The organism is Actinotignum sp. UMB0459, from assembly GCF_051905915.1.
Classification (GTDB): domain Bacteria; phylum Actinomycetota; class Actinomycetes; order Actinomycetales; family Actinomycetaceae; genus Actinotignum; species Actinotignum sanguinis.
In genome coordinates this window covers 57,672-151,377 of record NZ_JBQAIK010000018.1, presented here as the reverse complement: position 1 = coordinate 151,377, position 93,706 = coordinate 57,672, and the positions used below count along the sequence as shown (strand labels likewise).

The 93,706-nt window shown below is 62.3% G+C and carries 69 protein-coding genes and 5 tRNA genes; 52 read left to right on the top strand and 22 right to left on the bottom strand.

The window, feature by feature from the left end:
• Window positions 1-227: 227 nt before the first annotated feature.
• Complete coding sequence (gene rfbB, locus ACTFPK_RS07555) at window positions 228-1,220, bottom strand: dTDP-glucose 4,6-dehydratase (protein WP_016443166.1); 993 nt, start codon at window positions 1,218-1,220, stop codon at window positions 228-230.
• A gap of 217 nt (window positions 1,221-1,437) precedes the next feature.
• Here rfbB and ACTFPK_RS07550 point away from each other — a divergent pair, with 217 nt between their 5' ends.
• Together ACTFPK_RS07550 and ACTFPK_RS07545 are read left to right on the top strand one after the other, a co-directional pair.
• Entirely contained in the window at window positions 1,438-2,706 is a 1,269-nt protein-coding gene (locus ACTFPK_RS07550; protein WP_320757769.1) for a gamma-glutamylcyclotransferase family protein, read from the top strand.
• 105 nt (window positions 2,707-2,811) lie between these two features.
• Window positions 2,812-3,507, top strand: coding sequence for a hypothetical protein (locus tag ACTFPK_RS07545; RefSeq protein WP_320757770.1), 696 nt, complete (start codon window positions 2,812-2,814; stop codon window positions 3,505-3,507).
• Window positions 3,508-3,548: 41 nt separating this feature from the next.
• Here ACTFPK_RS07545 and ACTFPK_RS07540 read toward each other — a convergent pair whose 3' ends face one another.
• Both ACTFPK_RS07540 and ACTFPK_RS07535 read right to left on the bottom strand, forming a co-directional pair.
• Window positions 3,549-4,538: a glycosyltransferase family 2 protein gene (locus ACTFPK_RS07540; protein WP_320757771.1), complete on the bottom strand. Its 990-nt coding sequence runs from the start codon at window positions 4,536-4,538 to the stop codon at window positions 3,549-3,551.
• Between the two features lie 116 nt (window positions 4,539-4,654).
• A complete protein-coding gene (locus tag ACTFPK_RS07535; protein WP_439911397.1) occupies window positions 4,655-5,959 on the bottom strand; it encodes a hypothetical protein in 1,305 nt (434 codons plus the stop codon).
• Between the two features lie 118 nt (window positions 5,960-6,077).
• On the opposite strand from ACTFPK_RS07535, the gene ACTFPK_RS07530 reads away from it, so the two are divergent.
• Window positions 6,078-6,965 carry a glycosyltransferase family 2 protein gene (locus ACTFPK_RS07530; protein WP_320757773.1) on the top strand — a complete coding sequence of 296 codons (888 nt, stop codon included), beginning with the start codon at window positions 6,078-6,080 and terminating at the stop codon, window positions 6,963-6,965.
• A 61-nt stretch (window positions 6,966-7,026) separates the two neighbouring features.
• On the opposite strand, the gene ACTFPK_RS07525 is transcribed toward ACTFPK_RS07530, so the two are convergent.
• The 4 genes from ACTFPK_RS07525 to ACTFPK_RS07510 form a co-directional block, all read right to left on the bottom strand.
• Window positions 7,027-8,106, bottom strand: coding sequence for an acyltransferase family protein (locus ACTFPK_RS07525; protein WP_320757774.1), 1,080 nt, complete (start codon window positions 8,104-8,106; stop codon window positions 7,027-7,029).
• A gap of 87 nt (window positions 8,107-8,193) precedes the next feature.
• Window positions 8,194-9,261, bottom strand: a complete 1,068-nt coding sequence (locus ACTFPK_RS07520; protein WP_016443159.1) for an NAD-dependent epimerase/dehydratase family protein — start codon at window positions 9,259-9,261, stop codon at window positions 8,194-8,196.
• A gap of 33 nt (window positions 9,262-9,294) precedes the next feature.
• Window positions 9,295-9,669 carry a DUF2304 domain-containing protein gene (locus ACTFPK_RS07515; protein ID WP_231366720.1) on the bottom strand — a complete coding sequence of 125 codons (375 nt, stop codon included), beginning with the start codon at window positions 9,667-9,669 and terminating at the stop codon, window positions 9,295-9,297.
• Window positions 9,644-10,399 (bottom strand): glycosyltransferase family 2 protein, encoded by a 756-nt coding sequence (locus tag ACTFPK_RS07510; RefSeq protein ID WP_439911396.1) that lies wholly within the window; start codon window positions 10,397-10,399, stop codon window positions 9,644-9,646. Before ACTFPK_RS07510 ends, ACTFPK_RS07515 begins: the two co-directional genes overlap by 26 nt.
• Before the next feature lie 126 nt (window positions 10,400-10,525).
• Here ACTFPK_RS07510 and ACTFPK_RS07505 point away from each other — a divergent pair, with 126 nt between their 5' ends.
• On the top strand, window positions 10,526-11,944 hold the full coding sequence (locus ACTFPK_RS07505) for a glycosyltransferase family 39 protein (RefSeq protein WP_320757776.1): 1,419 nt from the start codon (window positions 10,526-10,528) through the stop codon (window positions 11,942-11,944).
• Window positions 11,945-12,068: 124 nt separating this feature from the next.
• Here ACTFPK_RS07505 and ACTFPK_RS07500 read toward each other — a convergent pair whose 3' ends face one another.
• Complete coding sequence (locus ACTFPK_RS07500) at window positions 12,069-14,516, bottom strand: glycosyltransferase (protein WP_320757777.1); 2,448 nt, start codon at window positions 14,514-14,516, stop codon at window positions 12,069-12,071.
• Window positions 14,513-16,036 (bottom strand): hypothetical protein, encoded by a 1,524-nt coding sequence (locus ACTFPK_RS07495; RefSeq protein ID WP_320757778.1) that lies wholly within the window; start codon window positions 16,034-16,036, stop codon window positions 14,513-14,515. The genes ACTFPK_RS07500 and ACTFPK_RS07495 overlap by 4 nt, the downstream gene beginning before the upstream one ends.
• A gap of 306 nt (window positions 16,037-16,342) precedes the next feature.
• Here ACTFPK_RS07495 and ACTFPK_RS07490 point away from each other — a divergent pair, with 306 nt between their 5' ends.
• From ACTFPK_RS07490 to ACTFPK_RS07480, 3 genes are read left to right on the top strand one after another with little or no spacing between them, the layout of a single operon-like run.
• Window positions 16,343-17,269: an ABC transporter permease gene (locus tag ACTFPK_RS07490; RefSeq protein ID WP_274732849.1), complete on the top strand. Its 927-nt coding sequence runs from the start codon at window positions 16,343-16,345 to the stop codon at window positions 17,267-17,269.
• Between the two features lie 24 nt (window positions 17,270-17,293).
• Window positions 17,294-18,541, top strand: coding sequence for an ABC transporter ATP-binding protein (locus ACTFPK_RS07485; protein ID WP_126135040.1), 1,248 nt, complete (start codon window positions 17,294-17,296; stop codon window positions 18,539-18,541).
• 44 nt (window positions 18,542-18,585) lie between these two features.
• Window positions 18,586-20,424, top strand: coding sequence for a hypothetical protein (locus tag ACTFPK_RS07480; protein WP_439911394.1), 1,839 nt, complete (start codon window positions 18,586-18,588; stop codon window positions 20,422-20,424).
• A gap of 110 nt (window positions 20,425-20,534) precedes the next feature.
• Here ACTFPK_RS07480 and ACTFPK_RS07475 read toward each other — a convergent pair whose 3' ends face one another.
• Window positions 20,535-22,586, bottom strand: a complete 2,052-nt coding sequence (locus ACTFPK_RS07475; protein ID WP_274732845.1) for a glycosyltransferase — start codon at window positions 22,584-22,586, stop codon at window positions 20,535-20,537.
• A 216-nt stretch (window positions 22,587-22,802) separates the two neighbouring features.
• Here ACTFPK_RS07475 and ACTFPK_RS07470 point away from each other — a divergent pair, with 216 nt between their 5' ends.
• From ACTFPK_RS07470 to ACTFPK_RS07460, 3 genes are read left to right on the top strand one after another with little or no spacing between them, the layout of a single operon-like run.
• The gene (locus tag ACTFPK_RS07470) at window positions 22,803-23,852 is read left to right on the top strand and encodes a glycosyltransferase family 2 protein (protein ID WP_274732844.1); all 1,050 of its coding nucleotides are present in this window, start codon (window positions 22,803-22,805) and stop codon (window positions 23,850-23,852) included.
• A complete protein-coding gene (locus ACTFPK_RS07465; RefSeq protein WP_274732842.1) occupies window positions 23,849-25,039 on the top strand; it encodes a glycosyltransferase family 4 protein in 1,191 nt (396 codons plus the stop codon). Before ACTFPK_RS07470 ends, ACTFPK_RS07465 begins: the two co-directional genes overlap by 4 nt.
• Window positions 25,036-25,959 (top strand): lysylphosphatidylglycerol synthase domain-containing protein, encoded by a 924-nt coding sequence (locus ACTFPK_RS07460; RefSeq protein WP_274732840.1) that lies wholly within the window; start codon window positions 25,036-25,038, stop codon window positions 25,957-25,959. The genes ACTFPK_RS07465 and ACTFPK_RS07460 overlap by 4 nt, the downstream gene beginning before the upstream one ends.
• Here the strand turns inward: ACTFPK_RS07460 and ACTFPK_RS07455 are convergent.
• Genes ACTFPK_RS07455 through ACTFPK_RS07440 form a run of 4 tightly spaced genes read right to left on the bottom strand, consistent with a single transcriptional unit; the run spans window position 25,873 to window position 30,644 of the window.
• Window positions 25,873-27,507, bottom strand: coding sequence for a hypothetical protein (locus ACTFPK_RS07455; protein ID WP_274732838.1), 1,635 nt, complete (start codon window positions 27,505-27,507; stop codon window positions 25,873-25,875). The two genes, ACTFPK_RS07460 and ACTFPK_RS07455, sit on opposite strands and share 87 nt — an antisense overlap.
• A gap of 57 nt (window positions 27,508-27,564) precedes the next feature.
• Window positions 27,565-29,094, bottom strand: a complete 1,530-nt coding sequence (locus ACTFPK_RS07450) for a DUF2142 domain-containing protein (protein WP_274778363.1) — start codon at window positions 29,092-29,094, stop codon at window positions 27,565-27,567.
• A complete protein-coding gene (locus tag ACTFPK_RS07445) occupies window positions 29,091-30,023 on the bottom strand; it encodes a glycosyltransferase family 2 protein (RefSeq protein ID WP_274734840.1) in 933 nt (310 codons plus the stop codon). Before ACTFPK_RS07445 ends, ACTFPK_RS07450 begins: the two co-directional genes overlap by 4 nt.
• A 3-nt stretch (window positions 30,024-30,026) precedes the next feature.
• The gene (locus tag ACTFPK_RS07440; RefSeq protein WP_274778362.1) at window positions 30,027-30,644 is read right to left on the bottom strand and encodes a dTDP-4-dehydrorhamnose 3,5-epimerase family protein; all 618 of its coding nucleotides are present in this window, start codon (window positions 30,642-30,644) and stop codon (window positions 30,027-30,029) included.
• 170 nt (window positions 30,645-30,814) lie between these two features.
• Here ACTFPK_RS07440 and ACTFPK_RS07435 point away from each other — a divergent pair, with 170 nt between their 5' ends.
• Entirely contained in the window at window positions 30,815-32,509 is a 1,695-nt protein-coding gene (locus ACTFPK_RS07435; protein WP_274778361.1) for a DUF2142 domain-containing protein, read from the top strand.
• A 37-nt stretch (window positions 32,510-32,546) separates the two neighbouring features.
• Window positions 32,547-33,404, top strand: a complete 858-nt coding sequence (gene rfbD / locus ACTFPK_RS07430) for a dTDP-4-dehydrorhamnose reductase (protein ID WP_126135030.1) — start codon at window positions 32,547-32,549, stop codon at window positions 33,402-33,404.
• Between the two features lie 122 nt (window positions 33,405-33,526).
• Here the strand turns inward: rfbD and rfbA are convergent, their stop codons facing one another.
• A complete protein-coding gene (gene rfbA / locus ACTFPK_RS07425) occupies window positions 33,527-34,417 on the bottom strand; it encodes a glucose-1-phosphate thymidylyltransferase RfbA (protein ID WP_126135029.1) in 891 nt (296 codons plus the stop codon).
• Between the two features lie 220 nt (window positions 34,418-34,637).
• Between rfbA and ACTFPK_RS07420 the strand changes: the two genes are divergently transcribed.
• The 3 genes from ACTFPK_RS07420 to ACTFPK_RS07410 are packed head-to-tail and all read left to right on the top strand — an operon-like array spanning window position 34,638 to window position 39,403.
• A complete protein-coding gene (locus ACTFPK_RS07420; protein ID WP_016443139.1) occupies window positions 34,638-34,988 on the top strand; it encodes a WhiB family transcriptional regulator in 351 nt (116 codons plus the stop codon).
• Between the two features lie 36 nt (window positions 34,989-35,024).
• Window positions 35,025-38,024 (top strand): glycosyltransferase, encoded by a 3,000-nt coding sequence (locus ACTFPK_RS07415; protein WP_439911390.1) that lies wholly within the window; start codon window positions 35,025-35,027, stop codon window positions 38,022-38,024.
• The gene (locus tag ACTFPK_RS07410; RefSeq protein ID WP_439911389.1) at window positions 38,024-39,403 is read left to right on the top strand and encodes a DUF5719 family protein; all 1,380 of its coding nucleotides are present in this window, start codon (window positions 38,024-38,026) and stop codon (window positions 39,401-39,403) included. The genes ACTFPK_RS07415 and ACTFPK_RS07410 overlap by 1 nt, the downstream gene beginning before the upstream one ends.
• A gap of 117 nt (window positions 39,404-39,520) precedes the next feature.
• Here the strand turns inward: ACTFPK_RS07410 and ACTFPK_RS07405 are convergent, their stop codons facing one another.
• Window positions 39,521-39,958: a metallopeptidase family protein gene (locus ACTFPK_RS07405; protein WP_039898916.1), complete on the bottom strand. Its 438-nt coding sequence runs from the start codon at window positions 39,956-39,958 to the stop codon at window positions 39,521-39,523.
• A gap of 36 nt (window positions 39,959-39,994) precedes the next feature.
• On the opposite strand from ACTFPK_RS07405, the gene ACTFPK_RS07400 reads away from it, so the two are divergent.
• From ACTFPK_RS07400 to ACTFPK_RS07340, 13 genes are all read left to right on the top strand, one after another.
• Window positions 39,995-40,384: a DUF3499 domain-containing protein gene (locus ACTFPK_RS07400; RefSeq protein WP_320757502.1), complete on the top strand. Its 390-nt coding sequence runs from the start codon at window positions 39,995-39,997 to the stop codon at window positions 40,382-40,384.
• Between the two features lie 149 nt (window positions 40,385-40,533).
• A complete protein-coding gene (gene mtrA / locus ACTFPK_RS07395; RefSeq protein WP_439911388.1) occupies window positions 40,534-41,217 on the top strand; it encodes an MtrAB system response regulator MtrA in 684 nt (227 codons plus the stop codon).
• On the top strand, window positions 41,214-43,106 hold the full coding sequence (gene mtrB, locus ACTFPK_RS07390) for an MtrAB system histidine kinase MtrB (RefSeq protein WP_435730660.1): 1,893 nt from the start codon (window positions 41,214-41,216) through the stop codon (window positions 43,104-43,106). Before mtrA ends, mtrB begins: the two co-directional genes overlap by 4 nt.
• The gene (locus ACTFPK_RS07385; RefSeq protein ID WP_320757504.1) at window positions 43,103-44,824 is read left to right on the top strand and encodes an LpqB family beta-propeller domain-containing protein; all 1,722 of its coding nucleotides are present in this window, start codon (window positions 43,103-43,105) and stop codon (window positions 44,822-44,824) included. Before mtrB ends, ACTFPK_RS07385 begins: the two co-directional genes overlap by 4 nt.
• A gap of 123 nt (window positions 44,825-44,947) precedes the next feature.
• Window positions 44,948-45,913, top strand: a complete 966-nt coding sequence (locus tag ACTFPK_RS07380) for a ComF family protein (RefSeq protein WP_320757505.1) — start codon at window positions 44,948-44,950, stop codon at window positions 45,911-45,913.
• 186 nt (window positions 45,914-46,099) lie between these two features.
• Window positions 46,100-46,753 (top strand): ribosome hibernation-promoting factor, HPF/YfiA family, encoded by a 654-nt coding sequence (gene hpf / locus ACTFPK_RS07375; RefSeq protein WP_320757506.1) that lies wholly within the window; start codon window positions 46,100-46,102, stop codon window positions 46,751-46,753.
• Between the two features lie 591 nt (window positions 46,754-47,344).
• Window positions 47,345-48,859 carry an FAD-dependent oxidoreductase gene (locus tag ACTFPK_RS07370; RefSeq protein ID WP_320757507.1) on the top strand — a complete coding sequence of 505 codons (1,515 nt, stop codon included), beginning with the start codon at window positions 47,345-47,347 and terminating at the stop codon, window positions 48,857-48,859.
• Window positions 48,860-48,904: 45 nt separating this feature from the next.
• Window positions 48,905-49,954 (top strand): lipoate--protein ligase family protein, encoded by a 1,050-nt coding sequence (locus ACTFPK_RS07365; protein WP_284883678.1) that lies wholly within the window; start codon window positions 48,905-48,907, stop codon window positions 49,952-49,954.
• 250 nt (window positions 49,955-50,204) lie between these two features.
• Window positions 50,205-50,286: transfer RNA gene (locus tag ACTFPK_RS07360), tRNA-Tyr, on the top strand.
• A gap of 97 nt (window positions 50,287-50,383) precedes the next feature.
• Window positions 50,384-50,456 (top strand) — tRNA-Thr (locus ACTFPK_RS07355).
• 27 nt (window positions 50,457-50,483) lie between these two features.
• Window positions 50,484-50,557, top strand: a tRNA-Met gene (locus ACTFPK_RS07350).
• A 39-nt stretch (window positions 50,558-50,596) separates the two neighbouring features.
• Complete coding sequence (rpmG, locus tag ACTFPK_RS07345; protein WP_016443127.1) at window positions 50,597-50,767, top strand: 50S ribosomal protein L33; 171 nt, start codon at window positions 50,597-50,599, stop codon at window positions 50,765-50,767.
• 170 nt (window positions 50,768-50,937) lie between these two features.
• On the top strand, window positions 50,938-52,104 hold the full coding sequence (locus ACTFPK_RS07340) for a UDP-N-acetylmuramate dehydrogenase (protein WP_284883270.1): 1,167 nt from the start codon (window positions 50,938-50,940) through the stop codon (window positions 52,102-52,104).
• On the opposite strand, the gene ACTFPK_RS07335 is transcribed toward ACTFPK_RS07340, so the two are convergent.
• The gene (locus ACTFPK_RS07335) at window positions 52,101-53,120 is read right to left on the bottom strand and encodes an adenosine deaminase (protein WP_284883271.1); all 1,020 of its coding nucleotides are present in this window, start codon (window positions 53,118-53,120) and stop codon (window positions 52,101-52,103) included. The genes ACTFPK_RS07340 and ACTFPK_RS07335 overlap by 4 nt on opposite strands.
• A 172-nt stretch (window positions 53,121-53,292) precedes the next feature.
• Here ACTFPK_RS07335 and ACTFPK_RS07330 point away from each other — a divergent pair, with 172 nt between their 5' ends.
• Together ACTFPK_RS07330 and phoA are read left to right on the top strand one after the other, a co-directional pair.
• Window positions 53,293-54,597, top strand: coding sequence for a phosphotransferase (locus tag ACTFPK_RS07330; RefSeq protein WP_439911386.1), 1,305 nt, complete (start codon window positions 53,293-53,295; stop codon window positions 54,595-54,597).
• Window positions 54,598-54,805: 208 nt separating this feature from the next.
• The gene (gene phoA / locus ACTFPK_RS07325; RefSeq protein WP_274732810.1) at window positions 54,806-58,594 is read left to right on the top strand and encodes an alkaline phosphatase; all 3,789 of its coding nucleotides are present in this window, start codon (window positions 54,806-54,808) and stop codon (window positions 58,592-58,594) included.
• Between the two features lie 90 nt (window positions 58,595-58,684).
• Here phoA and ACTFPK_RS07320 read toward each other — a convergent pair whose 3' ends face one another.
• The gene (locus ACTFPK_RS07320; protein ID WP_375712910.1) at window positions 58,685-59,893 is read right to left on the bottom strand and encodes a pyridoxal phosphate-dependent aminotransferase; all 1,209 of its coding nucleotides are present in this window, start codon (window positions 59,891-59,893) and stop codon (window positions 58,685-58,687) included.
• A 201-nt stretch (window positions 59,894-60,094) separates the two neighbouring features.
• Here ACTFPK_RS07320 and ACTFPK_RS07315 point away from each other — a divergent pair.
• The 11 genes from ACTFPK_RS07315 (at window position 60,095) to ACTFPK_RS07265 (ending at window position 75,093) form a co-directional block, all read left to right on the top strand.
• Window positions 60,095-60,167: transfer RNA gene (locus tag ACTFPK_RS07315), tRNA-Trp, on the top strand.
• A gap of 55 nt (window positions 60,168-60,222) precedes the next feature.
• Window positions 60,223-60,462 carry a preprotein translocase subunit SecE gene (gene secE, locus ACTFPK_RS07310; RefSeq protein WP_016443121.1) on the top strand — a complete coding sequence of 80 codons (240 nt, stop codon included), beginning with the start codon at window positions 60,223-60,225 and terminating at the stop codon, window positions 60,460-60,462.
• 42 nt (window positions 60,463-60,504) lie between these two features.
• Window positions 60,505-61,380: a transcription termination/antitermination protein NusG gene (gene nusG, locus ACTFPK_RS07305; RefSeq protein WP_274732806.1), complete on the top strand. Its 876-nt coding sequence runs from the start codon at window positions 60,505-60,507 to the stop codon at window positions 61,378-61,380.
• Window positions 61,381-61,602: 222 nt separating this feature from the next.
• Window positions 61,603-62,037, top strand: a complete 435-nt coding sequence (gene rplK / locus ACTFPK_RS07300) for a 50S ribosomal protein L11 (RefSeq protein WP_016443119.1) — start codon at window positions 61,603-61,605, stop codon at window positions 62,035-62,037.
• Between the two features lie 179 nt (window positions 62,038-62,216).
• Entirely contained in the window at window positions 62,217-62,918 is a 702-nt protein-coding gene (gene rplA, locus ACTFPK_RS07295; protein WP_126135016.1) for a 50S ribosomal protein L1, read from the top strand.
• A 109-nt stretch (window positions 62,919-63,027) separates the two neighbouring features.
• On the top strand, window positions 63,028-64,359 hold the full coding sequence (locus ACTFPK_RS07290) for a hypothetical protein (RefSeq protein ID WP_274734855.1): 1,332 nt from the start codon (window positions 63,028-63,030) through the stop codon (window positions 64,357-64,359).
• 257 nt (window positions 64,360-64,616) lie between these two features.
• Window positions 64,617-65,138: a 50S ribosomal protein L10 gene (gene rplJ, locus ACTFPK_RS07285; protein WP_016443116.1), complete on the top strand. Its 522-nt coding sequence runs from the start codon at window positions 64,617-64,619 to the stop codon at window positions 65,136-65,138.
• Between the two features lie 176 nt (window positions 65,139-65,314).
• Window positions 65,315-65,704, top strand: coding sequence for a 50S ribosomal protein L7/L12 (gene rplL / locus ACTFPK_RS07280; RefSeq protein WP_016443115.1), 390 nt, complete (start codon window positions 65,315-65,317; stop codon window positions 65,702-65,704).
• Between the two features lie 354 nt (window positions 65,705-66,058).
• Window positions 66,059-67,315 carry a GNAT family N-acetyltransferase gene (locus ACTFPK_RS07275; protein ID WP_274732798.1) on the top strand — a complete coding sequence of 419 codons (1,257 nt, stop codon included), beginning with the start codon at window positions 66,059-66,061 and terminating at the stop codon, window positions 67,313-67,315.
• A 347-nt stretch (window positions 67,316-67,662) separates the two neighbouring features.
• On the top strand, window positions 67,663-71,160 hold the full coding sequence (rpoB, locus tag ACTFPK_RS07270; protein WP_016443113.1) for a DNA-directed RNA polymerase subunit beta: 3,498 nt from the start codon (window positions 67,663-67,665) through the stop codon (window positions 71,158-71,160).
• Window positions 71,161-71,205: 45 nt separating this feature from the next.
• Window positions 71,206-75,093 (top strand): DNA-directed RNA polymerase subunit beta', encoded by a 3,888-nt coding sequence (locus ACTFPK_RS07265; protein WP_126134684.1) that lies wholly within the window; start codon window positions 71,206-71,208, stop codon window positions 75,091-75,093.
• A 289-nt stretch (window positions 75,094-75,382) separates the two neighbouring features.
• On the opposite strand, the gene ACTFPK_RS07260 is transcribed toward ACTFPK_RS07265, so the two are convergent.
• From ACTFPK_RS07260 to ACTFPK_RS07250, 3 genes are all read right to left on the bottom strand, one after another.
• Window positions 75,383-76,573 (bottom strand): ABC transporter permease, encoded by a 1,191-nt coding sequence (locus ACTFPK_RS07260; protein ID WP_016443233.1) that lies wholly within the window; start codon window positions 76,571-76,573, stop codon window positions 75,383-75,385.
• Window positions 76,573-77,598, bottom strand: coding sequence for an ABC transporter ATP-binding protein (locus tag ACTFPK_RS07255; RefSeq protein WP_016443232.1), 1,026 nt, complete (start codon window positions 77,596-77,598; stop codon window positions 76,573-76,575). Before ACTFPK_RS07255 ends, ACTFPK_RS07260 begins: the two co-directional genes overlap by 1 nt.
• A 198-nt stretch (window positions 77,599-77,796) precedes the next feature.
• Window positions 77,797-78,537: a TetR/AcrR family transcriptional regulator gene (locus ACTFPK_RS07250; RefSeq protein WP_016443231.1), complete on the bottom strand. Its 741-nt coding sequence runs from the start codon at window positions 78,535-78,537 to the stop codon at window positions 77,797-77,799.
• Window positions 78,538-78,607: 70 nt separating this feature from the next.
• Here ACTFPK_RS07250 and ACTFPK_RS07245 point away from each other — a divergent pair.
• From ACTFPK_RS07245 to ACTFPK_RS07230, 4 genes are all read left to right on the top strand, one after another.
• A tRNA-Gln gene (locus tag ACTFPK_RS07245) sits at window positions 78,608-78,678 on the top strand.
• Window positions 78,679-78,746: 68 nt separating this feature from the next.
• Entirely contained in the window at window positions 78,747-79,829 is a 1,083-nt protein-coding gene (locus ACTFPK_RS07240; RefSeq protein WP_439911383.1) for an NTP transferase domain-containing protein, read from the top strand.
• 109 nt (window positions 79,830-79,938) lie between these two features.
• On the top strand, window positions 79,939-80,922 hold the full coding sequence (locus ACTFPK_RS07235) for a ribose-phosphate diphosphokinase (protein ID WP_016443229.1): 984 nt from the start codon (window positions 79,939-79,941) through the stop codon (window positions 80,920-80,922).
• A 220-nt stretch (window positions 80,923-81,142) separates the two neighbouring features.
• Window positions 81,143-81,904, top strand: a complete 762-nt coding sequence (locus tag ACTFPK_RS07230) for a sulfite exporter TauE/SafE family protein (RefSeq protein WP_231366724.1) — start codon at window positions 81,143-81,145, stop codon at window positions 81,902-81,904.
• A gap of 86 nt (window positions 81,905-81,990) precedes the next feature.
• On the opposite strand, the gene ACTFPK_RS07225 is transcribed toward ACTFPK_RS07230, so the two are convergent.
• Window positions 81,991-82,578: a hypothetical protein gene (locus ACTFPK_RS07225; RefSeq protein ID WP_439911382.1), complete on the bottom strand. Its 588-nt coding sequence runs from the start codon at window positions 82,576-82,578 to the stop codon at window positions 81,991-81,993.
• Window positions 82,579-83,585: 1,007 nt separating this feature from the next.
• On the opposite strand from ACTFPK_RS07225, the gene ACTFPK_RS07220 reads away from it, so the two are divergent.
• From ACTFPK_RS07220 to eno, 7 genes are all read left to right on the top strand, one after another.
• A complete protein-coding gene (locus ACTFPK_RS07220; RefSeq protein WP_284891064.1) occupies window positions 83,586-83,738 on the top strand; it encodes a hypothetical protein in 153 nt (50 codons plus the stop codon).
• 45 nt (window positions 83,739-83,783) lie between these two features.
• Window positions 83,784-84,425: a 50S ribosomal protein L25/general stress protein Ctc gene (locus ACTFPK_RS07215; RefSeq protein ID WP_274736262.1), complete on the top strand. Its 642-nt coding sequence runs from the start codon at window positions 83,784-83,786 to the stop codon at window positions 84,423-84,425.
• Window positions 84,426-84,587: 162 nt separating this feature from the next.
• Window positions 84,588-85,175, top strand: coding sequence for an aminoacyl-tRNA hydrolase (pth, locus tag ACTFPK_RS07210; protein ID WP_284891062.1), 588 nt, complete (start codon window positions 84,588-84,590; stop codon window positions 85,173-85,175).
• Window positions 85,176-85,234: 59 nt separating this feature from the next.
• On the top strand, window positions 85,235-88,873 hold the full coding sequence (gene mfd, locus ACTFPK_RS07205; protein ID WP_439911381.1) for a transcription-repair coupling factor: 3,639 nt from the start codon (window positions 85,235-85,237) through the stop codon (window positions 88,871-88,873).
• A gap of 311 nt (window positions 88,874-89,184) precedes the next feature.
• Complete coding sequence (locus ACTFPK_RS07200; protein ID WP_439911379.1) at window positions 89,185-90,825, top strand: LPXTG cell wall anchor domain-containing protein; 1,641 nt, start codon at window positions 89,185-89,187, stop codon at window positions 90,823-90,825.
• A 142-nt stretch (window positions 90,826-90,967) separates the two neighbouring features.
• Window positions 90,968-91,312: a hypothetical protein gene (locus ACTFPK_RS07195; RefSeq protein WP_439911378.1), complete on the top strand. Its 345-nt coding sequence runs from the start codon at window positions 90,968-90,970 to the stop codon at window positions 91,310-91,312.
• A gap of 219 nt (window positions 91,313-91,531) precedes the next feature.
• Window positions 91,532-92,812 (top strand): phosphopyruvate hydratase, encoded by a 1,281-nt coding sequence (eno, locus tag ACTFPK_RS07190; protein ID WP_016443220.1) that lies wholly within the window; start codon window positions 91,532-91,534, stop codon window positions 92,810-92,812.
• The last annotated feature ends 894 nt before the right edge of the window (window positions 92,813-93,706 follow it).

Below are 93,706 nucleotides of genomic sequence, written 5' to 3'. Positions count from 1 at the left end.
GATGCTCCTAGCTCTTGGGTTGCGTTCAGTATAGCCGGCCCGCTGCGCGGCGGGCCGGTGGGACACGGAGAAGAAGACCGAGGACAGGCTTCCACGAACAGCGCTACCCCGCTCGCGATCCCGGTGGCACTCAAGGTGCCTGCCGGAGAAGTGCGAGCGGGGCAGCGATAAGGGCGATGCGTTGCGGGTACGCCAGGGCAGTGCCCGATGGACCGAAACGCGGCGCTTTAGTGGCCGGTCTTGGCGTACTTGGCCTCCACGGCTTCCTTCTGCGGGCGCCACCACTCTTCATTGGCCTTGTACCATTCCACGGTGTCATGCAGACCCGCCGCGAAGTCCTTGAACTTGGGCTGCCAGCCGGTTTCCTCCACCAGCTTGGAATTATCAATGGCGTAGCGCTGATCGTGGCCCGGGCGGTCATTCACATGATCGAAGTCATCGGGTTCGCGGCCGAACTCCTGGAGAATCATCTTGACGACCTCAAGGTTATTCTTTTCGCCATCCGCGCCGATGAGGTAGGTTTCCCCGATCCGGCCCTTATTGATGATCTCCCATACCGCCACGTTGTGATCGCGTACGTGAATCCAATCGCGCACCTGGAGACCGGTGCCGTAGATCCGCGGGCGGATGCCATCCAGAAGGTTGGTAACGGTACGCGGAATGAACTTCTCCACGTGCTGATAGGGGCCGTAGTTATTCGAGCAATTGGAGATGGTGGCTTCCACCCCGAAAGAACGCACCCAGGCGCGTACCAGCAGGTCCGAGCCGGCCTTGGAAGCCGAATACGGGGAGGACGCGATATAGGGATCGCCATCCTGGAAGCGGCGCGGTTCGTCAATCTCCAGGTCCCCGTATACTTCGTCGGTGGAAATATGGTGGAGGCGTACCCCGTGGCGCCGTACCGCTTCCAGAATTGTGTAGGTACCCACCAGGTTGGAGCGGATGAAGGGGGAGGGATCAACGAGCGAGTTATCGTTATGGGATTCCGCCGCGAAATTCACCACCAGATCGCAGTCTTTGACCAGGGGATCAACGGTATCCATATCCGCAATATCGCCCTGGACCAGGGTGACGCGGTCCAGGCCCTCAATGGACTTGGGATTACCCGCGTACGTGAGTTTATCCAGGACGACAACTTCGGCATCAGGATAATCCTCGACAGTTTGGTGAACGAAATTCGCGCCAATAAATCCGGCACCGCCGGTAACCAGGACACGCATATTATTCCTTTCGTGGGTCAGTTCCTGGCTAATTCTACCCGGAACTGCGGGGTGAAGAGTCAGCTCATCGCGCCGTGCCCACATTTTCAACGGGGGTGCGACACCGGCAAGCACTACTATTGTGACGCGCGAAGGGTTTAAGCTGGAGCTATCCGTCCACGCACCGCGGCCTGGATCCTGCACCACTCCGGGGCGCGAACAACCCGAGGAGGTTCTTTTGGAGAGGTATTCGCGCACGCGTACCCGCGCCACCGGGTTCATTGGTGTCACCGCAGTGCTGTCACTGATTGCTACCTTGCTGGGGCTCATGCCGGCAGCGCAGGGTGCGCCCGCTCTGGACGAGGGTGCCGGGAACTACTATTTCTTCAAAAACTCTCTCACCTCGGGTCCGGCCGATGTGGAGATGTCGTACGGGAGGCATACGGATGTGGTGTTTTCCGGGGATTGGAATGGCGATGGCCGAGACACCCTCGGCGTGAACCGCGGCTCCGATTTCTATATGAAAAACAGCTTCGTGTCCGGGGACGCGGATATCCACTTTAAATTCGGGCTGCCCACCGATCAATTCCTTATCGGCAATTGGGATGCGGTCGTGGGCGATACGGTTCTTATTCGTCGCGGTAATACGTATTTCGTGCGCAATGAGCTCACCACCGGAGGCGGGGAACATACTTTTACCTTCGGTCAGCCCGATGATGAAGTGATCGCGGGGGATTGGAATGGCGACGGCACCGATACCCTCGCTATTCGGCGCGGCAATATGTTCTACGTCAGCAATGTGCTCGACGATGATGAGAATTTCACGGTTTTCTCCTTCGGGCGCCACGGGGATACCGTTCTGGTCGGTGACTGGGATGGCGATGGTATCGATAGTTTCGCGGTGCGCCGCGGCAATATGTACTACGTCAATAATTCCACTGTTTCCGGTGGGGATGCTTCCACGGAATTCTCGTACGGGCGGCACGGGGATACCGTTCTGGTGGGCGATTGGGATCGGGACGGGGTGGATACTCTGGCGGTACGCCGCGATTACGTACCGCAGGCTCCCAATAGCCAACGCCCGCCCAACCTTGGTCCCAATTCCGGCGGTTACCCCATTCTGGTCTATGGAACGCTACGCCAGGGGGAAGAAGCTGCCTACGTTGTTAATGATTATTCCGGTATCAAAGAAAGCTCCGTGCCGGATTATGAACTGTGGATCACCGGCCCGCGGTGGAACCCGTGGCCCTGGGCTCTTCCCGGCCCGCGCGGGCTACGCGGTGACCTCCTGCAGTATGGGCCGTGGAATTATGACGCCAAAGTGGCGCAAATGGATGATTGGGAAGGTTATGTTCCGGGTAAGAACCCTGCCTATATGAATTACACGCGTGACCTCGTCACCACGGTGGACGGGCCGGCGTGGATGTACGTGGCAACAAAATGGCGGCAGGATTTCGCGCGGCGCTGGGGCTACGTGGTACCCCACGGTGATTTCCACCGCTTCTAAGAACGCGTGGCGAGAAAAAGGAAAAATAACGAGATGATGCACAGTAGTCACACCACACAGGCTGCACTCTCACAACCCGCGCCCTCGTTCGGGCGGGGAACCCGCGTGAGTCGGTGGACCGTGGGAAGCGTACTCGCGGGGCTGAGCCTAGCCGGGATTATGGCACTAGGTGGCTGCGCGAGCACCGCGGTGGGTGATCCAGATCCGGTCACCCCGATTCCGGTGGCGAGCGCGGCTCCCGGCGGCGGAGCAGCCAGCGGGAACGGCACCGGGACCATGCAGGAACGTGCCGCGGTCACGGCCGGTTCGGAAGGCGGCCGCCCGGTTACGGTTGCGCCCAGCGGGGATGTGGAAGCTGAGCTTGGAGTGCCGGTAGGTCTTTCGGTCGACGGCGCCACTCGGGCGGCATTCACTCTGACAGTCACGGATATTACCCGGGCACAGGAGTGCCCCTCGCGCATCGCGGAGCCAGCTGTTTTCACTCCCAAGAACGGCACGTTCCTCGTGGTTGATCTCAGCGCGCAGATGGCAGCTGATTATGACGCCTACGACCCGGATGCTCCCTTCCTCACCCTGGATCGGGATGCTTTTTATCTCACGGACTTGGAGGGAAATATCCAGGAAGATAGCCACACGGTGCCATCTTACGGGTGTTATTCCACCGCGGAGCGGGTCACCCCCTTTATCAACCCGGGGGAAAGCGCGGCCGGTAAGGTGGTCCTGGAAACCTCCTTGGAGCACGGCTACCTGGTCTACAACCCCTGGGGAGTGCCGGGATCGGGGTGGCGCTGGGCTTTCTAAGCGCCGCTGCTAGTCCGTTGCAAACCGCTTTTCATCCGTTCCTAATCCGCGATGGCGTAGGTGCTGCGCACGTAGCGCAGGTAGATCTTGCGGTAGAGCGCCGGGCAGGTGCGCAGCAGGGCGGCTCCGGCTGCCAGCTGCGGGCGGGCCTGCGCGGTAGCGCGCAGCATGGGCAAGCTAATAGCATGCCGTGCCGCGCGCACAATATCCGCGGTGTCCTTCTCCGAACGCATGGCCGATTGCGCCAAAATCATCATGGCGAGGGTGCGGTACACCAAAAAAGCGGAAAGATTCTCCGGTTCTGCCATCCATTCCGGCCCGAGCTGTTCGGCAAGGAAACGTGCGGCATCCTCATATTCCTGCGGATCGGGAACGCGACCCCAGGTGAGGGATTGGGTGCCCACCACGTAATTGGCCAGGGCATCGGGAATCGAGGTGACCTGCCGGGCCCGGGAAAGCGCTATCGCGGCAACAACCTGATCCTCCCCGCGGTGAATATGCTCCGGGAAACGCAAGTTCTGGAACGTGGCGGCGGCGAAAAGTTTATCCCAGAGGAACGGGGTGAGGTTATCGGTGAGGAAGGCACGTACCGCATCCGGGCCTGCCAGGGTGCCGAGGAAACGGGAGTGTTCGGTGCGCGTCTGGCCATTGGAGAGGTGGATGGTGCGTCCGCAGCACACCACATCGGTACCGGGCGCGTTCTCCACTTCATGCAGCATCCGTTCCAGATAGGTGGGTTCCCAGTAATCGTCCCCGTCAAGGAAAGCGATATAGTCCCCGGACGCGCGCTCAAGGGCGGAATTCCGGGCCCCGGATACCCCGGTATTGTTCTCGTGGTAGATCACGGTGAGACGGGCATCGGCAAGTTCTTTTTCCAGGTCGCGCAGCACGCCGGCAGTGTTATCGGGGGAGTGATCATCCACAACGATGAGCTCCACATCGGGCATGGTTTGGCCCAGGACCGATACAACCGCGCGCCGAATAGTGTCCTCACCGCGGTAGGCGGGAGTGATAACGGATACCCGTGCCATGATTCCTCCTAGGTCAGCTCACGTAGTCTCCATGGTACCCGCGCGCAGTCCCGGTGCATCCCCCACGGCCCCGAAGGTCCCCACGTATCTCGGGCGCTATCGGGTGCGATACGGTGTTATCGAGTGTGATGTACCAGGCCGAGGATATGGCAGATGCTCCCTAGCAGCGGGCCCACCACCAGGGAGGCAACTGTGCGTGTTTCCAGGGAGAGCGGGAGGAGCATCAGGGCGACGGAGACCAGCAGGGCCGCGCACCATCCCAGAATATTGAGGCGGTGGTGATCGGCGGCTAGTGCCACCGCTCCGGTCAAGGTAAGAAGAGCCAGGCAGGCTGCGGCAAGAACCAGTAATCCCAAAGTAAGGGGAGTATTTGCATAAGCCGGCCCGAAGATAACCGCCATGAGCCATGGGCCGCACGCGGCAGCGGCCAGGGCACCAATCCCGCCAATTCCTCCCACAATAAAGGCCAGGCGCAGTAAATAGCCGCGAGTGCGCTCGGGGTGCTGGACGAAAACCGTGATCACCATGGACTGGAAAGCTACGAGGGGAAGCATGAGGGGCGCGCGGGTCACGGAGACCGCTTGGATCAGCGGAGCGGCCTGAGAGAACACCGCAGGTTCGGTGGTCAGGCTCATAAGGAGCGGAAAACCGTTAATGAGGAGCGCGCTTGCCCCGGTGGCGATCATGGCCAGTAGGAGGCGGCGCACCAAGCCCCGCGGCGCGATATTAATGCGGGTGCGTGCCAAAGCTCGCACGCCCGGCGCAGCGCTGAGCAGCAACCAGGTACCGCAGGCCAGCACGCAGGCGAGGGCGTAGAAGTGGAGGGTGAGACTGAGATATCCGGCTACCGCAATAAAGAGGAAACGCAGGGCCGGCTCCAGCGAGGTGAGAGTACCGAAAATTTTCCACTTCCCGCGCCCCGCGAAAACTCCGAGGAGCCCTAAATGCACGCTATTGAGGACTACCCCTAGTGCAATAAAAGCGATAAGGAGCGCGCGCCCGGAAAACCCGTGAAATACCCGCAGCCACAGCGGAGTCACGACGAGCACCAGGAGTGCGGCACATACACCTACCCCCGCGCAGATAAGAACCGGCGAGGTGCGGTAGCACGAAGCTGCGGCCGTGGAATCCACGCCCGTGCGGCTTTCTACGCGGTCACGATTTTCGGCACGTTCACAGCTCTCAACCCGGTCCCGGCGCACCGCCCGTGTCACCTCATTTTGGAGACCCGCCACAATCGCAATAATGGCGAACAGGGCAGCCCAGAACGTCAAAAATAGGGTGTTATCGGTAGGGGAGAGCGAACGCGCACTCACCACCGTAATAAAGAAACCGGAGAGTGCTCCGGAAGCACCGCCGAGGGCAACCGGCAGGGCAGCCCCGGCAGTTTCTGAGTTCTGGCCAGCGGCGGTGGACATCACGGATGGCCTTTCTCTTCGCAGGATTTCTTAAGTATAGGGTGCGCCCGTGCCATAATAGGCGCTAGTACAGATGGCGGCGAAACAGAAAGCGGCTTCGCCATAGAAAGGATCATGCCCGATGCGCCTCGATATCATGCTGCCCTTCTGGGGGAACCCGGACTACCTCTTCCAAACAGTGGAATCGGTCCTGGCCCAGGATAGTGATGAGTGGAAGCTCACCGTGGTGGATGATTGCTATCCCGATGAGAGCGTGCCGGAGTATTTTGCCAAGCTACATGATGAGCGCGTCACCTATATTCGTAACGAAACGAACCGGGGCATTACCGAAAACTACGAGACCTGCCTGAAGCTCGCCACCGCGGAATACATGATGTTCATGGGCTGCGATGACATGATGGAACCGAATTTTGTGTCCACCATCCAGGCCGCTATTGCCGCCCATCCCACCATCGATATTATTCAGCCCGGGGTGCGCCCCATTGACGCGCAGGGCACCGTTATTTCGCCCCTCGGGGACCGTATCAAAACCTCCCTGCGCAAGCGCTCCACACGTATGGGTAACGTTATTTCCGGGGAAGGTGCGGCCGCGGTACTCCTCACCGGGGACTGGCTCTATTGGCCCTCGCTCGTTTTCCGTACCGAGACTATTCGCGCCACTCCCTTCCGCCCCGGCTTCCCCCTCATCCAGGATCTCGCCATCGTTGTCGATATGCTGGCTGCCGGCGCCTCCCTGCTGGTAGAGCCGACGGTGTGCTTCCGATACCGCCGCCACGATTCTTCCGCCTCCGCCTCCAAGCTTCTGGACGGTACCCGCTTCGCCGGGGAACGGCGCTATTTTGCGCTCGCGGCCGCGGACATGAAAAAGCGCGGCTGGACGAAGGCCCAGCGGGCGGCCCAGCTGCACGCCACCTCGCGCCTTTACGCCGCCACTTTGCTGCCGCGGGCCCTCAAGGAACGCAGCGCTACCGGGGTACGTACCCTGCTGCGGCACCTGGTAGGCAAGTAGGCCCGGCGTCGTCGTTCTTGGTACGACGACGCACGCCCCGCAGCGCGCGTATTCGCGCCCACTAGCGCGCCGGCGCGCGCAACTCCCCGAAGGGATTCTTTTTGCCGCGCGAAGCCCGCATGGCCGGCCGTTCCACCAGGAACCAGGAGAATGCCGCGCCCAGGGCGGTGAGCACGAAAAGAACCGCGCAGAAAACGAGGTAGGGGGCTGCGGCTGCCAGCCCGAGGCGGGTGAGTAGCTGGGTGAGTGGGAATCCCCAAATGTAGATGCCGTAGCTGAAATCGTGGACTTGGAAGAGCCGCGGGGAGGGGAGTGTCTGCCCGATCCACAGCAGCAGGTAGGTGAGCAGCGGCGCGGAAATCTGCGGCCCGGAATGCGGGGCCACCACCATGATCGCCACGGCCGCAACCGTTGCACCCAGCGCACCCCAGGTGGTGAGGCTGAGGCGGTCTTTGGCCAGGAAGAGCAGGGAGCCACCGAAGAAGAACGGTAGCAAGCGCGAGAGCTGGTCGAGGGTGCCGTTCATCGTGCCCAGGTACACGGTGGCAGTGGGGAGGAAGACCCGCAGTGCGCAGGTGCCCAGGAAAATCACGGCCGTGGGCCAGATATGCCGCTTGAAGAAGGGGATGGTGAGCAGCGCGCCCACGATGAGGTAGCACACGAACTCGTAGTAGAGCGACCACAGCGAGCCGTTCCAGGCGATGGGATAGGGAACATTGTGGAGGGTATCCGCGATGCCCCACTGGTTCATGTAGAGGAAGAAATTGCCCAGGATATAGCTGATGGGAGTGGGGCCGGTGGTGAGGTAGCCGTCCAGGGTGCCATGATCGAGCAGATAGACAAACGGCGCGAGGAGGAAAGCTGTCACCACATTGATAAACAGAAAAGCCGGGAAAATCCGGACCACGCGGTTCTTGAGGTAGCGCCCCACATCCGAACGCAGGCGCGCAGCGGTAATGAGATACCCGGAAATCATAAAGAAACCGAAAACAGCCCAGGCGCCCACAGATTCACCGGGTGTGATCTCGAACTCCCCGACGAGCTGGGTTACCGGCCCCACGTGGTGGAAAAGTACCATCAGCGCAAAGACCAGCCGAATCAGATTCAGCGAGTTATTGCGGGGGTCAAGCCATGTGCGCATACGTTCCTTCGCGTGGTCCCATCGCGGCGGAGCGACGACGCCGCAGTTGCCGGGTCGTCGCCGCACGCCGCGCTGCGGTTATCGGGTTTAGAGATACTGGGTCTGGGTGTTAATCCAGGAAGCAAGGCGCGTGAAGCCTTCCTCCACGTCCACTTCGGCCTCGAATCCGAGGAGCTCGCGGGCTGGCTCCGGATCTGCCCAGGCGTGGCGTACGTCGCCGTGGCGCCACTGGCCGGTGATCTTCGGTTCGGGAGCCCCGTAAATCTTCGCGATAATCTGGGCGGCTTCGAGGATAGTGGTGTAGTGGCCCGCTCCGATATCTACGGAAACACCCGGGCATTTCTCAATTTCAATCATCTTAATGAGGGCGCGGGCCACATCATCAATAATGATGAAATCGCGGCGGATAAGGCCGTCTTCATACACGGAAATTTGCTGTTTATTGTAGGCAACCCGGCAGAAGAGGGACATGATTCCGGTGTAGGGATTGGAGGGCGTTTGGCCCGGGCCGTACACGTTTTGCAGGCGCACAATCCCGATCTCACAGCCGAAAGCATCGCCCCACATGCGCAGGAGCTGTTCCTGGGCAATCTTGGTAACCGCATACACCGAGGAAGGATGGGGCTCCACCAGGGCGGCATTCATGGCCACCGGCTCGGCCTCCGGGAAATCCCATTCTTCTTGTTCAAACATGGCCACGGTACGTGAACCGGGGTAGAACAGCTCACCGGCGTGCTCCCCGGACGTGTGCCGCCAGGCACCTTCGCCGTAGACCGCGCGCGAGGAGGCAAGAACAATGCGCTGCGGGATAACCTGGTGGCGCGCGAACGCATCAAGCATCGTGGTGGTGCCCACCACGTTCACGGAGGCGTGCCGGGTGGATTCGGTCAGGGACTGCCCGGTCCCGGTTTCTGCCGCCAGATGGACAACAACATCCGGGGTGAAGCGCTCCAGCAGGGCATCCCAGGCGGCCGGATCGGTCACATCGGCCTCGTAGAGCTCCACGCGCTTATCGAAGCCGGCCGTGGGCTGATGATCCGGGTGGATCTGCGGATGCAGATTATCGAAAGCGATAACCTGCTCGTGATGGTCGGCGAGGTACGTTGACATCGCCGCCCCAATAAAACCGGCACCACCGGTGACAAGAATGCGCATGGAAGTCCTTCCTTTATTTGATGCACATGAAGTTTACGCCTCGGCTGGGGGCGCCGCGCGTTCCGCGCGTAGCAAAGCTATTTCTTCAGCCAAACGCCGCCGGTCTTCTTCTAACCGGGAGACGGCGGTAGAGAGCTGGATCGTCACCATGAGCAGCACGACGCACGCGATCACCAGAATCATATTGGAGGCGCGTTTGAAACCGAGGGCTTGGGAAACGAGGAAAACAACCTGGGGCCAGATCGAAATCACGAGCAGGCCGATGCCAATAAGGAACCAGATATACACGTAGGTTTGTTTCATCCGCCGGGAACGCAGCAAGATAAACAGGTAGACGAGGAAGATGATGCTCGCGGCGATCGGCAAGAGGCGGTAGAGCACGTTATTGCCTTCCTTCGGTTCCGTCAAGATCTTTTTGGGCGGGGCGGGTAGAGGCTACCGCCATGGCGATAATACCGCGCAGCAGCAGGCGTGCGGCCTTGAGTGGGTTATGGGAGGGAGTGCCGCCCTGCCGCTCGCGCATCTCCACTCCCACCTGGGTGACACGCAGCCCAGCTTTGCTGGCGATAATAAGCGCTTCGATGGTATCGCCCAGGTATTCGGCCGGGAGTTCGTCGGCGAGTACCCCGATGGCTTTCCGGTTCGTGAGCTTGAAGCCGGAGGTGGTATCTGTAAGCCGGGTGTGGTGCACGCGGGAGAGCACCTTGGAGAGGAATCGCATGGCCCAGGCGCGTGGTCCGCGCACCCGATAGGAGCCACGTTCTGCAAAACGCGCCCCGATAACGATATCGGCACCGGTGGTATCCATCTGTTCGAGGAGGCGGGCGATATCTTCGGGGCGGTGCTGGCCATCGGCATCTACCTGCACGGCACGGTCAAAACCGTGGCGCCAGGCATACAGGTAGCCAGTGCGCATGGCCCCGCCCACCCCGAGGTTAATGGGCAAATTGAGGACAGTTGCGCCACCGGCCGCGGCCACCTGCGCGGTAGCATCCCGGGAACAATCGTTGATGACCACGAGGGATGCGTGCGGAGCTGCCTGGCGTAATTCGGTGAGAACCGCCGGCAGCGCCTCTTCTTCATTCCACGCCGGAATGAGGACGACGAGACGTAGAGGCCTGTCTTGCTCAGAAGTCATTCTTTGATTTTAGGCCATTTAAGCCCGGGCTTGAACGAGCGCTCGTGCTGTGTGCCCTATATGAGGGGTGGTACTTCGCGATAAGATAACGCGGCAAGTGAAACGTTGTCCATCTCAAGGAAATTCATGGTTGCAGCCACGCACGTAGATGTTCGGACGCCCCAGGCCGATTCGTCTTCTCAGCACTCTAAGCATCGGGCGGCTCTGGTATCGCGGCTGCGCAGAATCAGCGCCGGGCGCCCCTGGGTGGTGTGGTTAGCCGTCCTGGTGTTCTTCGGGATTCTGGGAGGGGCACTCAATCTTCATTTCATCACCACCAATCCACACCTTTCTCCTTTCGATGAATACGTCTACCTCGACGCGGTGGATAAAGCCGGGCGCGGGATTGTAGTACGCGATGGGATGACCACGGATTCCTATGCCCGTGAGGTGCTGGCCTGCCTCGGTTTCGGTTCCAACCCGGTCAGCTCGGCAACCATCGGGGTGTGCGGGGGAGATTTCCCCGAGGATAAGCTCCCCTTCGCCGGCTACACCACCGCCGGGGTGCATTCCCCGGTCTACTACTTCCTGACCGCGTGGCTGGCTAAGCCGTTTATGATGCTCGGGATGGGCTTGCTGGGCAGCGCTCGCCTCACCAGCGTGCTCTGGTTGGTGCTGGGGATGACGGTCCTTGCCTGGGGGATGCGCCGTATTGGTGCCACCTGGGCGATGGCACTTACGGTACCGCTCCTCATCACCTCGATGCCGACTTTCCGAACCACGAATTGCTATATCACCCCGGATGCGCTCAATCTCCTGGTGGGCACCCTCATTATTTTCGGAAGTATTTTCTACGCGCGCCGGCAATGGTCTCTCGGTTGGCTGCTCCTTATTGCCGCGGTGGCCTGCGTGGTGAAAATGCAAAATATTTTCGCGGTGGTGGCTGTCCTGATCTTCCTGGTGTGGTACCGGATACGGCCCGGGCACGGTTGGGGGAAGAAGGCTGCTGCTGATCCTGCTAGCTTGCCACGCTGGTGGGAAATTGGTGCTCTCGGGTCGGTTTCCGCGGTGGCCGGTGGGGCCTGGCTAGTTATTCGCCCTTTCATTACGGTGGCGCGCCCGGATATTGTGGTGGATCCTACCGGGGTGCTCGATGTGCGTCAGCTTCCCTATATGACCGATGATGCGCTTCAAATTATTTTCGCTGGTATTGGTGGGACGGCCCAGCAATACCCGAAATCTCCTTTCGCGAGCCTGGCGCTCTGGCTGGGAATTACCGCCATCGTGTGCGTGGCGTGGATCCTGGAACGTCACTCCACCCTGGAACAGCGTTTTAGCCAGGCAGCCGCGGTTTCCTTCCTTGGTATCGCTCCGGGGGTGGTGCTCGGTTTCAATATCCTTTCTGGCTCCCTCACCCTTATGCAGCACCGCTACGGGATGGTCCTTATCCCGCTCTTCTGCGCGGCGGCGGCCTGGATCAAGCTGCGCCACTCCGTGGCCTGGGGCCTGGCGCTGCTGACCGCGTGCATGTACGGCTACGCCCTCATTATTCCCTCGGCAACGTAGTGCGGCGCCGCAGCGCGTCGTGGAAACGTAGCAGCTTGCTCACAATGCTGCCGGTACGGTGATGCCCGCGGAACGCCAAGAGCGTCCGCGGGCATCCGTGCACCTGCCGCAGGTGGGCGGTGTACTAGATGTACTTGCGCAGCCGGGACTTCACCTTGGAGGCCAGCACCTTCGGGCCGCCGGTGCGCAGGTAATCCACCACGAGTTTGAGATCACGCACCGGGTTGAAACCCGGGTCGATAAAGCCAAGCATCGTTCCGGGTACATCGTCGCCGGTGCGGAAAGCCAGATCAGCGGCCCGGCGCGGCTGCCGGCAGAACTCCAGCAGCGGGGCGAGCGCCCGATCCCAGTGGAATTGCTGGGCGAAACCGGCAATATTCGCACGCGCGCGGGCCGCTGCGGCGTCGTCGTATAGCAGTGTTTCAAGCGCTGCGGCCAGGGCCTCCACATCGCGCGGGGGCACCGCAATGCCGATACCTTCGCTATCGAGGGCATTCCCGAAAGAATCCCCGCTGGTCGCCACGATCGGCAGTCCCGCCCATAGGTAATCGAGGATACGGGTGCGGAAAGAGAATTGGGTTTCCACGTGCTCGAAATGGGTGGAGACCCCCACGTTTGCGTCCAGCAGGTAGTTCTGGCGTTCGTGGTAGGGAACCCAGTCGTGGTTGAAGAAAACGTGGGTATTCATCAGGCCTAGCTCATCGGCCAACGCCACCGCTTCGGAGGCCACTCGCATGGCCGGCACCCCGGGATTGGGGTGTTTCATACCTAAGAAATAGAGCCGCACATCCGGGTGGGTGCGGGAAAGCTGGGCGACCGCGCGGATGAGGGAGAGCGGGTCGAACCAGTTGTAGACCCCGCCGCCCCACAGGATGACCTTGTCATCCATGCCGATACCGGGAACCTTCCCGCGGATGGCGTGTTCGGTTTGCCGGGGTGCTTCTTCACCCAGACCGAAAGGCGCAATATCGACGAGACTGCGCACATCCGCGTCGTCGGGCAAAACATTACGGTTGATGCGGCCCATGCTCGCCAGTTGCCCGAGCCAGAAGTTGCGCTGTTTATCCGAGGCACACAGGAATTTATCGGCGCGGGCCAGCTGCCGGTTGAGTACGCCGGTTACCCCGGTAATGGAGCGTTCGCGGCCCTCCGGGCCCTGGTCGCGGGCCTGTTCGAGCTGCTCGAGGTGCATGGGATCGTAGATATCGGCCACGATGATCTTTTCCGAGCTCATGAGCCACGGGGCGCTTTCCAGTAGGAAACCCTGGAAGATAATGACATCCGCCCAGTCGGTGCAGGCGCGCAGGGTATCGGTATCGCCATTGTGGATCTCGAAAGCTTGGGGTGCGACCTTTCCCACGCCGGCCGTGGAACACAACCGCACCGGGTGCTCGAGTGCCAGGCGAGTGCACATTTCCCAGGCGCGGATGGCCGGCCCGGCCATTTTCTCCCCGATGGGTTCACCGGTTACCACCAGCACCTTCGCCTGCCCGGAAAAACGCTTCGCGATCCCGAAGAAACGCGCCAGCACCTCGTGGAGGTCCAGGTAACGCGGCAGCGGATAGGCCGGCTCCATGGCATTACGCATGAGGGTAATAATCTCCGCATCGGACTTCTGGCGCCCGGCCTGGATTTCCCGGCGCGATTCCACGAGGGAAGGCAAAATATCGCGGAAATACGAGACCGCGTAGGGCGCGGTGGCCGCCATTTTCGTAATGGTGCCCTCAGCTGCGCGGTAAGAATCGGGGCCGCGGCGCTCCTCCACCTCGCTGCGTTCCGCGCTGCGCTCCAGGGCGAAAGCAAGGGCGGGAGCGAAAACAGTGCGGAGCAGATCATCGCCGAGATTCTTGTACAGGCAAGCCAGCGCATTGCGTTCCAGGAAGTACGTTTCCCGGAAATTCCCGAACTTCTTCATGGTGACGTGGTGGCGGTGGTAGGCCACCGACTCGGGCACGTAGCGCACATCGTATCCGGCGAGGTTGGCGCGCCAGCCGAAATCGGCATCCTCGTAGAACATGAAGTAGCGGTCATCGAAACCGCCCAGTTCCTCAAAAACGCGGCGCGGCACAAACATCGCGGCCCCGGTGGGGAAGAGCACATTCTTCGGGGTATCCCAGGCGCCGGTATCTTCACGCTCTGCCTCGCGCTTGTAGCCCATCCCGAACCACGTCATCGAGGAATCGACGAAATCGATTCTGTCGCCCTCCCAGGTGAGCACCTTGGAGGCCACGCAGCCCACCTTCGGGTCCGCCGCAATCGCCTCCACCGCGGCACGAATCCACTTCTTACCGGGCCGGGCATCATTATTGAGGAAAGCTACGATATCCCCGCGGGAATGCTCCACCCCAAAATTACAGCCCCCGGTGAAGCCCAGGTTGGCACCCGATTGCAGGACCTGGCAGTCAGGCAGCTCGGCGCGCAGGCGCTCGAAAGAACCATCCCCGGAATTATTATCGACGACGACGATCTCCAGATCCTGCGCCGGCCAATCACATTCACGCAGGTAGTGCGCGGCGGCAATCGTATCCTCCGCCCCGCGGAAATTGACAAGAATAACGGAAACAGAGGTCACTTGCGTTCTCCCTTGAGAGTGCTGGCCAGGCCGCGCAACGCGCGGCGTAGGTGGGGATGCTTGCGGGCACCGGGCTTGCCGGGCTCCTCGTACAATTGGGTGGTTTCCACCCGTTCATAGGCGTGGATGGGGGAGCGCAGCGCGGCGAGAGCCGCTGCAATACCGCCGTTTTCCTGAGCGACGAGGCTGGTGAGAGAGTGATCGTCGTCGTACGTATTCTGATCCAAGCGATAGTTCCCGGACAGAGCCCCGAGCACAAAATCACGCTGGGCGGTATCCGCGGTAATAACGCGGTCCGCAACACTGAGCGTTTCGTTGAGGACGCTAGCGTTCGCGCCCACGCTTTCCGTACCGGTGACCCCCACCCAATCGGTGCGGACCATCGCGGTGAGATTCGCGGTGGCGACATCGGCAATGACCACCCCGTGGTTCCCGCTCCACGGAACGGCACGGGCCGGAAGATTGAGAATATAGGTCACCGCGATTGTTTCGACGGCGCTGGCAAGAGTGCGACGGGCCGCTTGGAAGGGCGCGGTGGGATCGGCGCTGCGCTCGCTCAGCTCTTTGCTTTCCGGATCCCACAGGTAGAGCGGTTCGGGAATGTCAGCGGCGATCCGGGAGAAACGGGCACGGGCCGCGGTATCGGAACCGGCCACCGCGAAAGCGATACTCGGCTCATGATCGCGGCGGATATCCGCGAAAGCCGTTTCCAGGAAATCCCGTTCGGAGGTGGGGATCCCGGCGCTAGCCCAGACCCGGTCAAGGAACTCGGCCATATGGGGCAGGCGGCGATCCGGGATACGGGCAGCGGCAAGAGCCGCTTCATTCCGGCTTTCTAAGCCGGCCAGGGAGGCGCTCCAGTCGCGTACTACCTGGGCGCCGCTGAAGGTGGTGGAGGGGACGTGAAGTAAGGGCTCGGCATCGTTCCCGGGGCGGCGGGCAAGATCCAGGGCGGCGGTATCCACCCCGGAGCTGCGGAGCGGGTGATCGATAAGGGCGGTGACAAGCGGGGTGAGGAATTCCAGCTGGTAGGCCGGGGAAAGATTCTTCGTGAGGATACGCAGGTACTCCACGGTATCGAGATCGGGGGTTCCGGCTTCGAGGAGCGCGGTAGTGCGCAGCTCACCGGGTACTCCGGCGGCACTCAGGCGCCACTGGGCATCGACGGCCAGGGCCGGAAGCGAGAAGGCGGTATCGAGGCCGCCGCACAGGTGGAGCGCCCGCGAATCAAAAGTGTAGACCGGGGCGGGGGCGGCGAGGACACCGCGAGATTCGGATGTGTTCGGTTTGTCAGCAAGCGAGGCACACCACGCGGTATTGCGCCCCGGGGTGGCAAGGAGCTGAGCGAGAGCTGTTTTTGTAACAGCACCGGGAGTGGTGACCACTGCAGTCACCGTTTCTCCCGCGGTGAGATCCGCGCGCGGGGCGGGCTGGCCCGCAATGAGCTCCGCAACACGGTAGGGGAGGGCGCGCGCTAAAGCCGGCCCGGCTCCGGCGGGAACAAGAACACAAACACTCATGACTGCCTATCATCCTCCGCGGGGCGGCAAGCGCGGCTCGCGTAGCCGCGGCGGCTCCCGGGTGAAACTTACTTTCTCTATCGTACAAGGCGACGCGAGGTGGCGCTGACATCACGCCGCAGGGCCTGCTACCGGAGGAGTGCGCGCTTCGGCGCGCGGCCCGGTGCGTGGCGCGGCACGTGTGCTGGTACGCGGCCCGGCGCGCGGAGCGGCCCGCAGCTGGGTAATATGAGACAGATAGGTGCATGCGCGCGGCTAGCCCGGGTGGGTAGTGAGAAGCGCGAATGCCGGTAGGAAAGGTCGGGTATGGCAACAGGGCGCGAACGCGAGGTGGGTCCCGAGGCGCAGGCACGCTTCGAAAAACTCGCCGGCCAGGATCTCACGCGCGTGGCTATTGACACCGGGTTCTTTAGCGGGTGGCGGGCTTCCATCCGCGATATTCTCGCGCATCGCCACCTTCTCGGCCTGCTCACCCGGCGGGAGCTCAAGGCACGCTACAAGGATTCGGTGCTCGGCTACGTGTGGACCCTGGTACGCCCACTTATCAACCTGCTCATCTACTACTTCGCCATCGGCAAGGTATTGGGCGCCGAACGTGCCATCCCCGATTTCGCCATCTATGTTTTCGCCGGGCTCACCGCCTGGGGGCTTTTTTCCCAGATCGTGGCGGCCTCCACCGGTGCGATCGTGAGTAATTCCGGGATCGTCAAAAAGGTGTATCTCCCGCGCGAAATCTTCCCGCTCTCCGCGGCCGGTGCCGCCTTCGTGGACTTCCTCTCTCAGCTGGCCATTTTGGTGTGCGGGGCCCTTATTATCCGCGGGGTGCCGTGGGGGAGTACCCTCATCTACTTCCCGATCTCCCTGGCCGTGGTGGTGGTGTGGGCGGTGGCCTTCGGGCTTTTCCTCTCCGCCGCGAATGTTTACCTGCGGGATGTGCAATACCTCGTGGAAGTTATTCTCCTCATCGGTTTCTGGCTGACCCCTTCGGTGTACTCCTTCGCGATGATTGCCGGAGCAGCCCCCGGTTGGATGATCAACCTCTATCTCCTCAACCCCACCTCGGTGGCGGTTATGGGCTTCCAGCATTCCTTCTGGGCGGCCGGGCAGGGCGCTCTGCTGCCCTCCCATCTCCTCAGCCGCCTGGGAATCTTCCTTATTATTGGGCTGGTGCTGCTCTGGCTCGCACAGCGCTACTTCGCCCGCATGCAACGTAATTTCGCGCAGGAACTCTAAAAGAAAGGCGAGGCAAGGATTCTCATGTCACGTCCCGACGTCATTCAAGTTGATGGAGTTTCGAAGAAATTTATCGTCCACAAAGATAAATCCCTCAAGGAACGCCTGGTTAACGCCGCACGTTCACGCACCCACGCGGAAGAATACTGGGCGCTCAAGAATGTCTCCTTCAGCGTGGCTGCCGGAGAATCGGTGGGCCTGGTGGGTGCGAACGGTTCGGGTAAATCCACCCTTCTCAAAGTGATCGGCGGGATCCTCACTCCCGATGCCGGGCAGGTGCGCACCCGGGGGCGCATGGCGGCGCTCCTAGAACTGGGTGCCGGTTTCCACCCCGACCTGACCGGTATGGAAAATATTTATCTCAACGCTTCTATCCTGGGGCTTTCTGAAGCGGAGATCGATGCCCAGCTCGATTCGATTATTGAGTTTTCGGGGATCCGGGATTTCATCCACACCCAGGTGAAGTTCTATTCCTCGGGGATGTACGTGCGCTTGGCTTTTGCGGTGGCGGTGCATTCGGATCCCGATATCCTCCTCGTGGACGAAGTGCTCGCGGTGGGCGATGAGCCTTTCCAGAAGAAGTGCATGGAGAAGATTCGCCAATTCCAGCGCGAGGGGCGCTCCATTATTCTGGTTTCACATTCCGCGGCGCAGGTCATCGAGGTGTGTGATCGCGCCGTCGTTCTGGATAAAGGCGCCATGGTCATGGTGGGGGACGTGCGCGACGCGATGTCTCGCCTCCACCAGGGCTACCAGGCCCAAATGCTGGCTGAACTGGCCGCGAAGAACGGCGGGGTGCTCACCGCGGTGGATACCCACCCGTGCAGTATTGAGAACGCCGCGATTGTGGACGGGGTGCGCACCTCCGATGATGGGCTCTTCGTGCATATTAGCGGTGACACCATGCGCATCGCCTTTGATCTGGTGGCCCATGAGCCTTTGCATGATTATGGCGTGGTGGTGGAAATCGCCACGATGAACGAGGGCACCCCGGTTTTCGGGATGTCGAGCCGCCGCCTCCAACTTCCCCTGCCACCCATCACGGACCGGGAAACTATCATGGTTGTTCTTCCCGACCTGCCGATTGGGGAGGGCGATTACATTGTTAATCTTGCGATTCTCAACAGTGCGGATATTGAAATCGAGCGGCGTAATAGCGTTGCGCTCTTCACCACCAAATCCGATGGCATGACCACGGGATTCGTCAAAACCTTCCCCGAAGTCTATGTTCATAATGTTAAGATCGAGGCGGGGAGCGCAACGAGCCACTAACCGCGTTCGCGGCCACCACGCTCCCGCGAACAGAGGGGAACCACGTGCCAGTTATCGATGCCCAAGCGCGCAGCGCTCCGCTGCGGTGGCGCACCCGTGGCTTCGCGGGCCTGGGCGCTCTCCTCTATTCCCTCGCCCTGTCGTTTATCTACGGTGTGAACGCGTGGGCCATCGGCCCGGTGCACGCCTGGGTGGCCGACCTTGGGCGCCTGCAATGCGGAACTGAGTTTCCGCGCCTGTACCTGCAAGAAGGGCGCTGCCCCACCATCGGTTTTCCGGAAGGGACAGCCACGGTCAACGGCGGTATTTTTAGCCGCGCGGCCACCTTCTTTTCATTAATATTTCCCGGCGACGCCGCCGCAACGCTCTCTGCGTGGTACCTCATCTGGATCGTCCTGGCACTGGTGGGCGCCTACGGGCTGTTCTTCTGGCTCACGGCGCACCGCCTGATCGCGGCACTGGCTGCCGCGGTATGGATGATCAACCCGTCCCTTATCGGAATGGGGAATTTTGGTACCACCTTCTGGGGCGCTCTCCTTCTACCCGCCACCATCTACGTGGGCACGGTGCTGCTGCGTTTCTGGCTGCAGCCGCCCTGGTGGCGCCGGCTTCTTGCCGGAGCCGGTTGGTGCGGGGTTCTTACCTGGGCTGTTTTCCTTGATGGTTATTCTTTCGTCATGCTCGGCTTCACCGCTGGGGTGGTGGTTATTGTGCTACCGCTGCTGCGCGGGCGTAGCGGTCTGCGGGATGCCGGTCTGGGCTTTGTCTATATGTCGGTTGCCAGCGCAGTTGCGCTAGTGGTCTATTACCGCAGCGCCGGTGGTGCCCTGGCCGGCATGGGTACCAGCGAAGATTTCTTCCGCTCCATGGGAGTGGATGTAGCTACCACGATTATCCCCACCTCGAGCGTATGGTGGGCCGACCTCCTCGGAATTGGGCTGGATGCGGATGCGCTGTGGGGAGACGGCACCAACGTCCGCTGGAATTACATCGGTATCGCGGCCTTGGTGCTGCTCGTTTGCGTGCTGGTCTGGGCGCGCGGGTCACGCCGCTACGTGCTGCTCTGGGCCTGCGTGGCGCTGGTGGCCTTTGTTATCGCCCTGGGGCCCTCGCTGAAATGGTGGGAGATCCGCGGTCCGCTGACCCCGCCGATTCAGGTGAGCGACTACCTGATGCCCCGCTCGGAGGCCGTGTGGACCTTCCCGTGGGCACCGCTGTATGAGGAGCTCTCGGGGCTAGATCTCATGCGGGCGATCTACCGCTGGATGCTGGTGGTCCGCCTGGCTCTTCTCGCGGCGCTCGCGAGCGGTATCAGCGCATTGGTGCGCAGCGAAGCGCGAGGTAGCTGGAGGCGGGTAGCCTGCGGAGTTCTAGCCACGCTGGCCGTGGTGGGCTCCGCCCCGAACTTCGCCGGCCTAGCGGCAGGTGCCAGCTACCGTGCCACCCATCTTGAGGCACTTATCGGTGAGATTCCGGAAAAACTTGATGCAGCCCTGCCGGACGATGCCGTGGTGGCTTTCAGCTCCCCGGTATCAGGCGGTAATGATTTCCTAGCCGGGGTGCTCGCGAGCGAGTCTGACCTGGTCCTCTACAACACCTTCGGAGATAAAGATGTGGCCCGGGCCCGCGAAAACTGGACCCCGGAAATGCAGGATGTCATCGGTTCGCACGCGAACTTTGGGCATTCGGTGTGGCAGGTGCTCTACACCGGGCAGGTGCAAGCGGTTATCATCCCGAATTTTGATTTACGGTGGGGAATTGAACAGGGGTCCACGGATACTTTTGCCGCGGAGGCGCAAGCGTTGCGTGAACAAATTGCGTCCGATCCGCGCCTGCGGGTGGAACCCCATAAGGATTTCACCATCGTGACGCTCGCGGAATAGCGCACTGGCGTACTAGCAGGCAAGTGCGCCAATGCGCCAGCGCATGATTGGCGTGCGCGTTACCAGGATTAGCGGCAACGCGCACGCTTCGCCCCCGTTGCCCTCGGTGCTCAGACGCGCGTAATCCCCGCGAAATCAAAGGCGGCCGCGAGATCCTGGTGGAGGCGAGGCACGCCCATAATCTCCTGAATATGGCGCTCACCCGCGGTAGCGAGGCGCTCCCACAACTCATCATCACGCATGCCATCCACGATGGCCCGGGCGAATTCCTCCGGGCTATTGGCGATCAGCGCGGTGTGGCGGTCCTCCAAGCCCATACCCTCTGCGCCGATATCGGTGGTCACAATAGGCACGCCCCAGGAGAGAGATTCTCCGACCTTCCCCTTCACGCCAGCACCGTAGCGTAGCGGCGCGATGGAGAGTCGGGCCGGATTATAAACATCGGCTAAATCAGCGGCGTAGCCGCGTAGCTTCACACCGTTCCCCTCAAAAACGCGCAGGGATTCCGGCGGGTTCTTCCCGTACACATTGACCTCGACATCACCGAGCTCTTTACGCACCAGCGGGTGCACCTCGGTGAAATACCATTTCAGGCCATCCGCGTTCGGGGGATGGGCGAAGGAGCCAATAAAACTGATGCTGCGCCGGCCCGTCAAACCGGCGGGGTGCTCTACCGGGACGTGCACATTCCCCACTACAAAGACCGGAAGTTCGGGGTGGTCCGCATGCAGCATCTTGGCCTCTTCGGAGGACACAACCAGGGTGGCGGTGCTCGCTCGCATAACCCCGAGCTCCAATTCCTTAGTTTGATGCGCGGCGGTGATAAGAGCAGCGTCATCGGCAAGTTTCGCTTCGCGTAATTCGCGGGTACCGTGCAGATCCACCGTGTCAAAAATAACGGGGACACCCGGAAGTGCGTGGGTAACGGGGAAGAGGCTTGCGGCGGCTACCCCAACTCGGGAGAGTATCACCCCGCGCACATTCCCGCGCAGCAGGATGGTGAGGGCTTGCCCGCTAATATTCGCGCGGCCCATATCGTTATATGTATCGTAGACAACCTGGATCCCGTACGCGGTCAAATTGCCGACATAGGGTTCGTGGCGGGTTTTGTTTTGCGGAATGAAGATGGGTTGGTATCCGAGCCGGAGCAGTTCCAGCAAAATCTGTTCCATTCGCACCGAACCCGAGTCCAGATCCGGGGTGATAACAGCGCCGTCGCATACAATAACAACATTTTTCGTATGAACGGCTCGTTCGATCTCAAAATCGGGATCCTCTTCTGGACTTAACGGCTGCGCGGCCAGCTCAGCCGCCCATTTTTGCCGGAACTTGTCCCGATTGATGACCTGGTAACGTTTCGTTCCAGACGAGGTTTCGGTCCCGTTCGATACGCCTTCGTGGTGAATAACGAGGGAGCGCGGTTCATAAACGGTGCGGTAGCCCAAGCGCCGTACTTCAAAAGCCAGATCGGTATCTTCGTAGTAGGCGGGAATATAGCGTTCATCAAAGCCGCCCAGTTCATCAAGAATGGACTTGCGTACCGCCAAGCACGCTCCGGAACAGTAATCAACATCCCGGAAATAGGTATAGGAGTGATTTTCGGGATTATCTCCCTTCCCGTAATTCCAGGCGCTACCGTCAGAAAATACCACGCCGCCAGCTTCCTGCAACGTACCATCTGCGTACACCAAGCGCGCTCCCACCAGCCCAATGGTGGGATCCTTCAGGCGTTCCACAATGGGCAGGAGCCAGCCGGGATTCACTTCGGTGTCATTATTGAGATAGATAACAATCTCACCGCGCGCATACTGGAGTCCGGTATTGCAGGCCCGAATAAAACCGCCGTTTTTCGGCATATGAACAACGCGCAAGCCGATAATGCGATCCAGCTTCTTGCCGGTGGAATCCGGGGAACAATCATCTACCGCTATGATTTCATAAGGAATATTCCCTGCCGTTTCCGCCACCGCTTTCAGGCAGGCAAAAGTTTCCTTCCAGTGCCCGTAGACAGGAATAATGATGGACACCAGCGGCCGCTCCGAGCAGGGCACCTGGTAGAGAAGCTTCTGGAGTACCTTGCGCCCGGCAGTTTCCGCTCCCGGAACGCGGCGCAGCGCGGAACGGAGGGCAGTCATGGCCGAGGAAGAAGAAACATTCGTCACGGCGGAATCCTTTGGTTGAAGAGGCGGCATCGGCTGTTCTGTTCTTTGAATTGTACTGTAGCGGCGCGCCGCGGCGCGGGAAGCACGGACCTCGCGGCGCGGGATACTGTTGGGATGCCGGCGCTCTCCCAGCGTGCACCTGCGTATCTCCCCGTGCGAGCCCGCGTAGCTTGTTAGGCTAGGTGCTGGATAATCGCTGATATGGCGGAGAGGGATATGAAACTATTTGTGCAGGTTCCGTGTTTGAACGAGGAAAAAACCTTGCCCCTGGTGCTGGAGTCCATTCCCAAGGAAATTCCGGGCATCGATAGCATAGAGATCCTTATTATCGACGACGGCTCGACGGACGCGACCGTGGAGGTCGCTAAATCCTACGGGGTCACACACTTTGTGCGCCACGCCCGCAACCAGGGCCTGGCACGCTCCTTCCGGGACGGCGTGGAATACGCGCTCGCGAACGGCGCGGATATCGTGGTGAATACCGACGGCGATAACCAGTACCCCCAGGAAGCTATCCCAGAACTGGTGGCCCCCATTGTGGCCGGGCGGGCCGATATCGTGATCGCGGACCGGCAAACCTCCAAAATCGCGCACTTCTCCCGTTTCAAGAAGCTCATGCAGAATGTGGGTTCCCGGGTGGTCAATCGGGCGGCCGGCACCAAACTCCCGGACGCTGCCTCCGGTTTCCGCGCCTACTCCAAGGGCGCGCTCTACCGCCTCAATGTGGTCACCCAATTCTCCTACTGCATGGAGACTATTATTCAGGCCGGTAATAAGCGCTTGCGTATCGACTCCGTACCCATTACCACCAACCCGAAAACTCGCGAATCGCGCCTGTTCTCCAATATTTTCCAGCACATGTTCAAATCGGGAACCGCGATTGTGCGTTCCTACCTCATGTTTAAACCCCATGTGCCCCTCGGCTGGACGGCGGCGATTACCGGGATCCTCGGTGCCATTCCTTTCATCCGCTTCCTCATCTTCTACTTCATGGGCCAGGGCGCCGGTCATATCCAATCTCTTATTTTCGGCTCGGCCATGATCGTGGCTTCGATTATTTCCATCACCATCCTCATCATCGCGGACCTGCTGAAAACCAATCGCGTGCTCCTCGAACAGCAACTTGAGGGCATAAAAGCCCTGCGCTTCGGCCCGCCGCGCCCGCTGGCTGCCACCGCGAGCATCGAGCAAGCCCCCCATGCGCTCAACGTGCCCGATGAGCTGGAATCCCGCCAGGTGGGCGAGGCGGGGGAGGCCCGCGCGTGAGAATCCTGGGCTTTGGTACCTACAACACCGCGAACCACCCCCGGGTAGGGGTGCTGCTGCGCGGATTGGCTGACCACGGGCATACCGTGCGTGAACTCAACTACCCCCTCGATACCGGCACCGCCGGGCGGGTAGCTGCGCTCGCCAGCGCCCGCGGGGCACTTTCTTTCGGTGCGGATATTGCCCGGCACTGGTGGCGCCTGGCGCGCGGAGCCCGGCGCTTCCGCGGCCCGCACGCCCCGGATGTTATCGTGGTGGGCTACCTCGGCCACGTTGATGTGCTCCTCGCCCGTCTCCTTTTCCCACGCACCCCCATTGTGCTCGACCACCTTATTTTCGCCTCCACCACCGCCACTGACCGCGGCCTGAACACCGGCATCAAAGACCGCCTGCTGCGCACCCTGGATAGCGCCGCTATTCGCGCCTCCACCATCACGGTCCTGGATACCCCCGCGCACCTGGCACATATGCCCGAAGCCCTGCGCGCTCGCGGCGTTGTTGTTCCTGTGGGCTCGCCGGAAAGCTTCTTCGCGGCCCGCAGCGCGCATCCGGTCCATACCCCACCCCGCGTGGTTTTTTACGGCCTCTTCACGCCGCTGCAGGGCACTGTCACGATTGCGCGTGCCCTGCGCCTTGTCGAGGAACGCGGCGTGGACCTCGAGGTTACCCTCATCGGTACCGGTCAAGATTATGCTGAAGTGCGCGAGATTCTGGCGGGCGAGGGCGCGCACGTCCGGGTGACGTGGCGGGATTGGGTCGACGCCGCCGCGCTGCCGCGCGATATCGCCACCCATGACCTCTGCCTGGGAATCTTCGGAACTTCGGATAAGGCCCAGCGTGTGGTTCCGAATAAGGCCTATCAGGGCATGGCCGCTGGCCTGGCCCTCATCACCTCGGATACCGCCCCGCAACGCGAGATGCTCAAAGAAGCCGCCTGCTACGTTCCCGCGGGGGATGCCAGGGCGCTAGCCGATATGCTCGTCCGCCTTGCCGCGGATTCGGAAGTTGTTACCGCGGCACGCGCCCGCGCCGCCGCGCGCGCGGATCTAGCTTTCCACCCCGCCCAGGTGGTGCGCCCCCTCCTCGCCGCCCTCGACCGAGTCCCGGGCCGGCGCGGCACGAGCCGCAGCAAAGTCCCAGATTTTGGTGCAAATATCCACCAGAGCGGCGAAAAGAGCACCCGGTGAAGAAAATTCTCAGCGTCCTGCAAGCACCTCCCGTGCGGGCCGGGTTTATGATCCTCGCGGTCATTGCCGCGATCTGGGCCATCGTGGCCAACCGGGAGGCCGTGGGAGAGGCGCTAGCCGCACTGCCCTGGTGGGTGAGTTTGGCCGGAATCGCGCTATCTCTCCTCTACGTGGCCTGCACGATGGTTTCCTGGCGCTACCTTCTCAATGACGTGGGCCAGCCCGTCCCCGCGCGGGTAGCCCGGCGTATTTTTTATAGCTCCCAAGTGGCGAAATACCTGCCCGGCGGAGTGTGGAATTTCGTGGCGGCCGCGGAAATGGGCGCGGCGCATTCCATCGCCCGGCGGCGCTCCTTCGTGGCGTTGCTCGTCTCCATGGTAGTTTCCATCGTTACCGGCCTGGTGCTGGCGGTCCTCGCGCTGCTCCTCGGCCCGGCCGGCCTCATGGCGGATTACGGCTGGCTTGCCCTGGCCATCCCGGTGAGCGTGGTGGCCCTGATTCCACCGGTTCTCAATAAAATCATTAGCCTGGGCCTAAAAATTCTGCGGCGCGGGCAACTGGAAGCACAGCTGAGTTGGCGCGGCACCGGCCTGGCGGCATTGTGGGCCGCGGCCGGATGGCTCCTCATGGGCGCCCAGCTCTGGCTCATGCTCATATACCAGGGCATGGCCGCCTCGATCCCCACCTTCCTGCTCGCCACCGGCGGTTACGCGCTAGGCTGGACCGTCGGTTTTCTTGTTTTCTTCGTCCCGGCCGGGGTGGGCGTGCGGGAACTGGCTCTTGCCGCAGTACTTTCTACCGCGGTTGGGAGCGGGCCGGTTGTCGTCGTCGTACTACTCTCGCGTGTTTTCACGACTCTCGCGGACGTGAGCCTCGGGCTCCTCTCCGGTTTCGCTGCGCGCCGTGCGGCCCGCCGCTAGAGTCTGCGGATGCAGATACTCGCGCCACGCGGCACGGAGCGCGCTCAGATGCGGGCGGTAGCGGCGCACAACAACGTACGCAACCGCGCAGGAAAGTCCCACGCACAACAGGAGACCCAGGAGCGCGCGGGGCGGCGTCGTCCAGGCGACCGCGAACACCGGGGTACGCAAGCCCACGTAAAAACGCCAGGCCATCCGCACCGTGAAATCAATGGTGGTGACGGCGAAGAGCAGTGCCCCGGCCAGGGAAAGAACCGGAAGGAGACGGGAGGCGCGCGCGGGATCCGTCTGTTTACGCAGGTCGTGATGCTGGAGGAGGGCCGCCGCGCATGTCACCAAGAACGGGAAAACGAAGGGGAACCAATAGCGACCCTGCCACATAACCAGCGGGATCCGATCCGCCACCGCAGTATTGAGGAGCAGGGCGCTGAAGGGGAGGACCACCACCCCGAAAATAACGGCGCGGCGGTGGTGGCGTGCCCCGGCCCGGTAGACAGCGATAAGCAAGCAGGCGAAGAAAATCACGTAGCACAGGGAGACCGGGCTGCTCGGCTCCACGTTTCGCCAGCCCGCGGTACCTATTGTTTCGTGAATGTAATAGGGCATGGTCCCCAGGATTTGTAGACCCATGCGGAAAGCACCCTTATTCGCCACCGGATCGGGTGCTTTCCCGTAGGTGGAGGCCAGGTAATTCCATCCGAACCAGGCGAGGCACCCCAGGGCACATAGCGCGAGGAAAATCCAGAATCCGGGGGTGCGCAGGTAGCGCTGTACCGCCACGCGCCCAAAAATAATTGCGAAAAGTAGACACAGCAGTATTGCCCAGTAGGGACCCACCGGGCGCGCGCAAATGAGGGGGATAGCGGCTAGACCCCCGCCGATCCAGCGCCACAGCTCTTCGCGGGCGGGAACGCGGTTGAGGAGGGGGAGGAGGAAACCGGTGAGGGCCAGGGCCGCCCCGATTTCCATCGATTGCGGATTAGAAAAACCGCTGAGGGAATAGAAACCCGGAGCGAGCAGGCCGATGGTGAGATAGGGGAGCGCCGCGCTGCGCAGCCCCGCGTAAAGAGAAGAGAAGCCGAGCGCGGCCAGCCCGGCGAAAAGCCCGGCGGAGAGCACCCGGATACCCCAGAGCACATATTTCCCGGAGGCCAGCAGCAGGGGCCAATGGGTGAGGTAGTAGTAGAGCGGCGGATAGTTAACCGCCGAGGTGCCCTGGGAGATGAGTTCGTCATTTGTGGTGAAAATACGGGAGCAGAAAGCGGTGGCGGCCGGGTCATGGCGCCAGCAATCGGGGGCACCGCGCCGCAAAAAAGCGGGGGCATCCACGCGGATACTCTTTTGGGGGATTTGCCCGGTGACCACGGCATAGCCGTAAATTTCGTGCTGGGTTTCATCGGGGCCGCCGTTGAGCGGGGTGAGCAAACTGAGTCCCATCGCATAGATAAAGAAACCCACGAAGGCGAGGAGGAACATTTTCCCGTGCACTACCCGCCGGCGGTCCCGCGAAAAATCGATGGAACGCGCCTCAGCAGCATCGCCGCCCATGATCACCTCGATTAGTCATTGATTTACGTACATCTCATAACAAGTAAGCCCAAGGAATTATATGACGGGCGCGGGAGAATCGGCACATCTGCGCGCGTAGCGCCACGTGAACACCAGGTACGTTCCCGCTACCGTGATGGCGAGCGCGGCGCCGATGAGGGCGTGCGGCGGGGTATCGGTGAGGACCCGCTCCAGTGGCGCCGTGGTGATGCCCGCGTAAAAACGCCAGGCCATCCGCACCGTGATATCAACGGTGGCCAGGAAGAAAAGAGCGGAGGTCGCGCGCGCGAGTGCCCCGCTCACCGTGGAACGACGGCGCCCGGAGGTCACTATGACCATCACGCACACCCAGAAGAGCGGGAAGAGGAAGGGGAAGCCGTAGCGGCCCTGCCAGATAGGGAAGGTGGTGCGGCTGAGCACCAGGGTATTCATGAGGACGGCGCTGAGCGGCAGCGATATAAAAGCCAGGGCGATAGACACCCGGTGCCGCGCCTTCCCCCCATGCCACGCGGCCGCCACAACGGCGAAGATGACCACCCAGTAGAACACCGTGACCGGTACCGAGGTGGTCACCGAGCGCCAGCCGGCCGTTCCGATGGTTTCGTGCATGTAGTAGCGGAAGTTCCCGAGCAGGCGCAACGTGAGAGCACCCCAGCCGTCGTTGATAACTTCGGTGGGGGTGGGGCCGTAGATTGTGGAGATGCGGGTCCAGGCCAGCCAGCCCAGACACCCGGCCGCGCAGAGTGCCATAAATATCCCGAAAGCGCGGGTACGAATATAGGTGCGCACCCGCTCGCGCCCGAATACCCCGGCCAGCAGCAGGCACATGGCAATAGCCCAGTACGGACCTACCGGGCGTGCCAGAATGAGCAGGAGTGCCGCGCAGCCCCCCGCGATCCACCGCCTCGCCGTTTCCCGCGGGGGAAGGGACTGAACAAGCGGGATGAGGCACCCGGCCATGGCGAGGGCCGCCCCGATTTCCAGACTTTGGGGATTGGAAAAACCCGCGAAGGTGAAAAAAGCCGGGGTGAGGACGGTGAGGGCGATGCAGGCTTCGAGGCGGTGGGGCAGGCCGGCCACGAAGGCGGAAACCCCGAAAGCCGCCAGTAACGAAAAGAGCAGCGCGGAACATATCCGCACGGCCCAGAGCGCCGCCGCACCGCTGAGGAAACGCAGGGGCTGGTGGGTGAGGGCGTAGTAGAGGGGCGGGTAATTGACCGCGCTTGTTCCCATTTCCCGCAGGGTGGCATCGGAGCTGAGCGGGGGTGAACACCACGCCGTTTGGGCGCGGGTGGTGCGCCAGCAATCGGGGGCACCCGAACGCAGGTAGCGCGGGGCGAGCACCCGTTCCGATTCGAGCGGGATATTACCCGTGACCACCTGGTACCCGTAAATTTCGTGCACGGGTTCATCCGGGGAGCCCTGCAGCGGGGTGAGCAGACTCAAGCCTGTGGTATAGCAGAGAAAAGCGAGAAAAGAAAAAAGGAAAATCCGAGGGGACCACAAGCCGCGGGCGGTGGGAGCGGGCGGGTCAGCCGGAGCAGCCGGAGCAGCCGGAGCAGCGGGGCGGTGCGGACGAGGTGTCATACTGCCGCATCACCGATGCGTCCGCCGCGCCGCCGCCGCGCATCACGTAATCCCTGGCGCATGAGCTGGCGCCGCTCGGCCCCGCGGTCGAGGAGCAGCCCGTTAAAGGCTAAGTATTTCGCTAGCCACCAGGCATAGCGTACCCGCCACTTGCCCGGGAATAGCGAACTGCCAATCACCCGGGCGGTATTGCGCACCAGATAGTAATTGCGGATCGGGGCATGGACGTGGACCGGTTGCGTGCGCCCGGGAAGAAGAACGACGGCGTCACCTAGGGAGTGGTAGAGCCGGGCGGCCGTCACGCACACCAGGCGCCACCCCTGGCTGCGGGCCCGCACGCCCCACTCCAGGTCCACGTGGTCGATAAAGAGGGCGGTGCCCATCCCGCCCACGTCATCGAGCGTCTCCATCCGAATGAGGCAGCCGGAGGCGATAAGGAAAGCAACGTCGAGGACCGGGCGTTCCAGTTCGGCCGCGGTGGCGCGCTTGGGGGCCCACTCGCGGGCAACGTAGACCAATTGGTCCTCCCCTTCGCGTTCTTCGCTGGGGAGGGGGCCGGCGGCACCGATCTGAGGATCACCGGCCAGTACCTCGAGCAGGCGGGCCACCATATCCGAGCCGACCAGGGAATCCTGATCCATGAGCAGTACGAAACGAGCGCCGCGGGCGCGAGCCTGCTCAATGCCGATATTCGTGGCCGCCGCAATCCCGAGATTCTGGGTGAGTGAAATGAACTGGGCATCCACCGCGCGGGCGCTTTCCGCTACGGCTGCCCGGCGCGATTCTTCCGAACCGTTATCAATAACCACCACGTGCCCGACCTGCATGGCCAGCGCGGTGAGACGAGCGGCGCAATTCCCGTCCGGGTTATAGGTGATAACGACCGCGGTGACCTGGTTGGCAAGGGCAGATAGCTCAGCCCGCTTCATAATTTAGCTCCGCAGAGTGCCAAGGAATGCCTGGACGTCCTCGTAGCGGGGGAGGAGCCCGCTGCGTTCAGCCTCGTCAAGACCGGGGGCCTCGGTATCCTTCGGGGAGAGCAGCAACTCGAGTTTTTTGCCCTGCCGATCAGTTTCCGGGAAGACCAACCCCACCTGCGAGCACAGCGGATTCACCCCGTGTTCCCGCCCGGGCGCGTATTGCGCCGAGCACAGGTAGACCACGGTGGAATCATCTTCCAAAGCTACGAAGCAGTGACCCAGGCCCTCCGAAATATAAATGGCTTTCCGGGTGTCATCATCGAGAAGAACGGAATCCCATTTTCCGTAGGTGGGGGATCCCACCCGGATATCGATAACAAAATCGAGAACCGCACCGCGCGGGCACATCACGTACTTTGCTTGGCTGGGCGGCACATCAGCGAAGTGGATACCGCGGACGGTGCCGGCCTTCGACGCGGAGGTATTTACCTGGCGCACATCCAAACGATGACCGATTGTCTCTTCAAAAACGGAGGATTTGTAGGCTTCCAAGAAAATACCGCGTTCGTCGGGGAAATGCTTGGTGGTGATTTCCCATGCGCCCGCAATCGCTAATTCCCGAATCTCCATGACGTTATCCTTATGTCGGCTACTCGATGTACGGGAACTACGATACCGTCTCCGCGCCGGTGATGCGGAAGCTAGACTGGAAGAGCTAGCGCCTTTCCTTGGTCCCGGCCTCATTTAGCCGGTGAGGAGGGCAGGCCGCCAGGCGCCCTGTCAATTCCCCGAAGGACCGTATGAGAAGCACCGATACCACCATGAGCTCACGCCGTTTCTTCACGTGCGCGGGCTTCCTCACGGTTCTCTTCCTTCTGTGGCAAATGCTCTGGGCCCTTGGCAGCCCGCCGCTGCGTACCCCGGATGAACCCCATCACCTCAATTCCATTATTCGACTCGAGCAGACGGGGCAGTGGCCCGACCCGGGAACAAGCTGGCTCTACCGCGATATTTTTGAGGCGTCGCGGGCTAGTGGTCTGCTCGTGGAGGGTGCCCCCAGCTACTCCTTGCATTACCGCACTCGCCTGGGGCGAGATGCCTGGATAGGTGCGGATCCGGATTCTTATCCCAGCCAGAAAATTCTCCCGCACGAGCAGCGCAGTTCCCTACGGGCCGAGGGGACAGTTCCGATTTTGGATCAGATGACCCAGCATCCCCCGCTCTATTACGCCGGCGGGGCACTGGTGCTCCGCGCCACCGGGCTGACGGATGCCCCCTGGGATCGCCAGATCCTCACCCTGCGGCTCTATTCCATTGTGCTGACGTCGCCCCTAGTGCCCTGCCTTATTTTCGCGGCCCGGCGCGCCGGCCTCAGCCGACGTGGCGCTCTGTTGGCCTCCGGCACCGTGTACGCAATCCCCATGCTCGCCTTTATCTCCGCTTCGGTTACCAATGACGCGCTCTTCATCGGTGCCGGAGCCCTCACTATGGCAGCGGTGAGCGCGGCCATGTTTGGAGCCGGGCGGTGGCGTACCGTACTCGGGGCGGGGCTTGCCCTGGGGCTCGGCTTGTGGAGCAAGGGGATTTTCATTCCCATGGGCTTGGTGGTCTTTCTCGCCTTCCTCGCCAATCCGCGCGTAGGAACATGGGGGCGGCGCCTGGCCCAGGGACTGAGTGCGGGACTCATCGGTGTCGTGACGGGCGGGTATTGGTGGCTGCGCAATATCCTGCGCTACGGCGTTATCCAACCGGATGGTTTCCAGGCCGAAGCCAAAGCGCCGGGCAGCGACATCGGCTTCTTTGCCGAGCGGGTGACCACGTCCTTTGTGGACTCCTTCTGGTCGGACTTCGGGTGGTTAGATGTCACTTTTGCCCCGCCCCTCCTCATTATTCTTACTCTTCTCGCACTTATTCTTCTTGTTCGCGCCCTCCGTACCCACCCGGATAAGCTGTGGCGCTTCCTCATCTTCACCTCGAATATTGTGCTGGTCCTAGGAATGCTTATCGTGCAGGCCTATAGCCAGTACCGGGGATTGGGAATTATCGGCGGAGTGCAGGGCCGCTATCTTTTTGCCGGAGTTGTGGGCTTGCTCGTGGTCATCACGATGGGCGCGGCCGGGCACCACTGGGATCCGCCACTGCCCGGAACCGCGAGCCGGCCCCGCTACCGTGAAGAAGCAGGGTGGCGCAGTTTCCTCCTCCCCGCGCTGGTGGCCGGAAGCATGCTCCTCTCCGCTTACGCGATGCTGCTGTGGTTGCGCTCGTGCTACCCGGGGGCTTTCTTGGGCATAGGTGTAGAACGCTGGGCACGTGCGGCTGGACTGCCGGCACCGTTGCTCGTGAGCGTCGCGGCCCTCGGGTATGCCGCGCTCCTGGCGGCCGGGGTAGTGTGTTATCGGCTTACCCGCGCCCAGCTGCTGCCCCAGTTTCACCCCGTGAGGCCGGCGCATCAGAGTGCCAGCTCATCTCACCCTGCCGCGGCTTCGGTCCAATGAGTACAATAACGCGGGTATAGACAAGGAAAGGACACCCATGCGCTGGATGGTTACCGGAAGTCGGGGAATGCTCGGCCAGGATCTCGTTGCTTTGCTCGCACAGCGCGGGCAGAACGTGCTCGCCGTGGATAAGAGCGAGCTGGATATTACCGATCCGGCCGCGGTAGCGCACCTGGTCGATAAGGTCGACGTCGTCGTTAATGTTGCTGCGCACACAGCCGTAGATAAAGCCGAAAGCGAGGAGGCTGCGGCCTTCACCATCAACGCAACCGGCCCGCAAATCCTGGCCCGGCGCACCGCCCACATCGGCGCGAAACTGGTGCAGGTGTCCACCGATTATGTGTTTTCCGGCGACGCCGTGGACCCTTACGAAGAAAATGACGTCATGAACCCCAAGGGTGCCTACGGGCGCACCAAAGCCGCAGGTGAGTGGGCGGTGCGTGCCGAAACGGACGACTACTACATCGTGCGGACCGCGTGGCTCTACGGCGCGCAGGGTAATTGTTTCCCGAAGACGATGGCACGCCTGGCCTCCGAACGCGATGCGCTGTCCGTCGTGACCGATGAGGTGGGCCAGCCCACCTGGACCGTGGACCTCGCGGATCTGATTTACCGTATGGTCGAGGCGAATATTCCCTCCGGGACCTACCACGGAACATCCTCGGGAAAGACGAACTGGTGGAATTTCACCCGCGAGATCGTTTCGACGCTGGGCAAAGACCCGGCGATGGTGGGGGAGACGACGGCGGCTGCTTTTAACCGTCCCGCCCCGCGCCCGCATTTCTCGGTGCTCTCGCACGGTGCCCTGCGCCGGGCCGGTATCGAGCCGATCGGGGATTGGAAGGACCGCTGGGAAGCCGCGGCGCCGAGCGTGCTCGCGGAGTACCTGGGCTAGTCGAGTACCCGGGCTAGCGAGCTAGCTCGGTAGACGAACGGGGCGGCCGACACCATGTCAGCCGCCCCGATTGCTTGAGCAGACCCGAGTCACGCGCCCGGCGGGCTCGCTCGAGTAGCGCTTTAGTAGCTTGCCGAAGGAATATCGTGCTGGGCTTCCAGGATCCCGAGCAGGTAGTCCCCGTAACCGGATTTACGCAGTTTCTCCCCGCGTTCCCGCAGTTCCGCATCGGTGAGGAATCCGCGCCGCCAGGCCACTTCCTCCGGGCAGCCCACCGAAAGCCCCTGGCGGGCCTGGATGGTGCGCACGAAGCTGGTGGCATCCGCGAGGGAATCGAAGGTGCCGGTATCTAGCCACGCGGTACCGCGGTCGAGCACCTCAACCTTGAGTTTGCCTGCTTCCAGGTACTTGCGGTTGACATCGGTGATTTCGTATTCCCCGCGTGCGGACGGTTCGAGGTTGCGGGCGATCTCGATAACGTCGTTGTCGTAGAAGTACAGACCCGGCACCGCGAAATTGGACTTCGGGTGGGCGGGCTTTTCCTCAATGGAGATCGCCTTGAAATTCTCGTCAAATTCGACGACGCCGTAGGCGCGCGCATCCGAGACATGGTAAGCAAAAATAGCGCCACCATCCGGGTTGGTATTGCGTTCCAAGCGGCGGCCCATCGTGGGGCCGTAGAAAATATTATCTCCGAGCACCAACCCGGCCGGTTCGTTACCGATGAAATCGGCGGCGATGGTGAAAGCGGTAGCCAGGCCGTTGGGCACTTCCTGCACCGCAAAAGAAATGCTGATGCCGAATTGGCTGCCGTCCCCGAGGAGCCGGTGGAAGGCCGGGGCATCTTCGGGTGTTGTAATGACCATGACGTCACGAATCCCGGCGAGCATCAGGGTGCTCAGCGGATAGTAGATCATCGGTTTGTCATACACGGGTACCAGCTGCTTGGAGGTGCCCAGCGTAACGGGATGAAGTCGAGTGCCGGAGCCTCCGGCCAGAATGATTCCACGCATAGGGTCATTTTTGCCTATTTGCAGGCCGGGCGCCACCGGCCGGGCCGGTTACGCCCGCGGTGATTGTGAGCAAATCGCCCAAGCGGCACAAGGCGCGCCCGGACGCGGCAACACGCCGGACTCGAACGAAAGTTCGGGCGGGCAATATACCGCTTTCGCTTGACTTTTGGGGTATGACACGCTTGTAATTTATAAAGACACCTTGGTTAGAGGAGGACATGTGCGGAGGATTAATCCCGGCTTGCGCGTCGCGGGGAACGGCGGATTGACGCCGCAGGACGCCCAGGACGCCATGCTCGATATCTTCGACCTCGGTTACGAGAAGGCCGATTCGGCATCCCTGCACTGGCGTGAATCCGCGTTGTGTGCCCAAACTGATCCCGATATTTTCTTCCCGGAAAAAGGCGGCTCCACCGCCCCCGCCACCTCGATCTGCCACGAATGCCCGGTGCGGGAGGAATGCCTGGAATACGCCCTCCAACATGATATTCGTCACGGTATCTGGGGTGGCATGTCGGATAATGACCGCCGGCGCCTGAGTCGGCAACGCCGCCGCGTCGGCGAGGCATAACCGCCCAGCGCCCGCGCTGGCGTAGCATCAACAGCAATGCAGTTCAGAATTCGCGCTCTCGTTATTACCCGGCCGGGCTCCGCATACCTGGAGGACACCCTCGCCGCGCTGGAATCCTCCACCCGGAAACCCGATGCCATCAGCGTGCTCACCGGAAAACTCGGGCTGGCTGTCAATGAGGCGCTTGCCGCGGATAGCCGTAACGCAACGGGCGGTGAACCGCGCGATACCGAAGAATCCAGCAGAGCAGAATCCACCACCGGCTACGACGCCTACTGGATCCTCCACGACGATAGCGCCCCCGCCCCAGATGCCCTCGCGAATCTCGCCCGCACCCTGGAAAACGCCGCGAATATTGGCGCGGTGGGCTGCAAACAGGTGGACTGGTCCGATCCGGGTGCGCTTCTGGAAGTCGGAATCCGCGCCACCCGCAGCGCGCGGCGGGTTCCCGAAGTGGCCCTGGACGACCGCGACGGCGGGCAGCTGGATGGGCGTTCTGATGTTCTCGCGGTAGGAAGCGCCGGCATGCTCGTGCGCGCCAGCGCCCTGCGCGACGTAGGCGGTTTCGATACCTGGCTGGGGCCTTTCGGGGACGGACTCGAACTTTCGCGGCGTTTGCGCGGAGCGGGCTGGCGCGTCGTCGTCGAACCTGCCGCCACCGTGCGCCACGCGCGTGTGTCCCTCGGAAACGACGGCCGTGATTCTTTCGCGGCCCGCCGCGCCGCGCAACTCTATAACGCGCTGCTCGCCGCGCCCGCGCTGCTCGCGCCTTTCCTTTTCCTCGGTTACGTGCTGCTCGCCCCGGTGCGGGCGCTGGTGCGCCTCCTCGGGAAAGAGGCACGGCTTGCGGACGGTGAAGTGCGCGGGGCCGCCCGCCTGATCACGAGCCTTCCCGCGCTGGTGCGGGCGCGCCGGCGGCGCCGTCGTACCGAAAAGAGCCGCGCCGGACTCGCGGCCCTCGAAGCGCGCGGGCGCGATGTACGTGCGGCCCGGCGCGAAATGACACGCAGTGAACGGGAGAAAATCCGTTTGGTGGCGCGTCCGAATCCACTCGAAGAAGCAGAACGACGGCGCTGGCGACGGTCCACCGCACACGCCCGGCGCACCGTCCTCCTCCTGACCGCCCTCGTGGCGGGTGTGGCTGCCTTCCCGCTGCTGCGCGGCGGGTACCTGATGGGCGGGGCGCTGCGCCCCGATGCCCTTAGCGGCACGGAACTGCTGCGCGCCAGCCTGCCCGGCTGGCTCGCGGTAGGGGATGGCACCCCGGGGCGCATCGACGCGCTGTGGACCCTCCTTTCCCCGCTGGCCCTGGTACTACAACCCTTCGGGGGCACCCTGGGGGACGCGGCGGTACTCCTGCTTCTCGGCGCGCCCGTGCTGGCCGGCATGACGGCTTTCTGGGCGGCCCGCACCCTCACCTTCTCCCCGCACGTGCGCGCGGTGGCCGGCCTGGTGTGGGCCGGAGCCGGGCCCCTGGTGGGGGCACTGAGCGCGGGCCATGTGGCCGGAGCGCTCGTCCATATTCTCTTGCCGGTGCTGGCCGCCTCGGTGCTATCCGTGTGGCGCCTGCCCCGCACCCGCGACCGTATCGAATCCACCGCGGGCCTGGGCACCGCGGCGCTGGCCGGTATCTACCTGGCCGCGGCCGCCCCGGTGATGCTCGCCGTTCTTCTTCTCATTGCGCTGGTGGGGGCACTGCGCTGGCGGCGTGCCCGCTGGCTGTGGGTGGTGATCCCGGCGGCCGTTGTGGTCATTCCCGGGCTGGAGGCAAACTGGCGGCTGCTTTTCGCCACTCCGGGAGAGCCCTTCGCCGCCCGCCCGGTCCCGCTCGATCTCCTTTCCTTCTTCCCGCTCACCCAGCCGAACTCCCTCCCGTGGCTCGGGGAGATTGCCATGATCTGCGCGGCTTGCCTCGTGGTCATCGCGGTGCTGGCCCTGGGGCGTGCCCGCAACTGGCAGCGCATCCGCGCCGGCTGGCTTATTGCCGCGGCCGGTTTCGCCTGGGCGGTTGCCTCCACTCACGTTTCCGTGGCCCGGGTGTACGACGGCGCCACCGCACTCAGCGCGCCGGCCTGGAGCGGTATCGGCTTGAGCGTGGCCTTTGGCGGGTTGTGGATTGCCCTGGTGAGTGCCGGGGACGGCCTGCGTACCGATATGAGCGGACGCTCCTTCGGGCTTTTCCAGCTCCTGGGGCTCGGATCCGTCGCGGTGCTCATCCTCAGTGCTCTGGCTGGGTCGGGTCTTTACCTCAGCCGCGCGCTCACCGGCACCACCGAGCTGCACCTAGAAACCGGCCGGCAGGTGCCGGCTGCCGCCACCCTCGAAGCATCCTCCCCGGACCGGGTACGGGTCCTGGCGCTCTACCCGGCTGAGGATGGCATCCGCGCCGAAATCTGGCGCGGGCCGGGCCGCCAACTCACCGATAGCACCATGGTCGGCGCGCTCGCGGCCCTGGAAGGAAGCTTCGCGAATGATGCCGCCGCAGCGGACTTAGCGAGCGCCGTCGCTGATATGAACGCCGGAAACCCGCGCGCCGCAGAGACTCTAGCCGAACACGCCATCTCCTACGTGGTCATCCCCGCCCAGGCCCCGCGCGCCGGAGAGCTGGCCCGCGCCCTGGGCGCAACCGGGCGTTTCGATATGATCAGCTCCAATGAGCAGCAGCTTTCCTGGCGGCTCACCCGCAGCGAGGCGAGCGCCGTGGACGCCGCGCGCCTCACCCTGGACGGCAGCGCACTACCCGCCGGGCGCTACCGCGCGGATACCGAACTCTCCGAGCGGGCGGGGCGCAGCGGCGGGATTGTGCGCCTGGCCGAACGGCATGATCCGCTCTGGGAGGCTCGCCTGGACGGCCAGCTCCTCCCCACCTATAACGCGGGATGGGCCCAGGCTTTCGAGATTCCACCCGGGAGCTCCGGGCGCCTGACAATCTCCTATAACCACACCGGGGACGGGCTGGTGGCCGCAGCGCGGATCCTTGCCGTGGCCGCAGCGCTCGTGGTCGCCATCCCCGTGCGGCGGAAGGTGGTCGAGTAATGGATCAGATTCGTGATGCAGCCGAAGCGGGGCGCGCCAGCGGGCGCGGGGCGCGCTGGCGGCACTTGACGGTGCGGGCCGGTAGCGCACTCGGGGTGGTGGGAATCGGCGCCGCGGTAGCGGCGGTCGCCGTCGTTCTTCCTACCGCCGCACCCCGCGCGGTAGAAGCGGAGGTGGCCAGCGCGGGAGAAGCCCCCACCCAGCTGCTGTGCGGGGGTGGATTTGAACAAACCATTTCCGCGGGTATGACCGTGGAGGGCACGCCCGGGGCAAACGCGGACAACATCGCCACCCAGGTGCTGCTTTTCGGCACCGCGGATAAGGAGGCGCGCGCCGCGCTTCCCACCGGAACGATCCTGAGTGCCGATCCCGGTGAGGTCCTCTCCGGCGCGGTGGCCTACAGTGCCCAGGGCGGTAACGGGCGCGGCCTGGCCACGAATCCTTGCGTGAGCGGGGCGGGGGAGCTGTGGATCACCGCCTCGGCCACCACCGTGGGGTACTCCAACCAGCTTCTTCTCACCAATCCGGGAGCCGCGCCCATTACCGTCCGGGTCGATGCCCTGGGCGGTGCCGGGCCGCTCGGCACGGTACGGGTGGCCGTTCCCGGGCGTTCCACCGTACGTCACACCCTGGACGGGCTGCTCGCCGAAGACTCCCGCCTCGCCCTCCACCTGAGCACCCCGGCCGGCACTTTCGGAGCGACCCTGCAAAATCAGCATATTTCCGGTACCAGCGGCGCCGGGGTTGATTTCACCACCGGTGCCCCGGCCGCCACGGATCTCACTATCCCGGGGATCCCGGAGGGCTCCACCCTGCGCATCGCCAATCCGGGGGAGGCTACCACCTTCACGGTGCAGCTCACCGCAGAAGACGGCACCACCCGCACCCTTCCCGGCGGGGAGGACGTGGCCATCGCCGCAAATTCCGTTATGGATCTCACTCTGGCCGGTATCGACCCGGGTACCTACGCGGTGCAGGTGCGTGGGCCGCAGCCCCTCGCCGCGGGTGCGTCACTGGGCGGCGGGGGAGATACCGCCTGGGCCAGTCCGGTTGCCCCGGCCGCCCGCACCGCGGGAAGCTTCGGGCCCGGACCGGCCCGCCTGGCGCTGGCCGGGCGCGGCCACGCTGAGATTACCCCGGTGGGAGCCGACGGTGTGGATCTTGACCCCGTGAACGCCCAAGTTTCGGGATATACCACGGTGGACCTACCCGAAGCTGCTCGCGGATACCGCATCGAGGCGGAAAACCCGGTGAGTGCCGCCGCGCTTGTTCGTGCCCCGAACGGGGAAGCTGGCGGAGCGAGCGGAATTGACTGGGTGGGCGCGGTTGCCGACCAGCGCGAGGCGCTCTCTGCCCGTGTCGCGGTGCGCCAGAACTAGAAACCGCGGTGCGAGCCACCTAGGCGTGCACGATCAACAAAAACGCACCACCGCGGCCGCCGCGGCGCGCAGGAACGCAGGCACGCGGGCCGCAGCTGCGGCGTCGTACCAGAAAAACTAAAAACCGCGCCGCAAAAAATCGATGTCCTCGGGGTGGCGGGAAATCGCAGCCGCGAGTTGTTCGGTGACGATATCGTGAATGACAATACGCGGGAAAGGGCTGGCCATCGCGGTACGCATCATCGGCATCCGGTAAAACAGCAGCCGGGCCCGCACCGCGCCCCCGCGCTCGAAAGGCAGCAGGCGCGCCAGGGGAACCCCGTCCTCCCAAGGCGAAGGATCGGAGGCCGGAACATCCATGACCGCGAAATCAAGATCGCGCATTTCTTCCCCGAAATGGGCGCGGTAGGTGGCTAGTTCGGAGGCGATAATATCGTCGAATTTATCTGCCCGGGTGCGCCAGGCCGGCAGGGTATAGGGGAGCACCGGTCCTTGAATTCCCCGTCCGTGCCGATCACGGCGGCGGGGGCGAGGCGTGGAAGGAAAAGTGTCCATACCCCAAGGTTACACGGGCGTGCTAACGTCTAAGGCGTGAGTCCGTTGAGAAAGTGTTCCCGCACCACGTGCCAGCAGCCGGCCGTTGCCACGTTGACCTACCAGTACGCGGAAGCAACCGCCGTGATCGGGCCGCTCTCACCGGTGGCCTCCCCGGGCACCTTCGACCTGTGCGAAGCGCACGCCGAATCGGTGACCGTCCCGCGCGGCTGGCAGATGATCCGCCTGCGCACCGAATTTGAACCGGCCCCGCCCTCGGATACCGATCTCATGGCGCTCGCGGATGCCATCCGAGAAACCGCCACCCGCCAGCCACCAGAACCTTCCCGCGCTACTCGGAAGGTGAGCCGCCCCTCCGATGTGGCGGTGCGCCCGCGCCTGAGCGTGGTGCGTAGCGAGGAAACGGAAACGCCGGAAGATAACTAGAGGTACGACGACGCCTCTTCGGCTCCGCGCCCAGTCCGCACACGTTATGCCCGCCCCGTGCGCCTTGCGCTTCGTGGCCGCCGCGCTCACCGCGCACGCTATTCGCGCATTTTTCTGCACGATTGGCACGAACGTGAGAAAATGGCGCTATGACTATGCGCGTTCTTGTGGTCGATGACGATCCCGGTATCTCTGAAATGGTGGCGATCCTGCTGGAATCGGAAGGATACGCCGTGACGGTATGTGCCACCGGCACCAATGCTCTGCCTATTTTCCGGGCGGAAACACCGGATATTGTGCTCTTGGATGTCATGCTGCCCGGAATGAGCGGAGTAGAGGTGGCCCGCCAGCTGCGTGAAGAAAGCGATGTCCCCATCATTATGATGAGTGCCCTTACCGATTCGGTGGACGTGGTGGCCGGCCTGGAAGCCGGGGCGGATGATTACGTCACCAAGCCTTTTGAGAACTCGGTGCTCCTCGCCCGCATTAAGGCGCGACTGCGGCGCACCGAACCGGAAGTGGAAACGCTGCGGGTTGCCGATCTGGTGATCGACCCGCGCGCCCACCAGGTCACGCGTAACGGGGAAGATCTTCACCTGACCCCCCTCGAATTTGAGCTGCTCACCACCCTGGCGCGCAAGCCCTACCAGGTATTCTCCCGCGAAGAACTCCTCAAGCAGGTATGGGGCTACCGCCACGATTCCACCGATACCCGCCTCGTTAACGTGCATATTCAGCGCCTGCGCTCCAAGGTGGAAAAGGACCCGGATAATCCCGAGGTGGTTATTACCGTGCGCGGGGTGGGATACCGGGCGGGGGCAACCCAGGAGTGAGTCAATTTTCGCGGCGCGGCTATATTCATCGCAGCCTCGGGAGCATGGGGCGCGGCGCGCTCACCTCATTTTCGCAATCCTGGCGCACCTCTCTCAACGCGCGAGTGGTTTCCGCGATTGTGGCTATCGGGGTGCTCACGAGTATCGTGACCGCGGTTATTGTTGCTAACCAAACGCGTTCGCAACTTTATGACCGCGCCGTCAGCGCTGCCACCGAGCAATTTTACGGCGCCCGCTCCCAAGCCCAATATGTTTTTGACTCGGCCAATGCCCAAACCTCCGGCGCGGTTCAGGAAATTGCGAACGCGCAGGTGCGCTCCCAATTTGAACCGATCCGCGGGGTGGTGGGCACGGCCCTCATCCGCTCGCCAGGGCAGAATACCGGTAATTACCTGGTAGCTGATGTGGGGGCACCCACTCCCGCAACCGTCATGGATGTGCTTACCCCCGAATTGCGGGAGGCCGTGCAAGAATCCTCCAGCCCGCAATGGCAGGCAGTGGCGATTGCCAAGGGGGAGGAATACACCCTCCCCGGGATTCTTATCGGTGCGACCGTGCGCCTTCCCAATGCCGGCATGTATGAGTTTTACACGCTCTATTCTCTGGAAAACGAAGAGGTGACGGTGGCGCAGGTTTCCCGGGTGCTTATGCTCGCCACTGTCGCCCTTCTTACCATCGTGGCGGTAGCTACTGGTGTGCTCGTTAACGTGGTCTTGAAGCCGGTGCGAGCCGCGGCGGAAAACGCCCGCCAGCTGGCCGGGGGCGCTTTTGATGTGCGGATGGATGATCGCGGGGAAGACGAATTAGCCCAGCTTGGCTCCGCTTTTAACCAGATGGCAGAATCCCTCCAGGATCAATTCACCCGCCTTGAACGGCTCTCCCAGGTGCAGCAGAATTTCGTATCCGCGGTGTCTCATGAATTGCGCACCCCGGTCACCACCATCAGGATGGCCGGCCAGCTCATCTACGATAAGCGTTCCGAACTTCCCTCCAGCCTGCGGCGTTCGGCCGAACTCCAGCATTCCCAACTTATTTCTCTGGACACCATGCTCTCCGATCTTTTGGAGATTTCTCGCTTCGATGCGGGGTCGATGGTGCTGGAAACCAGCAAAATCGACGTCGTAGAAATTGTGCGGCGCGTGATTATCTCCCAGGCGCCCCTTATCGAAGCGAACAGGGTGCCCGTCACGCTCTCCGCGCGCGGGGAAACCGTGGCCAGCGTGGACTCGCGCCGTATCGAACGTATCGTGCGCAACCTCGTGGTGAACGCGGTGGAACATGCCGAAGGCGGGCCCGTTAAAGTGCGGGTGGTTGGTTCGGATACCGCGGTGGCGGTGGAAGTATCCGATCGCGGTATCGGCCTGAGCCCCGAGCAGGCCTCCCACGTTTTTGATCGTTTCTGGCGTGCCGATACTTCCCGGGTGCGAAAATCGGGAGGAACCGGCCTGGGCCTGACTATCGCCCGCGAAGACGCCCTGCTCCACGAAGGTCGCCTGCAAGCTACCGGCGAATTGGGGGTGGGATCCACCTTCCTCCTCACCGTGCCCCGTACCCAGAAAGCGGCCTTCACCCCGCCGCTGCCCCTGCGGGTGGCTGCCGCGGAAGATTGGGACGACAGCGAGGATATTCCCATTGAGATCGTGCGCGCGGATACCACCGGGTCCCTGCCCGCGGTGGGTACCACCGGCACGATTCCAGCTATTCGCGCAATGGCGGTAGTGCCCGCGGACGCAAGCAGCGGGGCCGCTGCGGCGGCGTCGCCCAAACCTGCGGCGCAGGGTACTGCCGTTTCCGGTACGACGACGCACACCCCGAACGCGCCTACCGGAACAATGGCGCCCACCGGTTCGGCGGCGCCTACCGGCACTGCGGGGAAGGAGGACGCATGAACGCGCACGTGCTGAAGAAAGCGGGGCGGGGGCGTGCCCTCGCGGTGCTGCTCAGCGTAATGATCCTGGCGCTGGCCGGATGCGGGCGGCTGCCGCGTTCCGGGCCGGTCAATGAGGCGAGCGTGCCACCCACCGAAGAAGCTGTTTTCGGCCTCACCCCGGCCGGCCCGGCTACCGGTGCTTCACCCGAAGAAGTGATCCGCGGTTTCCTGCTGGCCGGGAGCAGCGGGGCGGGCGATGATTACGCCACCGCCCGCCAATTCCTCACCAAAGAAGCCGGCCGCACCTGGAATCCGCGCTCCCAGGTGCGCGTGTACCCGAATTCCCAAAACATTTCCCCCACCCAACGAGAGGACGGCACCTATGTTATTTCGGTGACCGCGCAAGGGACCGTGGATACCGGTGGGCGCTACACCGAGGCCTCCACGGACGCCATTCACTCCACCACTTTCAAACTGGATCGTAATGCCAGCGGCGAATGGCGCATCGCCGAATTGGAAGACGGCGTCATGATGACCGATAGCCTCTTCGCCTCCATGTACGTGCGTACCCCGCTGTATTTCATCGGGCCCGGCTCGGATACCATGGTTCCCGATCTGCGTTTCTACCCGCGGATGACCTTTATTTCTTCCACGATTGCCGGGCTGCTGGCCGGGCCCTCGCCCTGGCTTGCCGATGCGGTCCATTCGGAAATTCCCACTACTTTGCGTATGGCCTCCAGCCCGAAGCTGGAAAGCGGGGTGCTGACTCTGGATGTCACAGCGGAAATCTCCACCCTCAGCCGAGAATCCCAGGCGCGTGCCGTGCAGCAGATCCAGCGTTCCTTTACCGGCCAGAGCGTGGTACCGGTGCATTCGGTGAATATTACGGTGTCGGGCGAGCCACTGGATCCCATCGCCATCGCGGATCTGCCCACGTATCCGTACGGGGCTTATGACCTCACCGTGTTGGAGAACAACCGGCCCTACAAGGTGGAAGAAGGCAAGACCCGCCCGGTCTTCACCAGCGGGGTCTTCGACGATATTCACGTGGCGCGCATGGCCGGGAACTATTCCGATTCGGTGGCCTCCTACGCACTGCTCACCGCGCAGCGCGATGCCCTGGTGCGGGTGGGAAGCGATGGTTTCCAGCCCTTCACGATGGTCCGCGGGGAGCGCCTGGTGGAGCCCTCCTACGACTACTGGGGCTGGGTGTGGACGTCCGAAACTGATAATAAGGGTGTGGTGCTGGCCGCCGCTGATGACGGCCGGGTGCGCGAATTGACCGCGCCTTTCCTCAAGGGCGCGCGGATCCGGGAAGTTCGGGCTTCACGCGAAGGCGCGCGTCTGCTGATTGTGGCGCAGGTGGGGGATACCGTGCAGATGCTCATTGCTCCCATCCAGCGCGATGCCCGCCACGAGCCGACAGCTCTCGGAGATCCGCTAGAGGTGGGGCAGCGCCTGGCGGATGTGAGCTCGGTGGCCTGGATTTCCAGTACGGATATCGCGGTGCTCGGGCGCGCTACCGCCGGTACAGATCCGCTGATTTTCGCGGTGCGGGTGGGCGGACCCATGGAACGCCTCAACGTCACGCCCTATCCCGGTTCGGTGCGGCTGACTGCCGGGCGCGGGGAGCAATCGATCGTGGTCCTTACCGACCAGCAGGTTGTTGCTACTCGCGATGGCGGGGCGTGGCGGCCGGTCGCGACCGGCGTTACGGATATCGTGCTGCCGGGGTAGCCGGGGTAGCCGGGGTAGCTGCGCCGTTCGGGGAGCTGTCCACAAGTTTCCCAAACGCCGTGCTTATCCACAGGCTGCTTGCGAGTGGATGCGTTCCCGGGAAAGGTGCGGCACGCTGAAACCATGTTTGTTGGTACGACGCCGCAGCTGCGCCCGCGCGTCCTCTCCGCACATCACGGAGGCGCTTCTCTAGGCGCAGCTCACACCGGTGGCGGCTTGTTTGCCCGCGGTGGCGGAGCCGGTGCCGGTGCGTTGCGCTCCTGGGCCGGTGCCCTGGGTGACCTCATCTTTCCGCGCTGGTGTGCCGGATGCGGGGCCTGGGATGCCACCCTGTGCCCGGCCTGCACCCGGGAGGTAGCCGGCAGGTGGCGCGGTGGGGAAGGCCGCGCCCCGGCCCTCATGCAGATCCTCCCCGATGGTCGTGAAGAAGCCCTCTTCCCGGTTTTCGCCCTGGGGGAATACGTCGGAGTGCGCCGGCAAGCACTCCTCACCTGGAAACATGGGAACGACGCCGCACTCACCGCCCGCTTCGCCACTCTTTTTGCGCAGCGCTGCCGGCAGCTCGCCCCGCTCTGGGAAGGCACGGCGCTCAGTGTTATTCCCGCGCCCTCGGGAGCGGCGCGCCACCGGGCCGGGCGTTTCATCGCCGGGCACCTGGCGCAGGCCGCGGCGCGGGGGCTAGGTGCCGGGGGTGTAGATGCCCACTCCGCGCCCGTCCTTCTCAGCGGAGAAAATCGGGGCGGTGGGCTGCTCGGCACGCTACCGGCGCAGCTCCTGGCGCGAGTGATATACGCGGCGGAAGAAAAACGTGCCCGGGCTGGAAAACGCCACCTTGCCGGGCAGCGTGAACGTGCCGCTAAAGGCCGTGGAATCCGGATACGTCCTGGTATCACCATTCCCAGGCGGGTTCTCCTCATCGATGATGTCCTGACCACCGGTTCTACGCTGGCTGGTTGTGCCCGCGCCATCGGGCAGGCGGGTGGGAAGGTGGTCGCGGCCTTGGTCCTAGCCCTGGCTCCGGATCCGCGTCCAGCGAACTCGCACACAGCGTTATCGCTGCTCCAACCCTTTCCGAATGTTGTGAACTGAACTACACTTAATGCCAAGAAATAACGGTGCCGGTAGTGCTAGCTGGTAAAACGAGCAATGGTGAACGTTGTACCAGCCGCGTGCCGGGTGACCCAGGATAGGGGGTGGTGCCTCTCTTATCCGCGTGAGAAGCGGGCTTTTTTTCAGCGGGCCGCGCGCCCGCCACTACATCCCAAGGAGGACACCGTGGAGATTATCGTCAAGGGTAGGAACACTGAAGTTTCGGACCGTTTCCGCAATCACATCGAAGAAAAAATTGCGAAGGTGGAACAGTTCGCTCCGCGCGCTCAGCGCGTTGAGGTAGAGGTGTCGAAGGAAAAGAACCCCGCCCAAGCGGATAACTCGAAAGTTATCGAAATCACGGTTATTGATAAGGGCCCGGTTATTCGGGCTGAGGCCTCAGCTGCTGATCAGTACAGCGCCCTCGATCTAGCATCCGGAAAGCTTTTTGAGCGGCTGCGCCGCTCGCGTGATCGCCGCAAGTCCCATCGGCGCGTGGTTGAGAAGGTAGGAGAACCGCTCACGCTCACCGCGGAGGACCTTGCGGCAGAAGCCCAGGCGGAGTCAATGCCCGAAGTAGAAGTGGAAGCAGCGCATCCCACCCGCCCCGAAACTACCGGGGAAGCGGTAGAAACCCAGCTGGGGGATTCCCCGGTTGTGGTGCGCGATAAGCTCTACGAAGCCAATCCCATGTCCGTGGACCAAGCTCTCTACGAAATGGAAATGGTGGGCCACCCCTTCTACCTCTTCATCGACGAAGAAACGAAGCAACCGTGCGCGGTCTACCTGCGCCACGGCTGGACCTACGGGATTATTCGTCTCGACACCACGGTGCAGTAAATCCTGCACCCCGGTGTGGCCCGTGCCGCGCTTCCCGCACTGAGTAGTGGCATAGTAGCGGACTATCAAACGGGCCAAAGCCACGAATACACACCAAGGCGAGGGACCGAGCACCATGCCCGGTCCCTCGCCCTATGCCCGCTCCCTCGCCTTATTTCCCGGATCGTAACTGACCATGCGCAGCTGCCTCCGAAAACAAAGTGTGCGTGCGAGTACCGTTCTGGGTCGAATTCGTGTCTCTAATGTGCACTTGACGGAGGCCACGGTTCGAAACGTGCACTTCGGGGCAGAGAGGCCATGCCTGCTAACAAAATGTGCCTGGGTGACAGTTTTTCTGCGGTTTAATGTCCGTGGCGTACATTATGTGCCCCTAACAGTCGGAAATGCACGTTTTGCAGTCTTGACGCTTGAGGATTACTCACGGCACGTGCCCCGGGCCGGATCACAAAGTGGTACTGGAGCTACAGTTACCGCCCGGTTTCCTGTCGTGCAGTACCACTCTGTAAGGCCAGATGTTCTCCGGTACTGCCCTGCCCGTCGTGCGCACGGCTCGCTAAGATAGGGGAGGTGAACGCAGAAGGAGAGTTAGCCGTGACACATGCATCCCCCGCCCCGGAGCACGCCACCTCGCAGTCCGCATCGGAGCAGGAATCGCCGGCGCCAACCACGCCACCCACGCCCGAGCAGGCCACACAGCCAACCACACCCGAGCAAGCCACCCAGGAACGCCCCTATCGGGTAGCGGTCATCGGCGCGGGACCGGCCGGGATTTACGCCTCGGATATCCTCAGCAAATCCGATATCCCGGTCAGCATTGACCTTTTCGATAAGCTGCCCACCCCCTACGGCTTGGTCCGCTACGGGGTTGCGCCTGACCACCCGCGCATCGGCTCGATTATCAAAGCCCTCCATGCCATTCTCAAACGGGGCGATATTCGCTTCCTCGGGAATGTGAAAATCGGGGAAGACGTCCACATGTCCGAAATTCACGAATTTTACGATGCGGTCGTCGTCGCCACCGGCGCCGACCAATCCGTACCGCTGGACGTCCCGGGCGCTGATCTTCCGGAAGTCTACGGGGCCGCGGATTTCGTTTCCTGGTACGACGGCCATCCCGATGTACCGCGCACCTGGCCCCTCAATGCCCGCAATGTCGCGGTGATCGGAGTGGGGAATGTGGCCCTCGATATTTCCCGCATCCTCGTGCGCTCCGCGGATGACCTGCGTGCCCACACCGATATTCCCGAGAATGTGGAGCTCGGGCTGCGCGCCAATCCCGTCGAACACGTGCATATCTTTGGGCGGCGCGGCCCGGCCCAGGTGAAGTTCACCCCGCTTGAGCTGCGCGAGCTGAGTGAAGTCGCCGGGGTGGATATCCAGGTGTATCCCGAAGATTTCCAATACGATGCCGGCTCCCAAGAGGCTCTTGATTCTTCGAAGATGACCCGTCAGGTGGTGGATCTCCTCACTGACTGGGTCTTCAACGATCCGGATGAGATGACCGCCCCGCGCCGAATCCACATCCATCTCATGCAGGCCCCGGTAGAAATCCTTGGCACGGACCACGTGACCGGGATCCGTATGGAACGCACCCAGCTTCAGGGGGACGGTACCGTGACCGGCACCGGCGAAACCGTGGATTACCCGGTGGAAGCGGTCTACAGCGCTATCGGTTACGCTTCCGAGCCATTGGACGGCCTGCCTTGGGATCCTATCCATCGGGTTATCCCGAATGTGGAAGGTCGCATCGTCACCGACACGGGGGAGACTATCCCCGGCTACTACGTGACCGGGTGGATTAAGCGTGGCCCCGTCGGCCTGATCGGCTCCACGAAATCCGATGCGCGCCAAACCATTCGCCACCTCGTTGCCGACGCCCAAGCCGGCATCGCGCGTGCTACCGGGGACGGCTCGGGCGGGCGCGGTCTCCTCGACCTCCTGACCGAACGTGGTGTGAAATGGACCACCTGGGAAGGGTGGGAGCTCCTGGAAGCTTTCGAGGAAAACCTCGGGGCCCAGCAGGGGCGTGCCCGGGTCAAGGTGGTCAATCGTGACACGATGACCGCGATTTCGCGTGGGGAGTCGCACGACGGCGCGCTCCTCTAACCATCCGCTTATCCCTCACCATCCGTGACAGAAAGAAGAACGCTCATGCACGGCGAATACAAGGAACTCGGCCAGAAAATGGCGATTGTTGACCTCGATGTGGTCGATAACAAACTCGCGAATGTTCGCCTCTCCGGCGATTTCTTCATCGAACCGGATAGCGCGTTGTGGCGCATCACCGAAGCGATTGAAGGGCTGGAGGCCGATGCCTCCGCGGAGGATATTGCCCAGGCGGTCGAGGCGGCGGTGCTCCCCACCGATAATCTCTTCGGGCTGAGCCCGCGCGGGGTTGCGGTGGCGGTACGCCGCGCCGTAGGCCACGCCCTGGCCTGGGAAGATATCGATTTCGAGATTCTCCACACCCCGGTTATCCACCCCGTTCTCAATATGACCATGGATGAAACCCTCCCCGAAGCGGTGGCCCGCGGGGAACACAAGCCCTTCTTGCGCATCTGGGAATGGGACCGCCCCCTCGTGGTTATGGGTTCCTACCAGTCCTATTCCAATGAGATCAACCAGGACGGGGTGGATCGCCACGGCATCACGGTCGGGCGGCGCATTACCGGCGGGGGCACCATGTTCATGGAGCCGGGTAATTGCATCACGTATTCGCTGGTCGTGCCCACCGCGCTCGTGGATGGGATGTCCTTCCTGGAGTCCTATCCTTTCCTCGATGCCTGGGTCATCGAGGCCCTCGCGCGGGTGGGGGTGAAAGCCCACTACGTGCCTCTCAACGACATCGCTTCCGACCGTGGCAAAATCGGCGGAGCGGCCCAGAAACACTTCGCTACCGGCTATATGGTGCACCATGTCACCCTCGCGTATGACATCGACGCGGACAAGATGATGGACGTGCTCAATATGGGCAGTGCGGGCAAGAAGAATCGCGGGCACCGCTCCGCGAACAAACGCGTGGATCCCATGAAGAGCCAGACCGGGATGGCGCGCGACGCCATTATCGAGGTATTCAAGGACGTTTTCACCCAGAAGTACGGAGCGAGCCAGGGTGAGATCACCGCGGAAGACCTGCGCGTGGCCCAGGAACGTTACGAGGCGAAATTCTCAACGCCCGAATGGATTCACCGCCTGCCCTAAAGCCCGGTTGCGGCGCGTGTGCCTGCACGCGAGTGCGAGTGCGTGGTGCGCTAGTGCACGTCCGGTACGACGGCGCAGCTAGCGGTCCACGAGCCTGCCGGGCAGTCGAAGGAGTGGTGGTGGCCACGTTCCCGTCTCAAAAGTTGACAGTAACTTTCCTCCCTGGGTAATCTCATCTGGTGCCTTACGGAAGGGCGGTGACTCAGCCTTTCTTCCGCGGGGTGAAAAATACTTCTTCGGAAGTCATATTGGCGGGTTTCCCGAGCGGCCAAAGGGACCTGACTGTAAATCAGATGCGTTACGCTTCGTAGGTTCGAATCCTACACCCGCCACGAAATGTCGAAATGGTTGATCCGTTTCACATTTCTCTTACGCTTGGTTTTTCAGCGTGAATCGAGTAAGCTTGGTACTCGTTGCGAAATCGGCATCGCCCCGATAGCTCAGTCGGCAGAGCGTCTCCATGGTAAGGAGAAGGTCAAGAGTTCGATTCTCTTTCGGGGCTCCGTTGCCGCCTCATGCGGTGACATGAGGCGGGGTAGCTCAGATGGTCAGAGCGCACGACTCATAATCGTGAGGTCGCGGGTTCAATCCCCGCCCCCGCTACTGACTACCAGTAGGGCACAACCTTGAGGAGAAAAAGGAATGGCTAGCAAGTCTGCTGACGTGCGTCCCAAGATCACCCTCGCCTGCGAGGTGTGCAAGGAACGCAATTACATCACGAAGAAGAACCGCCGCAACGATCCGGATCGTCTGCAGCTGAAGAAGTACTGCTCGCGGTGCAACGCCTCCACGAACCATCGCGAAACCCGCTAAAGCGCGGTAGCGTGGTGGTATCTCACCGGGTTTAGCCCGGATGGGGTGCATAGCTCAAGGGAAGCCTGACTGGCTTCCCTTTTTGCTTTTCTGGCGGCCCCGGTCGCGCCGTCGTTCCATCAACGCGCGCACCGCATGCGCCGTCGTCGCTAAAGCCGTAGGCTAGAACAATGAGCTGTACTCTTCCCGAACCTCCCGAACCGCATCACGTGAGCGCGCCGGTCCTCTCCACCCGGGCTCGCAGCGGTGCAAGCACCCTCGCCGAACTCACCACCATCGGCGTGGGTGGTACTTTCACCGAACTCGTGGAAGCCACCACCGAAACCGAAGTGGTGGATACCGTGCGCCGCGCGGACGCGGCCGGCACCCCGCTCCTCATGATTGGGGGCGGCTCAAATATCCTCCCCGCCGACAGTCATTTTGACGGGATCGTGCTGCGTGATATGCGCTCCGGAATCGTGCTGGACTCGCTGGGCAGTTGCGAAGGCGCGAATTTCTCCGTGCTACCGGGAACCCCGTGGGATGACCTTGTAGTCCACGCGATTTCCCAGGACTGGGGCGGTTTTGAGGCGCTTTCTGGCATTCCTGGGAGTGTGGGGGCGGCACCGGTGCAAAATATTGGGGCCTACGGGCAAGAAGTTGCCGCGACCCTCGCGCGTCTCAAGGTCTATGACCGGCGTGAAGAACGTATCCGCACCCTGTTTCTCGCGGATATGCGCCTGGGGTATCGCACCTCGATCCTCAAGGAAACCATTGGGGAATACGGGCCGAGCCCTCGTTATATCGTCCTTGAGGTGACTTTCCAAACCAAGCTGTCCAATGTGTCCGATCCCATCGGCTACGCGCAGCTGGCCCGCCACCTCGGGGTGGAGCTCGGGGCGCGGGTGCCCTCAGAAACGGTGCGGGAGGCGGTGCTGGAGCTGCGGGGTAGCAAAGGCATGGTCCTCAATAATGCCGACCGCGATACGTATTCGTGCGGTTCTTTCTTCACCAACCCGGTACTCACCACCGCGCAAGCGCAGCGGTTGCCGGAGGACGCCCCGCGTTACGAGGTACACGACGCCGCGCACGCAACCCTGAGCGGAGGCGCTCCGGTGGTTGATGGGCTGGTCAAAACCTCAGCCGCGTGGTTGATTGAGCATGCCGGGTTCACCCGCGGTTACGGGCACGGTCCGGCTCGGCTCTCCTCCAAGCACACCCTGGCGCTCACCAATGGCGGGGGAGCTACCGGGGCTCAGCTACGCGCCCTCGCCCGGGAAATTCAGGCGGGGGTGAAAGAAGCTTTCGGGGTGGTTCTCCATCCCGAACCGGTCGTGCTCGGCGGCTTGGACGCTTAGTTGTCTGCCTCCAGCCACGCATCAACTTCCGCGAGCCAGGCGCGCTTCGAGGAAGCGGAAGCGAAGGAGGCCCGGATGGAGCGGCGGGCCAATTCTGCCAGTTCAGAATCGGAAAAACCCTGGCGGCGCGCGATATCGTACTGGTCGTTGAGGCGGGCCAGGAAGAGTAGCGGGTCATCGGCACCCAGAGCGATGAGCGCCCCAGCATCAAATAGCGTGCGCAGGGGAACGTCCTCATTTTCACGGAACACCCCGAGCGACACATTCGAGGCGGGGCAGACCTCCAGCGCGATCCCGCGCTCCACAATCTCAGCAACGAGGTCGCGATCCTCGGCGGCTCGCACCCCGTGGCCGAGTCTGTCTGGATTCAGGTGCGTGATGACTTCGCGCAGATGCTCAGGGCCGAGTAATTCCCCGCCGTGGGGGACGGAACGCAGGCCGGCCCTCCTGGCGATGCGGAAAGCTGCCTCAAATTCCGCGGTGCGCCCGCGCCGCTCATCATTGGAGAGCCCGAAACCTACCACGTCACCGGGAGCGTCCCCGGCGTAGCGGGCGGCGAGGCGCGCTAGGGTGCGGGCATCAAGGGGATGACGGGTGCGTGATGCCGCCACGATGACCCCCACCTCAACACCGGTCTCCCGGGTGGCTGCTTTCGCTTCGTCTAAAACAATCTCGAGGGCCGGGGTAATACCACCAACGTAAGGGGCGTAGGAGGTCGGGTCGATTTGGATTTCCAGGCGGCGGGAGCCTTCGGCACGGTCGGCTCGGGCCGCTTCGCGTACGATACGTCGCATTGCTTCTTCGGATCGCACGACGGCGCGCGCAGCATCGTAGGCGCGTTGGAAACGGAACCACCCACGCTGGTCCGCGGGCACCTGCATCGCCACGTTATCGGTGAGGTTTTCGGGCAGGCGCACGCCGGCACAGCGGGCCATATCCACGAGGCTGGGGACGCTCAGCGAGCCGGTGAAGTGCACATGCACGTGGGCTTTGGGGAGGGCAGCAAGGTTACGCACCCCTCCATCTTCCCACGCCGGCGGCACGCGTGAGGTGCGGGCACCCGCAGCGTGGCGCGCGCCGGCCGTGCCGAGTCGTGCCTGGTCGTGATCGGTGGCGCCGGGCGGGTAGCGTGCCGGCGGGCCGCGCGCCCGCATTGTGCCACCGGGGTGGATGCGGCACTATTGTTCTATGGCTGCATCTTCGGAAAGCGCTGATTTAGCGCTGCTGACCGGCCCGGACGCCGGGTCGATGCTCGCCACCGCACTTCCAGCTTGGCAGCTCCAATCCTGGGCGGTCCACCGCGTCAATCACCGCCCCGGGGCCGGCGTGACGGTGAGCTACACCGTGACCGCGCGCGCCCGCGGAGAAGGTGGGCGCCCCACCGGCAGTCCGCGAGAAAAATATGTTTGTGCCTCCACCGCGCAGCTCTCCCAAGCCTTCACCCCTACCCTCGTTCGTCTGACCCACCGGGATACCGCCGTCTGGGTGTGGGAATACCCCCATGACCCGGAGCTTCCCGCCTTGCCGCTGGCCGTCACCCCGAGCCGGATATCTGGATTTTTGGGAGAAAAAGTTACGGTCGAACTCAAGAGCTACCGGCCCACCAGGCGCGCCGTCGTCAAAGTTACTACCCGGGGTGGCGGAACTGCTTTCGCAAAAGTGCTGCGCCCACCCGCAGCGCAATCCTTGGCTAAACGCCATCGTATGCTAGGGGAATCCGGGGTTCTTGCCCCGCGGGTGGTGCGCGAAGACCCGAGTGGCCTCGTTCTTATTTCCACCCTCCCGGGCGAGCCACTGGCCAATTGGTTGGCGCGCGGGCTGGGGGAGCACAGTGTCGCGCTTTTCAATACCCTCTGGAATCTCCAAGAAAGCCTGCCAGCCGCGGCCGTCCACCTTACCCACCGGCCGGCCTGGGCGGATCGGGTGGGCCACTACGCGCACGCCGCCGCGGTCGCGCTCCCCGGTATCGCAGCTCGAGCCCACGCGGTGGCCAGCGGAGTGACGCAGATGATGGCCAGCCTTGATCCCGGACCCATCGTGCCCGTGCACGGAGACTTCTACGAAGCCAATATTTTCGTGCAGCGTGGTCCATCCGCGCCCGCAGCCGCGCACACCTTTACCTCCACCTCTACCCCCACGGGGTGGATCGCGGGGGTTATTGATGTGGATTCCCTTGGCCCGGGGTATCGCGCCGATGACTGGGCCTGCTTGCTCGGGCATATGAGCGTGCTGCCTCACCTGGCTCCGACCGCCTATCCGCACCTGCGTTCCATCCTGGGGCAGTGGTGCGCCCTACTAGAACAGCGTTTACCTGCCGCCCCCGTATACGCGCGGGCTGCCGGAGTGACCCTCTCCCTTGTTGCTGGGGCCGCGCGCACCGACGGCACCCGCTGGGAACACGATGCCCTCGGGAGGCTGCGCGAAGCCGAACATTGGCTTTCCCGGGCTCGTTACCTGGCCGGATATGGGGGGAATGCCTACTTGCGCGGATAGCATGCGCGCCCGATGCGCTCGCCGGCCGGCGGGCGGCGTCGTCGCTATGACCGTCCGTAGTGCGTGCCTGAATATTCACGCGCGTACCGCGCACCCACCGCATATCCCACGCACTGTTAACCTCCGCGTTACATTCTGATTGCTTTCTGGTAAATGAATTAAGTGAATCTAGGAGGGCCCACGTTCTGTTAGAAGGGATAAAAGGACAATGGGATCCTCACATTTCACTGCCCGGCGCGCGGTGGCAGCAGCAGCTGTTGCCGCGGTCGGCTTCTCGGCGCTCGCGGGAGGTGCCGCTTCGGCGGAAAACACCACCTACCGCACCGCAAACGGGCCGGAAAACTGCGTAATTTTCGATTCGCAAGGAAACGTTATTCCGCCCAAACCCGGTGATTGCGCGCAATTCGGTAAGGCGGGCCAGGGGCGTTCCAACGCCAAGGCCCGCAACGTTATCCTCATTATTGGTGACGGCATGGGCCAGTCGGAAATTACCGCGGCCCGCAACTACCTCAAGGGCGCCTCGGGGCGTTTTGAAGGTATTGATGAGCTCACCTCTGAAGGCATGTACACGCACCATTCGGTCAATAAGGATGGTTCTTTCAATTACGTGACTGATTCGGCCGCCTCGGGTACCGCCTGGGCCACCGGTACGAAGACGTACAACGGAGCTATCGGCGTGGATCTGGCCGGCAAACCGGTGCAGAACCTCATTGAGCAGGCCAAGAATGCCGGAATGCGTACCGGCAACGTGACCACCTCCGATATTCAAGATGCCACCCCGGCCGTGATGGGTGCGCATTCCACCAGCCGCAGCTACTACGCTCCCTCCGGGAAGTCGAAGCCGGCCAAGGGCGCGGATCTGCGGGAAAACGGCGGGCTCGGCTCCATTTCGGAGCAAATTGTGGACACCCGCGCCGATGTCACCCTGGGTGGCGGTGCGAAGTACTTCGATGCCACGGTGACCACGGCCTCCGGAAACACCAACCCCTTCCTCGAGGGCGCGGCCAAGTACAACACCCAGTGGGAAGCCAATAAGTCGGTTGTTGATAACGCCCGCGCGAACGGTTTCCAGGTGGCAACCACCGCGGATGAACTCGCGGGAATCACCAAGGCAAACCAGGAGTCCCCGGTTCTCGGACTCTTCGCTCCCTCGAATATGACCACCGCGTACAAGTCCTCCCAGGCGAAGGTGGGCGGGGCCAAGGCCGATCCGCTCACCTGCGAAAAGCAGGATATTGGCACCCAGCCCGAGCTAGTGGATATGACCCGCAAGGCCATCGAGCTCCTCGATGATCCGAGCGCGGAAAAGGGCTTCTTCCTCCAGGTCGAATCCGCCTCCATTGACAAGCGCGATCACGCTTCGGATGCTTGCGGGCAGATCGGGGAAACTGATCGCCTCGACCAGGCCACCAAGGTCGCCCTGGACTTCGCGAAGAAGGACGGTCAGACCCTCGTTATCGTGACCGCGGATCACTCGCATACCGCGCAGATTGTGTCCGACGGCGACGACCACGTGGGCCCCGTGACCCGCCTGACCACCGCCGATGGTTCCCCGATGTCCATCCTCTACGGCACCACTCCGGTGCGTGAGGACGGCACTAATGCCGGTTCCCAGCAGCACACCGGTGCGCAGCTGCGCGTGGCGGCCTACGGCCCCGGCGAAGAAAACGTGCTGGGCCAAACCGACCAAACCGACCTCTTCTACACCATCGGTAATGCGCTGTCGCTCAACGCCGAAGCCTCCACCGCTGCCAGCGATGCCGAACTGGCCAAGCCGGTCGCCGGCGGGGCTAAGATGGCCATCGCCGTGGACGAAAACGGCAAGGTGACCGTGCCGGCCCCCGGTGACTTCGCCCAGTACGGGAAGAACGGCGAGCAGCGTTCGGATGCCAAGGCTAAGAACGTGGTGCTCTTCATCGGTGACGGGATGGGTGATTCGGAAATCACCTCTGCCCGCAACTACCTCTACGGTGCGAACGGGCGCCTGCCCGGTATCGATAACCTCGAGTACACCGGTTCCTACACCCACTTCTCCATTGACCGCGACGGCGCCATTAACTACGTGACCGATTCGGCCGCTTCGGGCACCGCCTGGGCTACCGGCACGAAGACGTACAACGGCGCTATCGGCGTGGACCTGGCGCAAAAGCCCCAGGAGAACCTCCTGGAGAAGGCGAAGCGGGCCGGGCTCAAGACCGGTAATATCACCACCTCCGAAGTGCAGGATGCGACCCCGGCGGTGATGGGTGCCCACGTGACCAGTCGCTCGCATTACGCTCCCTCCGGGAACGCGAAACCCGCCAAGGGCTCGGATCTGCGTGAAAATGGCGGAATGGGCTCGATTTCCGAACAGCTCGTGGATACCCGCGCGGACGTGACGATGGGCGGTGGCGCGAAGTACTTCGACGCCGAAGTCCAGGTGTCCGGTACCTGGGGTGAGACGACGCGGTGGACGGCCGGTAAGTCCGTGCTGGAAAACGCGCGTGATAACGATTTCCAGATTGTGACGACGGCGGAGCAGATGGCTGCCCTGACCGAAGCCAACCAGGATAAGCCGGTCCTTGGCCTCTTCACCCCCGGTAATATGCCGCGCATGTTCAACGAGTCGGTCCCGACTCCGGGTAAACCGGAAAACTACGAGACCTGCACGATCAACCCGAAGCGCACCGCCGATGTTCCCACCCTGGCGGCCATGACCCAAAAGTCCATGGATCTGCTCAAGAACGACACCGGATTCTTCCTCCAGGTGGAAGCCGCCTCGATTGATAAGGCTGATCACGGCGCGGATGCTTGCGGTCAGATTGGTGAGCTGGATGATTTGGATCAGGCCGTTGCGGTGGCGCAGCGCTGGGCCAAGGAGAATGGCGAGCCCACCCTTATCCTCGTGACTGCCGATCACGCTCACACCTCGCAGATCGTGGGGGTGGGAAGCACCACCTCGGGCGTGAACACCATCCTCAAGACGGTGGATGGCGATTATATGCAGATGTCCTACAACACCGCGGCCTCCAATGAGGTGGCGCGCGGCGGCCAGGGCCACACCGGCGCGCAGCTGCGTATCGCGGCCTCGGGTCCGGGCGCAGAAAACGTGATCGGGCGTACCGACCAGACCGACCTCCACTACACCGTGGCGAATGCGCTCGGCCTGGATAAGGAATCGCAGCCGGTTGTCAACCAGTTCGTTAAGGAAGGTGCGAAGCCGGATCCGAGCGTGGAGCCGAGCGTTGATCCCAGTGTTGATCCGACCGTCAATCCGACTCCGGATCCGACCGTGGATCCCACCCCGGATCCCAGCGCTCCGGTAACGCCTTCCGATAACGGAAACACCTTCTACGTCTCCAACAACTGGACGGCCACCGTGGCCCAAGCTGTGTTCAGCTTCGGACGCGCCGGCGACGACGTATTCGTGGGTGACTGGAACGGGGATGGCAAGGATAGCTTCGCGGTACGCCGCGGCAATACCTTCTACGTTTCCGATACTCTCCAGGGTGGTAAGGCGCCCGTTGAATTCTCCTACGGTAAGGCCGGGGACACCGTGCTCGTGGGTGACTGGAATGGCGACGGTAAGGATACCTTCGCGGTCCAGCGCGGCAATACTTTCTACGTAGCGAACTCGCTCAAGAGCGGGGACGCGGATGAAGTTATCAGCTACGGCCGCTACGGGGACACCCCGCTGGTCGGTGACTGGGATGGGGATGGCAAGGATAGCTTCGCGGTGCACCGCGGCAACGTTATCTTCGTCAAGAACACCATTGTCTCGGGGAACGCCGATACCCAGTTCTCCTACGGTAAAGCCGCCGATGAAGTCTTCACCGGAGATTTCGACGGTAATGGCACGGACACCTTCGCGGTGCGCCGCGGCAACGCGCTGCTCGTGAAGAACTCCCTCAATGCAGGACCGGCCGATCTCACGCTCCATTACGGGCGCGTTGCTGACGAACTCTTCGTCGGTGACTGGGACGGTAACGGCACCGACACTCCGGCGGTGCGGCGCTAAATACCAGCGCTAAACTTGCCTGACTAACGGGTAACAACACTGTGGGCCGCGGCGGAAACGTCGCGGCCCACAGTATTGAAAAGAAGGCTGTTAGGCGAAGTACTCGCGCAGTCGCGCCATGCCTTCGGCCAGCTCGACATCGGAGAGCGCGTAGGAGAAGCGCAGGAAGCCGCCTACCCCGAAAGCCTCCCCGGGCACCGCGGCCACATTAATATCGCTGAGAAGCTGATCGGCCAGTTCCAGGGAGCTCGTGGCGCGGCGGGGGCCCGTCCCGCCCAGCAGGCCTGCGACGTCGGCAAAAACATAGAAAGCGCCATCCGGGGGCGCAACGTTCACCCCGTCGATACTGGCCAGTTCGCTGACGATGCGGCTGCGGCGCCGCGCGAAGCCCGCGCGCATCTCCTCAATGCGGTCGCGCGGGCCGGTGAGTGCGGCGATGGTGGCACGCTGCGCCACATTATTGATATTCCCGGTCAGATGCGAATGCACCCGTTTGACCGCGGCGATGACGTCCGAGGGGCCGTAAAGCCAGCCAACCCGCCACCCCGTCATGGCGAAAGACTTCGAGACCCCACCGATAACGAGGGTTTGCTGGGCCAGTTCGGGAACTTCGGCCAGCGGGTAGGCCGTGCGTACCCCGTCGTAAGTGAGGTGTTCGTAAATTTCATCGACCACCAGCCAAATCCCGTGCTCGAGGGCCCAGGCACCGATGGCGCGCACTTCCGCGGCGCTATAGACCGCCCCGGTGGGGTTGGTGGGTGAGCACAGCAGCAGCGCCTTCGTCTTATCGGTGCGGGCCGCTTCGAGCTGCGCCACGCTCACTTTGAAGCCCTGCGCCGGGGGCGCGTACACCTCGGTGACGGTACCGCCGAAGAGCTTAATGACTTCCGGGTAGGTCACCCAGTAGGGGGAGGGGAGGAGCACGTTATCGCCCGGGTCGATAAGCGCCGCCCAGGCTTCAAAGTTCGCTTGCTTGGCGCCGTTAGTAACGACGACGTCGCCCGGGGAAATCCGCACCTTCGCATCGAACGCGACTTTGGCGCAAATCGCCTCGCGCAGTTCCGGCAAGCCATTGGGATCGGAATACTTGTGATTCCGGATATCCCCGGTGGCGGCGGCCGCTGCGGCCACGATATGAGCCGGGGTGGGGAAGTCCGGTTCCCCGGCCCCGAAGGAAATAATGGGGCGGCCGGCCGCCCGCAGCTCACGCTGGCGGGCATCCACCGCGAGAGTGGCGGAGGGCGCAAGTGCTTCCAGGCGCGCAGAAACGCGGCGCGGGGTCTTCGACGTCGGTGTAATACTCACCCTCCCATTAAACACTGTTCTGGATGGAGCTGTGACCTTTCTCCAAGGACAGGGACGGAAGTGGACGTCCGGAGCGTTATCGACTATGCTATTCCGGGTATGACGGCCTTACGGTCGTGATGCACCAACGTCCACCTGGCGGCCGGCGCTCGCGGAGCGTTCCGGTTTCAGGCATAATGGTGGAGTTGCCAACCTAGGGTAGTGGCGCAATTGGTAGCGCATCGGTCTCCAAAACCGGCGGTTGGGGGTTCGAGTCCCTCCTACCCTGCTCCTGCCCCGCCAATACTGACGGGGCATTGTTACGACGAGGAAAAGGACGCACTGTGAAGGAAGTTGCAGCATCCAAGTCCTCCAAGGGCGCTGCGGAGAAGAAGGGTTTCTTTGCCCGGCTCGCGCAGTTCTTCCACGAAATCTTCGGTGAATTGAAGCGCGTCCAGCGCCCCTCCCGGGAGGAACTGGGGCAGCTGTTCACCACGGTGGTGCTCTTCATTCTCGCCGTGATGGTCTTTATCGGAATCTTCGATCTTATTTTCGGTCGCGCCACCGTCTGGATCTTCGGGTAGGTCCAGAACCAGGGCCGGCCCCAAGAACAGTGAGGGAACAGCGTGTCTGAGAACGTTACCGAACACGGCGATCTTTTTATGGAACCGGGTGCCACCGTGCCTGCTGCGGAGGCTGCTCCCAGCGCGGATTCCCTCACCGATACCACCACCTCGGAAGCTGTAGCCGCGGAAGAAACCGCCGGTGCCACTCTTGAAGAAGCTCCCGGAGCCGCCGCGGAAACTGACGAGTCCTCCGAAACCGAGGCCCCTGCACCCGCCGCGGATGCCGCTCCCCGTTCTTCCAAGAAGGACAAGAAGAAGGACGGCATCGTCACCGAAGAAGAGGTGCGAGCCAAGCTCAAGGGCCTGGAAGGCCGCTGGTACGTGCTCCATACGTACTCCGGTTACGAAAAGCGCGTCAAGCAGGACTTGGAAGTCCGTCTCGTCTCCATGAACATGGAGGACTACATCTTCCAGATCGAAGTCCCCATGGAAGAAGTCTTCGAAGTGCGCCGCGGGCAGCGCAAGCTCGTGTCCCGAGTGCGCATGCCCGGTTACGTGCTTATTCGCATGAATCTCACCGATGATTCCTGGCGCGTGGTGCAGTCCACCAACGGCGTCACCGGATTCGTGGGCAATGGTCGTACCCCGGTGGCCCTCACCTTTGATGAGGTTGTCACCATGCTGACTCCCGTGGTGGAAGCCGCCGCGGCGGACGAAGCGCGCGCGGCGGGCCTGCCCACCGGCGCGGCCCCGGAAACCATCGCTCCCTTCGAGGTGGGCGATCCGGTTACCCTCACCGCCGAACCGTGGGCCGGGATGCCGGCCACCGTTTCGGAGATCGACGCCGAAAACCAGCGCCTCACCGTTATGATGACCCTCGTCGGCCAGGAAACCCCGGTGGAGCTCTCCTTCGCCCAGGTGCGCAAGGAAGACTAACGCCCTCCTGGCCGCTGCGCCGTCGTCGTACTTTTATACTCGTGAGTGCGTATAGGCGTGCCCGTTTTGAGAAAACCTGCACGTATCGCGCGTCATTTTGCATAAGCTCCGCGGTGTGTCTCACACGGGCGGGGCTTTGTGCATCGCTCACTTTCCCGTAATATAGATAGGCGTGCCGTCGCTAGCCATTGCGACGGCTGTTCAATGAGAAAAGGACCAGATATGGCACCGAAGAAGAAGGTTGCAGGCTTCATTAAGCTACAGATTCCTGCCGGCCAGGCCACCCCGGCCCCGCCGGTTGGTCCGGCTCTCGGTCAGCACGGCGTGAACATTGTTGAGTTCACGAAGGCGTACAACGCCGCGACCGAATCCCAGCGCGGAAACATCGTCCCGGTGGAAATCACCGTCTACGAGGACCGCACATTTGATTTCGTTCTCAAGACCCCGCCGGCGGCGCAGCTCATTAAGAAGGCTGCCGGGGTGCAGAAGGGTTCTCCCACTCCGCACACCCAGAAGGTTGGGCACCTCACGGCTGACCAGCTTCGCGAAATCGCGAAGATCAAGGAGCCGGATCTCAATGCGAATGACATTGATAACGCCGCCCGCATCATTGCCGGCACCGCCCGCTCTATGGGCATCACCTCGGACGCTATCTAAATAGATAGCTGAGTTGTTGGCGGGGCGGCGCCGTCGTTCCACCACGAACCGAGATCACAACTTAACCGGACCTGAGAGCATCGAGCAACCGCGCTCTCAGCGTCTGCAGGTTCCCGCGCGGAACCGTGGAAGGGCCACGCAGGCTCGTTGACCACACCTGCACTAAAGGAGAAGCAGAAATGGCAAAGCGCTCGAAGGCATACCGCGCCGCAGCAGAAAAGATTGCGGACGGCGTGCTCTACACCCCCGCGGAGGCAATGCGCCTCGCGAAGGAAACGTCGGTGACGAAGTTTGACGCAACCGTTGAGGTTGTGTTCCGTCTCGGCGTGGATCCGCGTAAGGCGGATCAGATGGTTCGCGGTACCGTGAGCCTGCCCAATGGCACCGGCAAGACCGCCCGGGTGATCGTCTTCGCCCAGGGCGAGCGGGCCCAGCAGGCGATCGAAGCTGGCGCGGACGAAGTTGGCAGCGACGAACTCATTGAACGCGTTGCCGGCGGCTGGACCGATTTCGATTCGGCTGTGGCCACCCCGGATATGATGGGCAAGGTCGGTCGCCTCGGCCGCGTGCTCGGCCCCCGTGGTCTCATGCCGAACCCCAAGACCGGCACCGTTACCATGGACGTGGCGAAGGCTGTCAGCGATATTAAGGGCGGCCGTATCGAATTCCGCGTGGACAAGAACTCCAACTTGCCCTTCATCATCGGCAACACTTCCTTCACCGAGCAGCAGCTCCTGGAGAACTACGCTGCCGCTTACGAAGAGATCATGCGTCTCAAGCCGTCCTCCTCGAAGGGCCGCTACATTCTCAAGGCCACCGTGTCCACCACGATGGGCCCGGGTATTCCGATTGACGCTGCCAAGACTCGCGCCGAAGCCTAAGGTAGAGCTGCGGGCTCGGCAGTAATGCTGTATCGCGAAAGGCGGGGATCCTCAGGGGTCTCCGCCTTTCGCGTTTTTTCTTGTCGTAACCGTGCTTTAGGCTAGATCCGTGACTTCCCATCCGCATGTACGTGACACATTGCTCGCCTGCCTCCTCATGGCGCTCTGCCTGGGGTGGGCGGCCTGGGCCTTCGCGCACAACCCGTCCATCAATCCCGTGGGGGAGTGGACCTACCTGGACTACTCCCTCAAAGCCTCCCACGGCAGCATTCCCGCTCCCGGGGATGTGATGGCCCCGCAGGCACGTCAAGCTTGGGCCTGTCACGCCCCGGCGGGCACGGCCATCACCCCGCCTCCCTGCGCGGCATGGGATCAGGTGGCCCCCGCGGAGTGGCCCTATCGTGCGGAAAACTACAATGCTTTCCACCCGCCGCTGTATTTTTTGGTCGACGGCGCCATCGCACGCCTGGCCGGTATGGCGGGACTGAGCTTTCTCACGGGGGCGCGCCTGGGTTCGGCCGTGCTGGTGGCTGTCGGCGTGGGGCTCTTCTATGCCGCACTGCGCGCGTGGCGGTTGAGCCCGGCGGTGTCCTTCGCCGCGGCGCTTTTCTTCCTGGCGGTGCCCTCGGTGGCGGCAAGTGCCACCATGGTGCATAACGATGCCGTTGGTCCGCTGGCCGGTGCGGCCGCGGTCTGGCTGAGCGCGCGCATCGTGGTGGGGAAAAAGACCGGCTGGGTGCTGCCCGCGCTTATAACCGCAGCTATTTGCCTTTCCCGAGTCATTTCCGTTACCGGAATTCTGGCCGTGCTGGTACCTGTCGCGCTTGCTATCTGCTGGCCGCGAGTGGCCGGATTCGGGCGCACGGAGCGGCGGCCCCTCGCGGTGTTGCTCGGTACTCAGATCCTCACGGTGGCGGCCTGCTACCTGGGCTGGGATGCAATCCAGGGCGCTCGAACCCCGGAGGGGTATGTGCCCGCTATTAACGCGATTTCCACCTCCCCGGTCAGTGAAGCTAGCACCGGAACCTTGCTTCTCAGCCTCCTCAACCCCTATGGCCTGACTAATCCCGGAGCGAAGTATCACTTCTCCCCGGAGCTCATCTCCACTCCCACCCAAATCTGGGGGACGGCTGCCTACCTGATATTGCTGGCTGGCCCGTTGCTTGCCCTGGTGCTGGGGTTGCGCTCGGTGCGCGGGCGGGTTCTCGGGCTTTCGGGCGCTACCGGGCCCCTCATCGTCGGAGTGGTGGTCCAGGTGCGGGAAATTATCAACGGCGGCCTGTATTTCCGTTCCATTCCGCGCCGCTACGGAATCGCCAATGTGGCTGGGGCGCTAGCCGCCATCGCCCACCTCGCTGACCGGCCTATCTGGCGCGGTGTGCTCATGGGTGCGGGGGCGCTGGGTTACCTGTGTATGCTCGCTGGGCCGGTATGGGCCTAGCTGCGCCGTCATACCTCCCGGCTGCGCCCGTGAGGCAAGCCACGCTACTCGGCCTTGGCGTGGCCGCGCGAAAACGATAGACTAGCCGATGCCAAAGACCGCAGGTTCCAACGGGATCAAACTCGCACCGCGAGGCCAGCGCAGGTAAGAACAGAGCTGAATGTTGCCGTGCTCACGGCAGGTCATCCAAGCCCCGTGCCTTACCGCGCGGGGCTTTTTCGTTGCCGATCCTGCGGGTAAGACCGGAAGGAGGCCCCATGGCACGGACCGATAAGTCTGCAGCGATTGCGGAACTCAAGGAGCTCTTCGAGAACTCCACCGCTGTGCTGTTTACTGAGTACCGTGGCCTGACGGTCGGCCAGATGAAAGATCTGCGCCGGTCGTTCCAGGGTGGAGCTGTCTACAAGGTCGCCAAGAACACTCTTCTTGACATCGCCGCGAAGCAGGCCGGAATCGAGGTAGCGGAGGGGACCTTCCAGGGTCCGACCGCCGTTGCTTTCGTTACCGGTGAAGCTCCGGAAGCCGCGAAGGCTCTCAAGACCTTCGCCAAGGAGAACGAAGCCCTTATCCTCAAGGGCGGCGTGATGGACGGCGCTCAGCTGTCCGCAGACGACGTCAAGCAGCTCGCGGAACTCGAATCCCGCGAAGTCCTGCTGGCCAAGTCCGCCGGTGTTCTCAAGGCGCTCATGTACCAGGCAGCGTACGTACTCAACGCGCCGGCCACCAAGGCCGTTCGCACCATCGACGCCTTGCGCGCCAAGCAGGAAGCGGCTGCGTAGCCGCTTCCACCTCGAGATATTACGGATATCGGATATCACGAATATCTCGGAGTTTTCGCGGCTCGGCATACGCGTCGCGGAGCGGCCCTCAGCCGCGCACCCAGTTAGATCTGCCGGCCAGGTAAGTCTGCCGGCCAGATAGAGATCTGCTCGCTAGAGCGGAAAGGAAGGCCATCATGGCTAAGCTCTCGACCGAAGAGCTCATTGCAGCTTTCAAGGAGCTCACCCTCGTTGAGCTCAACGATTTCGTCAAGGCGTTCGAAGAGGAATTCGACGTTGAAGCCGCGGCTCCCGTTGCCGCCGTTGCCGCTCCGGCCGCTGCCGGTGGCGACGCCGGTGCCGCCGCCGAAGAAAAGTCCGACTTCGATGTTGTCCTCGAAGCCGCTGGCGACAAGAAGGTTGCGGTCATCAAGGAAGTCCGCGCCCTCACCTCCCTCGGCCTCAAGGAAGCCAAGGACCTCGTGGACTCGGCCCCCAAGGCCGTCCTCGAAGGTGTGGACAAGGATACCGCCGACAAGGCCAAGGAAGCCCTCGAGGGCGCCGGCGCCACCGTTACCCTCAAGTAACACGGCACGCCGAGTCATTCGGCTTATCGGCTGAGCAATCAGCCGGCGGGGCGCGAGCTTTGTGCTCGCGCCCCCGTTTTACAAGCGGATACGCCCCGGCGTATCCGCTTGTTTGTGTATGCGCTCTCACGTGAAGTTTCTCGACATCGCGGAGAGCGCGGCCTGCCCACTCACAAAGTGCAACGGCAACTACGTTAAGAAATTGTTTTGATGTCGTGGGGTTGCATCCTGTGGGCCCCGCTGTTGTGGGGTTGCATCCTGTGGGGTGTGGTGTTGTGGTGTTGCATCCTGTAGGCCCGGCGGCCGCGCCCGCGGCTAGCCCTTCGAAGAAAGCTCTCGACTACACTGGCACGGGTGAGCCTGGAAACAGATCCGGGTACTAGGTCGCGTACTAGGCCGGATACGAAGCCGGATACGAAGCCGGATACGAAGCCAGATACGAAGCCCGATCCGAAACTTGATCTGAAGCCGGGTGCGAGCCTGAAGAAGACAACGAAGACTAACGCGAAGACGAACGTGAAAATGACGCAGGAAACGACGACGAATCACAACCCCGAATCACGCCCAAACCAGAGCTCAATGCAGAACCCAATGCAGAGCTCAACGCAGAACCCAATGCAGAGCTCAACGCAGAACCCAATGCAGAACCCTACGCAGAGCTCGAAAAACAGCTCGAACCCGAGTTCGAGTGCAGCCCTGAGCTGGCGTCCGCTCACCCCGGGTGATATCCCTGCCTGGGCCGCACTGGGCGCGGCGGATCCTTCGCTGCTCCATTCGGACACCGAGCGCGATCTGCGCGATTTCCTCTCCAATCCGGAGGTTGATCCGGCCACCGAAACCCTCGCGCTCTACCGCGGGGAGCACCTCCTTGCCGGCGCTACGGTGTCCATTATGGGCGACGTCGACCAAGATGATGACTTGGATATTTATATCGGTTATGCCTGCCCGGACCTCACGTACCTCCCGGAGCTTCTCAGCCGGTGCGAGGAACTTGCCACCGGGCTTGCCGAGCGCTCCGAAATTCGCTATTCCGGACTGTCGGTGCAGGTGGCGCGTGACGATGACGCATCGGAAACGAACGCGGCGCTGGGGGAGCTCGGCTATCACCCCACCCGTAAGTACGAGGTAATGCGCCGCCCGGCCGCCGAACTTCCTGCCACTCACATAGCTGGAGTTAGCTTCCGCGCCCCCACGCTTGCCGACGAAGAACCGCTGCGCCTCGCCCATGCCGAAGCTTTCCATGACCATTACGGGCGTTATGATTACGACGCCGCATCCTGGCACTCCTTCCTCACCGGGTGGCGCATGCGTCTGGACTGCTCAGTCGTGGCGCACAGCGAAGAAACCGGTGCTGTGGTGGGCTATGCGCTGGCGAATGACTACGGCACGGAGCTGTACATCGAATACCTCGGATCTTTGCGCGCGGTGCGCGGGCGCGGAGTGGGTGGCCAGCTCGTGGATCGTGTTATTACGAACGCGGCGCGGGCCGGGTATGCCACCGTCGGATTGGACGTGGATACCCATAGCTCCACCGGAGCCGGCCGACTCTACGTTGCGCACGGTTTCGAAGGATACTGCGCTGAAGTGACCCTGGAAAAACGCTTGCGTTAGCGGAAAGTGACCACGCGGGGCCGCGGCGTCGTCGTGCTGGTGGAGGGGTGCGTTGAGCTGCCTCGACGCGCCCGCACTTGCATGTACGCCATTCTTGTGCGAAAGTACTTTCGGACGATGAAGTTCGGATGAGATACCGGTACCACCGCGCGCTGGTATCCCTATATGTGACCCCTCGCATAGGCCGGGGGCCTTGGTTCTTGCCGTTAAAACGTGTAGTGTAGAAACTTGCGTTGACACTCCTATGCCCTTGATCACCTCCGCAGCGCTTTTTGGCGTGATATCGCGGTTTTCGGTGAGGGTGACTGGATTGTCCTTCTGCCAGATTCGTCAGGGAAGGATCCACTTTGGCTGCTTCGCGCACATACTCGCTCGCTGCACATAACGGCAAGCCGGTTGTTGACCGCGTATCTTTCGCGAAAATCCATGAACCACTGCAAGTGCCGAATTTGCTCGGCCTCCAAACCGATAGTTTCGGTTGGCTGATCGGCTCGGATAAATGGGTCGCGGAAAACCCCGGCGCTCAGTCCGGGCTCGAAGAAATCTTCGAAGAAATTTCCCCGATCGAAAATGCCGCGCAAACCATGGGCCTGGTGCTCTCCGCCCCGCATCTCGAGGAACCGAAGTACTCCATCCTCGAATGCCGCGAACGTGACCTCACCTACTCGGCACCCCTGTACGTCACCGCGGAATTCCAGAACTACGAAACGGGTGAAATCAAGTCGCAGACCACTTTCATTGGCGACTTCCCGCTCATGACGGACCGCGGTACCTTCATCGTGAACGGTACCGAGCGCGTGGTTGTTTCCCAGCTGGTACGTTCCCCGGGTGTGTACTTCGAACGCACCGCGGATAAGACCTCCGATAAGGATATTTACAACACCAAGGTCATCCCCTCGCGCGGTGCCTGGCTGGAATTCGAAATCGATAAGCGCGATGCGGTGGGCGTGCGCGTGGACCGCAAGCGTAAGCAGTCCGTGACCGTATTCCTCAAGGCTCTGGGCATGACGGAATCGGAAATTCGCGAAACCTTCTCGGAATTCCCCATTCTCATTGACACCCTGGAAAAGGACACCGTCCACAACCAGGAAGAAGCCCTGCAGGATCTCTACCGCAAGCTGCGCCCGGGCGAACCGCCCACGGCGGAAGCTGGCCGTACCCTGCTCAATAACTTCTACTTCAACCCCAAGCGCTATGACACCGCGAAGGTGGGGCGCTACAAGATCAACAAGAAGCTGGGCCTGCCGGAAGATAACACCGCCCGCCAGCTCACGCTCACGGATATCACCGCGGCGCTGCGCTACCTCCTCGCCCTTCATCAGGGCATGGACCGCATGGGGGAGGACGGCGAATTCCCGACCATCCTCTGCGCTGAAGGCGCCACCCCGGTGCGCGTCAGCACCGATGATATTGACAACTTCTCCAACCGCCGGGTGCGCGCGGTCGGTGAGCTTATCCAGAACCAGGTGCGCACCGGTTTGGCGCGCCTGGACCGGATGGTGCGCGAACGCATGACCACTCAGGAAGTGGAAGCGATTACGCCCTCCTCGCTCATCAATATCCGGCCGATCGTCGCTGCGATTAAGGAGTTCTTCGGAACGTCCCAGCTCTCGCAGTTTATGGATCAGAACAACCCGTTGGCGGGCCTGACCCACAAGCGCCGCCTCTCGGCCCTGGGCCCGGGCGGTCTGTCCCGTGATCGTGCCGGCATGGAAGTGCGCGACGTGCACCCCTCGCATTACGGGCGCATGTGCCCCATCGAAACGCCGGAAGGCCCGAACATCGGCCTCATCGGTTCGCTGGCCTCCTTCGCGCAGATCAATTCCTTCGGCTTCATCGAAACGCCCTACCGGCGCGTGGTCGATGGTCGGGTCACGAATGAGATCGATTACCTCCAGGCCGGCGACGAAGATAACCACAATATCGCCCAGGCCGAAGCACCTATCGATGCGGATGGCCACTTCCTGGAAGAAGAAGCGCTCGTGCGCGTTCCGGGTGGCGAGCCGGCTCTCGTTCCGGTAGACGAAATCGATTACATGGACGTGTCCGCGCGCCAGATGGTCTCCATCGGTACCGGCATGATTCCCTTCCTCGAGCACGACGACGCCAACCGCGCCCTTATGGGTGCGAATATGCAGCGCCAGGCGGTGCCGCTGATCCGCCCGGTTTCCCCGTACGTGGGCACCGGCTGGGAGATGCGCTGCGCGGTTGACTCCGGTGACGTGACGGTGGCCGCGGCCCCCGGTGTGGTCACCGAAGTGGATGCCGATGCTGTGCACGTGGAACAAGACGACGGGCGCCACGTCATCTACAAGATGTCCAAGTTCGAGCGTTCCAACCCCGGTAACTGCATCAACCAGCGCGTGGTGGTCTCCGCCGGGGATCGCCTGGAGGCGGGCACTCTTATTGCCGACGGCGCAGCTACCGAAGGTGGCGAACTTGCGCTGGGGCAGAACTTGCTCGTGGCTTTCATGTCCTGGAATGGCTACAACTACGAAGACGCCATCATCCTCTCCGAGCGCTGCGTGCGCGATGACCTCCTCACCTCGATTCACATCGAGGAACACGAGGTTGATGCGCGCGATACCAAGCTCGGCCCCGAGGAAATCACTCGCGATATCCCCAATGTGTCCGAGGAAATGCTCTCGCATCTCGATGACCACGGGATTATTCGTATCGGTGCGGAAGTGCGCGCCGGCGATATTATCGTGGGCAAGATTACCCCCAAGGGTGAAACGGAGCTCACCAGCGAAGAGCGCCTGCTGCGCGCCATCTTCGGGGAAAAGGCCAAGGAAGTTCGCGATACCTCGCTGCGCGTCCCGCACGGCGAATCCGGCATCGTTATCGATATCCGCCAGTTCGACAAGGAAAATAACGACGAACTTCCCTCGGATGTCAACGAAACCGTTCGCGTTTACATTGCCCAGCGCCGCAAGATCACGGTGGGCGATAAGATGGCCGGCCGCCACGGAAATAAGGGCGTTATCTCCCGCATTCTTCCGGTGGAAGATATGCCTTTCATGGAAGATGGCACCCCGGTTGATATCATCCTCAACCCGCTGGGCGTTCCCGGCCGCATGAACCTCGGTCAGGTTTACGAATTGCACCTGGGTTGGGTGGCTTCCCGCGGTTGGGATGCCAGCGCCGCCCGCGAAGCGGGTGAAGAATGGGCCCTGCGCCTTCCGGAAGATACCGTCAAGGCCGCCCCGGGCACCCGGGTTGCCACTCCGGTATTCGACGGTCTGCAGGCCGATGAGCTGGATGGGCTGCTGCAGTCCACCCTGCCCGACGCGGAAGGCCACACCCTGGTCAATCGCTTCGGCAAGGCTCGCCTTTTCGATGGACGTACCGGCGATCCCTTCCCGGATCCGGTCTCGGTTGGCTACATGTACATGCTCAAGCTGCATCACCTTGTGGATGATAAGATCCACGCCCGCTCCACGGGTCCGTACTCGATGGTGACCCAGCAGCCGCTTGGTGGTAAGGCACAATTCGGTGGCCAGCGCTTCGGTGAAATGGAAGTGTGGGCCCTGGAAGCTTACGGTGCCGCGCACACCCTGCAGGAAATGCTCACGATCAAGTCCGACGACACCGTGGGCCGCGTCAAGGTGTACGAAGCCATCGTCAAGGGCGATAACGTCCCCGAAGCTGGTATTCCGGAATCCTTCAAGGTTCTCATGCAGGAAATGCGGTCGCTGTGCCTGAACGTGGCAGCTCTTGACGCCTCCGGGCAGGTCATTGACCTCCAGGATGCGGAAGAAGATCGTATGCGCGCTGCGGCCGGCCCGGAGGAGCCCGTGCTGCAGACCGGTCTGGAGGATCTGTCCACCGGAGCCGACTTCTAAACTCTCAAATCTTCTTAGTGGCGCACAACATCGGAAGTAGGAATCTTGCTCGACGTTAATCGTTTTGACCAGCTCCACATTGGTCTGGCAACCTCGGATGATATCCGTGCCTGGTCGCACGGTGAGGTGAAGAAGCCGGAAACTATCAACTACCGCACCCTCAAGCCGGAAAAGGACGGCCTGTTCGGTGAACAGATCTTCGGGCCCACCCGCGATTGGGAATGTGCCTGCGGTAAGTACAAGCGGCCGCGGTTCAAGGGTATTGTCTGCGAACGCTGCGGCGTGGAAGTCACCCGCTCGAAGGTGCGGCGCGAACGGATGGGCCATATTGAGCTCGCCGCTCCCGTCACCCATATTTGGTACTTCAAGGGCGTGCCTTCGCGCCTGGGCTACCTCCTGGACGTGGCCCCCAAGGACCTCGAAAAGGTCATCTACTTCGCCGCCTATATGGTGACCGAAGTTGATGAAGAGGCGCGCCGCGCGGATATGCCCACCCTCCAGTCTGAATACGAACTGGAGCGCCGCGCCCTGGAAAAGAACCGGGATGTCACCCTCGAAACCCGCCAGCAGGAGCTCGAAAAGGAGCTCGCGCAGGCGGAAGAAGATGGTGCCACCGATTCCCAGAAGCAGAAGATCAAGCGCCAGGCTGATAACGATCTCGCTAAGATCCGCAAGAATACGGATCGTGAACTCGAGCGCCTGGAAACCATGTGGGATCGCTTCACCAAGCTCAAGGTGGGGGACCTGGAAGGCGACGAAGATCTCTACCGGGAAATGGACGCGCACTACGGCGACTATTTCAAGGCCGCGCGCGGTGCGGAAGCGATCCAGGCTCGGCTGCGCTCTTTCGACCTGCAGGCCGAACACGACCGCCTCGTTGAGATCATCGAATCGGGTACCGCTCAGCGCAAGGCTCGCGCCCTCAAGCGCATCAAGGTGGTTAACGCTTTCCTGCACTCGGATACCAAGCCCGAATCGATGGTGCTTGATGCGCTGCCGGTGATCCCGCCGGATCTGCGCCCCATGGTGCAGCTGGACGGTGGCCGTTTCGCGACCTCCGATCTCAACGACCTCTACCGCCGTGTGATCAACCGGAATAACCGCCTCAAGCGCATGCTTGACCTGGGTGCTCCGGAGATCATGGTCAATAACGAAAAGCGCATGCTCCAGGAATCCGTGGACGCGCTCTTCGATAACGGCCGGCGCGGGCGCCCGGTGCAGGGTGCCGGCAACCGTCCCCTCAAGTCGCTCTCCGATATGCTCAAGGGCAAGCAGGGCCGCTTCCGCCAGAACCTCCTGGGTAAGCGCGTGGATTACTCGGGCCGCTCCGTGATCGTGGTGGGCCCGACCATGAAGCTGCACCAGTGCGGGCTGCCGCGCGTCATGGCTCTCGAGCTCTTCAAGCCCTTCGTGCAAAAGCGCCTCGTGGACCTGGAAATCGCCAAGAATATCAAGGCATCCAAGCGTTTTATCGACCGCCAGCGCCCCGAGGTGTGGGACGTCCTCGAAGAGGTTATGCGCGAACACCCGGTGCTCCTCAACCGCGCCCCAACCCTGCACCGCCTGGGTATTCAGGCGTTTGAGCCGCTCATGATTGAAGGCAAGGCTATCCGCCTGCACCCGCTGGTGTGCTCCGCTTTCAACGCAGACTTCGACGGCGACCAGATGGCTGTACACCTCCCGCTCTCCGTGGAGGCCCAGGCCGAGGCCCGCATCCTCATGCTCTCCTCGAATAACATCCTCAAGCCTTCTGACGGGCGCCCCGTGACCATGCCTTCGCAGGACATGGTTATCGGGCTGTTCTACCTGACATCTCAGGTCGACGGCGCCACCGGGGAAGGCCGATCCTTCACCTCCATTGATGAAGCGCGGATGGCCTATGACATGGGCAGTCTCGATCTCAATGCCAAGGTTAAGATCCGTTTCGAAGCGGATGTTGTTCCCCCGCGCGGCTGGAAGGCTCCGGAGAACTTCGAAGAAGGGGATCGGCTGCTGCTGGAAACCACCCTGGGCCGCGCGATCTTCAATGATTCGCTCCCCGTGGACTTCCCCTACGTCAACGAGACGGTCGACAAGAAGGTGCTGGGCGGCATCGTCAATCGGCTGGCCGAACGCTACGAAAAGGTCTACGTAGCTGCCTCGCTGGACGCCCTGAAGTCCGCCGGTTTCTACTGGGCCGGGCGCTCCGGCGCCACCATTGCGGTATCGGACGTCGTCGTACCCGAATCGAAGCCGGAAATTTTGGCGGAAGCCGAAAAGAAGGCCGCGGTTATCGAAAACCAGTTCCTCACCGGTCGTATCGAGGACGAGGATCGCCGTCGCGACCTCGTGGATCTCTGGTCCGAAGTCACGGACGCGATCGCCGTGGAGATGCGTGAAAACTTCACCGCGGATAACACCGTGAACCGCATGGTGTCCTCCGGGGCGCGCGGTAACTGGGAACAGGTTCGTCAGATTGCCGGTATGCGCGGTCTGGTTGCTGACCCGAAGGGAGCGATTATTCCCCGCCCGATTACCTCGAATTACCGCGAGGGCCTCTCGGTTCTCGAATACTTCGTGGCGACCCACGGTGCCCGCAAGGGCCTGGCGGATACCGCGTTGCGTACCGCCGACTCCGGGTACCTTACCCGCCGTCTCGTGGACGTGGCGCAGGATGTTATCGTGCGCGAATCCGATTGCGGGACCAGTCGCGGCCTGCTGAAGACCATCGCAGAAAAGGGCGCGGACGGCACTCTCGTTCCCGATCCGCAGCTGGATACCTCGGTGTACGCTCGCACGCTGGCCAAGGATGTAGTTTCCGACGACGGCGAAGTGTTGGCGGCGGCCGGAACCGATCTGGGCGATGCGATTATCGAACACCTCATCGAGAACGGTGTCACTCAGGTATCGGTGCGTTCGGTGCTGACCTGCCAGTCGCGTACCGGCACCTGCGCCAAGTGCTACGGCCGCTCCATGGCCACCGGCAAGCTCGTTGATATTGGCGAGGCCGTGGGTATCGTGGCCGCTCAGTCCATTGGTGAACCGGGTACCCAGCTGACGATGCGTACCTTCCACACCGGTGGTTCGGCCTCCGCGGACGACATCACCCAGGGTCTTCCCCGTGTGCAGGAACTCTTCGAAGCCCGTACCCCGAAGGGTGAGGCACCGATCGCGGAAGCGGCCGGGCACCTCCAGATCGAGGACGGGGAACGCGTGCGTCGCCTCATTATTCAGCGCGACGACGGCGAAGAAGACCTTGTCTACCAGGTCGCCAAGCGAGCCAAGCTCTTCGTCCCCGAAGGTGGCCACGTCAATGTGGGCCAGCAGCTCGTGGAAGGCAGTGTCGACCCCAAGAAGGTGCTGCGTATTTCCGGCCGTCGGGTGGCTCAGGAACATATCGTTTCCGAAGTGCAGGCCGTGTACCGCTCCCAGGGTGTGGAAATCCACGATAAGCACATTGAGGTTATTGTGCGCCAGATGCTGCGCCGTATTACCGTGCTGGAAGCGGGAACCACGAAACTGCTGCCGGGCGAATTGGTGGACGTGGCGCGCTTTGAAGATGAGAACCGCGCGGCGATGGCCGAAGGCGGCAAGCCCGCCTCCGGGCGCCCGGAGCTTATGGGTATTACCAAGGCCTCCCTGGCTACGGATTCCTGGCTCTCGGCTGCCTCCTTCCAGGAGACCACCCGCGTCCTCACCGAGGCCGCGCTCAATTCCAAGTCCGATCCGCTCGAGGGTCTGAAGGAAAACGTTATCCTCGGTAAGCTCATCCCGGCCGGTACCGGTCTGGAGACGATGCGCTCGGCCAAGATCGAACCGACTGCCGAAGCTCGGGTGGAGTTCGAAAAGAACAACGGCTTTGCCGCCACCGATTTCGACATGTTCGATGACACCTTCCCGTATACCGACTTCCAAGAGTTCGATCTCGGAGCCGGCTACGGAATGTTCTCCTAAACAAGTTCCCCGGTAGCGGGGGAGTTCCCAGCGGGGGGGGGCCGGGGGGGGCGCCCCCCCGCGGGGGGCTCCGAAAAAAAAAAACCCGGCCCGGCCCCCAAAACCAGTTTTTAATAAAAAAAAAACACCCCAACCTTTTAAGGCTCCAACAGTTCACCTGCAAGCGCAGCGCCTTCAAGCACCGCGCGTTCAAACGCGACACGCGTTTCAAGCACGACGACGCCGTTGGGGGCCCGGCCCACCCCCCCGGCCCCCCCACGCTTGTCGTCGTCGTGCTTACATTCGAAGGCTAGGCAGCCTTACGGAAAATCTGCGTGAGCTTGACGCGCTCACCCATCCGCAAAATCGAGCGTTCGTAAATCTTGCCGGCCAGGATCGCCAGGAGGAAGACCCCGAGGGCATTGATGCCGACGGCGGCCAGTTCTTCCAGGAGCGGGACCTCGCCGATCGCGGTGCGCATGGGCATCATGAACGGGCCGAAGAAAGGCAGCACGGAGAGGATCTTCGTGATCGCGGCTTCCGGAAGCGCCGGAATGAGGTAGATCGCGGTGTAGAAGGGGATGAACTGGATAAACATGACCGGGGTGTTGATGCCGGCCAGGTCTTCCTGGCGGGACACCGTGGCAGCCAGTCCGCCCACCAGCGCGGTGGCCGTGAAGTAGCCGAGCACCATCCACAGGACCGTGCGCGCCACCATGCCGGCCAGCCCGAATTCCTGGAGGAAACTGAGATCGGGGAACAGCCCGGAAATGGTCACGCCGGTGATAATTGCGCCGATATAGCCGAAGAGGATGACTACCCAGCCGGCGCCCAGGCCCAGCACTTTGCCGAGGAGCAGGACGCGCGGGCGAACCGTCGTCAAAATAATTTCCACTACGCGCGAAGATTTTTCTTCGACGACGCCGGCGCCCACCGCGCCGATTCCGCCCATCACCATGAAGAAAATCAGCATGGCGCTGACCGAGCCGATCAGGAAACCAATGGGATTAGCTCCGATGCCGGAGGGAGTGTAATTCACCGTCTGCACCTGAAGATTATTAATCGCATCCAGGTGGGCGAGGACCGTGGCATCCACCCCGGATTCCTCCAGCAGGTAGGTGCTCAGGATCTTCTTGAGAGCGGGAAGCTCCTTCGGGTCCGGGGAGGTGGCCACGATCTGCGGATCGAGCGCGGTACCGGAAATTCCGATCTCCGCTTCCGGTTCGTCAACCGCCAGCTCGGCAGCGATATTGGAGGTCGGGAGTGCGGAGAAACCGGCGCTCTCGAGATAGGGCTGGAGCTCCGCGGCGCCGGCCTCCAGGTAAATACCCTGGGCTTGCGGGGCCGGCCCTGCTCCGGCGGCTTCATCATCCCCGCCCAGGAAAACGCGGCCCGCGAAACCTGCCACAATAGCAATCACCCATATCACCGCCAGGGAAATCATGGTGGCGCGGGAGGCAAAAACGTTCTTGAACTCGCGTGCGAAAACAATGCGTACCATTACTTAGCCTTCTTTCCGAACAGCGAGCCGAACAGGCCACGCTTTTTCTTGGTGGTGGCCGCATCGCCTTCTTCTTCCGTGGAAGGCACCTGGACGACGTCGCGGAACAATTCCGTGAGGTGAGGGCGGCGCTGGGCGAATTCCACCACGGTGCCGGCCTGCTGGGCCGCGTTGAGAAGCGCGGCGGTGGGGTCGGCGGTTCCCGCGGCGGCCGGGGTTTCCACGAGCACGCGGGTAATTCCCGCACTCAGCGGCGCCTCTGACGTTCCGGCCAGCGGATCGGGCTGGACGGTAAATCCGGCCTGGGTGAGGGCCGTGCGCAGCGTGGCTTCTGCTGCCCGTACCGCCAGCGCGTAGGGCGGATTCCCGGCATTGCGCAATTCATCAACGGTGCCGCGAGCCACGATATTTCCGCCCGCGAGAATTCCCACGCTATCGCATAGGCGTTCCACCAGGTCAAGCTGGTGCGAGGAGAAAATAACCGGGACGCCTTCGTCTGCCTTCTGGCGTAGCGTTTCGCTCATGGTGCGTACCGCTACCGGATCCAGCCCGGAGAAAGGTTCATCAAGAATGAGCAGTTCCGGATCGTGAATAAGGGCGGCGGCCAGCTGCACGCGCTGCTGGTTACCGAGGGAAAGTTTCTGGACGGCATCCTCCTGGCGTGACCCCACCCCGAGGCGATCAGTCCAGCGCTCCATGGCGGCCCGCGCCGCATCCGGGCTCATCCCGTGCAGGCGCGCGAAATACATCAGCTGCTTATCGACCGGCATTTTCGGGTAGAGACCGCGCTCTTCAGGCATATAGCCGATGCGCTGGCGCGCCGCGAAATCAATAGGGCCACCATTCCAGGTCACCTGCCCGGAATCTTTACTCAGGAGGCCGAGCATAATGCGCATTGCAGTGGTTTTCCCAGCGCCGTTCGAGCCGACGAAACCGAAGATTTCACCGGGGCGAACCGCGAAGGTGAGATTTTGCAATACTTTGCGCGACCCGAAACTCTTGGAGATGTTCTCAACGGAGAGCATAAGGGGTATGTCCTTGCTATTGTTCGATTGATGAATTTTCCAGGGTAGCACGCCACGCGTCCAGACACGGGCAACCGTCGCGTGCAAGACCGGTGACGTCACCTAGAGCGCCATCGTTCTATTTGCGTGTCGCCGTCCATTCTATGCCACAGCCCAGGTGAAACCTAGAATAAGAAAGGGAGATGGGCCGGATTGCGGCTAGTGCCCGCCGCGGGTGAGCAGGCGCGGCTGTGATTCCAGCCCGCGCAAGCCGTTCCACATAAAATTCACCACGTGTTCCGCCACGGTCTCTTTATCGGGTTGGCGCACATCCACCCACCACTGGCCCACCTGGCCGAGCGCCCCGGCCAGCGTCTGCCCGTAAATACGTGCGTATTGGGGAGAGATACCGTTGCGCCCGAGCATGGGCGCGAGTAAATCGGAGGCGTAATCAGCCACATCCGCGATCACGGTGGAGAAGGAATCCCCGCCGAGCGTAGCTGGCGAGCGCTGCACAAGGAGGCGAAAACCGTCGTCGTTATGCTCGATATAATCCAGCACGGCGACGACGATGGACTCAAGCACTTCGCGCTCGGGCAGCCCAATGTTCATACGCGCGGAGAGTAATTCCGTGAGGGTGACGAGCTCGCGATCCACCACTACGTTGTAAATGCCTTCTTTGGAGCCGAAGTGCTCGTACACAACGGGCTTGGATACTTGGGCGGCCGCGGCGATTTCTTCAATGGAGACCCCGTCAAAACCCTGCGCCGCGAAAAGTTCCCGCGCCACACCCACCAATTGTTTACGCCTGTCTGCCCGCGACATGCGCACCCGTTTCTTTTCCGAGGCGGGGGCAGGTGTGGTGGTGGCAGCGGTGTTCTGGGTGGGGTCAGTGAGCGTGTTGTCGGCGGCGCGGGCGGCATCGACGCCGTTCGTACCCTCAGGCGAGGTCTGTTTCATACTTAGTATTATGCCAGGAGCGCTTCGGTCAGCTAGACTATACCGGTGCCGGCCCGCGCGTCGGCAGTTCTCCGCCATGGTGTAACGGCAACACAGCGGTCTTTGGAACCGTTATTCTAGGTTCGAATCCTAGTGGCGGAACGTTTTCGGGCGCAGCGTCAGCGTCCGTGGCGAAATATAGGGCGCATCGCCGCCGGAAAAGGGAAGGCATGGATCTCTCCGCTGTCGTCATCCTGGCTGCTGGCCAGGGAACTCGCATGAAATCAGCCACCCCGAAACTTTTGCATGAGGTGTGCGGCCGCACGCTGCTCGGGCACGCCATCACTGCTGCCCGCAGCCTGAATCCCCAGCATATCGTGGTGGTGGTGCGCCACGAACGGGACCGAGTGGCCGCCCACGCGCTTGAACTAGATGATTCGGTCATTATTGCCGACCAGGATGAAATCAAGGGGACGGGCCGCGCTGTATGGTGCGGAATGGAAGCTCTGGGTGCGAGCGTGACCGGTCCGGTTCTCGTTATGGCCGGGGATACCCCGCTTTTGGGTGGGGAGATTCTCGGGGAGCTCGCGCGCGCCCACGGGAACGGTGGTGGCGGGAACGACGCCGCAGCTACCGCCTCGGCTACTCCCGCCAGCCCCGCTGTCACCGTGCTGAGCGCCCGGGTGCCAGATCCGGCTGGCTACGGGCGGATTGTGCGCGATGGGGAAGGAACCATCTGCGCCGTCGTAGAAGATAAAGACGCAAGTACGCAGCAGCGTGCCATCAACGAAATAAATACTTCCACGTATATTTTCGATGCTGCATTTTTGCGCGAGGCGCTGGCGGGCCTGGGCACGGATAACGCCCAGGGGGAAATGTACCTGACCGATGTTGTGGCGCGGGCCTATCAACTCGGCGCCGGAGTGGGCTCCTACGTGAGCAGTGATTACCTGGCTGCGGAAGGTGCGAATGATCTTGTCCAGCTCGCGGCCCTGCGCAGGGAAATGAATCGGCGCATCGGGGAGCGGTGGATGCGCAGCGGGGTGAGCATTATTGATCCGGCCACGGCGTGGATTGACGTCCAGGTGGAGCTGGAGCCGGATTGCGTCGTCGAACCTCATACTATTTTGCGCGGGACCACGCGGGTTGCGCGGTTCGGGCATGTGGGGCCCGGGGAGCTTGCCAACGTCATCGTGGAAGAGGGCGCGCGGGCGCGGCACGTGTACCTGCGCGATTGCCTGATCCCAGCCGGGAGATGCGCCCGGCACGCGGTGGCTCTCGGGGAGGCGCCGCAGCACCGCTGTGGCGGGTAAACATTGTTCTGCTGGTAAACACCGTTTACCAGGTAGCGGGTAGCGCCGCGATCACATAAGCTGACAACGTCGAAAAACCCAAGCAGGCGAAACACATCGGGGGAGCACAATGAGCACGGGAATGCGGGTATCGAACGATAAGCGGCTGGTCCTAGCCACGGGCCGCGCTTATCCGGAGCTGGCGGAGGAGGTTGCGCGCTGCCTCCATATCAGCATGCTGCCCACCACCATTTACGATTTCGCGAATTCGGAAATTTACATCCGCTATGAGGAGTCCATCCGCGGGGCGGATGTTTTTATTATGCAGGCCTTCAGCAGCCCCATTAATAAGTGGCTGATGGAGACGCTGCTTATGGTGGATGCGGCCAAACGCGCTTCGGCCAAGCGCATCACCGTGGTGGCGCCGTATTATCCCTACGCCCGCCAGGATAAGAAGCACAAGGGCCGCGAACCGATTTCCGCGCGGCTGGTGGCTGATCTTCTCAAGACGGCCGGCGCGAACCGCATTATGAGCGTGGATTTGCACGCCGCGCAAAGCCAGGGTTTCTTCGATGGGCCGGTGGATCACCTGTGGGCGATGCCCACCCTGGTCGAATACGTCCGCTCCATTATTACCGGCGACGACGCCGTTATGGTCTCACCCGATGCCGGCCGTATTAAGGTGGCCGAGCAGTGGTCCTCGCGCCTGGGCGGAATTCCGCTGGCTTTCGTGCATAAGACCCGCAATATCGAGAAAGCGAATACCGCGAAGGCCAACCGTGTGGTTGGCGATGTGGCCGGTAAAACCGCCATTATTGTCGATGACATGATTGACACGGCAGGCACGCTGGTCGGCGCGATCCGCGTTGTTAAGGATGCCGGTGCCAAAGACGTGATCGTGGCGGCCACCCACGCGCTGCTTTCCGGGGAAGCGGTGGAGCGGCTCTCGAACGCTCCGATTCGCGAACTTGTGGTGACCGATACCGTGCCGATTCCCGATGAGAAGCGTTTTAAGGGCCTGACGGTGCTCTCGATTGCTCCCACACTGGCCCGTGCCATTGACGAAGTGTTCGAGGACGGCTCGGTGACCTCGCTGTTTGACGGCGCGTACTGAGTGTGAGGTAGCCTCACGAGGAGGCGCTGGTGCGCTGGAGCGTACCGGCGCCTCCATTGTTGTGGTGGGAGCCCGGTACTTAGTGGGAGCCCGGTGCTTAATGGGAGCCCGGTACTTTCCGGGGTTGGGAAGCTAGTAGTTGATGCGGCTAAGAAGCCAGTGCTCAATGTAGCTGGGGAACCAGTACTTGACGCGGCTAGGAAGGAAGATAACGCACGTGGTGGTCACATCGACTTGGGCGCTGTCCGTACTTGTCTTTGCTACTGGTCTGGTTGGCGGCATCGTGGGGTACCTGACCGGAGTGGCATCGTTGGTCACCTACCCGGCCCTCCTCGCCCTCGGATTCCCACCGATTACCGCCAATGTCACGAATGCGATCAATAATTTCGGGAGCAGCCTGGGGTCTGTACTCACCGGCTGGCGGTCCATGCGGGCGGTGCAGGCCTACCCGCTGTGGCCGCAGATGTTTATCAGCGCGGTGGGCGGAGCTATCGGCGCGGTGCTGCTCCTGGCTTTCGACCCGAAAGTTTTTGAGTTCGTGGTGCCCTGGCTGGTGCTCATCGCCACCCTCTCCACATTGATCGGCCCCTACCTGGAGCGACGCGGCATTCACGCTAATATTCCGGTTCCCACTTTCCTGGTGCTGGTGGGAGTGCTGGGCGTGTACGGAGGTTATTTCGGGGCGGCCTCCGCGGTTGTTTATCTTGGCATCGCCGCGATCCTCACCCCGATGACCACCCACGAAGCGCTGCTGCTCAAATCCCCGGTGCTGGGCTGCGCTAATCTCACGGCCCTGCTCTTCTTCATCTGGTCCGGGGAAGTGGACTACGCGGCGGCGCTCACCATGATGCTCGGCGGGTTGCTCGGCGGAATGGTGGGCCCACACCTCCAGCGTTTCCTCCCCGGTGGTGTGGTGCGCTGGCTGGTCGGCATATTCGGAACCGCACTCGCGATCTGGTTGTTGCTGCGCGCGCTGGGATAGGGCGGCGTCGAGCAAGCCCTGCGAGAATGTGTGTGGCTGCCGTAATTCCTGGTCGGCCACCGACTCAGGTCCTTACCTCTACCGGCTCATTCCCTCACCCGCCACCCGCGCTGGCGGAATGCCTCGGCCAGGCGAGCGGTTGCGGGAACTTCGCCGCTCGTGATGCGCGGAAGCGCGGGCCTGCCCGGGTTGAACATCGTGCGGACGAGCTGCCGGGGAAGGCGGAGATCCGGGTGGAAAACCTGCAGTTCGATCCAGCCGTAGCTGGTGCGGAGCTCTCGCCGCTGGCGATCCTTGACCTGCTGAGAGGCGTCTCGGTGAGGTGCGCCGTCGTACTCCACAATAATGCGCTGCTCCTCGAAGAGCATATCGGGCTGGCCGAGCGAGCGGCCGTCGGGGGCGAGAAGTCGCTGGTTGAGGCGCGGTTCCGGGAATCCCGCCATGGCGATAATGAGCCGCAGTAGGGTTTCCATCGGTGAATCCGCACCCACCCGCGCCCAGGCCAGCGCCGCGCGGAAGTGCACCACAAAATTCCAGTTCGGGTGTTCGGCCAGGAAAGTCTCCAGTCCCTCGCGGGTGGTGTAGGGCGCCGACCTCCCCTCGAAGCGCCGACGAGGAATGCGCAGGAGCGCGTCGATTGCCGCGATGAGCTGGTAAAACGATAGATCCGGCACGCTCGCCAGAACAGCACGCGGCCGCGACGCAATGCGCAGGTTACCACCGGGCGTGCGGATCGTTTCTATGTCGCTGTCCAGCAGCTGCGTGCGATCCCAGCGGATAAGGGGGTGGGAATGTGGGTAGTTTTTTTGAAGGGGATGAGAGGTTTACCGGTTTAGAGCTGTCCCATGTCACTAGACGAGGTGGTAGTGGTAATCCCCAAAGGCGCACTGCGGAGCTCCCTGTTACCACGCTTGTAGGAAATCTATGAAGGAGAGCAAGAAGAACGTCGACTTCCGTTATGTCACGTTTGGTGTCCCGATAAATTCCGGGTGCTAGCCGCTCGAAACGCCGATGTCTGGTGAAGGACCTAGGTAACCCAAGCTTATCGAGCTGCGGGAGACTAAAGATGGGAGGATGTAGTGGAAGATCTCGGATTCGTTTGCTCATGGGGTGAGTATTGAGCCTCACGGTCATTTGGGCAAGGTGCTATCCACAGGAACAAGAGGTTATCCACAAGCGAAAGCCGACCGGGAATCGCTTGAAGGTGCCGCTAGCGTGCCTCCACAGGTGCGCCAAAACAAAATGTACGTGGGTGACAGTTTTTCGGCGTTTTAATGTCCAGGATGTACATTTTGTGGGTCTTAAGGTTCAAAATGCACGTTTTGTGGGTGGGAAAGGGTGGTACGACGACGGCGCCAGCTGGCGGGGCGGATTCTAGCGAGGCGGATGGTGTGGCAACGTGGGCATTCCGGGGTTGAGCAGCCCGTGACGGCGTGGCTGCGTGCGTATGCCCAGGTCAGGCGGGTGTGAGTGCGTTGCGGTGAGTCGAGGTTTTTGGGCGCGGGTCGCGGGTGTGCCAGTGGGTGTGCCAGTGGAGCGGGCTGGCGGTGAGGCGCTGGTAGGGCAGGAAGGGCACGGGGTATGTGAGGAGCGGCAAAAAACTTTGTTTTTTGCCGCCGTCGCCCTAAAATTGACGGCGTTGCTTCGGCGAGGGAGGGAGCTCAAAGCGCGGAATCACCTGGTGAACCTGCGGGCAGGGGAGCTGGGAACGGGATCCGCGCTCGCGAACTTTTCCGTTATCGACGCGGCAGGCGCTCCTTCGGGTGGCCTGCTTTACGAGGCCACCACCCGGCGCGGTCTGCGCGCCTCGGGTGTTCATATTGACAATATCTAGGTCAGCCCGTCATTCGGGTGACCGGTAATACAACGAAGGAGAATCATGGCTATTGATGCTGCCAAGCTGACTGCCGAAACCCGTGATGAATTTGGCAAGGGTGCGGCTCGCCGCCTGCGCCGCGATGGGCGCGTTCCCGCGGTGCTTTACGGGCACGGGATTGAGCCGGTGCACGTGCACCTGGATGCGCACGACATGTTCCTCGCGGTCAAGGGCAATCCGAATGCCCTGGTCAGCCTTACTATTGATGGTGAATTGAGCCTCGCGCTGGTCAAGGACATTCAGCGCAATCCGCTCTCGCGCTCCATTGAGCACGTTGACTTCCTGCGCGTCAAGCGCGATGAAAAGGTCGAGGTTGAAATTCCGGTGGTCGTTGTGGGCGAACCGGCTCCGGGCCTTATCAACACCCTCGAACTCCTCAATATTCTGGTGTCTGCCCCGGCAATCGATATTCCGGAATCCATCGAGGTCAACGTCGAAGGTCTCGAAGATGGCGCACGTATCACCGTTGCGGACCTCAAGCTTCCCGAGGATGTGGAAGCCCTGGTTGACGGTGAAGAAATCGTCTCCCTGGTCATGGAGCCTCAGGTTGATAAGGCGCTGGAAGAAGCCGATGCCGCTATGGCCGAAGCTCAGGCAGAAGAAGCAGCCGAAGAAGCGGCAGCTTCCGAAGGTGCCGGCGAGTAAATCAGCAATGCACCCCACTCGCCACGAGTGACTTTCACGCGGCCGCGGACGCAATGTCCGCGGCCGCGTGCCATGTCGGCGTCGTCGTAAAAAATACGAGGCACGCAGGAACGCAACAATCTCGGGTAAGCGGGTACGGTTGAAGATGCACAGGAGGAACGCATGTACGCTGTTGTTGGATTAGGTAATCCCGGTGCTACCTATGCCGGAACTCGCCACAATTGTGGGTATATGGTGGTGGCGGAGCTTGCCGCGCGCTGCGGGGGGCAGTTGCGCTCGCACGGCGCCACCCAGACGAACCAGCTTTCCGCGCGGGTGGGGGTGATGCCCGGGCAGGCCGGTGAGCAGGTCATTCTTGCCACGTGCCAGTGCTATATGAATACCTCGGGAGGGCCGGTGAGCTCGCTGCTGCGCTATTACGACTGCCCGGTGGAGAACCTTATTGTGGTTCACGATGAACTTGATCTTCCTTTCGGAACGCTGCGTCTCAAGCGCGGCGGGGGCGAAGGCGGGCATAACGGGCTCAAGTCGATTTCGCAGTCCACGGGCTCGAAGGATTATATTCGGCTGCGCTTCGGCATCGGCCGGCCGCCCGGGCGCCAGGACCCTTCCGATTTTGTGCTGCGCCCTTTTAGTTCGGCGGAGCGCAAGGAGCTTGACGTGCTCATCGCACAGGCCGCGGACGCCGTGGAGGATGTGCTACGTAACGGGCTGGAAAGCGCCACGATGCGTTTGCATACGAAGCATTAGCCGGTGGCGCCGAGCGTGAACCAAAACCCCAGAAGGACGAGGAAGGAAACGAGCGTCCCGTGCAATTAGAATCCTTGCTGCCGCTCATCGGCGCCGATCCCGCTCTGAGTGGCGCCGCCGCTTCGACCGCTACTCGCCTGGATATTCCGATGCCGCGCGGGGTGGTGCCCCCGGCCCTGGCCTACCTTACGCACGGCGGTGATTCGGTAACCGGCCCCGCCGCATCGCATCCCCTCCACGTGGCCATTACCGCGTCGGGGCGGGAGGCCGAAATCCTTGAGGGCGCGATGCGCGCTTACCTTCCGGCCGAGCAGATCGCGGTGTTCCCCTCCTGGGAAACGCTCCCGCACGAGCGCCTTTCCCCGCGTTCGGATACGGTGGCCCGGCGCCTGCTCACCCTGCGCCGCCTGGCCCACCCGGAGGAATTCGAGCCGCTGCGCCTCCTCATTATGCCGGTGCGCGCACTGCTTCAGCCCATTACCCGCGGCCTGGGTGATCTGGCGCCGGTGCGGCTCCGCCTCCGTGAGGATGCCCCCATGGAAGAGGTGGAAAATGCGCTGGTGAACGCTGCTTACACCCGGGTTGATATGGTGGAACGCCGCGGCCAATTCGCGGTGCGCGGCGGAATTCTGGACGTTTTCCCGCCCACGGAACGCCACCCGATCCGCGTGGAATTCTTCGGAGATACCGTGGACGAAATCCGCACCTTCTCCGTGGGCGACCAACGTTCCATGGAGGAACGTGAGGAACTCTACGCCCCGCCCTGCCGCGAAATTCTCCTCACCGAATCGGTGCGCACCCGCGCCCGCGCGCTTATCAGCGAGTTGCCCGGCGCCACCGATATGCTCGACAAAATCGCCGCTGGCATCGCCCCGGAGGGCATGGAATCTCTCACGCCGGTGCTCGTGGACGGCATGGACGCCGTGGTGGACGTGCTTCCCGCCACCGCCCGCCTCCTCATTATCGAGCCGGAGCGCGTAGATCAGCGCGCGGAATCGCTGATCGCCACCACGGAGGAATTCCTGGCGGCGGCGTGGAGCGCGGCGGCGGCCGGGGGTACGCCGCCGGTTCAGGCCAATGCGGCGAGTTTCGCGAGCGTGGCGGCTACTCGGGAAGCGGCGCTCACGCGGGGCCAGGCCTGGTGGACGCTCGGCGGCTTTTCTGGAAACGTCGCCTCGAATGGAGGCACCACCAAGAACGACGACGCCGGCGCCGCTGTCGCGGCGCGCGAACCGCGCAAGTTCCTCGGGAAAGTTGATGAGGCTCTCGCCGCTATCGGGGAGCAGGCACGGCGCGGGGTGCGGCAGGTGCTCGTGGTGGACGGGCCGGGCTTGGCGCGTCGCTACGCGGAACAGCTCGGTGAGCTGGGCGTTCCCGCCAGCGCGGTAGCGGAGCTCCCCGCTCACTTCGAACCTGGGGTGGTTTACGTGGTGGCCGCGCCCATCGCTGAGGGTTTCGTTATGGACGACCAGCAGCTCGGGGTGTACGCGGGCGCGGATCTGACCGGGCGGGGCGGTTCCTCCACCCGGGATATGCGCACGCTGCCCAAGCGGCGCCGCAAGAATGCCGTTGACCCGCTGTCTCTCACTCCCGGGGATTTTGTGGTGCATGATCGCCACGGGGTAGGCCGTTTCGTGCGGATGGAAAAGCGCGCGATTGGCGGCAAGGGTGGGCAGCGTGAATATATTGTGCTGGAGTATGCACCTTCGCGGCGCGGCGGTCCGCCCGATCAGCTTTGGGTGCCCACCGATCAGCTTGACCAGGTCTCCAAGTATTCGGGCGGGGAATCCCCGAGCCTCAATAAAATGGGCGGGGCCGATTGGGAGAAAACGAAGTCGAAGGCCCGCGCGGCCACCCGCAAAATTGCTTCTGAGCTTATTCGTCTCTACGCGCAGCGCATGGCAACTCCGGGTATCGCATTTTCTCCGGATACTCCCTGGCAGCGCGAGCTCGAAGACGCTTTCGCCTACGTGGAAACCCCTGATCAGCTGCACACCATTGACGAAGTGAAAGCCGATATGGAAAAGCCGGTCCCCATGGATCGCCTCATTTCCGGGGATGTGGGCTACGGCAAAACGGAGATCGCGGTGCGAGCGGCTTTCAAGGCGGTGCAGGATGGCCGCCAGGTGGCGGTTCTGGTGCCGACCACCTTGCTCGTGGAGCAGCATCGGGAGACGTTCGAGGAACGCTACGCCGGCTTCCCGGTGCGAGTGGCGGCGCTTTCGCGTTTCCAGAGCGCGCGCGAATCGGAGGAGGTCATTTCCGGGCTCGCCGCTGGCAGTATCGATGTGGTGATCGGTACCCACCGCCTGCTCACGGGAAATGTGCGTTTCAAAGCCCTCGGTCTGGTGGTGATTGACGAGGAGCAGCGTTTCGGCGTCGAACATAAAGAGACGCTCAAGCAGATGTACCCGAATATCGATGTGCTGTCGATGTCGGCCACCCCGATTCCGCGCACGCTGGAAATGGCGGTCACGGGAGTGCGGGAAATGTCCACCCTGGCCACTCCGCCCGAGGAACGCCACCCGATTCTCACCTACGTGGGCGCGCGGGAAAACCGCCAGATCAGCGCCGCGATTCGCCGCGAGTTGCTGCGCGATGGCCAGGTTTTTTACGTGCATAACCGGGTGGGGGATATGGGCCGGGTGGCCGCGCAGCTCGGCGAGCTGGTGCCCGAGGCGCGCATCGCCGTCGCCCACGGAAAAATGAGCGAACGCGATCTGGAAAATGTTATTCAGAATTTCTGGGATCACGAGATCGACGTCCTCATCTGCACCACCATCGTGGAAACGGGCCTCGATATTTCCAATGCGAATACGCTCATTGTGGATAATGCCGATAAGCTCGGGCTCTCCCAGCTCCACCAGCTGCGCGGGCGCGTGGGCCGCGGGCGCGAGCGTGCCTACGCGTATTTCCTTTATGATCCGGATCGCGCGCTCACGGAAACGTCCCTGGAACGCCTGCGAACCATCGCCGCGAATACCGACCTCGGGGCCGGCACCCAGGTTGCCATGAAGGACCTCGAAATCCGCGGGGCGGGCAATATGCTCGGCGGCGAACAATCCGGCCATATTGAGGGCGTTGGTTTCGATTTATACGTGCGCATGGTCTCCGAAGCGGTCGCGAAAATACGCGGGGAGATTCCGGGCGACGACGACGCCAGCAGCGATGTGCGCATTGAGCTGCCGGTGGAAGCCTACCTGCCCGAAGATTACGTGCCTTCCGAACGGTTGCGGTTGGAGATTTACACCAAGTTGGCGGCGTCGCGCGGGGAGGCCCAACGCGAGGAAATTCGCGCGGAATTGCGCGACCGCTACGGGGAGATTCCCGAGGTGGCCGCGCGGCTTTTCCGGATAGCGCAGCTGCGTGACCTGGCGCGTAGTGCCGGGCTGGAGGAAATTACCCAGATGGGGCGCAATGTGCGTTTCACGCCGGTGGCGCTGCCTGACTCGCGGCAGGCACGGCTCAAGCGCCTGTATCCGGGGGCGATGCTCAAGCCCGCTGTTCGAGTCCTCATGGTACCTGTGCCGCCGGCCAGTGCCGCGGGAAGCGGTGGGGTTGGAAGTGCGCGTCGGGTGTCTCTCGGGGTGGCGCAGACTTCCGCGCGCCTGGGAAGTGGAGCACCCATGGAAGGTGATGACGTACTGGAGTGGGTGTCGAATCTCATCACCGCGGTATTTATTTCCTCGGTGGGGTAGCAGCAGGGCCGCCGCGGGCTTCTTCACGGGGTGTAGCCGGTGTTCCCGGCTTGTTGGCCTGCTCTCATACTCACCCCTGTGACGATTGTGATTTTGAATTACCTTCATCAAACATATCGTGATTTGATAAATTAAATCGTACGTTGTGGCGGTGGAATCGATGGGCTGGGCTGCGGGTACCCGCGTGGAAAGCTGGCGCGCTCGTGTGCTTATGTTCGTTAGGGGCGCCTAAGTCCAAGAAATGGGATGACGCAACGGCACCGATGGTGGCGGCTACCTGTGGCGTGGCTGCTGAGAGCGTAAGGAAGAATATGAAGAAAGTACTCAGAGGTGTCGTGGCTGCCGCGACCGCCTGCACAGTGATGCTGGGCGGTGCGGGCGCGGCTCTCGCGGATTCGACAAGCCTGAACGAAGCCACCGCGCCGCTTGCTTCGGAGGTGTCTTCGGGTGCCGGAGCTGCGGGCGCTGCCGATGCGGGCGCGCCGGCCCCTGCCGCGGCTGCTGATACCAGTACTGCCGACTACGCTGCGGGCAAGATTAATGAAGCCTTGAGGGCTACCCCTGCCGATCAGGCCGATGCCTGGATGGTAAGTGCGCTGCAGAATCAGGCCTCTCACTACTCCAAGGCCTATGTGGACCAGCGTTTCGTTGCGGCCGCCCAAGCCTATGTGAACGCCTATTCCAACGGGGTGTCCGAGCTGGACAAGGCTATTGTTGAAGTGACCAAGACGGCTAAAACCGTTGCGGAAATGGATCGCCGGGTCAATGAAGAATTCCAGAAGTCCGCGGCCGGAAATAAGAGCGAAGTTGTCCAGAAGATTCGTTCCTGCATCGACCTCGCCAAGCAGGGCAAGAGCAAGGAATTCAACCAGTGCCTCAACGGCATTATCGTGCTGCAGAATCTCGAAGCCTACGAGAAGATGATTATTGCGGGTGACGCGGTGCTCAACGGGGATGTTTCCTACATCGATGCGGAGACCCTCGCCCAGCTCAAGAAGGACGTTGCTTACCTGCGCGAAGCAGTGGCGTACCGCCCCGAAGCTGAGAAACTGACCGGGAAGACGTGGTGGAAGGATATTGATCCCGCCACCATTACCCCGCTTGGGGATGCCGAATATGCTCGCCTGGAACAGCTGCGCTGGATTATCTCCGGCGAAAAGGAATTCAACGGCGTGAAAACCACCTACGGGCAGAGCTCGAACCGGGTGCGTGACCTGGTCCGCAAGGCAGGCTCTCTCAAGGCCAAGGCTGACACCGCTGCCCTTATCGCGGGCTTGCAGAACCCGGTGGTGCGCAATGCGGCCCAGCAGCTTTTCGACGCTGGCCCGGATAACTATGCTGCCGATACCTTCTCGCATGTGCTTCCGTTCCTCGACGCCTGGGCTACCAAGCTGAGTGAAGCGAAAGCCGCTATTGAAGCTGAACGGGCTGCCCAGCTCAAGGCTCTAGCCGCGCTGGATTGCGCTCCGGAAGCAGCGCGCACGAAGGCTGACACTGATATTCAGGCAGCTACCGCTGCGGCACTCGAGAAACTCAATCCGGTTGTGGACGAAGGCGTGCTCGCTGAGATCACTGCCGAACACGCAGCAACCGTGCGTGGCGCCGTCCATAACGTTGCTTCCCTCAAGGAATGCACGCCCGCAGATCCGGCCCCGACCCAGCCGGCGGAACCGACGCAGCCTGCGGAACCGACGCAGCCTGCGGAACCGACCGCTCCGGCTCAGCCCGCGGATCCGACTGCGCCCGCGCAGCCCACTGCGCCGGCTCCCGCGGACCCGGCCCCGGCAGGATCCGCTAAACCGGCCACTCCTGCTAAGCCCGGCAAGACCGTGGTGAAGAAGTCGGCGGAGAAGCTCCCGAATACCGGCGCGGAAGCCGCCTCCTTGGCGCTCCTCTCCGGTGCCCTGCTCGCCGGCGGGGCGCTCGCGGTGCGGCGTCGTCGTGCTGCCTAAACGCGGCCATTAAATGAGCTGATGCTCGGGCGGGCCCGGCACGTGCGATATACCAGCGCGTGCCGGGCCCGCTTTTTCGAAAAACTAGTGACGTTTCATTTTCTTGCTTTAGAATCATGGAAACCACAACAAAGGAGTTGTTATGACGATGAACGTGAGTCCGAATCTTCTAAAAAATTTTGCGCGGCGCACGTACGGCGTCGCGGGGGCGTTGCTGGTCATCGCGATTTTCCTCCAGATTACGGGGCCCTTCGCCATGCTGGAGCTCAATGAGCTTCCCGCTGGCACTGCGGATCCTGTGAAAGTTGGCTTGGCCTATGTGGTCAAGGTGCTCATGGATATCTTTACCCTGCAGTTGGTCGGGATTGCTGCGCTCATCGCTTTCCTGGCTCACCCCGTGCTGACCTCGGTGGTCAAAGAGGAGGGAAGCGGGGCGGGCGGCGTCGTCGTACCTAACGGCGCAGGGGAAGAAAACACGGCGCACTAAACTCTCCGCGCAAGTGCGTGAGCTAGTTAGCACCCGGGTGGTTCGCGCGCGGTGCCAAAGTCCCGAGTGGGCGAAAATCTTCGCGGCTCAGGGCGAAAACGCCGAGTTAATCACGGCCTGAGCATGACGCGCGCGGGTGTTTTGAGAGACAATAGAAACAGCGGATATTCCGCGCAGGTAGCCACAACTATGTGGCACGGTCTATATGAAGGAGTACCTGTGGCATTCATTGAGGCAGTTAACGCCCGCGAAATTCTCGACTCCCGTGGCAACCCCACCGTTGAGGTTGAAGTTGTCCTGGATGATGGCACCTACAAGCGCGCATCGGTTCCCTCCGGCGCGTCCACCGGCGCCTTTGAAGCCGTGGAAAAGCGTGACGGTGATAAGGGTCGTTACCTCGGTAAGGGTGTCGAGCAGGCAGTGGAAGCGGTGAATGAAATCATCGCTCCGGAAATCATTGGCATGGACGCCAACGATCAGCGCGCTCTTGACGCGCTGCTCATTGACCTGGACGGCACGGATAACAAGGGCAAGCTCGGCGCGAACGCCATCCTGGGTGTGTCCCTCGCCGTGGCGCACGCCGCCGCCGAATCGGCCGGCCTGCCGCTCTACCACTACATTGGCGGCCCGAACGCCCACATCCTGCCCGTTCCCATGATGAACATCCTCAACGGTGGATCGCATGCCGATTCCAACGTTGATATTCAGGAATTCATGATCGCCCCGATCGGCGCCGAAACCTTCAAGGAAGCGCTGCGCTGGGGTGCTGAGGTGTACCACACCCTCAAGAGCGTTCTCAAGGAACGCGGCCTGGCCACCGGCCTGGGCGATGAGGGCGGCTTCGCACCCAACCTGGATTCCAACGCCGAAGCTCTGGACCTCATCGTCGAAGCGATCGAGCGCGCCGGCTACACCCCGGGCAAGGACTTCGGTCTCGCCCTGGACGTTGCCGCCACCGAATTCTTCGAGAACGGTGTTTACAAGTTTGAGGGCGGCACCAAGTCCTCGGACGAAATGATCGCCTACTACGAAGAGCTCGTGGAGAAGTACCCGCTCGTGTCCATCGAGGATCCGCTCTCGGAAGACGAATGGGACGCCTGGAAGAAGCTCACCTCCGAAATCGGTGACCGCGTCCAGATCGTTGGCGACGACCTCTTCGTCACCAACCCCACCCGCCTCCAGAAGGGCATCGAAACCAAGGCCGCGAACGCGCTCCTGGTGAAGGTGAACCAGATCGGTTCGCTGACCGAAACCCTCGAAGCCGTGGAGCTCGCGCACCGCAACGGCTTCCGCACGATGACCTCGCACCGCTCCGGCGAAACCGAGGACACCACGATTGCGGATCTCGCGGTGGCCACCAACTCCGGTCAGCTCAAGACCGGTGCTCCGGCCCGCGGCGAGCGCATCAACAAGTACAACCAGCTGCTGCGCATCGAAGACGAACTCGGTGAAGACGCAGTCTACGCCGGTCGCGCTGCTTTCCCGCGCTTCAAGGCCTAAGGTTCTGGAAGCTCCGGGCTGGCTAGCAGGGTAACCAGGTAGCCCGGTGGCCCACGGATAGCGCTGAGCGCCGCTCGTTCCTTTCGGGGAAGGGGCGGCGCTTTGTTGGGTGGCCTTTGGTGCGCGCATCCGAATCGCCGCGGCGGCATGTGCGGGGTGTTTTTCCGAGGTGTACTTCGCATGTACGACATCTGCACTACATCTCTGAAAACATATACCGCCCGGCCTGGGCCTCGTGTGACTATTGGGCGTTGTGAAACTCGTGAGATTCTTAGGCGATGATCGTCGCGTTTACCCGAAAACAAAATGCAACGGCAGCTACGTTAAGAAATTGTTTTGATGTCGTCAGGTTGCATTGTGTGACCTTGGCGGGGGCGCGCCCTATTCGCGGGCGGTGATGCCGGGCGCCTAGACTGGTAGCCATGAGTGTTCGCCGTCCCCCCTCGCGCCCCGAGCGCAACCGCCGCATCTCCGCGCGCGGAGTTCTGGGGAATCAAGGATCTGAAGCGAACCAAGGAAATCAGGCGAAGCGCCGCGACGCGGCCCTAAACCGCAGGGATGCTGCGCCGAATCCCCGGGACGCCGGGGCAAACCCCCGCTCAAGTGGTACCCGGCGAAAAGGATCCGACCTCATGCCGCGCGGTAAAGCAGGTAGTCGGAAACCGAAGCGACCCGATAGGGGAGCGCGCGGCGATGCGCAGGCGCGCTCAGCCCACTCAGCAGCCCGTTCACCTCACTCGGCAGCCCGTTCAGCCAGCTCTCCCGCTCGAGCCGGGTCCGCCTACCGTAGTGAAACGTCACCGCGGCCGGGTGCTACCCCGCGGCCCGGAGCCAAGTCGCGTCCCGGAGGAAAACCGTGGCAGGGCGGCTCGCGGGGGAACAAAGCCAGGAGAA

Coding starts and splice junctions, on each gene's coding strand:
- rfbB (WP_016443166.1), bottom strand. CDS start 1,220: ATGCGTGTCCTGGTTACCGGCGGTGCCGGATTTATTGGCGCGAATTTC.
- ACTFPK_RS07540 (WP_320757771.1), bottom strand. CDS start 4,538: ATGGCACGGGTATCCGTTATCACTCCCGCCTACCGCGGTGAGGACACT.
- ACTFPK_RS07530 (WP_320757773.1), top strand. CDS start 6,078: ATGCGCCTCGATATCATGCTGCCCTTCTGGGGGAACCCGGACTACCTC.
- ACTFPK_RS07525 (WP_320757774.1), bottom strand. CDS start 8,106: ATGCGCACATGGCTTGACCCCCGCAATAACTCGCTGAATCTGATTCGG.
- ACTFPK_RS07520 (WP_016443159.1), bottom strand. CDS start 9,261: ATGCGCATTCTTGTCACCGGTGGTGCCGGTTTTATTGGGGCGGCGATG.
- ACTFPK_RS07510 (WP_439911396.1), bottom strand. CDS start 10,399: ATGACTTCTGAGCAAGACAGGCCTCTACGTCTCGTCGTCCTCATTCCG.
- ACTFPK_RS07505 (WP_320757776.1), top strand. CDS start 10,526: ATGGTTGCAGCCACGCACGTAGATGTTCGGACGCCCCAGGCCGATTCG.
- ACTFPK_RS07495 (WP_320757778.1), bottom strand. CDS start 16,036: ATGAGTGTTTGTGTTCTTGTTCCCGCCGGAGCCGGGCCGGCTTTAGCG.
- ACTFPK_RS07490 (WP_274732849.1), top strand. CDS start 16,343: ATGGCAACAGGGCGCGAACGCGAGGTGGGTCCCGAGGCGCAGGCACGC.
- ACTFPK_RS07485 (WP_126135040.1), top strand. CDS start 17,294: ATGTCACGTCCCGACGTCATTCAAGTTGATGGAGTTTCGAAGAAATTT.
- ACTFPK_RS07470 (WP_274732844.1), top strand. CDS start 22,803: ATGAAACTATTTGTGCAGGTTCCGTGTTTGAACGAGGAAAAAACCTTG.
- ACTFPK_RS07455 (WP_274732838.1), bottom strand. CDS start 27,507: ATGGGCGGCGATGCTGCTGAGGCGCGTTCCATCGATTTTTCGCGGGAC.
- ACTFPK_RS07450 (WP_274778363.1), bottom strand. CDS start 29,094: ATGACACCTCGTCCGCACCGCCCCGCTGCTCCGGCTGCTCCGGCTGCT.
- ACTFPK_RS07445 (WP_274734840.1), bottom strand. CDS start 30,023: ATGAAGCGGGCTGAGCTATCTGCCCTTGCCAACCAGGTCACCGCGGTC.
- ACTFPK_RS07440 (WP_274778362.1), bottom strand. CDS start 30,644: ATGGAGATTCGGGAATTAGCGATTGCGGGCGCATGGGAAATCACCACC.
- ACTFPK_RS07435 (WP_274778361.1), top strand. CDS start 30,815: ATGAGAAGCACCGATACCACCATGAGCTCACGCCGTTTCTTCACGTGC.
- rfbD (WP_126135030.1), top strand. CDS start 32,547: ATGCGCTGGATGGTTACCGGAAGTCGGGGAATGCTCGGCCAGGATCTC.
- rfbA (WP_126135029.1), bottom strand. CDS start 34,417: ATGCGTGGAATCATTCTGGCCGGAGGCTCCGGCACTCGACTTCATCCC.
- ACTFPK_RS07415 (WP_439911390.1), top strand. CDS start 35,025: ATGCAGTTCAGAATTCGCGCTCTCGTTATTACCCGGCCGGGCTCCGCA.
- ACTFPK_RS07410 (WP_439911389.1), top strand. CDS start 38,024: ATGGATCAGATTCGTGATGCAGCCGAAGCGGGGCGCGCCAGCGGGCGC.
- ACTFPK_RS07405 (WP_039898916.1), bottom strand. CDS start 39,958: ATGGACACTTTTCCTTCCACGCCTCGCCCCCGCCGCCGTGATCGGCAC.
- mtrA (WP_439911388.1), top strand. CDS start 40,534: ATGACTATGCGCGTTCTTGTGGTCGATGACGATCCCGGTATCTCTGAA.
- ACTFPK_RS07385 (WP_320757504.1), top strand. CDS start 43,103: ATGAACGCGCACGTGCTGAAGAAAGCGGGGCGGGGGCGTGCCCTCGCG.
- ACTFPK_RS07380 (WP_320757505.1), top strand. CDS start 44,948: ATGTTTGTTGGTACGACGCCGCAGCTGCGCCCGCGCGTCCTCTCCGCA.
- ACTFPK_RS07365 (WP_284883678.1), top strand. CDS start 48,905: ATGCACGGCGAATACAAGGAACTCGGCCAGAAAATGGCGATTGTTGAC.
- rpmG (WP_016443127.1), top strand. CDS start 50,597: ATGGCTAGCAAGTCTGCTGACGTGCGTCCCAAGATCACCCTCGCCTGC.
- ACTFPK_RS07340 (WP_284883270.1), top strand. CDS start 50,938: ATGAGCTGTACTCTTCCCGAACCTCCCGAACCGCATCACGTGAGCGCG.
- ACTFPK_RS07330 (WP_439911386.1), top strand. CDS start 53,293: ATGGCTGCATCTTCGGAAAGCGCTGATTTAGCGCTGCTGACCGGCCCG.
- phoA (WP_274732810.1), top strand. CDS start 54,806: ATGGGATCCTCACATTTCACTGCCCGGCGCGCGGTGGCAGCAGCAGCT.
- rplK (WP_016443119.1), top strand. CDS start 61,603: ATGGCACCGAAGAAGAAGGTTGCAGGCTTCATTAAGCTACAGATTCCT.
- rplA (WP_126135016.1), top strand. CDS start 62,217: ATGGCAAAGCGCTCGAAGGCATACCGCGCCGCAGCAGAAAAGATTGCG.
- rplJ (WP_016443116.1), top strand. CDS start 64,617: ATGGCACGGACCGATAAGTCTGCAGCGATTGCGGAACTCAAGGAGCTC.
- rplL (WP_016443115.1), top strand. CDS start 65,315: ATGGCTAAGCTCTCGACCGAAGAGCTCATTGCAGCTTTCAAGGAGCTC.
- ACTFPK_RS07260 (WP_016443233.1), bottom strand. CDS start 76,573: ATGGTACGCATTGTTTTCGCACGCGAGTTCAAGAACGTTTTTGCCTCC.
- ACTFPK_RS07255 (WP_016443232.1), bottom strand. CDS start 77,598: ATGCTCTCCGTTGAGAACATCTCCAAGAGTTTCGGGTCGCGCAAAGTA.
- ACTFPK_RS07250 (WP_016443231.1), bottom strand. CDS start 78,537: ATGAAACAGACCTCGCCTGAGGGTACGAACGGCGTCGATGCCGCCCGC.
- ACTFPK_RS07240 (WP_439911383.1), top strand. CDS start 78,747: ATGGATCTCTCCGCTGTCGTCATCCTGGCTGCTGGCCAGGGAACTCGC.
- ACTFPK_RS07235 (WP_016443229.1), top strand. CDS start 79,939: ATGAGCACGGGAATGCGGGTATCGAACGATAAGCGGCTGGTCCTAGCC.
- ACTFPK_RS07215 (WP_274736262.1), top strand. CDS start 83,784: ATGGCTATTGATGCTGCCAAGCTGACTGCCGAAACCCGTGATGAATTT.
- pth (WP_284891062.1), top strand. CDS start 84,588: ATGTACGCTGTTGTTGGATTAGGTAATCCCGGTGCTACCTATGCCGGA.
- ACTFPK_RS07200 (WP_439911379.1), top strand. CDS start 89,185: ATGAAGAAAGTACTCAGAGGTGTCGTGGCTGCCGCGACCGCCTGCACA.
- ACTFPK_RS07195 (WP_439911378.1), top strand. CDS start 90,968: ATGACGATGAACGTGAGTCCGAATCTTCTAAAAAATTTTGCGCGGCGC.